The 81,118-nt window shown below is 43.8% G+C and carries 70 protein-coding genes and 1 tRNA gene; 41 read left to right on the top strand and 30 right to left on the bottom strand.

Going from position 1 to position 81,118, the window contains the following annotated elements; translation table 11 throughout:
• Positions 1-74: 74 nt before the first annotated feature.
• The gene (locus QUA97_RS14195; RefSeq protein ID WP_333194962.1) at positions 75-473 is read right to left on the bottom strand and encodes a four helix bundle protein; all 399 of its coding nucleotides are present in this window, start codon (positions 471-473) and stop codon (positions 75-77) included.
• Positions 474-566: 93 nt separating this feature from the next.
• Positions 567-2,240 carry a methyltransferase domain-containing protein gene (locus QUA97_RS14190; RefSeq protein ID WP_333194960.1) on the bottom strand — a complete coding sequence of 558 codons (1,674 nt, stop codon included), beginning with the start codon at positions 2,238-2,240 and terminating at the stop codon, positions 567-569.
• A gap of 374 nt (positions 2,241-2,614) precedes the next feature.
• Here QUA97_RS14190 and QUA97_RS14185 point away from each other — a divergent pair, with 374 nt between their 5' ends.
• The 7 genes from QUA97_RS14185 to QUA97_RS14155 all read left to right on the top strand — a co-directional run bounded on the left by QUA97_RS14185 (position 2,615) and on the right by QUA97_RS14155 (position 16,315).
• Positions 2,615-6,460: a glycosyltransferase gene (locus QUA97_RS14185; protein ID WP_333194959.1), complete on the top strand. Its 3,846-nt coding sequence runs from the start codon at positions 2,615-2,617 to the stop codon at positions 6,458-6,460.
• A 149-nt stretch (positions 6,461-6,609) separates the two neighbouring features.
• A complete protein-coding gene (locus tag QUA97_RS14180) occupies positions 6,610-7,359 on the top strand; it encodes a peptidylprolyl isomerase (protein WP_194009725.1) in 750 nt (249 codons plus the stop codon).
• Between the two features lie 136 nt (positions 7,360-7,495).
• Positions 7,496-10,492 carry a peptidase domain-containing ABC transporter gene (locus tag QUA97_RS14175; RefSeq protein WP_194067819.1) on the top strand — a complete coding sequence of 999 codons (2,997 nt, stop codon included), beginning with the start codon at positions 7,496-7,498 and terminating at the stop codon, positions 10,490-10,492.
• 59 nt (positions 10,493-10,551) lie between these two features.
• A complete protein-coding gene (locus QUA97_RS14170; RefSeq protein ID WP_194009723.1) occupies positions 10,552-12,558 on the top strand; it encodes a chromosome partitioning protein ParA in 2,007 nt (668 codons plus the stop codon).
• A gap of 163 nt (positions 12,559-12,721) precedes the next feature.
• The gene (locus tag QUA97_RS14165) at positions 12,722-14,398 is read left to right on the top strand and encodes a hypothetical protein (RefSeq protein WP_333194958.1); all 1,677 of its coding nucleotides are present in this window, start codon (positions 12,722-12,724) and stop codon (positions 14,396-14,398) included.
• A 3-nt stretch (positions 14,399-14,401) separates the two neighbouring features.
• Entirely contained in the window at positions 14,402-15,202 is an 801-nt protein-coding gene (locus tag QUA97_RS14160; RefSeq protein WP_194009721.1) for a glycosyltransferase family 2 protein, read from the top strand.
• Between the two features lie 48 nt (positions 15,203-15,250).
• Positions 15,251-16,315, top strand: a complete 1,065-nt coding sequence (locus QUA97_RS14155) for an NAD-dependent epimerase/dehydratase family protein (RefSeq protein ID WP_333194956.1) — start codon at positions 15,251-15,253, stop codon at positions 16,313-16,315.
• A 123-nt stretch (positions 16,316-16,438) separates the two neighbouring features.
• Here QUA97_RS14155 and QUA97_RS14150 read toward each other — a convergent pair whose 3' ends face one another.
• Positions 16,439-16,924, bottom strand: coding sequence for a helix-turn-helix transcriptional regulator (locus QUA97_RS14150; RefSeq protein WP_333194955.1), 486 nt, complete (start codon positions 16,922-16,924; stop codon positions 16,439-16,441).
• Positions 16,925-17,138: 214 nt separating this feature from the next.
• Between QUA97_RS14150 and QUA97_RS14145 the strand changes: the two genes are divergently transcribed.
• The 4 genes from QUA97_RS14145 (at position 17,139) to QUA97_RS14130 (ending at position 20,864) form a co-directional block, all read left to right on the top strand.
• The gene (locus tag QUA97_RS14145; RefSeq protein ID WP_333194954.1) at positions 17,139-17,990 is read left to right on the top strand and encodes a hypothetical protein; all 852 of its coding nucleotides are present in this window, start codon (positions 17,139-17,141) and stop codon (positions 17,988-17,990) included.
• Positions 17,991-18,053: 63 nt separating this feature from the next.
• Positions 18,054-19,499: a hypothetical protein gene (locus QUA97_RS14140; protein ID WP_333194952.1), complete on the top strand. Its 1,446-nt coding sequence runs from the start codon at positions 18,054-18,056 to the stop codon at positions 19,497-19,499.
• A gap of 166 nt (positions 19,500-19,665) precedes the next feature.
• Complete coding sequence (locus QUA97_RS14135; protein ID WP_333194951.1) at positions 19,666-20,631, top strand: lipase family protein; 966 nt, start codon at positions 19,666-19,668, stop codon at positions 20,629-20,631.
• A 59-nt stretch (positions 20,632-20,690) separates the two neighbouring features.
• On the top strand, positions 20,691-20,864 hold the full coding sequence (locus tag QUA97_RS14130) for a hypothetical protein (protein WP_194067812.1): 174 nt from the start codon (positions 20,691-20,693) through the stop codon (positions 20,862-20,864).
• 203 nt (positions 20,865-21,067) lie between these two features.
• On the opposite strand, the gene QUA97_RS14125 is transcribed toward QUA97_RS14130, so the two are convergent.
• On the bottom strand, positions 21,068-21,667 hold the full coding sequence (locus QUA97_RS14125) for a hypothetical protein (RefSeq protein ID WP_228050018.1): 600 nt from the start codon (positions 21,665-21,667) through the stop codon (positions 21,068-21,070).
• Positions 21,668-21,855: 188 nt separating this feature from the next.
• Positions 21,856-22,539: a class I SAM-dependent methyltransferase gene (locus QUA97_RS14120; RefSeq protein WP_194067811.1), complete on the bottom strand. Its 684-nt coding sequence runs from the start codon at positions 22,537-22,539 to the stop codon at positions 21,856-21,858.
• A 50-nt stretch (positions 22,540-22,589) separates the two neighbouring features.
• Between QUA97_RS14120 and rfbC the strand changes: the two genes are divergently transcribed.
• From rfbC to QUA97_RS14100, 4 genes are all read left to right on the top strand, one after another.
• On the top strand, positions 22,590-23,135 hold the full coding sequence (rfbC, locus tag QUA97_RS14115) for a dTDP-4-dehydrorhamnose 3,5-epimerase (protein ID WP_194009709.1): 546 nt from the start codon (positions 22,590-22,592) through the stop codon (positions 23,133-23,135).
• Positions 23,136-23,137: 2 nt separating this feature from the next.
• On the top strand, positions 23,138-24,010 hold the full coding sequence (gene rfbD, locus QUA97_RS14110) for a dTDP-4-dehydrorhamnose reductase (protein ID WP_194067810.1): 873 nt from the start codon (positions 23,138-23,140) through the stop codon (positions 24,008-24,010).
• A gap of 144 nt (positions 24,011-24,154) precedes the next feature.
• On the top strand, positions 24,155-25,933 hold the full coding sequence (locus tag QUA97_RS14105) for a hypothetical protein (protein ID WP_194067809.1): 1,779 nt from the start codon (positions 24,155-24,157) through the stop codon (positions 25,931-25,933).
• 92 nt (positions 25,934-26,025) lie between these two features.
• The gene (locus QUA97_RS14100; RefSeq protein WP_194067808.1) at positions 26,026-27,000 is read left to right on the top strand and encodes a glycosyltransferase family 2 protein; all 975 of its coding nucleotides are present in this window, start codon (positions 26,026-26,028) and stop codon (positions 26,998-27,000) included.
• Between the two features lie 165 nt (positions 27,001-27,165).
• Here QUA97_RS14100 and QUA97_RS14095 read toward each other — a convergent pair whose 3' ends face one another.
• The 5 genes from QUA97_RS14095 to smc all read right to left on the bottom strand — a co-directional run bounded on the left by QUA97_RS14095 (position 27,166) and on the right by smc (position 37,924).
• On the bottom strand, positions 27,166-28,998 hold the full coding sequence (locus QUA97_RS14095; RefSeq protein ID WP_333194949.1) for a DUF6798 domain-containing protein: 1,833 nt from the start codon (positions 28,996-28,998) through the stop codon (positions 27,166-27,168).
• A gap of 104 nt (positions 28,999-29,102) precedes the next feature.
• A complete protein-coding gene (locus QUA97_RS14090; RefSeq protein WP_333194966.1) occupies positions 29,103-31,253 on the bottom strand; it encodes a hypothetical protein in 2,151 nt (716 codons plus the stop codon).
• Positions 31,254-31,354: 101 nt separating this feature from the next.
• On the bottom strand, positions 31,355-32,377 hold the full coding sequence (locus QUA97_RS14085; protein ID WP_333194947.1) for an SGNH/GDSL hydrolase family protein: 1,023 nt from the start codon (positions 32,375-32,377) through the stop codon (positions 31,355-31,357).
• 272 nt (positions 32,378-32,649) lie between these two features.
• Positions 32,650-33,666, bottom strand: a complete 1,017-nt coding sequence (locus QUA97_RS14080; RefSeq protein ID WP_194070924.1) for a PRC-barrel domain-containing protein — start codon at positions 33,664-33,666, stop codon at positions 32,650-32,652.
• A gap of 451 nt (positions 33,667-34,117) precedes the next feature.
• Complete coding sequence (gene smc / locus QUA97_RS14075; RefSeq protein WP_333194945.1) at positions 34,118-37,924, bottom strand: chromosome segregation protein SMC; 3,807 nt, start codon at positions 37,922-37,924, stop codon at positions 34,118-34,120.
• Between the two features lie 390 nt (positions 37,925-38,314).
• Here smc and murA point away from each other — a divergent pair, with 390 nt between their 5' ends.
• The 5 genes from murA (at position 38,315) to QUA97_RS14050 (ending at position 43,385) form a co-directional block, all read left to right on the top strand.
• A complete protein-coding gene (gene murA / locus QUA97_RS14070) occupies positions 38,315-39,709 on the top strand; it encodes a UDP-N-acetylglucosamine 1-carboxyvinyltransferase (RefSeq protein ID WP_333194944.1) in 1,395 nt (464 codons plus the stop codon).
• A gap of 392 nt (positions 39,710-40,101) precedes the next feature.
• Positions 40,102-40,974 (top strand): M48 family metallopeptidase, encoded by an 873-nt coding sequence (locus QUA97_RS14065; protein WP_194009067.1) that lies wholly within the window; start codon positions 40,102-40,104, stop codon positions 40,972-40,974.
• Positions 40,953-41,034: transfer RNA gene (locus QUA97_RS14060), tRNA-Leu, on the top strand. The genes QUA97_RS14065 and QUA97_RS14060 overlap by 22 nt, the downstream gene beginning before the upstream one ends.
• Before the next feature lie 316 nt (positions 41,035-41,350).
• Positions 41,351-42,226, top strand: a complete 876-nt coding sequence (locus tag QUA97_RS14055) for a DMT family transporter (RefSeq protein ID WP_333194943.1) — start codon at positions 41,351-41,353, stop codon at positions 42,224-42,226.
• A 235-nt stretch (positions 42,227-42,461) separates the two neighbouring features.
• Positions 42,462-43,385 (top strand): spermidine synthase, encoded by a 924-nt coding sequence (locus tag QUA97_RS14050; protein ID WP_194070351.1) that lies wholly within the window; start codon positions 42,462-42,464, stop codon positions 43,383-43,385.
• Positions 43,386-43,808: 423 nt separating this feature from the next.
• On the opposite strand, the gene QUA97_RS14045 is transcribed toward QUA97_RS14050, so the two are convergent.
• The 3 genes from QUA97_RS14045 to QUA97_RS14035 all read right to left on the bottom strand — a co-directional run bounded on the left by QUA97_RS14045 (position 43,809) and on the right by QUA97_RS14035 (position 46,062).
• Positions 43,809-44,336, bottom strand: coding sequence for a heavy metal-responsive transcriptional regulator (locus QUA97_RS14045; RefSeq protein WP_442922520.1), 528 nt, complete (start codon positions 44,334-44,336; stop codon positions 43,809-43,811).
• A 12-nt stretch (positions 44,337-44,348) separates the two neighbouring features.
• Positions 44,349-44,645 (bottom strand): hypothetical protein, encoded by a 297-nt coding sequence (locus QUA97_RS14040; RefSeq protein WP_333194942.1) that lies wholly within the window; start codon positions 44,643-44,645, stop codon positions 44,349-44,351.
• Between the two features lie 208 nt (positions 44,646-44,853).
• Positions 44,854-46,062: an RNA-guided endonuclease InsQ/TnpB family protein gene (locus tag QUA97_RS14035; protein WP_333194963.1), complete on the bottom strand. Its 1,209-nt coding sequence runs from the start codon at positions 46,060-46,062 to the stop codon at positions 44,854-44,856.
• Positions 46,063-46,617: 555 nt separating this feature from the next.
• On the opposite strand from QUA97_RS14035, the gene QUA97_RS14030 reads away from it, so the two are divergent.
• Positions 46,618-47,019 (top strand): hypothetical protein, encoded by a 402-nt coding sequence (locus QUA97_RS14030; protein WP_228050307.1) that lies wholly within the window; start codon positions 46,618-46,620, stop codon positions 47,017-47,019.
• Positions 47,020-47,123: 104 nt separating this feature from the next.
• Here the strand turns inward: QUA97_RS14030 and QUA97_RS14025 are convergent, their stop codons facing one another.
• Complete coding sequence (locus QUA97_RS14025) at positions 47,124-47,402, bottom strand: hypothetical protein (RefSeq protein WP_194070619.1); 279 nt, start codon at positions 47,400-47,402, stop codon at positions 47,124-47,126.
• A gap of 439 nt (positions 47,403-47,841) precedes the next feature.
• Positions 47,842-50,607 (bottom strand): HAD-IC family P-type ATPase, encoded by a 2,766-nt coding sequence (locus QUA97_RS14020; protein WP_194070618.1) that lies wholly within the window; start codon positions 50,605-50,607, stop codon positions 47,842-47,844.
• Positions 50,608-51,012: 405 nt separating this feature from the next.
• Between QUA97_RS14020 and QUA97_RS14015 the strand changes: the two genes are divergently transcribed.
• Together QUA97_RS14015 and QUA97_RS14010 are read left to right on the top strand one after the other, a co-directional pair.
• Positions 51,013-51,630 carry a cysteine peptidase family C39 domain-containing protein gene (locus QUA97_RS14015; protein WP_333194940.1) on the top strand — a complete coding sequence of 206 codons (618 nt, stop codon included), beginning with the start codon at positions 51,013-51,015 and terminating at the stop codon, positions 51,628-51,630.
• Between the two features lie 84 nt (positions 51,631-51,714).
• On the top strand, positions 51,715-53,142 hold the full coding sequence (locus tag QUA97_RS14010; RefSeq protein WP_333194939.1) for a tyrosine-type recombinase/integrase: 1,428 nt from the start codon (positions 51,715-51,717) through the stop codon (positions 53,140-53,142).
• A gap of 370 nt (positions 53,143-53,512) precedes the next feature.
• Here QUA97_RS14010 and QUA97_RS14005 read toward each other — a convergent pair whose 3' ends face one another.
• From QUA97_RS14005 to QUA97_RS13975, 7 genes are all read right to left on the bottom strand, one after another.
• Positions 53,513-53,716 carry a hypothetical protein gene (locus tag QUA97_RS14005; protein ID WP_333194938.1) on the bottom strand — a complete coding sequence of 68 codons (204 nt, stop codon included), beginning with the start codon at positions 53,714-53,716 and terminating at the stop codon, positions 53,513-53,515.
• A 5-nt stretch (positions 53,717-53,721) separates the two neighbouring features.
• Positions 53,722-55,401 carry a hypothetical protein gene (locus tag QUA97_RS14000; protein WP_333194936.1) on the bottom strand — a complete coding sequence of 560 codons (1,680 nt, stop codon included), beginning with the start codon at positions 55,399-55,401 and terminating at the stop codon, positions 53,722-53,724.
• A 105-nt stretch (positions 55,402-55,506) separates the two neighbouring features.
• Positions 55,507-56,622, bottom strand: coding sequence for a hypothetical protein (locus QUA97_RS13995; protein ID WP_333194934.1), 1,116 nt, complete (start codon positions 56,620-56,622; stop codon positions 55,507-55,509).
• Positions 56,619-57,650, bottom strand: coding sequence for a hypothetical protein (locus QUA97_RS13990; protein WP_333194932.1), 1,032 nt, complete (start codon positions 57,648-57,650; stop codon positions 56,619-56,621). Before QUA97_RS13990 ends, QUA97_RS13995 begins: the two co-directional genes overlap by 4 nt.
• Before the next feature lie 4 nt (positions 57,651-57,654).
• Complete coding sequence (locus QUA97_RS13985; RefSeq protein WP_333194931.1) at positions 57,655-58,146, bottom strand: hypothetical protein; 492 nt, start codon at positions 58,144-58,146, stop codon at positions 57,655-57,657.
• A 95-nt stretch (positions 58,147-58,241) separates the two neighbouring features.
• On the bottom strand, positions 58,242-58,589 hold the full coding sequence (locus tag QUA97_RS13980) for a hypothetical protein (RefSeq protein ID WP_333194930.1): 348 nt from the start codon (positions 58,587-58,589) through the stop codon (positions 58,242-58,244).
• A 366-nt stretch (positions 58,590-58,955) separates the two neighbouring features.
• Positions 58,956-59,549: a hypothetical protein gene (locus QUA97_RS13975; RefSeq protein WP_333194929.1), complete on the bottom strand. Its 594-nt coding sequence runs from the start codon at positions 59,547-59,549 to the stop codon at positions 58,956-58,958.
• 166 nt (positions 59,550-59,715) lie between these two features.
• On the opposite strand from QUA97_RS13975, the gene QUA97_RS13970 reads away from it, so the two are divergent.
• The 11 genes from QUA97_RS13970 (at position 59,716) to QUA97_RS13920 (ending at position 67,672) form a co-directional block, all read left to right on the top strand.
• Complete coding sequence (locus QUA97_RS13970; RefSeq protein ID WP_333194928.1) at positions 59,716-60,636, top strand: hypothetical protein; 921 nt, start codon at positions 59,716-59,718, stop codon at positions 60,634-60,636.
• Between the two features lie 351 nt (positions 60,637-60,987).
• On the top strand, positions 60,988-61,503 hold the full coding sequence (locus tag QUA97_RS13965; RefSeq protein ID WP_333194927.1) for a hypothetical protein: 516 nt from the start codon (positions 60,988-60,990) through the stop codon (positions 61,501-61,503).
• Positions 61,463-61,876 carry a hypothetical protein gene (locus tag QUA97_RS13960; RefSeq protein ID WP_333194926.1) on the top strand — a complete coding sequence of 138 codons (414 nt, stop codon included), beginning with the start codon at positions 61,463-61,465 and terminating at the stop codon, positions 61,874-61,876. Before QUA97_RS13965 ends, QUA97_RS13960 begins: the two co-directional genes overlap by 41 nt.
• Before the next feature lie 101 nt (positions 61,877-61,977).
• Entirely contained in the window at positions 61,978-62,772 is a 795-nt protein-coding gene (locus QUA97_RS13955) for a hypothetical protein (RefSeq protein WP_333194924.1), read from the top strand.
• Complete coding sequence (locus tag QUA97_RS13950; RefSeq protein WP_333194923.1) at positions 62,769-63,959, top strand: hypothetical protein; 1,191 nt, start codon at positions 62,769-62,771, stop codon at positions 63,957-63,959. The genes QUA97_RS13955 and QUA97_RS13950 overlap by 4 nt, the downstream gene beginning before the upstream one ends.
• 328 nt (positions 63,960-64,287) lie before the next feature.
• Positions 64,288-64,548: a hypothetical protein gene (locus QUA97_RS13945; RefSeq protein WP_333194922.1), complete on the top strand. Its 261-nt coding sequence runs from the start codon at positions 64,288-64,290 to the stop codon at positions 64,546-64,548.
• A 286-nt stretch (positions 64,549-64,834) separates the two neighbouring features.
• Complete coding sequence (locus QUA97_RS13940; RefSeq protein ID WP_333194921.1) at positions 64,835-65,227, top strand: hypothetical protein; 393 nt, start codon at positions 64,835-64,837, stop codon at positions 65,225-65,227.
• A gap of 5 nt (positions 65,228-65,232) precedes the next feature.
• Complete coding sequence (locus QUA97_RS13935; protein ID WP_333194920.1) at positions 65,233-65,529, top strand: hypothetical protein; 297 nt, start codon at positions 65,233-65,235, stop codon at positions 65,527-65,529.
• A gap of 57 nt (positions 65,530-65,586) precedes the next feature.
• The gene (locus QUA97_RS13930) at positions 65,587-66,135 is read left to right on the top strand and encodes a C39 family peptidase (RefSeq protein ID WP_333194919.1); all 549 of its coding nucleotides are present in this window, start codon (positions 65,587-65,589) and stop codon (positions 66,133-66,135) included.
• Complete coding sequence (locus QUA97_RS13925; RefSeq protein ID WP_333194918.1) at positions 66,125-66,721, top strand: hypothetical protein; 597 nt, start codon at positions 66,125-66,127, stop codon at positions 66,719-66,721. Before QUA97_RS13930 ends, QUA97_RS13925 begins: the two co-directional genes overlap by 11 nt.
• 480 nt (positions 66,722-67,201) lie before the next feature.
• Positions 67,202-67,672, top strand: a complete 471-nt coding sequence (locus tag QUA97_RS13920; RefSeq protein ID WP_333194917.1) for a hypothetical protein — start codon at positions 67,202-67,204, stop codon at positions 67,670-67,672.
• Between the two features lie 171 nt (positions 67,673-67,843).
• Here QUA97_RS13920 and QUA97_RS13915 read toward each other — a convergent pair whose 3' ends face one another.
• Positions 67,844-68,005 (bottom strand): hypothetical protein, encoded by a 162-nt coding sequence (locus QUA97_RS13915; RefSeq protein WP_333194916.1) that lies wholly within the window; start codon positions 68,003-68,005, stop codon positions 67,844-67,846.
• A 107-nt stretch (positions 68,006-68,112) separates the two neighbouring features.
• Positions 68,113-69,138 (bottom strand): isochorismatase, encoded by a 1,026-nt coding sequence (locus tag QUA97_RS13910; RefSeq protein ID WP_194070616.1) that lies wholly within the window; start codon positions 69,136-69,138, stop codon positions 68,113-68,115.
• 148 nt (positions 69,139-69,286) lie between these two features.
• On the opposite strand from QUA97_RS13910, the gene QUA97_RS13905 reads away from it, so the two are divergent.
• Entirely contained in the window at positions 69,287-70,018 is a 732-nt protein-coding gene (locus QUA97_RS13905; protein ID WP_194070615.1) for a TVP38/TMEM64 family protein, read from the top strand.
• 16 nt (positions 70,019-70,034) lie between these two features.
• A complete protein-coding gene (locus tag QUA97_RS13900; RefSeq protein ID WP_333194915.1) occupies positions 70,035-71,570 on the top strand; it encodes a mercuric reductase in 1,536 nt (511 codons plus the stop codon).
• A 242-nt stretch (positions 71,571-71,812) separates the two neighbouring features.
• Here the strand turns inward: QUA97_RS13900 and QUA97_RS13895 are convergent, their stop codons facing one another.
• The 4 genes from QUA97_RS13895 to QUA97_RS13880 form a co-directional block, all read right to left on the bottom strand.
• Positions 71,813-72,403, bottom strand: coding sequence for a Uma2 family endonuclease (locus QUA97_RS13895; protein ID WP_194070613.1), 591 nt, complete (start codon positions 72,401-72,403; stop codon positions 71,813-71,815).
• 72 nt (positions 72,404-72,475) lie between these two features.
• Positions 72,476-72,853: a hypothetical protein gene (locus tag QUA97_RS13890; RefSeq protein WP_194070612.1), complete on the bottom strand. Its 378-nt coding sequence runs from the start codon at positions 72,851-72,853 to the stop codon at positions 72,476-72,478.
• Between the two features lie 4 nt (positions 72,854-72,857).
• Entirely contained in the window at positions 72,858-73,706 is an 849-nt protein-coding gene (locus tag QUA97_RS13885) for a phosphatase domain-containing protein (RefSeq protein WP_333194914.1), read from the bottom strand.
• An 83-nt stretch (positions 73,707-73,789) separates the two neighbouring features.
• Positions 73,790-74,875 (bottom strand): RNA ligase, encoded by a 1,086-nt coding sequence (locus tag QUA97_RS13880; RefSeq protein ID WP_333194913.1) that lies wholly within the window; start codon positions 74,873-74,875, stop codon positions 73,790-73,792.
• A 184-nt stretch (positions 74,876-75,059) separates the two neighbouring features.
• Between QUA97_RS13880 and QUA97_RS13875 the strand changes: the two genes are divergently transcribed.
• From QUA97_RS13875 to QUA97_RS13865, 3 genes are all read left to right on the top strand, one after another.
• Positions 75,060-75,620 carry a hypothetical protein gene (locus tag QUA97_RS13875; protein ID WP_333194912.1) on the top strand — a complete coding sequence of 187 codons (561 nt, stop codon included), beginning with the start codon at positions 75,060-75,062 and terminating at the stop codon, positions 75,618-75,620.
• A 387-nt stretch (positions 75,621-76,007) separates the two neighbouring features.
• Positions 76,008-77,036, top strand: a complete 1,029-nt coding sequence (locus QUA97_RS13870; protein ID WP_333194911.1) for a hypothetical protein — start codon at positions 76,008-76,010, stop codon at positions 77,034-77,036.
• Between the two features lie 71 nt (positions 77,037-77,107).
• Complete coding sequence (locus tag QUA97_RS13865; RefSeq protein ID WP_194010647.1) at positions 77,108-77,344, top strand: type II toxin-antitoxin system Phd/YefM family antitoxin; 237 nt, start codon at positions 77,108-77,110, stop codon at positions 77,342-77,344.
• A gap of 36 nt (positions 77,345-77,380) precedes the next feature.
• On the opposite strand, the gene QUA97_RS13860 is transcribed toward QUA97_RS13865, so the two are convergent.
• Both QUA97_RS13860 and QUA97_RS13855 read right to left on the bottom strand, forming a co-directional pair.
• Entirely contained in the window at positions 77,381-77,821 is a 441-nt protein-coding gene (locus tag QUA97_RS13860) for an MAG6450 family protein (RefSeq protein WP_194010648.1), read from the bottom strand.
• Positions 77,822-78,277: a Panacea domain-containing protein gene (locus tag QUA97_RS13855; RefSeq protein ID WP_194010649.1), complete on the bottom strand. Its 456-nt coding sequence runs from the start codon at positions 78,275-78,277 to the stop codon at positions 77,822-77,824. It abuts the gene before it with no gap.
• Positions 78,278-78,602: 325 nt separating this feature from the next.
• Here QUA97_RS13855 and hemC point away from each other — a divergent pair, with 325 nt between their 5' ends.
• Together hemC and QUA97_RS13845 are read left to right on the top strand one after the other, a co-directional pair.
• Positions 78,603-79,574 (top strand): hydroxymethylbilane synthase, encoded by a 972-nt coding sequence (gene hemC, locus QUA97_RS13850; RefSeq protein ID WP_194070608.1) that lies wholly within the window; start codon positions 78,603-78,605, stop codon positions 79,572-79,574.
• Positions 79,575-79,926: 352 nt separating this feature from the next.
• Complete coding sequence (locus QUA97_RS13845) at positions 79,927-80,751, top strand: S1C family serine protease (protein ID WP_194070607.1); 825 nt, start codon at positions 79,927-79,929, stop codon at positions 80,749-80,751.
• Positions 80,752-81,118: the final 367 nt, after the last annotated feature.

The raw sequence follows: 81,118 nt of genomic DNA, 5'->3' as shown, positions 1-81,118 counted from the left end.
GGGAGAGGGGGGGATTGGGAGAGGGGGAGATTGGGAGAGGGGGAGATTGGGGGAGGGGGATTGGGGGAGATATATTACTTTTTTGTGTTATTTGGGATTGTCCAGTCTGAGGAATGGTGAATCATATTCACTAACATAGCGAGAATTTGGTCGTAAGCTAGGTCGAGTTCTTGGCCAGATTGAATATCTAAATAATTGCACTTGAGTGCAAACTCAATCCAGGTTTGAGTTTCAGCCGCTTCGGCTTCAGAGTCGCTTAACTTAGCCACAAAAGCTGCTTCATAACGGCGTTTTCTCCAAGCCTCAGCTAAATTAGCACATACAGAGCGCGATGAACGACGTATCTGGTCGGTTAATGAAAATCTCTCTTCAACAGGAAACTTTTTGCTTAACTCAAAAATGTGCATGGCAGCATTAAGCGCCTGTTGATATACTTGCAAATCCCGATGACTTTGAATTCGTTGATTGCTCATCTTCTCCTCACATGAGTTTCACCTAAATAATTGTTGTCAATCTATCTCTCCCAATCCCCCCCTCTCCCCCTCTCCTAATCTCCCCCTCCGCACTTAGTCGCTAAATAACTCCGGCAATCTTCCTCGCAACTCAGCATTCAAACGCGGCAACTCGTCCCGCATTTGCAAGTACCAGTCTCGCCGCTGCCGGTAGTGCCCGCACAGCAAGCGGTTGTCGCGCACCCATTCGTAAGCATTCGCGGCTATTTGTTGGCGCAGAATATTATCATTAATTAGCGAATTTAGCTTGATTTCAAACTCTTTTTTATGTTTGTAAATTAACCCAGTTTCACCTTCAATAATTGAATTTTCGTAGACTGTGGGACTTGCCAAAACCGCAACTCCCCGCGCCGCACATTCAATAAACTTTAAATCGGATTTCATTTCGTTAACTGGGTTGGTAACTAGCGGCAACAAAGCTATATCGCAACTGTACATAATTTCTTGATACCGTTCGTAACTGCAAAACGGTTCAAATTCCTTTTGCTGTATTTCCAGCGCTTCAAAAAATCGGCGGTCGTGGATGACTTTAACTCGAATCCGATGTTTTTGTGCGACCAAAACTCGATTGAGCGCTGCCATAATCGGCTGCCAATCTTGTTCGCGGTTGAGGGCACCAAAAAATAGAGTGACTGTATTTTCTGTTGGGTAAATTCGCGCTGGGGGCAGATAAGCTAATTGATTGGGAAATACGGCAACATTGGGATTGTAGTGCCGCAAAATTTTGGCTAGCGGTTCTGTCGTTGTTTGAACGCAGTGACAGCCGCGATAGCTGAGGTAATTGTTGTCTGCATATTCGCGGCGGCGGATTGGATTGTCGTCAATTTCAGCTACTATTAAGTAGTCTTGTTGCAGCAGTTCTTTGAGCTTGGGAATGTAGGCGGGATATTGCATAATTGTCCGCTGCCAGATGAAGATTTTTTCTTCTCCAGCTAGCGGATTAATTGATTCTACGGTTTTCACGCTGGAGACGGTGCGGACTCCGGGAATTGTGGCGCTAAATTTGTCTGGTTCCAAAACTCGCACGCGATCGCAGCCTGTAGGAGCCATAATGATAGTTTGGATCAGCAATCTGCGGGGTGATATGGCCGATTTGGTCGATCGCACGATATAATATTGAGCACCGGTTTGCGTAGCAAAATCCGTCGATGTCAGCTCTAAAGCCTTCACCATTGGATGCAGCAATTGCTGGAAGCGGGAAAAAGTTTCGGTTTTGTGTCCCTTTCCTTGCAGTTCGTAAACCTGCAATCCAGCATCAGCAAATAGTGATTTAATACTTTCTAGGGTAAACCAGTGCTGCATCTTGCCATCGGGATTTTCCCAATCTCCCCGCAACAGATTGACAATGCGCCGCCAGTATTGAGCGTTGGGGATTGTGGCGAGAATTTGCCCTTCAGGGTTGAGCAAAGCACTGTACTGCTTGAGGACATCCCAGGGATTTTTGAAATAGGGTAGCAAGTCGCCAAAAATCAAGCAATCGACGCTTCCGGGGGCGATGTCGAGACTTTCTACGGCAAGTTCTTCAATATCGGCTACCGTCACCCAGTTTAGCCGATCGACCGCAATCGCGGCTTTTTCTCGATCGCGTTCAATGCCAATATACTGACAGTGGGGATTTATCTGCCTGTATTCTTCACCACTCGAACCCGTACCGCAGCCAATTTCGACTACGACTTTAGCATCCGGCGGTAGCAGTTTCAAAAGGTCGTGGTTGACGCGATCGAGCACTTTGTCTAAAATTCCTGATTAGTTTATTGTAAAATCAAACAGAGCAACCCATGCGACAGAAAACCAGCCGAAAGTTAGCATGGCGATGCCAGTATACAATGGCGATCGGCACATTTGTCAAGAACAAAATTTTCCGAGACCAACTCATTCTCTTGCTCTTCCCTCCCTTCTCTTCCTCAGCGTACTCTGCGCCCTCTGCGGTTCAATTAAATCCTGTTCCCCATCCAGCAAAGATTGCTACATCTTAGCAAATATTGAGAACGCGATAATTTATTCTCAACTCCTACCCTCCTCAAGCGCCATTGAGAATATCAATTAATTCAGCTTTTTAATCAAAAAAATAACACAACACTTAGCTCAATACATTAAAAACTATGAATCAAAATTTAGGAATTAACATCGCCGGCTACATCAACGGCGAATTTGGAGTCGGAGAAGGTGTCCGAGCAAACATCCGAGCAACAGAAGCAGCCAAAATCCCCTTTAACATCAACAATTTTTCCCGCAGTCCCCACCGCCAACAAGATAACACCTATCAAAACTTTAGCCCTGACAATCCGCACCCAGTCAACTTAATTCAAGTCAACGCCGACGAAGTGACAACCTTTATCAAACATAGAGGTTCCAGCTATTTTAAAAACAAATATAACATCGGATTTTGGGCATGGGAAATACCCGCATTCCCCCCCCAATGGCAGCCCGCATTTAATCACTTTCACGAAATTTGGACTTACAGCAATTATTGTGCCGAAACAATTGCCCAAGTTTCACCAATTCCCGTCATCAAAATCATGCCCAGCATTGCTCTGCCCGCACCTTCCCTCAGCAGAAAAGAGTTAGGTTTACCTAAAGATAAATTTATTTTCCTGTTTATCTTCGACTTTTGCAGCCGCATCGAACGCAAAAATCCTTTAGCTACAATTCAAGCCTTCAAACAAGCTTTCGGCGAAGATGACCGCCTATTGTTAATTATCAAATCTTCCAATTCACATCAATTTCCCGAAGCTAAAACCGCCTTAAACTCTACCATAGCCAACAATTCAAACATCAAACATCTAGACGGGTATTTGTCCAAAGAGCAAATTAACGGTTTGCTCTACAATTGCGACTGCTACGTATCGCTGCACCGCTGCGAAGGATTCGGGTTAACAATGGCTGAGGCGATGTTTTATGGCAAACCTGTAATTGCCACCGACTATTCATCAAATACAGAATTTATGAATGTCGGTAACAGCTTTTTGGTCAAGTATAAATTAATCCCGATTGAGCAAGATTGCGGGCCTTACAAAAAAGGCAATGTTTGGGCTCAACCGGATGTCGAACACGCGGCTGATTTAATGCAGAAAGTTTTCAATAATTACCAAAAAGCTCAAGAAATTGGAGCGGTAGCTGCTGAGGAAATTCAGACTTTACTCAACCCGCAAGTTACGGGTAGTAAAATTAGAAAACGTCTCGAATATATTGCCGAGATTACTGATAATTTTCAAAACTTGCCTCTGTCAGCAACAGCCAAAGCAGAGTCTGCAAAAATTAAGGCTGACTTGCAATCATCACACCCCAAAACTCAATCAAAAGCCCAACTGCAAAACTGGCAGCCTTTGGTAAGCATTTGCATTCCGACGTACAACGGAGAAGCGTTTATTGAGGAAACAATCAAAAGTGCTTTGGCTCAGACATATCCCAACATAGAACTGATTGTATCCGATGACGGTTCCACAGACCGCACAATAGCGATCGCCCAATCCTTCCAATCCCAGACATCCGCCGACTTCCGCATCATCCTGCACCGCAACTACGGCTTATCACAAAACTGGAACTTCTGCATATCCCAAGCCAAAGGCGAATACATTAAATTTCTGTTTCAAGACGACTTGCTAGCACCAGAATGTATCGAAAAAATGGTCGCCCTCGCCCAACAAAACCCCGAAGTCGGTATGGTTTTCTCCCCGCGCGCTATCACCATCGCCGCCGATGAATCTCACCCGATTTTGCGTAAAGCTTCCCAATCAATTAAAGATTTGCACAAAAGTTGGTCGAATTTAAAATCTATTCAGTCCGGAAAAGAATTGCTCGCAGATGCTAACTGCTTGAGCAACCCCATCAACAAAATTGGCGAACCGAGTACCGTATTAATTCCCGCCAGAGTTTTTGCAGAAATAGGATTGTTTGATTCAGGATTATCTCAGTATGTAGACTTAGATATGTGGTGGCGCATCATGGGCAATTATCACATCGGATTTGTAGACGAAAAACTGTCGTCACTCAGGATTCATCCCGACCAACAAACCTGGAAAAACTTCGCGGCTGGGGAAAATCATAAAGATGTGGTCAGATTTTACAAAAAACTGCTAAATAGTCCTGAGTACAGTTTTCTCAATCGCGAAATCAAACATACAATCCGCCAAAAGTTAGCCATAAGAACCCAGCCTAATATATCTAACTTGTCAGCGCTGGTAGAACAGTACAAAAAATATCCATCCAACCAGTTTATTCTGGAAAAGATGCGCCAGTACCGCCAACAATTAGCGGAATATTGGCTAAATTTCCCAGCCAAAAATTTAGAAAGCGCTTACTCGCAAGCAGCGGGAAAAGCTCATAAGTTGTTAATGGATTGCCACCTGAAACATGAAATTTTAACGGAGTCAGAACAAAGTTTTGTGCAGCAGTTAGTCTCGCAACTTGCTGACGCAGGGGCAATTGCTGAGCAGATTCAATATCTCCTCGCAGCGATGCTGTACGGGGAGGCTTATCAGTTGCGGCTAGAGTATAAAAATGCAGCGATTCCCCAGTGGTTTTTTGACGATTTTCTGAATTTTCTATTTCAATCTCCGACTTGTTTTCAGCAGAGGGGAGATGTTGAAAAATACTCGGAATATTTCCAGGGGTTGATAGATTACGTCGCTACTAATATTGCCCGTTTTCCCGATGCGGAAGTTTGGCGTTATTTGGCTGCTTATATTGCTAAGAATGTTAGTTTTAAAACCTTGAATTTGAGCGAAGCTAATCTGCTAGATGTCTTGATTCGGCGAGCTGATATTCTGGAATTTTATTTAAAAAATATTGGCTGTCAAATAGACTGGATTTTTGCTGAAATAGTAGTTAAACGAAATAAAATTAGAGTGGGATTTTTGCTGAATCAAATTAGTTTGAATTCCGAGACTTTTGCTGCTATTCCCACGTTTGAATATTTGGATAAAACCAAGTTTGAAGTTATCGTGTATCATTTCCAGGTAGAGGATGAGCAATTGGGGAAATATTGCGAAAGTTGCGCTGACAAACTGGTGCAACTTTCGGGGGATTTGCCAGAGCAAGTACAGGAAATTCGATCGCACGATTTAGATATTCTGCTAATTTGCACTAATATCGCCGAAACTTCCCAAGCAACCGCGCTGCTGTGTTTGCACCGACTGGCGCGGGTGCAAATGGCTACCGCTGCATCAAATCCGGCCAGCACTGCAGCCCGAAATATCGATTATTTGATTGCTGGAGATTTGACATTGCCGACAGGTGCAGCAGCACAGTATCGGGAAAAATTAATTACTTTAGAAGGTTCGGGAGTTTGTTTCAGCTATCCGGTAGCATCAGCGGCTGCCACAGTTGAACCGACTCGCAGCAGTTGGGGAGCCACTGATGAATCTGTAGTGTTCATCTCCGGTGCTCCGGTTTGGACAATTATCCCAGAATTGCGATTAACTTGGGCAAAAATTATTGCTGCTGTGCCGAATTCTATTTTAGTTTTGTATCCCTTTGGTTCGGGCCGAGAAAACTACGCGGCGGTGCCTTTTTACAACCAAATTCGATCGACATTCGGGGAATTTGGGCTTGACAAACAGCGGATAGTTGTGATAAGAGCGCTAAAAAATCGCGCAGATTGCATAAAATGTCTGAAATTAGCTGATATATATTTAGAAGCCTATCCATACAGCGATGCCGGCTCCGGTTCAGAAGCGCTGTTGGTAGGGTTGCCAGTAGTGGCAAGAAAAGGGCAAAAAATTCGATCGCGCCCATCAGCAGCAGTCCTCGAAGAGCTACAACTTCCGGAACTTGTAGCAAACAGCGAGAACTCTTATATAGAGCTGAGTACAGCACTGGGAACCAACCCAAAACTGCGCCGGCACTATCGGGATCGAGTCCAGCAAACAATGGCGACAAACCCCAAAATTCTTGATAGCCTCGCTTACTCCTCCCTGATAGGCAAACTATTTGAAAGGAACCCGTAGCCCGGTAAAGCGTCAAGAAATAGACAGCAATAGCGCTAGCTTTCTTAACGCTCTGCTATCATCGGGAGATTGAGAGGTTAGTGGTTGTCGCTCTTTTCCTGCCACAGCTAAATTAAAAGGGAAAGCGCAAGTCAGTTGGAGATAAAAAAATGACAGGACTTTTTCAAATAGGCGATAAATTGCTTCAAGCTCAGGATATGCCATCGCTCCTGAAGCGGTATCAGTTGATGCCTCAATTTTTGCGGGGTGTAATCATAGACCAAGCGATCGCATCCTTTAGTTGCAGCGACGAAGAACGACAGGGAGCCGTCGAAAACTTTCTGGCACAGCACCAACTGACAGCGCCGGAAGCCCGAGAAGCTTGGCTCCGCAGCCAAAACATGACTGCAGCAGAACTTCAAGACATGGCCGTCAGACCCTTGCTGATCGAAAAATTTAAGCAAGAGACTTGGAGACCTAAAGTTGATAATTATTTTTTAACCCGCAAAGCCAGCCTAGACCACGTAGTCTATTCCCTGGTACGCACCAAAAATCCAGCACTAGCAAACGAACTTTACTTTCGCATCCTCGAAGGCGAACAAACCTTTGCCGAAGTGGCCCGCAACTTTTCCGAAGGCCCAGAGTCCAAGTCCGACGGCGTGTTGGGCCCTGTACCCCTGAGCCAGCCACACCCGGCAATCAGCAAACTTTTGTCTGTCAGCAAGCCAAATCAACTCTGGACACCGCGTCCTCTGGCAGAATGGATGGTAATTATTCGACTAGAACAGTTCATGCCGGCCCAGCTCGACGAATCGATGCGGCTGCGCTTGATTAACGAACTCTTTGAAAGCTGGGTCGCCGAACAGGTATCGAAGATTGGCCCGCTACAACCCCTGTCTTCGGTGTCTTCAATATCGTGACCGAAAGCAATTTTGTCTGGGGCCGCGGATTTATCCGTGGAAACTTTAAAAGCGTAGCATCCTGACAAAAAGCCTCCGGATTCATCTGTGGATTCAATCTAAAATCTAAAATCTAAAATCTAAAATCTAAAATCGGATGACTTCTGCCGCTGTTTCCCTCTCCCAGATTCAGGATTTCTTAGCTAAAACACCTCCCTTTGACCGACTCTCTGAGACGGCTCTTCTAGCGTTGGTGGCTAAATGCCAACTCCTAGGCTACAGCACGGGGCAACCCCTGTTTGAACGGGAAAAAATGCCGGCTCAGGTGGCAATTATCTATCAAGGCCAGGCCCGGCTGCTGGGGTTTGACCAGCGGTCGCAGCGCCACGTCAGTTTGCGTTTGGTGCAGTCACAGGAAATTATAGGCTGGGCTGGCTTGCTCAGGGGAATTCCCTGCGAAACGGCGATTGCCTCTACAGATGTAATCGCGATCGTCATACCTGCTGAAGATTTCCTGAGTGTAGTGGAAAAACAACCCACATTCGGAGAAGCCTTTCGCGCTCACTCTTCCTTGAGCGAAGTATTTGAACTGTTGAGCCTGGAATTGCAGCGCCAAGCCGACGGTACTTCCAATCTCAAGGAACTCACCCTGCAAGCTTGGGAAGACGCGACAGTTGTCAACGTGCCAAAGGGCAACAAAAAAACCCAAGAGCTCGCCCAAGAGTTAGATGCCGATCGCATTTGGCTCGTCAGCAGCGGCGTCTTGGGCGATTTTCCCACCGGCAGCCGTTTCTCTGTGGAAACCGCAGCCAAATCCTTAAAAGTAGAAGGTCACGCCGGCGCGCGCTTGGTCGGCTTCCGCGAACCCCCAGAACCGCAACCAGAGTCACAAATCGAAACTTCGATACAAGACCCAGGCGTGAGGTCGCTTAGTGGTGAAAAATCGCTGGTGATTAAGCCCGCACCACCTCCTGCAGACCCGCGAGCCGAAGTACCAAAGGATACGAAATATCCGGTTTTCCGCGCCAAAGGAACCATAGATGCGCCCCTAGCTTGCTTCCAAATGTTGAGCAAGTATTTCGGCATCAAATTTCGTCGGGATATCATCCGCAAAGTTCTAGAAAATCAGTTAAAAACCGCTGGTGCGATCAACTTGCAAGCCTGCGGGGCGATCGCCCAAAGCATCGGCCTCACGCCCCAATTAGCGCAAGTCCCAGCCGAAGCCATCAACCGCATCAAAGCTCCCGTAATGGTTAAATGGGAAAATAGCTTTGCCATTATTTACAGCATCACCGAGCAAGAATTGGTGATGGCAACTCCTGAAAAGGGGCTGATGCGGAAGCGGATACCTCAGTTTAAAGAAATCTGGGGAGAACTAGGAGAAGTCCTGCTGCTGCAAGCTCCCCAAGTCGAGCAAAAAGAGCAGTTCAGCTTCTGGTGGTTTGTGCCGGCGCTGATGGAACACAAAACAGTGTTTTTTGAAGTGCTTTTAGCCTCGTTTTTTGTACAGTTATTCGGTCTGGCCAACCCCTTAATCAGCCAAGTAATTATTGATAAAGTATTAGGTCAGCGCAGCATCGACACCTTGGATATTTTGGGGGCGTTTCTGTTAGGTGTTGCCCTGTTTGAAGGACTGCTAAATGGTTTGCGTACCTTCTTATTTATAGATACTTCCAACCGCATCGATGTCAAGTTGAGTGCGGAAATCATCGACCACTTGCTGCGGCTGCCCCAGAATTACTTTGACAACCGGCGCGTCGGAGATTTGGTTTACAAATTCAGCATGATGGGCCAGATTCGGGAATTCATGACGAGTACAGCTTTAACAGTTGTTCTCGATGCAGTATTCTCGGTGGTCTACGTCGCGGTGATGCTTTCCTACAGCGTGAAGCTAACCTTCGTATCTTTGGCAGTGGTACCGGTACTGGCGCTGATGATTATTCTGATTAATCCCCTGGTGCTGCGCCTGATCAAACAAAGAAATATGCGTTTTGCTGACTCTCAATCTTATCTAGTAGAAGTAGTCAGCGGAATTCAAACTGTTAAGGCTCAAAATATTGAATTAAAATCCCGCTGGGAGTGGTCTAGCCGCTACGCAAAATACATTACAGCCAGTTTTAAAACAATTATCACGGGGACAACAGCAGGTACGATTAGCAGCTTTTTAAACCAGGTGGGTAACTTGGCTCAGTTGTGGGTGGGTGCTTATTTGGTACTGAGCAATGACATGACTTTGGGCCAGTTGATTGCTTTCCGAATTATTTCGGGGAACGTGACTGGTTCGCTGCTGCGTTTTGTGAGCGTGTGGCAGAGTTTCCAAGAAGTCTCGATGTCGATCGATATGCTCAAGGATATTGTCGATAAACCCACGGAAACCAGCGAGGAAGACAGGAGCAATATCCCGCTGCCTGCAATTCAAGGGGATGTTAAGTATGAGGAGGTTTCCTTCCGATTCCTAGAAAGCGGGGCTCTGCAATTGGCGAATGTGAATTTGGATTTTCCCGCTGGCAGTTTTGTGGGAATTGTGGGGGGAAGCGGTTCCGGTAAGAGTACGGCGATGAAGCTGTTGCAGCGTCTTTATGCCCCGCTTTCGGGCCGGATTTTTATTGACGGTTACGACATTGCCAAGGTGGAATTATATTCGCTCCGCAGTCAGCTTGGGGTGGTGCTGCAAGATACTTTGCTGTTTAACTGCTCGGTACAGGAAAATATTGCCCTGAGCAATCCCGATGCGAGTACGGATGAGATTGTGCGGGCGGCAAAATTAGCTGTGGCTCACGACTTTATCATGGGCTTGCCTGCTGGCTACAATACGATAGTCGGAGAGCGCGGTGCGTCGCTTTCTGGGGGCCAAAGACAGCGTTTGGCGATCGCCCGCACGATTTTGCAAAACCCGAAATTGCTGATTTTAGACGAAGCTACAAGCGCCCTCGACTATCATTCCGAACGCCAAGTTTGCAATAACTTAGCAGAAGCTTTCGCAGGTCGCACGGTGTTTTTCATTACTCACCGCCTGACTACCATCCAAAACGCCGACTTAATTATTATGATGGATCAAGGCTCTGTAGTCGAGCAGGGAACTCACAAAGAATTAATGGCTCTTAGAGGACGTTACTATTGCCTCTTCCAACAACAAGAGTCATCGAATACTTGATATCTCACAACTCACAACTTACAACCGATAACGAACAATTAATAATTGGGAAGTAACAAATGGCTATGAAATCGATCACGCTTTCTGAGCAACCAATCATTCTAGAAAAACCAGCGATTTGGTCCCACTTGTTTTTGTGGATGATCATGCTGATGACCACTTCCGGTGTGGTTTGGGCTTATTTTGCTAGCGTAGAGCAAGCTGTCCCGGCTGTCGGCCAATTGGAACTAAAAGATGGTGCTAGAGACATCCAAGCACCCGCTACAGGGGCGGTGGTGAGACTTCACGTTGAAAATGGCGATCGCGTGGAAAAAAACCAGCCTCTGCTCACTTTCAACCCCCTAGCACCCGCTGCAGATTTAACGTCGGTCCAGAAAACTAAAGAGGCCCTGGAAAAAGAAAATAAATTTTACGAAGATGTTGTTAACGGCAAAGTTCAAGGCCCGATTCCTTCTAATTTAGAATCCACAATCAAGGACAGACAGAGCCTCGTGGCACAAAATCAAGTGCTGCAAGCTCTGATTGACGAGCTGTACCTCAACAGGGGATCGAGCGGAAATTTTGATGCCAGTCAGCAAGGACTGTATGTTAATTATCGATCGGAATTTCTCTCTCGCGTAGCCGCAGCCCAAGGTCAAGTTCAGGAGTTGGACAAACAACTGAAGCAAGCTGAGAATGCTGAAAAAGCTGCCGGCGCTCAAATGACCGTCGCACAGCAACAATTGGGCTTTGCTCAGAACCAATTAAATTATTCTCAACAGCAGTTAGCTTCTTCGCAAGAGCAAGTCAAATCAGCCCTAGCTCAAAAAGATTTGGCTGACGAACAGTTAGCAAAATCCCAACAAGTCTTGAAGTCTAATCAAGCCATTCTGGGCAGATTAGGCCCGCTGGTAGAGCAAGGAGCGATCGCCGAACTGCAAAAAGAAAAGCAAGAACAAGATGTTTTCAGAGGCCAAAGCGACGTTCTCAAACAGCAAGATCAAATCAAGCAGCGCGAAGGTGAAATCAACTCCCGCAAAGGCGAAATTAACACGCGCCGAGGCGAACTCAATACCCGCCGGGGTGAAATTAACGCCCGTCAAGGTGACATCGAAAAAATTGCCGCAGAAATAGAGCGCCAGCAAGGAGAACAAGCGCGAATTCAGGAGTCTATAGCCCGCGCCGAAGAACAGTTAAAAAACACTAAGGATGCCTGGGCTAGAGAACTGTACACCAAAATTGCTGAAAACCAGAAACAAATTGCCAGCAGCGATTCTCAGCTTAGCCGCTTAAAAGTAGAAAACCTCAAAAAGCTGTCTGAGGTAAATGCTCAGCTAGAAAAAGCGCAGCAAAACCGCGATACTCAAGTGCTGAAGTCTCCAGTCTCGGGGGTAATCTTTGATTTGAAACCTTCTAAGAAGCAGGATGCGAAGTTGGATATAGCGAAAGATCCGATTTGCCAATCCATCATTAACTCAGTGGTAAAGCCTGGGGATCCCCGCCCGAAACGCTGCGAAGAAGCTTATTACGAAGCGCAGCAAACTGAAAAGCTACTCAAGGTTTTGGATGACGAAAACGGTTTGGAAGCAGTTGTTTACCTCGAAAACAGCAACGTAGCTCTGGTATTGGATGCCATGAGACAGAAGCGCGAGAAATTGGAGCCGTATCATGGCAAACAATTAGATGGAGAAAAGATTGATTGCGAAAAAGGTAAAAGCTGCGTTTGTCCAGAGAAGGAAGTTAACAGAGAGAAATTGGGTCTGACGAAATACGCCTGCGTGCCTGTAGAAGTCAATGTTGAAGCTTTCCCGGCCTTGGAATTTGGTACTGCTGAGGGTGAAGTGAAAGAGATTAGCAAGGATGCTGAGCCTCCTACCGAATTGCGGAAATACTACTCTTTCAAAACCAAAATCAAGCTCAAGAATCAAAAGTTTGTTTTGAACAAGAACAAGCCAAATCAACAGGAAGTTAACTTGCAGTCGGGAATGGCTGTAAGTTCTAATATCAATATCGGCAAGCGGACTGTTTTGCAGATGTTTATCAACCGATTTACTGGCAAACTGGATACGTTCAAGACTGTTAAGTAGCGAGCAGTTGACGGTTGACGGTTGACGGTTGACGGTTGACTGTTGACGGTTGACTGTTGACGGTTGACTGTTGACGGTTGACTGTTGACTGTTGACTGTTAATTGTCAGTCGAAAAGCTGATGACTGGATTTTACACTTCCGATGCTACCGGATTTGATGTTAATGAAAAAAAATATTTTATTTAGTCTATACCTAATTCCTGTTGTTTTATTAATCGGATTTGTAGCGCATTTTAGCATCAACGTTCCCATCGATGACGAGTGGAGATTAGCCCCCTTCTTTGAAAAAATCGCTCAGGGAAATATAACTTTTAACGATTTTTGGGCTTTGCACAGCAACCACCGCATAGTGTTCCCGAAAATAATTATTTCGCTGCTGGCTTTTGCTTCTAGATGGAATATTAATTATCAATTGTGTCTCAGTATAGGTTTGGCGGGGCTAACTTTTATCGCCACCTACAAGTTATCTTCTCTACAAGCTAAAAATGGAGATAATTTGTGGCATTTAGCTAATATTTTAACTTGTATTTTGGTGTTCTCCCTGGTTCAGCACGAAAACTGGCTTTGGGGATTTCAATTAGCCTGGTTTTTGGTAAATTTGTGTTTTGTATCAGCGGTTATTGTGCTGGTTTCAAATAACAAGTTTTCGCCTAAAATTAGAATATCTCTTGCTGCTCTATTCTGCTTTATTGCTAGTTTTTCCCTGGCTCAAGGTTTGCTTTCTTGGTTGGTGGCGATTCCGGCTATGATGGCTTTAGAAGGAAAAAGATTACATAAAAAAATCAGATTAATTGTATGGATGTTGCTGTTTGTGGCAACTTGTGCTATTTACTCAATAGATTATCATCCGAGCCGGAAAACAAGTATTATTTCATTGTTGAATAAGCCGCTGGTGGTGATTGATTATTTTTTAAGTTTGTTGGGTTCGCCAATTGTGCGATCGCCCGGAGTTTCGGCATTGGTAGGATTGGTAATATTCGCAAGTTTTATATTTTTTGTAGGGCATTTTGGGAGAAAGATTACCGAGAATCGTGAGGCTTTGCCTTGGGTGTTAATAGGTTTGTTTTCGGTGTTGTCGTCTTTGTTTATTACCGCTGGTAGGGCAGAATTTGGGGCGGTTCAGGCGATCGAATCTTCGAGATATACGACTAATTCGATTTTGCTGTTGATTGCTTTGGTTCAGTTAGGGCAATTGTTTGTCCGAGGTAAGATTGCTATCATAAATCGCAACTATAAATTTATTTATCGGGGATTAGCAGGGCTGTTAATTGCTATAATTATTGTTAACTCTCAGCAGGCGATCGCCCAAACTAGCTCGGCACTCCTTTACAAACAAGGCGCTCAAAATTGTTTGCAATTAATTAACTATTTGGAACCGTCGGAGTTTTTCAAGAATTCGCCAGAAAGCTGTTTGAGGGTGCTCAGCAAAAAAACTTGGCTGGTGAGAGAAGGCGCTGCAATTCTCGATCGAATAGGTTGGAAAAAGTTCGCTAAAAATGTAGAATTTATTGCTAATCCAGAGAAAGTTTACGGCTATTTAGACAAACCCCCAACGGGCGAAAAATCTTTCAAGGCTGCTGGTTGGGCAGTTTTGCCAGAAAATTTGCAACAGCCTAAGATTGTACTGCTATCTGTCGGCGACAAACAATCTTTTTTTGCTAACGCTTATGTAAATTTGGACAGTCCCGATATTGCTAAGATTTTGCAATCGCAGTTGTACAATAATGCGAGGTGGGCGGTTGATTTGTCCGATCGCGATTTGTCGATCGCCCAAACTGAAATTAAAGCTTGGGTGTATAATCCTGTGGACAACCAATTTGTCCAGTTGCGCGGAGGATGAGGAGTGAAAATTTCGGTGATTGTACCAGCCCACAACGAAGAGGGCTGTTTGGAAGGTACTGTGCGGGCGATCGCCCAGACGCTCGATTTAGAAGGCATTCCGCACGAAATTTTGATTGTGAATGACAACAGTGTCGATCGAACAATTGACATTTGCCAGGAATTATCGCGGGAATTTCCCACAGTTAGATACATCAACAATCAGCCTCCCAACGGTTTTGGATTTGCCGTGCGACGAGGTTTAGCGGAATTTGACGGCGATGCTGTCGCAATTGTGATGGCAGATGCTTCCGACGATCCGAAGGATTTAGTAGCAGGATACCGCAAATTGCAAGCAGGATATGACTGCGTTTTCGGTTCCCGATTTATCAAAGGTGGCTTTGTCGTTGACTATCCAATTCATAAGTTAGCAATTAACCGCTTAGCAAACTGGTTTGTCAAAACTATTTTTGGCTGGCGCTACAACGATGTTACCAATGCTTTTAAACTCTACCGCCGAGAAGTGATTGAAGGCGTGCAGCCGATTTTAAGCCATCATTTTAATTTAACTGTCGAACTGCCTTTAAAAGCCATTGTCCGGGGTTTTTCCTATGCGGTAATTCCTCTGAGGTGGTACAATCGGACTGCTGGTATTTCTAAGCTGAAAATTAAAGAAATGGGTAGCCGGTATTTATTTATTGTCTTGTATGTCTGGCTGGAAAAACATCTCTCTCGCGGCGACTACCACAGGACTAGAAAGATGAATGAGTTGAAATTAGATTTATTGGCCAAGTCAAGGACAGAAGCCCTTACTACGAACGAATAAAGACTGAAGTCCTTACTGCGAACCATATTTTAGCAATAATTTTAGTTAATGCCTGAAAGAATTTTAATTGTTGGCGGTGCGGGTTTTATCGGCAGTTGTTTGGCAATTGGCCTGAAGAAACTGCACCCGGAATGGCAAATAATTTGTTTGGATAACCTGCGCCGCCGGGGTTCGGAATTGAATATTCCGAGGCTTAAAAGTTGCGGGATTCAGTTTGTTTACGGGGATATTCGCACGGCGGCAGACTTAGATCCAGTTGCACTCAACCCTGACTGCATTATCGATTGCGCTGCGGAACCTTCGGTATTGGCTGGTTTTAGTTCGCCTCAGTATGTTTTGCAGACGAATTTATTGGGTACTGTGAATGTTTTGGAGTTGGCGAGACAGACTGGTGCGAGTTTGCTGTTTTTGTCTACGAGTCGGGTTTATCCGATCGCCAGCGTGAAATCTGTTAAGCTGTTGGAGTTGGATGAGAGATTTGCGATCGCCCCGGAGCAAACATTACCCGGTATATCCGAATTAGGCATATCAGAAGACTTCCCATTAAAAGGACACCGTTCGCTTTACGGAGCAACTAAATTAGCATCGGAATTGCTGATTGAGGAATACAGGGAAGCATACAACCTGCAAGCAATTATTAACCGCTGCGGGTTAATTACCGGTGCTTGGCAAATGGGTAAAGTCGATCAAGGAGTTTGCGGTTTGTGGGTGGCTGCTCACTATTTCCAAAAGTCGCTGAATTATATCGGTTTTGGCGGCAGCGGGAAGCAAGTTAGGGATTTGCTACACGTTGAAGATTTGTTGAGGTTAGTTAATTATCAGTTAGAAAATTTTGCTAAATTTGACGGCGAAGTTTTTAATGTAGGCGGTGGTTTTAGAAACAGTCTTTCTTTGGTTGAGACAACTGATTTGTGCCAAAAAATTACCGGGAAATCGATTCCGATTCATCCTGTTTTGGAAGAACGCGCGGGGGATATTCCGATTTTTATTACCGATTCTTCTAGGGTGATGGAGAAAACTGGATGGCGGCCTGTTATTGGCCCCGAAGCAGCTTTGCAGGATATTTATGATTGGATTGCGGCTAATGAGGCGATTTTGAGTTCGATTTTGTAGGGATTTTTTTGCACCGCAGATGTTTTGTGGAATTTGGTAATAAAACCATTTATTCTGCGCTAAGGAAACGGCAGTTCCCTGTCCTGTTTCATCCCTTCGGGTGTAACGCCATTTTCGGCAGTATTAATTATTGCCGTTGAGGTCGAGGTTTTCGATGATGGGAATTTCTGAAGGTGAAGAGGCTATTATCCGCAGGTTAATATCAACTATTATTTGATTTTTATCAAGAACTACATTTGCTTTTTTTATTATAATTTTTGCGGATAAACAATCGCCTGATTCAGGTTCGGGAGACGACTGAGTTTTATATCCTGCGTCTTCCAGCCATTCACAAATCTTCCTCCAGTTTTCTACCTTTTCATCAGCTTTACCTACAAGATTTTTTACATATTGGTATAAAGTATTACAGAAGTCTACGGCAATCCCTTTGGGGTTTTTACTGAGGGTTTCGGCAATTTCGGTGGGACTGTGGCCGCAGAGTAGACCGCGTAGATGTTGTTTCTCTGTGGGCGTGAGACGCTTGCCTTTGGCGGATGCGAGGTCTGTATAAAGGGTTTCTAAGTCCCAGTCGCGGGCAGCTTCTGTGAATTGTTCGTTAGGAGATGTCATGGGGATAGGTTTCTGGAGTTTTCCTAATTAAACTCTAACACGATTCCTAATGCTTATTAGTTTCGTGGCTAACCTTGGTTAAGTTATCTTAATATAAAGCAGTCTCATACTTCATCTCTGGCTGTCACGGGAAGGCTCACTTCTTTAGGGATGTCCTTTTGTGCTGGACAGAGTTATTAAGGCAAACTCCTCATTATTAGGGATTTACAAGTAAATGTTCAACCACGAATACAAAAAAGAGGCACAAGAGAAACTGCGCCGTGCAGTAGAAAAATACCAAAGAGATTGTGAGTATTTACAAAATGCCGCTGGAAGTCTTTATCAAACGCGAGTCAATCGTGGGGTTGAGATTATCCAATTATGCGAAAATTACATTAACACGTTGGCAAACTCGCCAAAAGAGTTTAGCAAAGTCGTTACAAAACTGAAGTTTCAGCTCAAGGAAATTACTGGCGAAGATTGGGATCTAATTTATTCGGCTCATAACAGCAATGTAGCCGCAGCAGGTGGTGCAGGAGTCATGGCAGGAGCAGGAGTTGCCCTTTTGGGGCCCACAGCAGCGATGGCAATTGCCACAACTTTCGGAACAGCCTCAACGGGTACTGCGATTGCTTCCCTTTCCGGTGCGGCGGCTGTGAATGCGGCTTTAGCTTGGTTAGGAGGTGGCGCTCTTACTGTGGGTGGTGGCGGTATGGTGGCTGGAAATGCGCTGCTGGCACTAGCAGGGCCCATTGGCTGGGGGATTGGTGGTGTAGCTTTGGCTGGTAGTGCTTTGTGGAAAAGTAACGAGAATGAGAAAATTGGTGACGAAGCCAACAAACGCGCTATAGAAATTGAAGGTGATACAGCTAAAGTCAACATAACCAAGAAAGAAGTAAACTTTCTGAAAGAGGAAACCGTCAAACTAGCTAACTTGATTCAAAGTGAACTGCAATTCTTTAAGAAGAATGCACCTTTGAATTATCTGGATTTTAGTCAATCTCTCAAACAAAGAATAGCGAGTTTAATCAATTCCATTGAAGCGCTGAGCAAGTCGCTTAAAAAGACCGTAGACCTGAAAATGTAATTAAAATTTGGAGTGCAGCATTGTTTTCTAGCAATTGGGGAGCAATGCTGCAATTTTTTAAATATGGAAAAAACAGAAGATAGACATCTAACAACTCAATTCGTTGCTGCAATAGTAGCAGAGGAAAATCTGCGCCATGCAGAACAGCTTGTAACGGAACTCAGTAAACAAGACCTAGTTTTTTTTGCAGCGGTCGGGGAGATTGATAAAGTTCGTGATTTTGTAGGTAGCCCCGAAAAAATTCTGGGAAACACAAGCACAAAACACGGTGAAATAGCTGAGCAAGTGGAAGTTGGTATTCGCAATGCAAAATCTCTTTTGAACTCCTGTGAAACTCGCGCTACTTTTGAGGGAGTGGGTAGAACAGCACCAGAAGATTATTTAATTGATGGGGTTAAGGTACAGTCTAAATTTGTAAATGGGATGGGAAATAATTTAGACCACGTTCTCGACCACATGAAGAAATACGAAAACTTTGGCAGAGATGGGTCATATTACCATATTCCTAAAAACCAATATGAGACTATTGATAAAATATTGAAAGGGGAACAAGTCGAGGGAATAACAAGCCGTACCGCTCAAAGAATACAAGAAAAAGCTCAAGAAATAGAGCAAATGTCTGGTCGTCCTTTCAGTCATACTGTCAAATCTGCATCATCTAACTATGAAGATGTGCAAATAGGCAAAGTTGACGAAACGCTAGAGCGCAAAGAGCATGAATTAAAGCAAGAAAACAAACAAATTAAGGATGGGATACGCGACGACGCTCAACCTACTCTGGCGGATTTTGGTCATGTTGCTGTTAAAGGCGCGGTTATCGGAGGTAGCATTCGGTTTGCTACTAAGCTTTACGCTAAGCATAAGCAAGGTAAAAACGTTTTTAAGGGCGAGTTAACCCTTGAAGATTGGCAAGAGGTTGGACTTGATACCGTAAAAGGAGCAGCGCTCACTGGTATATCGGCAACAGCTATTTATGGGTTAACCAATTTTACCCAAATGTCTGCACCTTTAGCTGGTGCTTTTGTTAGTGCAGGCTTGGAAGTTGCTAGTTTAGTGGGTAGTTTGAATCGAGGGGAAATTAGTGCCGATCAATTCGTTGAATTAAGTTTATTTGCTTGTGCTGATTCAGCCATTGTTGCTGCTGGGGCTACTGTCGGACAAGCTTTGATTCCGATTCCTGTTGTTGGCGCAGTCATTGGTGCGATCGCAGGTAGAATCGTGACTGGTTTCTGTAAGCAATTCTTGGGAAAAGATACTCAAATTGCTCGACAAGTGGAGCAATATTATCAACAGTCACTCGCTAAAATTGACCGAGCTTACAAGACAGCCGTTGCTAATCTTCTTGCTACCTATGAACGACTAGGTAACTTAGCGGAAGCAGCTTTTGACTCTAACTTAAACCTTGAATTGAGATTGCAAGCTAGTATCGAATTAGCTGAAGCTTATGGCGTTTCTGATTCCAAGATTATTCACAATGTCGATGAGCTTGACTCTTTTATGCTGAGTTGATCGAATTCCTGAGTTGCTTAGTATAACAAATGTTTGTCAAGGGCGAGCGATCCTGATTCGCACTGTTCGCTAATTTGCGTCCCAATCTTATTTTAGATTCTAGTAATCGCCTCTCTCCCTCGAAACCAGAAAGGCGATCGATCGCCCTGATCTGCAAAAAATCAACATGAAACACACTCTGAACCGTCAGCGATCGCTCGAAATGGCCTGTCTGTCCCAACTAACCTACGTCGCCTACAACCAAGGCTTAGAAGTTGTGCGCGATATCCTCAAATCAGGATGTTCACCCTTAGTCCGTCAGTACGAAACAATAGAGTTTATTCAAGCGCCGCGTGCCTTGATTTCAACAAGTGATTTTGCTTGCTGCGGTTTGGCTTTGTCTGCACCCAACGAGATTGCGATCGCCATTAGAGGAACAGAAAACCTAGACGATTATTTTTTAAATTTACTGGCAGAGTCTAATTCACAAGGCATTCATTCAGGATTTGACACTTTTGTAGAGCGTTTTTGGGAACAATTGCAAGAGTTTATATTGCGAGAATATAATAGCAGAAAAGACGTTTTTATTACTGGACACAGTTTGGGAGGCGCAGCAGCTACACTCATTACCAAACGGCTTCAAAAATCTGGTTTGAAGCTAATTGAGCCTTATGTTTTAGAAACTTACACTTTTGGCGCACCGCCAGTCAGCACCGAAGAATTCATACTAGATACGCCGTTATACAGATTTCGTAATGCTGGGGACTTCATCCCACACTTGCCAGAAATAATTGCCGTTGCAATTAAGCGGATACCAGGTTTACGAGGGGCGATCGCTAACTGGAAACCTGGTTTGTTAGAAACACTTTCTAACTATTCCCATTTAGAGGCTGAGTATCTTATAGAAAATGATTATTCATGCCGTCAATTAGATGAACCTGACATCAGTAAGATTTGGCAGTGGGTTCAGTTTTCGAGAATTTTACTGCCACAGCTACGAGTTAAAACCCAAGGAGATGAAGAAAAATCGGGTGTTAAGGCTAGATTGAGAAAGCTGGTTCAAACTTTGATTCAAGCCTCATTACAAGAACATCGCGCTATTAAATATGTAGAAAGGCTGAATTTTGGTAATCTTCCACCTTGGATTAAGTAGGTAGAATAAATGTTTGCCAAAAGGCGGGCACCTTCCGCAATCTTCGCGAAACCCAAGACGTGCAGGATGTCAATGATACGGCGGACGCTTCTGGGAGTTCCGCACAGCAGCAAGCGGACGGTTTTTCTGTCGGTGAGTGCTTCAAAACTTTGATAGACATACCTTATGAGGGCATGAATATTGCGCGCGTTAGGGGTTTTACGGATGCCGATCAAGCTACGCTAAAAGCCTGACGGGGCGGTGTGCGATCGCACTTTGTAGAAAATCCATGTTTTCGTTTTCGGCAAGTGCGATTCAAACTGAGATGTTGCACCATTCTCAATAAGCTTAAATAAACCGGGTTTATGAACAAAAAATATACGTTTTGGCGTTTAATTTTTGCTCCTATTCCCGGTTTATGACTATTGTGCAAGATATTAGATAGAAACGAAATTTTCTATTGCTTTGTCGATCGCAATTTTTGCGTCAAATTCCAGCAGCCATTACGATGCTGAAAAACATAAGCCCCCGGTTCTCCATAGGTTTTGACTAAATCTTCTGACTCCGTACCAGTGGTATTTCCAGTGTACTTATATTGAGCCTTGATATAATCCACTCGAAACCTGTCTTTAGAGACGCGCCTCAAATCAATTTTTAGCCTGGTATAAGGACTATTATCGACACTAGAAGGGACAAGCATCACCCAACGATAATCCCGCAAGCTAATACTAAATTCATCGTCTTGGCGGCGCATCACTTCCAGCAGTTGGCTGGGATTTTCATAATTCCGCACTTCAATGCGATTTGCTGTGTAAGTCGATCGCATATCCGTCCCTTGATAGTCTTTTCCCCTCACGAAATTCTCAAAAAATTGTTTGTATTCATCAGGCGCACAGTATGCAGGTACGGCGGCTTGACGCGGTATATTGTCTTTGGTTTCCGATTGGGCGATGTTTTGTTTTTGCGTTGGGATACTTTGGGCGCCGGAGGGGGCATTTGCACTATAAATTGGGATGAGTGCTGTGAATATTAGCGGTATCAGCTTGCGATAATTCATTAATTTTTGAATTGATTATGGACTTACCAAGCTCAAAAAAATCTGGTTTTTAACAGATTTTAGAGAAAATTGAATTGGGTAGTGAGTCGAGAATTGCCTTAGCGAAGCCCTCGCAGAGAATCGTACTTTCTTCAGTCCGATCGGGCTGACTTCGTGTGTATAGACGCGGTTTCAAGCGCCGACTCTGATCAATATAAATTATAACTATGCTTCGATGCTTTGACAAACATTTGACCTCCCAAAAACCGCCACAAAAAAGGCAATTTTAAGTAAATTTTTAACAGCAGCGGTGAGGCCGGGCGCCCTTTCGTTGAAAACGGTAAAAATCTCGGTATCATCACCTCAACTTTAAACCCCACAGTTTGTAAAAGCTCTTGCAGCGATAAGTGCGTAATCGGTAATTGATGATCGATAAAATCGTAGTATTCTTTGTAAGAGTATTTAAAATTAGGCTGAATTATCAAAAGTGAGCCGCTGGGCTTCAGCGCATCAAAGCAAAACGAGATAATTTCTACAAGTTCCTCTTTGTTGCGGAGATGTTCAAAAAAATTAGAGATAAATATCCGGTCAAATTGTTTGGCAAAAACGGATTTATCTCCACAGTTTAAAACATCAACATTCAGTATTTTTACATCAGGATTGGCAAATAACTTTGAATCGGGATTGAGGTCAATCAAACATTTTTGGTCAGCCAGAATTTGATTGATAAACTCGCAATATCCGCCGCCAATATCTAAAACCGCTGACTCTGGAGGAACATAATCTTGTAAAAACTCATCAATTAGAACTTTCCAGAGTGCCACCTTCGCTTGCATTTGGCGGGAATCAAATCGGTTAGCGTACAAGTTTTTGAGATATGTGTCAGTTTTCATAGTAAGATACCATAGACTAAGTATGAGTTTATCACGCGATACAGGCCACTATGAACGTTATATCTACCGAAATACCGGAAGTTTTGATAATTGAGCCGAAAATTTTTGGAGACGATCGCGGTTTCTTTTTCGAGAGTTTCAATCACCAAGCTTTCGTAGAAAAAACAGGCGTAACAACAGAATTTGTTCAAGACAATCATTCCAAGTCTTCTAAAAATGTCCTGCGCGGTTTGCACTACCAAATGCAGCAGCCTCAAGGTAAATTGCTGCGGGTAATTGCGGGCGAAATATTTGACGTAGCGGTGGATATTAGAAAAAGTTCGCCGACTTTTGGGAAGTCCGTGGGCTGTTTGTTGAGTGCAGAAAATAAACGGCAACTTTGGGTACCCGCAGGTTTTGCTCACGGTTTTTTAGTAGTATCAGACATTGCTGAAGTTTTGTACAAAACTACAGATTACTATGCACCCGGACACGAACGGTGTATTGTATGGAATGACCCGGATTTGGCGATCGACTGGCCGCTAGATGGTGCCCAACCAATCTTATCAGCTAAAGACAAAGCCGGACAAACGTTGAAAAAAGCTCAAGTGTTTTAATCGTGAAAATTTTACTCGCAGGCGGCAGCGGACAGCTAGCTCAAGAATTGCAGTCGATTTTATTATCTTTAGGAGAGGTTATTGCGGTCGATCGCACTCGCGTCGATTTGTCCCAACCCGAAACCATCCGCCAAGCAATGGCAGAAATCCAACCCAATTTAGTGATCAATTCCGGCGCTTATACTGCGGTAGACAAAGCCGAAAGCGAACCAGAATTAGCACAAACAGTCAACGGCATTGCACCGGGAATTTTCGCAGAAGAATGCGAAAAACTGGGAGCAACTTTGATTCAATTTTCCACCGATTACGTATTTGATGGCAGCAGCGGTTCTGCTTATCTCGAAACAGATTCTACCAACCCGCTGGGAACTTACGGCAAGTCAAAATTAGCAGGCGAGGAAGCAATTCGGCAAGCGGGAAACCGACATATTATTATTAGAACCGCCTGGGTTTACGGCAACGGCGGCAAAGGTAATTTTGTCAAAACTATGCTGAGGTTGGGAAAGGAAAGAGAAGAGATTCGAGTAGTAGCAGATCAGATCGGAAGTCCAACTTGGACGGCCGATTTGGGGGCTGCGACTGCCCAAATTATCCCGAATCTAGGGCCAGAAACTTTTGGAACTTACCACTATACTAACAGCGGTGTTTGTAGTTGGTACGATTTTGCGATCGCCATTTTTGAAGAAGCAGAAAAACTGGGCTTTCCCCTCAAAATTAAGCGCGTAATTCCCATCACTACCGCCGAGTATCCAACACCCGCAAAACGTCCCGCTTTTTCGGTTCTCTCTACGGTAAAAATATCAGCACTTTTGGGCGCGCATCCTCCCCACTGGCGGCAAGAACTCAGACAAATGCTGGCAAAAGAAGTCAAATAAAAAACTGAGTAAACCTCAAAACGCGAGGGCGGGTTTTGTTCATAAATTATCTGTTGCAAGCTGTACAGCATCTAGGGGGATCTGGCTTAACTGAACTTTATTGAGCAAAACCTACCCCATCAATTAAAAATCTTCCCCAAATCCATGAAATTACAACAAAAATCTATTTTAATTGCGGCATCAGTTATCGCGATTTTGATACCAGCCTCCTATATTTTGTACCTGATATCGCAAGGGGGAGACTTGTCTAATTTTGATTATTGGTGGATGACATGGAATTTTTATTCAGTAGATGGTTTTTCGACAAATCCTTTGAATTGGATATTTCGGGCAAACGAGCATTTTGTCTTCATTCCGGCAATTATCTATGCCTTGAATATCGCTGTCACCCAAGGTTCAAATATTGGTTTGTGCTTAGTTGCCTGGTTTTTAGCTTTGATTCAGTGCCACGTACTAATTGCTTTGCTGCCATTAAAATTGAGGCGCGATCCTCTGCTGTTTATATTAATTGTCCTTAGCATTTCTATTTTTAGTTTTACACCGGCGGCGGCTCACAATTGGATGCGGGGATTCAGCGGTGTTCACTGGATAATTGCTAATTTATTTGTAATTTGTTCAATATTTTGTTTGCAATTTTATGCGAAGCTTTTGTTAGAAAAAAAAGAGGCGCAAACCCTGAATATTAATTCCCCTGCAGAGCCTGGAAACGAGGGATGGAAACCAAATAACTGGGTAATTGGTAGTATTGTGTTTGGAATTTTAGGCTGTGTTAGTTACAGCACTCCTTTGGGTTTGTGGCCGATATTGTGTGCTGCTGCGGTTGTGCTGCAGTTTCCTCGGCGAATAACTTATTGGTATTTCGGTGCTTCGATTGCAGTGGTTGGTCTTTATTTCTTAACTTATAAAACTCCAGCAAATCACCCTTCTTTAACTAAAGTTAACCCGCTCAAAGCTCTCGAATATATTCCTATTTATCTCGGTGGAATTTTTAGCGAAGATGTGATTATCGCATCAATTTTTGGTATAATTGGTTTGATTGCTGTAACGGGTTTTATCAGTTATTGGCTATTAGTAAAAAAAGTAGAGCGCCTAAATTGGCTGCCTTGGCTGTCAATTCAATTGTACGCGCTACAAACGGCGTTAATGGCCGCTGTTAGCCGATCGGGATTTGGCATCGAACAGGCCACCGCTTCCCGCTACGCGACACTCCCCGCCTTGTTTTGGATGAGCACAATTGTTCTCGCAGTCTTGTGCGTGCGGGAGTTTCAGTCGGCACCGAGAATCCAAAAACGTTGGCTGACACCGCTGTTTGCAGTCACCACAGCCGCCGTTATTTTAATGTACGGGGTGGGAGGCGAAACTGCAATGGCGATCGCCCGCAGAGCAACCTATCAACCATTAGTATCACTTTCATTGCAATTAGGCATCACCGACATAACATTAATCAAAGACAAAGTAGGCAACAAACCGGCGGCATTTGTCGGATTAATCGATGCTTTAAAAAATAACAACTTAGTACCATTCAATCGAAACATCAAAAAACACAATTTCTGTGCAGCATTAGACACACAAATCGAGCCCAATTTACTTTCAGCACCCAAAGACGGAGTACCCGGATATTTTGATACACTAACTACCCTCGCACCCGCCGCCGCCAGAGTAATTGGCTGGGTAGGAGACCCCGAAAATAATGTAAAATGTATTGCCATTCTCAACCAAGAAAATGTCGTTCGAGGTTTTGCAATGTCAGGATTCCCGCGTCCCGACTTAGTTAAATTGTTTGGCACAGCCTATCAATTTGCAGCTTGGAGAGGATACGTTCAAACATCGCCAACAGATACATTATTGACAGCCTATGCCTCATTTAAAAACCGTCAAGGCTGGGTAGCTTTGCGAAACTCCCAAGTTCTCGATAAAAACTAAAACACCTCTCTTTCTCCTTCTCTGCGCCCTCTGCGCCCTCTGCGGTTAATAAAAAAATCTCATTTACAACACAAATGAAATAGAATAGCTTTATGCCAAAAGACCTCAGTTTCGTAATCCCCGTTCACAACGAAGAAGCCACCCTAAAATTGCTGTTTGAAAAAATAAAAATTGTCATGTCCCAAGCAGAGATTGACAGTTACGAAGTCATTTTCATAGACGACGGCAGTCGCGATGCTTCTTGGCGAGAAATTGCAGATTTAGCCAGCCAACATCCCAAACTAATTAAGGCCATAAAAATGCGCCGCAACTTTGGTAAATCCGCCGCACTTTCAGCAGGATTTCGCAATGCAGCAGGGAGAATTATATTTACTCTCGATGCCGATTTGCAGGACAACCCAGCCGAGATTCCCAAATTTTTAGATAGTTTAGAATTGGGATTCGATTTAGTTTCCGGTTGGCGCAAACAGCGGAACGACCCGCTTTCTAAAACCTTACCTTCCAAGCTGTTTAATGCCGTGGCGTGTTTGATGACTGGGGTAAAAATGCACGACATGAATTGCGGTTTCAAAGCTTATCGCCGGGAAGTTTTGCAGTCGATTAAATTGTACGGGGAATTGCACCGCTACATTCCCGCTTTAGCAAATAATTTGGGTTTTAAAATTGGTGAAGTAGTCGTCGAACACCATCCGCGAAAACATGGAAAATCTAATTATGGTTGGGAACGTTATGCGCGGGGTTTTATTGATTTGTTGACGGTGTTAGCCACAACGCACTATTTGCACAAACCGGGTCATTTGTTTGGGGGATTGGGATTGTCTTTTGGCTTAGTGGGAAGTATTTCGCTTGGTTATTTGATTGTTATTTGGTTTCTGAATTTGGCGGGGATGGGTTTTGGGCCTATCGGGAATCGACCTTTGTTATTTTTTGGGATTTTGTGTACAATTCTATCGGTGCAGTTGATTTCTTTAGGGATTTTGGCTGAGTTGATTGCGCGGAATGTGGCTGCTGATTATGTGGATAAGCAGATTTGTGAAATTATTGATGATTCGGGTTTTGATGTTTAACCGCAAATAAGATTTGGCGGTTGAAACCGCCCAGAAACCGCCCAGCAAATAAGATTCGGCGGTTGAAACCGCATCTACACAAACAAAGTTGGCCTGCGCCAACTAGAAGATGATTCGGCAGTTGAAACCGCCGAATCATCTGATTTCAAATTTCGAGGAATAGTATTACCTAATTTTAAACAGTATCCATTTACCTTGTCTATCTACTATTTCTCCGTCAATATTTGGATGCCAATCGCTGCGAGTCAGGATATAATCGGCATGATAGTTTATGGCTACTTTGACTAAATCCGCACTGCTGCGGCGGATGAATAAGTCATTTCCTCCCCAAATCATTTGCGGGTTTAAGGGAACTCCTAAAATAGCTTCCATGCGATTTTTCCACTGTTTGATGCCTTGGTCGGTAAAAGGAAAGTTCTTGAAGTTGACGACAATCGCTCTTTGGGATAAAAATTGGAAACTGGTAACTGATGGTGGAATTAATACGAGTGCGTCTGGGCTGCTAATTTGCGAAAATCGCACCGCTAATCTGCTTAAATCGTCGGTGGGAACGGCATTGATATTAATTCTTGTTTGAAATACATTTAATATGGGTTTTGGTAGAATTCCGGCTACTCCCAGAACTAAAATTGCAGTAGCTAGCAAAGCTAAAATATGAGTTATAGTCTGTTTTATAGATGTAGCAAATGATGTTTTTTGGAGGATGAATGGAAAAGCGAGGATTGAGAAAAAGACTGGGATGGTGATTATTCGATCGCCTATTATTTCCAATGAATCAGTCAGCGGATATGTTAAGCTAAAAACAAACGTTCCTACTGCCAAAATCCACAAAAATATATTGTAGTTTTGGGGAAGTATGTAGTTTTTATTTTGCCAAACTGCTAATCCTAAGAAAATGATACCTCGAAAAGGCAAAGTCATTACAGAGAGTATTAGCAAGCTAACAGGTGCTTGTTTTTGTGGGTCAACTTCATCTAGCGTCAAAGCAACAGCAATAAATATAATTATTTGAGCAAAAGGTACAGTTCTAGCTAGTTGTAGTTTGGCAATAAAAGCCAGCGGGTAAAGTTCGACAAATATGTAATTTAGGAACAGTGCAAAAATTGAGGTTCCGAGAATTACGTAAATTTTTTTTTTGTCTTCTTTTGGTAGTAAATTTGTTTTTTTGATGCAAAGCAAGCCGCCAAGAATAAAACAGATAAAGTTGAACCAATTCCCGACAGCCCAACTTGACGGGAGGATGTGGTGGGGATTGCGGACTTTGGCGTGAATGAAGACAAACTCGGCGTTGTCGATAGTGTGAGTGCTCGTAGTACCTGTTAATAACATGGGTACGTATACTATACTTGCCATTGTGGCTAAAAGTGCGATCGACAAAATCAATGTTTTGAACTTCCGCCGTCTTACGGATTCAATTATTAAAACGGGAACCATCATCAATCCTGGTAGCAAACCCACTAAGAATTGCAACAAACAAGCTAGTCCAAAAAAGAAATATCCTGTCAACCATTTTTGACGCAAACTAAAGTAAATTCCCCAAATTGCGAAGGCCATCGCGAAGGTACTAGGTACTGATTTGGTGGCAAATATCAGGGTGTTGCCAACATCTGTAAATGAAGCGGCTATACATAAAAAAGCCATCGCTGCTGCGGGCAGTTTGGAATCAGTATAAATCTTGATAATTGCGTAGCAGGCTAGGATAAATGAACCGAAGGCTAGGAATTGATAAATAAAATGCGCTAGGGGAATGCTTGTTCCGAAGTTGGCTAGCAAATAGATGATATAATAATAGTAATATCGTGGATTAAACTTAACCATTTCCTGAACGTAATAATCGTTTTTGTACAGTTCAGGATTTAGCATAAATTCAATGGGTGGCACTTCGGGAAAATTGCCGCCAATGGGAAAAATGTAGCCAGTTGCCATCAGGGAACCGATGATGACAAAAGTATAGAGAGATAGATTAAAATACCTGTGGTATTTTTGATTGTTCTGCATTAATAGTTTATTTTTTTTAGCATATATTAGGTTCGACAGTTTGGATTTTGGTGCTCTCTCGATCGATTAAGCAAGAATTGCATTTCAATCGAAGGAAGATGATATTATTTAGGCTTGCTGCCTACAGATAAATTGTTAATTTCTAGCTGGCATTGGTTTGTTAAATCCTGTTTGTCGCTACTCAATACTTCAAGCAGCAAATAAATTGGATTTTTACCGCCAACAGATAGATTTAAATCGATCGCACTTTTGCCACCATACTCCATCCTCGCAGAGTCTATCAACTTACCTTGTTTGTCCCACAAAGTCAAGCGCAGGGCAACTCCCGGACATTGCTGGTTAAGTAAAGTGAGTTGGCCGGTAACTTGCGCCCTGTCTGAAATAGCACCTAAATACAGAAAAGATGTATCGAGTTTCGTGCTATTTTTAATGGGATGAGTTACAATTTTATATAGGTTATCCGATTCTCGACTGACTGAATAATTGGCACTTGTGTAAATTGACTGACGCAAACTAATCCAATCTAACTGCCCGCCCGGTCGATCGACTATTTGTTGCTGCATCGCGTATAAAGTGCGAACTGCTGTGCCTGTATCCGTGGGACGAATTCTCCGATAAATGCTGACAGTCACGCCGTTTTCTAACTTAAACTGTTGTGGTAATAACTGGAAATCGCGGGAAATTTCCCAGTTTTGAGTAAAGACATCATAGATAACTTTAACAACATCTTGCTCGTGCGATCGCAAAACTTGTTCGTCTGTCGGTAACACCTGCTGAAAAGGTGTAGCAACCGCCGCATATTGCGCCTGTAACAACTCCGGTAGCGGGTAACTATCGCGGGAGTCAATTTGCGGCCTCCCGATGGTGTTTAACTTCCACCAACCCTCCGGCGGATTTAATTGGCGATTAGCTTGTCTGAGAATATTAGCATTAAAACTGTTAGAAGCACCTGCAATATAAATCGGTTCTTCATCCGGTGCTAATTTTCGCAGAAACTCTACTAATTTTACAACTTCGCCGTAGTCCGATCGCACTAACGGCCCAAAATTACTCACAAACAGTCTTGACAAATCAACCTTGACAGGAATCAACCCCACGGCTGCATTCACAATCAAGTAAAAAGCCGCCGCGCCCAGCATCAAATAGCGGACTTTTCCCTTAAGTGTCAGCCAAGTTGTCCAGAAAAATGCGGATAATCCCAAAAGTGCGATCGGTGTAACGTGAATTGTATAGTGCAAGTAGCCGTAACGCAAGATTAACAACCATTCAACCAGCGACAAAACCCCAAACAAACAAACAAAAATAGTCGCCCTAGGAACCAGAATCCGCGTCACAATCCCCGCCGAAAAACCAATCAGTACCAACAGCCAAGTTCCCAAACCGTAAAAAGACGCATAACGAATTAAAATATCATCAACCGGCAAACTCCAAGCCACATATAAATTGCGATAGTTAACTGTCAGAGCACTGCGAGTAAAATCTCCCGCTACCAACATTAAAACACTAAAAGTAGTCCCAGCTATCAAACCCAATTTGATCCCAGATTCAACCAAATCTCGGTAGGGAGATGGCAAGGCCGAATCTCTACGGTATATTTGTACGATAAACTCTATCAAAGCCTGTAAACTAGCCGCACCCAAAAAGGCGATCGCACTATAAGCAAAATGTCTCCGCAACAGAATCGCCGCCGCCAGACAAACCCCAATTAACGGAACTTTCCACCAAGATTTCAGCTTAACATCCTGCAAATAAACCCAAATTGCCAACCCTAAAAATACGCAGCCGCCAGTATCCAAATATCCCCGCAAAGTCGGAATCCAACTCATCGGAATCAATAAACTTAGCAGCACAGTTGACCAAAAAACCCGCTGCGGATAAACTGGAATCAGCCTTGCAGAAATTGCTCCCAACAACAAGCGAAAAGGCAGCACATAAATCAGCGAAATGCTGAGAATGTAACTCAATCGAGAGTCACCAAATAACAGAATAAACGGCACTAACGGCAGAGAAATTAACAGGTTTTTTTCCTTAGCCAGCGATTCTATAACTCCAGCCAATGCTTTCTGTGGCGAGTCTCGAAATAAATTAGCCGTATTGACTGTAGCCGTGTTGTATCCCGCGTAATCCCACCAATAAAAAGTACGTTCGCTAGATACATAAATTGACGTTACTCCAACTGTTACCAGAACAACTAAAAACAGAAAAAGTCCATCAATCAGAAACTTGCGACTCAATTTTAAATCAAATAATCCCATCACTCTAACAACCCCAAATAACTCCTCAACTTCCTCTTTATTCCTACCCTTTGGGAACGGCTTCGCCGAACGCGCCCTCAGCGCCTTCGCGGTTCATTAACTCACTTCAAAACAGTACCTTGCAAAAAATTATTCAACTTTTCCGCATATTGCCGGTTCGCCGTCGCACTCGGATGAATATCATGGGGTAAATTATTATTTCCCGGTACTTTCAAATCAACCGAAATATCTACTGTCGCAATTCCATCCTGACTTAACTCATCCAACATCTTAGCAGAACCCGCATTAATTCCCGCAACAACTAACTTAATATTATTAGCCTCAGCTACCCGGTTGAATTCTTCAATAATTGCCTTAGAAACATCGTGACTTTTGTACAATTGTTCCTCAAATTGATTGTAATTAACCTCCAGCAAATTTACTAAGGCGGAAACTCGCATCAGCGGCCACTCGCGATATTCAAGTTTTTTCATGCTGTAGGTAAAATTATTTTCTCCATTCAGCCTAGCATCGGGCTGCAACAGAATGCCGAGTTTATTCCAAGCAACCATTTGTTTGCTTCTCGCCCTCAATAAAGTATTGCGCCTATCGTGAAATCCGGCATAGGCAATTACGGCAATTTTGGGTTTATTTCCTTGTTTTAGTGCTTCTTTAAATTGAATAAACGAGTGCAGCGTGCCGTAGCCGTTAACGCCAAAATTTACTATTTCATATTTAGGTAATTTTTCTTGTAACAACCACGCATAAGTTTCGCTGTCATTCAATGACCAACCGTAGGTAAAAGAACAGCCAAATATCCATATTTCCGGCTTGTTTGACGATTGATTGTAGGTGTTGAGCGGGTGTGTTATTCTTAAACTATTATTGAGATGAGTGGCGTTAAATGAGTAGTTGCCGTTAAGCGTGACTTTGAATTTTCCGGGTAAATGCTTGTAACCGAGTTGCGAATCTTTAGTGAAAAAGTTACCTTTCGGTTCCACCGCCACATCGACATTTTCTATTTGCCAGGGTTTGTATCCGGCAACTCGCAAGACAATTTCAGCGGTGGTTGCAGATATAAATATTGGAAAAATTAGATAGGTTATTAATCGGAATGTAAAATTTTTGAGTCTGCCTTTTTTCATGTTTTATATTATGTCCGATCGATTAACTGCATTAAGGTTCGTAGTGCGGACTAAAGTCCGCTTTCATGTTGCGGACTAAAGTCCACACTACGAACGGTTTTTGTTATGAGAATCAACCGAACATGATATTAGATGGTGGCTACTCGTTACCAGGAAGAAATGGGGGTAGGCCGGCACCATCCACTACCCCTAGATATGTGTAAATCCTGCAAGGATTGCTGTATCTGTAGCCACCAGTTTTAACCGGTGTGTTACTACTTCTGTGGTGAGTTCTAATAACCAGGTTCCTCCTCGTACTCAGGAGTCTTAGTTTTCTCAGGGATATTCACCCGAGGAGCATTGTAAGGCTTCGGCGCTTCATCGTCAGCCCAAGCATCGGCCTCCACATCATCTTCATACTCGTACTCAACCACAGGTTGCTTCGGGCGAGAAATCTCCGGGCGAAGGTACTGCTTTTGTTCGTACTCTTCTTCCTCGTAATCGTCTTCGCCGCCCCAATTATCCTCTTCGTAATCATCATAATCGTCGATCGCCGACTGGGGTTGTACTACTGCGCGCATCTGCTGTCGCACCGGCGGCCGGTTCCACTGCGAATCGTCGTCCCAAGGAACTTCCTCCAATGCAGGTGCAGCTACCTTGCTACGCATTTCCGGTGCAGGTATCCGCACGCCCGGCCCTAATTGATATTCCGTAGCAACGGGTTTCGGATAATACCCTTGCTCGTCCTCTTCGCGTTCCCAAGGTGCTTGGCCCAAACCTACGCGCTCTAGCAAACCTACGCTAAGCTGCCTGAGCCTTTCTTCAGAACCTTCAAACACAATCAAGCGGTTCGGGCCGCTGCTGACAATTTCTTCAATCCCTAACTCGTAAGTGCTCAGAACTTGGTCGGGGATTTGGGGGATTCCTAGGGAAGCGATGATGATAGAAACTAACTTACCGTCTTCGGGGTCGAACCTAAAGCCGCGCACTCTACCCAAAAGTTCGCCGGTTTCGGTAATAACTTCGCTGTTAATCAAAATGCTGTAGATTTCAACATCAACATCATCTTCGATCGCACTTTCATCTTCCACCAACAGCACGTCGCCGATTTCGCTGACATTGCTGAGGAACATAAACCTCGGTAGTCCAGCGACCGCAAATATATTATCACGTAGACCGATCGCCACAACTTCCCGCCGATCGATGTCCACCCACAATTGACTGACTACACCCAAGCGTTTACCTCTGTCGCGGGTGATGACTTGAGTGCCGAGAATATCGGAGCGTTGGCAAATTTGTTCGGATGTCATCTAACTCTAATCCTGATTTATCATAAAAATGGGTCTAAAACCCCGTGCTTCTAGCACGGCTTTGCTGTATGCTTGTAGTAGTGGAAAGGTAATCAACCACTCTAAAAACCTAGCTGTCGAAAGACAAAGCGCTGAACCTTGAAAATTGAATCTAAGCGGTTCTACTGCATTTTTCGCTTACTCCACCTCGCAGTAGGTAAAAGATTCAGAGGAGCTAGACTCACAGCATTTGAAGCGAATTTGCTTCAAACTGAAACAGGACTTGCTCAAAAGCAAATAGGGTAGGGCATACCCTAATTAACGCTTGGGGAGAGTCCCACCTCTGATCTAGAGACTGCAAGGAATCTAGTTTAAGTGGTCTCGGTGAACCAAGAATCCTCGTACCGACCGGGCGAGGAGTGTCAACAAGTATATATATCACTGAACACGGTCATCAACAGATACTCCGGGACTACAACTTAAGTCCGATGACTTGAGTATAAGCTCCCCGCGCTTGAGTAACACCAATTGTACGCTCTGCTGATTGAATCATAGGTCGCCGCAAACTCACAACAATAAACTGGGCTTGTTCAGACTGTCGTTTTATCATTCTAGCTAATCGCTCCACATTTGCCCCATCCAGAAACATATCCACTTCATCAAAAGCGTAAAACGTAGACGGGCGGTAGCGTTGTAGCGCAAAAATAAAACTCAGCGCCGTCAGCGATTTTTCGCCTCCAGACATAGAAGCCAGCCGCTGTACGGGTTTCCCCTTCGGGTGAGCAACCAAATTCAAACCGCTGCTAAAGGGGTCTTCCTGGTCATCTAGCTGAAGATACCCGTCCCCTTCGGAAAGTTCCGCAAAGATAGTCTGGAAGTTTTCGTTAACAGCATCAAAAGCTTCTTTAAAAGCGCGCCGCCTTAGCGTGGTAAAGTTTTCAATTCTCAACAGCAGTTCAGTGCGTTCTCCGGCCAATGTTGTCAATTTTTGACTCAATTCTTGGAGGCGTTCTTGAGTGCGGTTGTACTCTTCCAAGGCTAGCATATTCACCGGTTCTAGGGCTTGAATGCGTTTGGCGATCGCCTTTACTTCCTGCTGCAATTCCGTCAAATTGGCTTTCTCGACATCTTCGGGAATAGACGGCACCGGATCTGGCATTTCCGCCCGCTGCGCGTCCAATAGAGTGCGGGCGGCGGCTAATTGTTCCCGGCGTTCTTGCTGGGTTTCGTGGAGTTTTTGCAACTGCCACTGCAACTGCTGTTTGGCTAAATGCTGCTCTCGCAGTTGAGATTCCGCCCGATCGCGATCGCCCTTTTCCACCCCCAACTTTTCCTCAATTTGAGCCAAAGCAGCCTTAGATTCAGCAATTTGGCGATCGAGTTCCAACTGCTGCGAAACAATAGCAGCGATCGCATCCGCCCCCGAATTTTGCTGCACTTGCCATTCCTGCAATTTCTCGCTGCCTTCCTTAATTTTCTCTTCCAAACGCCCGAATTGATTTTTCAAGTCTCCTTGGCGCTGCTGGGCGGTTCTGAGAGCCAATTCTCGCTCTTGCAGTTGTGCTTCCAAAGCGCGCAAACCCGACTGCATTTGCTGCCATTCGCTGTGACTGTTGGACTCTTCCAACTGCGCCAAAGTTTGGCGGTACTGCTGCAATTGAGTTTCTTGGACGGGCAATTCCCTCTCCAACAACTGCAACCTAGATTGCGAATCAGTTAATTCCTGAGTATTTTTAGCAATTTGCGATCGCACTTGTTCCTGCTGCGCTTGCAACTTCTTAATTTCCGAATCCAACTGTTCCCACCGCAACTGATTTTCGCGTAAATTCTGTTTCGCCTCCATCAATTCTTGACTGCGAGTTTTGACAGCAACAGCAGCGCGATCGATCGCAATTTTGCACCGTTCCAAAATCCGCTCAATTTCCTCTAGACGTTCTTGCAAAAAGGCGATCGTCCGGGCTTCATCCGCCGCCACACTAGCATCAACCGTGCCAAAATGTAAAGTTGACCTATTACTAGAACTTCCCCCAGTCATCGCCCCGCTAGTTTCCAGAATTTCCCCATCCAACGTAACAATCCGGTACTGTCCCAAATAGCGGCGGGCATCAGTGAGATTGCTAAACACAACCGTACTACCAAAAACATAAGCAAAAATTTCCTGATAGCGCGCATCGCAATCAATCAAATTCACCGCCGCATCCACAAACCCCGCCGCGCGCCGCAAATTTTCATTCACCGAAAACCTGCCCCCTCGAATCTTATTCAAAGGCAAAAACGTCATCCTTCCCGCCCGTTTTTGCTTCAACAATTCGATCGCCGCAGCCCCCACACTGTCATTTTCCACCACCATATTACCCATACGGCCGCCCGCAGCAATTTCCAGCGCCAACTGAAAGCGCGGCTCCACCCTACCCAGTTGAGCCACCAAGCCACAAACTCCGCCAATTCCACTTTGCGCGATAATTTTTGCAGTAAACGTGCCTGTCGCTTCTTGCAGTGCTTGAAACTGCACTTCTAGCTTGTCTAACTTGCGCTGTCTTTCGCGCTGTTCTTCCAGCAAGCGAGTTTGAGTTTCCTGTTGCAGTTGCAATTCTTGTTCGGATTCGACTAAAATCTGATTCAGCGATTCTACTTGCAAAGCAGCAACTTTTTGGGTTTCCCCAAGGCTTGATTGCTGAACTTTTTTCACTGCGATTTCCTGTTCCAATAGTTGTAGCGATTGGTTTTGTTCTTGAATTTGGTTTTGCAGGCGATCGGCTCTTTCGCCAATAGTAGCTTGTTCTGTACGCTGGGGTTCCAAAGTTTGTTGAATTGTTTCGATTTGGCGGTGCAGTTCCGTTTGCTGCTGCACCCAAGCTTCTGCAGTAGAGGCGATCGCATTTGCAACATCTCTATTCCGATCTAAATTTTCCCGCGCTGCGTCTCGCTGTTCCTCCAAAACTCCTATTTGAGACTGAATATAAGATATTTCAACCTCAATTTGCTCCAAACTTTGCCGAAATTGTCGAACTTCTTCCTCAGTTTGTGCTATATTAGCCGCCATTTGTCCGGCGGTTGCTTCCAAATCCTGTTGGCGATTTTGCAATTGTCGCCGCTGGGCTTCCTGAGTTGCAATACTTGCTTGCAAAGCCAACAATTCCGACTCACCCAAAGCTTTAACGCGGGCATTCAGCGCGTCAAGTTCCGCAGTTGATTCTTGAATTTGGGTGCTAATTGTTTCCAGTTGTTCGGTGAGAGAAGCAATATTGCGATCGCCCGATTCGATTTGTTCCCGCAGTTTCCATTCTTGCTTTTGCAACTGGCGGAATCTCAGCACAATTTCCCACTGCGACTTTTCTTGAAATTCCGCCCGCAACCTTTGATATTTTTCCGCTTTTGTGCGATCGGAAGCCAGCCTGTCGCGCTGAGAAATCAGCTCTTTTTCCACAATTTGGCTGCGTTCTTCCACATCCTTAACTTCATCCAACTTTTGCCTAGCTAAGGATATTTTGCGATCGAACTGAGCCACTCCCGCCAATTCGTCAATAATTTCTCGGCGTTCCTTAGCATTCATCGAAATAATGCTAGTAACGTCTCCTTGCAAAACGACATTATAACCTTCGGGATAAATTCGTAAACGGTTTAGTTGTTCGTGGAGTTGAGTCAGCGTGCAAGGTGCGCCATTAATGTAATAAGTTGAAGTGTAAGTTCCTTGACGAGTTACTCGGAGTCGGCGCGTCACGCTCCATTCATCCGATTTTAGATTTGGGATTTTAGATTTTAGATTGGATGATTGTCCGTTGTTTTGAGTTGCCGCAATTTCAATTTCTGCGACTTCTTCAGCAGATAAATCATCGGGGGATTTGGGATTTTGAATTTGAGATTTTAAATTGGATGATTGTCCGTTGTTGTCTTCAGTTTCGGGAATTTCGATTGCTTCTACGTCTGTTGCTTCAACAGACTCAACAGACAAATCATCCGCTGCATTTTCTTCCCCATCCTCATCTTCAGCTTCGGTGAACCATTCATCGCCCACATCTTCCAGCGCAAAAGTCGCAGTCACGCTAGTTTCGATGGTACCGCGCTTGTTTTGGCCGCTGTTGACCAAATCCGGCAAACGTTCGGCGCGCATTCCCTTAGAAGTCGAAAGTCCCAGACAAAACAGCAAAGCATCGAGGATATTGGACTTCCCAGAACCGTTGGGCCCGGAAACCACGGTAAAACCGGGCAGCACGGGAATGGACGTTGTGCCGCCAAAAGATTTAAAGTTAGTTAGTTCGATCCGTTTAATGTGAACCATATGCTAGGACTAGCTTTGGCTCTATCTAGGTTGTTGTCACAGAGTAACACAGGCATTGGTGCGATCGACAATATGTTAATTTTCCAGCATTGTCGATCGAACAGGTTGTTGAGACTTTTGTCAACAACCCCAGTCACGCGCTACCCAAAAAACTGGTTGAGAACGGTGTCACATTTGCAACCACACCGAAAGCCACCTCAAGTCAACTTTGATACAAATAATTAAATTGCGATCCATCGAGATTATTTGTGCGATCGCACCTGAAATCCTTGCCCAGAGTGAATGTTAGCAAAAAAAATACCTGAAATTTCTAACATCCCCCCTGGACATCTAAAAACTTTCCGGTAAAATCGAACCAAAATTAATAATGTATAAAGTAACAAACCACATATGGAGGGCAAACCCATTACACCAGCTCAGAACTCGTCTAACCTGTCAACTTCACCCGAAAGCGACCAAGAATTATTACAAATTTGGGGTCGCCAGCCCTTGAAAGGACACGTCAAAATCAGCGGCGCGAAAAACTCAGCCTTAGTCGTGATGGCGGGAGCGATACTGTGCCCCGACGATTGCCGTCTCCGCAACGTTCCCGGTCTAGCCGATGTGGCCCGCATGAGGCAAATTCTCTCGGCTGTAGGAGTCAAATTAGAGCAAAATGGCGACGTTCTAGACATCAACGCCAGCCACCTCATAGACGCTCAAGCCCCCTACGAATTAGTCAGCCAACTGCGGGCGAGCTTTTTCATCATCGGGCCGCTGCTAGCCCGTTTGGGATTTGCTAAAGTGCCTTTACCCGGAGGTTGCGCCATCGGCGCGCGGCCTGTAGAACTCCACGTTCGCGGCCTGCAAGCCCTAGGCGCTGAAGTCCACATCGACCACGGTACTGTTCACGCTTACGTCAAAGGGCCCAACCGCCGTCTCAAAGGAGCCAAAATTTATTTGGACTACCCCAGCGTCGGCGCAACCGAAACTTTGATGATGGCGGCGACTCTGGCCGAAGGAGAAACCGTCCTTGAAAATGCGGCCCAAGAGCCCGAAGTCATCGATTTGGCAAATTTCTGCCGCGCGATGGGAGCCAAAATTCAAGGCGCAGGTACAAATACGATCGTCATTTCGGGAGTTCCGAGACTGCACGCGGTAGACTATTCAATTATTCCCGATCGCATCGAAGCCGGAACATTTTTAATCGCAGGAGCCATCACCCACTCAGAAATCAGTTTGTCGCCGGTCATTCCCGACCACCTGACTGCAGTGATTGCCAAATTGCAGACAATGGGGGCGAAAATTATTGCCGAATCCCCCGACATTCTGCGAATAATTCCCGGCAAAATCCACACCGCCACAGACATCGAAACTTTGCCTTATCCTGGTTTCCCCACAGATATGCAAGCTCAGTTTATGGCTTTGCTGACTCTGAGCGAAGGAGACAGCATCATCAAAGAAACAGTATTTGAGAACCGCTTGCGCCACGTAGCAGAACTCAACCGCATGGGCGCAGACATTCGCGTTAAAGGCAATGTCGCCGTAGTGCGCGGAGTCTCGATGCTCTCAGGAGCGCCGGTAGTAGCAACAGATTTGCGGGCTTCAGCGGCTTTGGTGGTGGCGGGACTTGCGGCCGACGGCGTAACCACAATCAGCAGCTTGCAGCATTTAGACCGCGGCTACGAGCAATTGGAGGTGAAGCTGCAAAAATTGGGAGCGAAAATGCGGCGTCTCAAGGAGGGAGAAGACCAAACTAAGGCTGAGGCTCCTGTCAATCCCGTGCGATCGAGCTTAAACTGTTAGTTAGTCAGCAGTCATTAGTCAGCAGTCATTAGTTATTAGTCATTAGTCAGTAGGAAGAAGAAAAAAAATTCAATCTTTTTTAATGACCAATGACTAATCAATACGTAGCGACAGTTTGATTGTCCGCGCCCAGAGGCGAGAAACCCGATTTCTACAAGTTTTGTATTTAGTGACGAGAAATTACGCAAGAAACCGGGTTTCTGAGGTCACAAGTCCACACAGTTGAACTTAGGTTTGGAGTATGTAGTCAGCGTTATCCAATGCCGACATATTGCCCGGTCGTCCTGATTCTACTGTTTGCCATCAAAAACTCAAACTGTCCGAAGTATTGCTAATGACCAATGACTAATGACTAATGACTAATGACCAATGACTAATGACTCACAACTAAAATGTCAAACATACCGCTCCGAGGTTTAAAAGCAGACCAGTTTCGCCACCCGCTAGACTTGGCAGCCACCAACTCTCTCAAACAACTCCCCGGACTAGATTTGATTGTGCGACAGTTGCTGGGACAACTTGGCGAACAGTTTTTCAGGCTCGAAAATCTGGCTTCCAGCGTCCAAGTCGGCGAAAATCAATTGCCGCACCTGCATCAATTGCTGTTGGATGCCTGCAAAACTCTGGATTTGGAGGTGCCGCAGCTTTATGTCCGCCAGCATCCGATGCCGAATGCTTACACCTTTGCGATGCGGGGAAAACAGCCTTTTGTGGTGATGCACACTTCGCTGATTGATTTGCTCACAGACGAAGAAGTTAAAGCAGTAATCGCTCACGAGTTGGGGCATTTGAAGTGCGAACACGGAGTTTACCTGACTCTGGCTAATTTAATTGTATTGGCCGCCGGTCAAATTTCCCCTCTGGGAACCGTACTCGCCCAGGGTTTGCAGGCGCAAATGCTGGAATGGTTGCGGTGTGCAGAATTTACGTGCGATCGCGCCGCCTTGCTCGCCACCCAAGACCCAAGAGTGGTAGCATCGTTGTTGATGAAACTGGCAGGAGGTTCGCCGACTTTAGCTCCGAAACTGAATGTCGATGAGTTTTTGGCCCAGGCGCGAGCCTACGACGACCTCAGCAGCACGGAACTGGGAGAAATGCTCAAACAAGCTCAAACGGCTCAGTTGTCGCATCCTGTACCAGTATTGCGCGCCAGAGAGATCGATCGCTGGGCCAGTTCAAAAGATTATGAATCTTTGCTTGACAAAAATCGATCGGCGCTTTATGATGGTGAAACCGATAAAAAGGGCGGGTGGCGAAATTGGTAGACGCATCAGACTCAAAATCTGACACCTTACGGTATGAGAGTTCGATTCTCTCCCTGCCCACTAATAAAAAAGCTTAATAAATATAGGGTTTCAGATGATAAGTCTGGAACCCTAATTTATGTTGGGAATTGGGCATCGGGCATGGGGCATGGGGCATGGGGCATGGGGCATTGGGCATGGGCATGGGGCATGGGCATGGGGCATCGGGCATGGGCATGGGGCATGGGGCATCGGGCATGGGGCATCGGCCAAACAGGGCATCGGGCATGGGGCATTGGGCATTGGTAACTAATGACAACAGTTAACAGTCAACAGTTAACAGTTAACAGTTAACAGTCAACAATCAACAATCAACAGTCAATAATCAACAAATTTTATGGGTGAAATCGCCGCTTTAGGCGCTGCATTTGTCTGGGCTCTATCTTCCACAATTTGGCAGCGAGTAGGACAGCAAATCCCCGCAGTGGTGCTAAACTTCCTCAAAGGCGCGATCGCCCTTTTCATGCTCCTTGCCACTGTAATAATTTTCGGCAAATCCTTCCCCGTCGTCAACCCCAATATTTTAGCAATGCTGCTGATCAGCGGCGCATTAGGGATTGGCCTCGGAGACACTGCTTGGTTTGTCGTCTTAAAATATTTAGGTGCGAGGCGAGCGCTGCTTTTAGAAACCCTATCTCCCCCCTTAACAGCTTTACTCGGCTTGATATTTTTACAAGAAAAGCTATCGGCCATTGCTTGTACAGGCATACTTTTAACCATCTGCGGCGTAGCTTGGGTAATTGCCGAACGAACAGCCGAAACTACCTTACCATCAAAACAGCTTTGGCTGGGATTAGGCATTAGTTTATTAGGACAAACAGCCCACGCCGCCGGAGCTATTTTATCCCGCGCCGCCTTCAATCAAATAGATATCGATCCCTTGTGGACTGCGGTCTTGCGTTTGAGCGGGGGAGTTGCAGTCATGTTATGCTTTTTAAACCCCACAAACCTTGGGAATTGCAAACAATTAAAAGCGCCCAAAATATTAGGTGCAATAATTTTAGCAGCTTTTTTAGGAACCTATCTCGGAATTTTCCTGCAACAAACTTCGCTGAAATATGCGCCCGCAGCGATCGCCCAAGCACTCAGTTCTACCAGTCCCCTGTTTGTACTGCCTTTAGCGGTGGTAGCAGGCGAAAAAGTCAGCCTGCGGGCAGTTTTGGGGGTCGTTGGGGCGATCGCTGGAATTGCGTTATTATTGGGTTTAAAGTGATGAAATTTGAGATTTAATACCAGGGAAGCATCTCTGTCGGAAAGCAGCCAAGCCCAAAATTGGAGACAGGAGACAGGAGACAGGAGACAGGAGGAAAGAGGAAGAAAGAAGGAGTTAAAAGAAGTTTTTTTACAAATATGAGATGCTCCCAATACCAGTTCCTAAAAAATCAAACTGTACGTCACGTCGGCTCCCAATCATTATACTCCTCAGCAATTTCCCAATATCAAATAATATGACTGATTATTTAGGCGATCGGCAAAATAGCAAAGTTGCAGCTATTCGCAAACAAATCAATTGGCTGCAGCAACAACCAGACGGCACTCTATTTCAACAAAATTATGGCGAAAACTGCATAGCAGTCAAAAAGATTAAATCATTCCTACTCCTACTTTTAGCAGACACAGAAACCTTCACCACCAAGGTAGCTCAATCAATTCTAGATCTCAACAATCCACTAAATTTAATCTTTCCCTATGCCAGAGCAATGATGCTAGCATTAGTCTGGAAAAATTCACCCCAAAAAATATATATAATCGGCTTTGGCGGCGGTAGCATTCCCAACTATTTTCACCACTACTTCCCTCACGCGATGGTCGAATGTACCGATATTGACCCCATAGTAGTCGAAGTCGCTCAAAAGTTTTTTGGAATTCAATTAAACGACAAATTAAAAGTCGCCATTCAAGATGGTCGCGAATATCTTGCCGGACAAAATACCACCGTAAAAAATGATATAATTATTGTGGATGCTGGTTTTGGTAGCGGCTATATGCCCTATAAATTGGTGACACAAGAATTTTACCAACTTTGCAAAACTCGCTTGTCAAGCGCGGGCGTTGTAGTTGTCAATTTGTTCCACCAGCAAAAGTTTAATGCGGCGGCGGTGAAAACTATTCAAACTGTGTTTGCACAAGTTTATTTATTCAATTTAGACCAGGGTAACACCATTGCGATCGCGACTAATGCTCCTGATTTAACTCAAGATGAAATCTTTTTGAAAGCCGAAATTATTCAAGATTTTTATAATTTAGAATTTTCCTTAATAGAATTGTCGCTTCAGCTCAAAAAAGTAGCGCAATTGCCAGAATGGGTAAACAGTTGGGATACCTTGCCAATTTTTACCGATGCTGCAATTCCGGCGGAATATTTCGATTAATAATTGCACCCAAACAACTTTAATTGTAGGGTGTCCAACTCGCACTATCACGCCTCCGGCTGCTTGTGTTTGTGCAGCATCGCTATAGCAAGTAGCAAGTCCAATCAGTCCACGATCGATACTAGCAAATATCTGTTTAAAAAATACTTGACAGTGAAATTGTGGCGGTGTATTATAAAAGTAGTGTAAGAAAATAACAACATGAGACTAAAAAGTTGGGAGTCTCCCCGCAGCGAGGGCAGAAACTCCAAAGGTAAAGGCGGATCGGCCAGGGCTCGACAGCTCAAAAAGCAACGGCAAACTCTGCGAAAACAGTTAAAAGCCCAAAGCGATCGCTCGAAACACCAAACAAACCACCCACCAAACAAGCAAGGGAAGGAAACCCATAATTCCTTCCCTTTTTTTGGATCTTTTTGCCGTTGCTCAATCCCGCTGAATGTTGGGACAAATCGTGCTACTAATCCGATCGCGCGAGGGTTGCTCTTCCCAGCAGTTGAGAATACCTTGCAACTCCCCTTTCAAAGTTTCTAAAGCTGCTATTTGCCCGGAAATTTCCTCTACCTTCAAAATTAGATGCTGTTTTGCTTCAGAGCAAGGCAAGTCCCCCCGATCGCGAACTTGTAAAATATCCTTAATCTCCTGAAGGCTCAAACCCAGAGTTTTAGATCGTTTAATAAACGCCAATCTGTTGAATACTGCCTCGCCAAACAACCGATAACCAGCGGGCGATCGTTTTACCGCCGGAGACAGCAAGCCCATTTGCTCGTAGTAGCGAACAGTTTTCACCGACAAACCGCTACAGGCAGCTACAGAGCCAATTTGGTATAATTTCTCGGCAACAGAAATATTCATCAACCAAGCCTCAAAAATCGAGCAGCGAAAGACTTTTCTGGTCAGATCTCGATACGGCCTCAGCCCTAGAAAGTCGATCGCCACATTCCAGAGTCCCATGGCGCGATCGACTTAATAAGGAGGATTTTTCTTAGACAGGTTGTTGAGCGTGGGTAACTGAGATCGAGAAGACTGAGGAGGAAGATAGTATTCGGTAGCAGGGGCGGATTGTTCGGCTCCAGAGCGGTAAATTTGCCACCAGCGGAGGGCCATCGCCACCCCAGCAGTACCAAGCCCAAAAGCGAACAAAGAACCGCTAGCGCCGATGCTGCCGATCGCTGCATCGACAACGCCCACCGTCACAATAAAGCTGGTAATTGGCTCTTTACGGTAAGCAGACCTCAAAAGTCGCGTCCATGAAGCATTCATTTGGTTTTACTCTGTTCTATATTTATTTACAATCTCTAAAACTTAGAGTGGGCGGTGCGATCGGGATTTCTAGCTGAGACTAGCTTCACCTAAATTAATCTGCTCCCCTGTGGGGAATTGTACGGGAGCGAGGCTAAATTGCCAAGCCTGTCCAATCAAAATTTCACCCGAAATATCGCTCCCAAAGCTAGCTCTTGCATTCTGTGAATTACCCACCGTCAAGCGGAGTACCGCTATGACGGGGGCTTCCAGATTCACAAGGAACCGCGTCCGACAAGACCGAAATCTTGCCACCACGACTTACATTCCCTCCACTGGCAGTAGCACTAATTCCTAATGCCAAAAACCGCAAGGCTTCATCTCTAATATTTTTTGCCGCATTCACGTCGCGATCATTTCTTGATTTACAACTAGGGCAATCCCAATGACGAACATCCAATGACATTTCAGATACTTTGTGCAGACAATTATTGCAAGTTTTGGAGCTAGGGAAGAATCGGTCAACCTCAACATAGATTTTGCCCTCTTTTTCAGCTTTATACTTGAGCATTGTTCCGAACATCCCCCACCCAGCATCGCTAATTGATTTAGCTATACAGTGATTGCGTACCATGCCTTTGACGTTTAAATTTTCTACGGCGATGACTTGGTTTTCGTTTACTATCTTGCGGGATAGTTTGTGTAGAAAATCTTCGCGAACACGCTTGATTCTTGAGTGGACTTTAGCCACTAATCTTCTAGCCTTGTGTCTAGTATTGCTCCCTTTTTGCTGACGACTGAGTTTCTGTTGTTTCCTTTTGAGGTTACGGCTGTGTCTTTTGAGATGCTGAGGATTGACATATTTACTGCCATCACTGGTTACACAGAAGTCAATCAAGCCTACATCTAAACCAATTGCCTTGCCTTTTTGTGTAGTCTCTACACTCGGAATACCATCATCAACCAAGATAGAAGCAAAATACTTCCCATCTGGGTTCTTAGATACGGTAACAGTCTTGACTGTGCCATCAAAAGTGCGATGTATTTTGCAATTCACTTCACCAATGATAGGTAGCTTGATAGACTTTTCACCTACCTTGACATTCTGAGGATAGCTGACGGATTGCCGTCCATGCTTTGATTTGAAGCTAGGAAAACCAGCTTTTTTCTCAAAGAAATTCTGGTATGCAACAGACAGATTTAGGGCAACAACCTGTAGAGATTGCGAGTAAGCACCTTTCTTCAGCCAAGGATATTCGCTCTTGAGCTGAGGTAGTAAACCTTGGATTGCGCCCCGACTCAGCCCTTTACCGGTAGCCTTGTATGTTTCCTGACAAAGATTTAGGCTGTAATTCCAGAACCATCTCGAACAGCCAAATGCACCAGCAAAATATTGCTGCTGTTCGGTTGTTGGATATAATCGGAACTTGGGGAGCATCTCATATTTGTAAAAAGACTTCTTTTGACTCCTTCTTTCTTCCTCTTTCCTCCTGTCTCCTGTCTCCTGCCTCCTACCTCCAATTTCTAGCTTGGCTGCAAAAGTGAGATGCTCCCGGAACTTGTAAGCTTGATACATTATCGGTAACTAAGGTTGCTGGTAACAGCATAGCTGATAGGCAAGGAAAATACAGGGAATTTGTTCGTTTCCTCATGCACCGCCCGTCTACTGCTGGCTGCGCTTTGTATCTCGTGGGCGGTGCAATTGTCAACTCACGAGCCTTTCATCACGCGGGCGTAATTCATTCGGGGTACTTCGCGCTGCGCGAAGATTCATCCCGAATGAATATACCGAGGGACTTCCCGGCTGGATAGTTAAATCACGGTTGCAACACTGGATGACACTAAGCGCCTCGCGATCGCGACAGAGGTAGCAGATCTGAAAGCAGTTCAGGAATTGTTAATTGCGACGGAACAGAAATTGCTGCCAAGCGTAAGCAGCGACAAAGAGATTGCCGATCGTTTCAGCGATTTTCTCAAAGACGACTAGGAAGACTTGACAGTCATCAACAGCGTTCTTGCCAAGTTTGAAGGCTCGCCCCAGCCCAGAGACACGATTCAGCAGTACATCGAACAGGTAAACCGTCTGATGAAAGGCGGCGAGTTAACGGTGTATCAGAAGGTATCAGCCCACGAGCGGATCAAACACCAGACAGTGATGACGGGGCCGATCGTTCACAAAGCCTCTCAGGTTGTGGGCGATGACCTCAAAGAGGCGATCGGGCCGCTCAATCAGGTGAATTTCAAAAATCGCGCTCATCAAGAGCAACTCAAAGGTGTGCTGGAAGTGTTGGGCACCGGCGAACTGACGGGAAAAGATCCAGATCAAAGCGTTTGGGCGCGCACGCAAGATGCGGTTGCGGCGCTCAGAGGGGTGTTTGACGGGTTGACTAATTGAGGCGCACGTGAGTTAGTAGATACAAAAAAAGGGAAGGTTGAACTTCCCTTTTTGATCGTTTCATGGGAGCGATCGCGAAAATTATGCTTGCAGACTCAGAATGACTACCAGATTCTTGACGCGATCGCAGCAACAAGCACGCAGAAACCTAGCGCTCTGCGAAAATAATTAACGCCTTCAAATATTTCCAGCCACGCCCAAGTAAACAAGGAGCCAAAAGCTACTGCGTCTAACCCTGCATGGATTTTGCCTGTTGTGAAAATCAGTTGGAGTAAACTCGCTGCAAACCATAGAATAAGCGGTGGGTTTGGCGGCTGAGCTAAAACGATTTCGCCCTCGCTGTCGCGGAAGATTTTATCAAATGCTGTTGCTGTATTGGTCATTACTTTAAATAGTTCGTGCTTTTTACTTTAGTCCAATAAGCCCCACACGCTCTCTATCTTTTTGTTGATTAACTAAAACTTATACAACACCTGCACGATTGAAACGGTGGCGAAAACATAATTGCTAAAAATGCGAAACCGTTAGTCAATTATAAGATAGCGGTTCTCAATAAAATGAGGTACGCACCGCTGGCAACTGATGCCCGCGGGGGCCGCGGAGCCCGCCAGAGCGCCTCATGTTACGCTCGAAAGGCTATTATTCCGATACACCCGGATTCGATCTAAAACAGAGAAGCCTGCTTTCTTGAAGAAACCAGGTTTCTGGACACCCGAAATTACTAAGAGACCTCTGGCATAATTGTTGTGGAACAGGCAGGATGACTGTTCTTGACTAGCTTTTTGCCAGAAGTCTAATGGGCTGCCGTACCTACAAGTTCGATTAGTTGGGCGGATCGAACCGATTGACAGACAGAGCAACACCGATCATCGGTAGGGCTACGCCGAAGCAAATCAGCCACTGATCCAGATTCATCGGAGCCGTCTCAAATATGCGATTGACAAACGGAGAATTAGCAAAGATGATCTGCAAAATCACAGCCACGACAATTCCCACACCAAGGGCGGGAGCACCGCTAACTTGTTCCTTAGAACCGCTAAATTTAGCAATCAAAGAAGGCAGCAACTGGCTGAGACTCAACAGGTAAAAAATTCTCCCCATTACCAAAGCTTGAATGGCCATCGTGCGGGCGAGTTGGATCGTTCCCCACTCGGCTTGGCGCACCCATTCAAACATTCCGAAAATCAGAGTCCAGTTGTAAAGAGAAATAGCGATAATTCGCTTGATTCGATTTGGAGTCAGCAAAGGTTCGTTTGCCGGTCGCGGTTGCTGTTTCATCACTCCCGGTGACTTCGGCTCGAAAGCCAGCGGTACAGTCATGGTGATCGAGTTGAGCATATTCAACCAGAGAATTTGCAGCGACAAAATCGGCAATTCCCGGCCCAGGAGCGTGCTGAGCAAAATTGTCATCGATTCTCCGCCGTTGACTGGGAGAATGAAGCTAATTGCTTTGAGCAGATTTTTGTAAACCGATCGCCCTTCTTCCACCGCAGATTCGATCGACGCAAAGTTATCATCGGTAAGGATCATGTCGGCGGCTTCCTTAGAAACCTCAGTACCGCTGCCCATCGCAATGCCGATATCCGCTTGTTTGAGGGCTGGCGCGTCGTTAACGCCGTCTCCCGTCATCGCCACGATTTCGCCTTTTTGCTGCAAAGCTTCTACCAGGCGCAGCTTTTGTTCTGGGGCGACGCGGGCAAAAACTGAGCCTGCTTCTACAGCTTCGGCGAGTTCGTTTTTGCTCATGTCGGCTAGCTGAGCGCCGGTGTAGGCTACAAGTTCCCTGTGGTGCTTGGTTTTGCGGAATCCCATGCGGCGGGCGATCGCCTTGGCGGTAGCGATGTGGTCGCCGGTAATCATTTTGACTTGGATGCCGGCGGTTTGACAAGCTTGGACGGCGGCGATCGCTTCTGCCCGCGGCGGGTCGATCATGCCTTGCAGCCCTAAGAAAATCAGCCCTGACTCCAAATCCGAGTGATCGACGGAATTTTGGCTTTCGGGTACTGGCTTTTTCGCTAAAGCCAAGACGCGCAAGCCTTGCTTTGCCATTTCATCGACTTGGTGGTGAATTGACTGGCGATCGACTTGTAGCGAATTTCCTTCAGTATCGAGACTGGAACCGCAGCGGCTCAGAATTGATTCTACTGAACCTTTGACGTACAAAATTTTGGCAGTGGGAGTTCGGTGCAGCGTCGCCATGTATTGAAACTGCGATTCAAAAGGAATTGAATCCAGCCGCGGCATTGACTTTTCTAAAGTTTGCGGGCTCAATTCGGCTTTTTTGCCCGCAGCAATTAACGCTCCCTCTGTCGGATCTCCGACGACAATCCAATTATCGTCTTTGAATTCTAGGTGAGAGTCGTTGCAAATCATTCCGGCTTGCAAACATTCTTGCAAAGTTGGAGCTTGACTGACAGTAATTGGCAGTTGGTTGAGTTGAATTTCGCCTTCGGGACTGTATCCCGTACCCGTAACCGAGTAGGATTTGCCGCCGGAATAGATTTCTTGCACCGTCATCTGGTTTTCCGTCAAAGTTCCGGTTTTGTCGGAACAGACGACTGTAGCGCCGCCTAGGGTTTCTACTGCGGGCAATTTGCGGACGATCGCATTTCGAGAGGCCATCCGGGAAACGCCCACGGCGAGGGTAACGGTGATGACGGCGGGCAAGCCTTCGGGAATTGCACCGACAATTAGCGCGACGGCTGGTTCGACAGCTTCTTTAAAGGCTGAAATTCCTGGTGCCGCTGGTTTGCCCAATCTAACAGCAAAGGTCAAGGTTGCCATTCCCAACACAAATAACAGCCAGTTTTGACTGAATTCATTGAATTTGCGGGTTAAGGGCGTGGTGAGATCGATATGTCGATCTAATAGTTGGGAAATTTTGCCGGTTTCGGTTTTATTGGCGATCGCAATTACGATGCCGCTACCTTGGCCAAAAGTTACAAAACTGCCGGCATAGGCCATGTTATCCCGTTCTGCGAGGGGCGTTTCTTGCGGCAGAACCAAGTCTCCAGACTGTCCTAATTCTTTTTCGACAGCAACAGATTCCCCTGTAAGTCCCGATTCGTCGATTTGTAAGTCGCGCACTTTAATTAAGCGTAAGTCTGCCGGTACTTTGTCACCGGAAGTTAGGGTTACTAAGTCCCCTACCACAAGTTCTTTTGAGGGAACTCTTAATTTTTTGCCACCCCGAATCACTGTAGCTTCCGTAGTGACAGCTTTGGCTAGGGCTTCGATTTTTTTCTCGGCTCCCGCTTCTTGGATAAAACTGATAGTAGCGTTGGTGGTTGTTACGCCCCAAATTACGCTGGCGTTTAGCCATTCTCCGATCGCGGCTTTGATTAAACCTGCACTCAGCAAGATAATTAGCAGTGGTTGGTTGAATTGCAGGATGAATTTTAACCAGGCGGGTTTGCCGGCTTTAACTGTTAGTTCGTTGGGACCGAATTTTTGTTGGCGACTGGCAATTTCGCTCGGTTCTAAACCTTTGTCTAGGTTGGTTTCTAAGATAGTTGCAACCTTCGATCTTTCTAGGTAGTGCCAATATTGCTCTGCTACGTCTACATCGTTGGCGGCTATTGCTGGCATGATTTTTCCTGAATATTTGCTCTTGAGTCTGACGAGCTGTTATCGCTCCTCAATAGGCGCGCTTAATACAACTCCCCGTTCGTTGGAGCGTGAATATATTAAGCTAGCTAATGGTTTGTTGGTTGCTTTAACGGGCTGTGACTTAGATCGATCTTACAAGGGATGTGTCCGTTTGTTCCCATAAATTTGGGGAATTATTTCCGGCGCTAAATCTTGTTTGGGACTTGGTGGCTAAGGTGGGGAAAAGTCGATGGAGTCCATTGACATTTTGCAACTTTTAGGTTTGGTTGAAGGAATGCACGAGACGGAAGTCACGGATACACGGATTGATTATTGAGCAGGAGTCAGGAGTTGCCGATCGCGCGTGCGTGTTACAACCTAGTTAAGCGACCATATTCTGAACTTATGGAAATAGTTGTAACGCTGGTGCTGGGTTCGGTGCTGTTTGTCTGGGGAATGCGATTCGGGAAGGTGTTAGTTCGATCGGGAGTGACGGCTAACGATTTGTTTAAGGGCCACAATTCGATCGCCCTGCTGTTTTTAGGTTTTTATGTTGGCTTGCTGCTGCTGGCTCTAAATCTGCCGCAAATGCCTGCTTTGCCGATCGAGTGGCGCGTGCACGGGATGCAGGTTACTTGGACTTTGCTCAGGGTGATGCTGATGGGAGTCTGCGGTATTGGATTTAGTATAAGTTGGCTGACGGCGCGATCGCAAGTAATCGCAATAATTTTAATTGGCTTGCTGGGATTGGGCGGATTTACCAGCGCTGAGGCTTATTTTCTCGCACCAATTTATGATGATTTAATTAATAATTTGCAACCAAACGGTGTATTTCGGCAAACTTCTAGCAGCAGTTGTGCACCGGCGGCGCTAGCCACAGTTTTGAGACGTTGGGGAATGGATGCGACGGAATCTAGCGTGGCGCGTTTGGCGGGTACGAGTCGTTTGGGCACTTCGATGCCACAGTTGATTGTCTGTGCAAAACCTGCTATCCTTATGATTCTAGGCATACACATAGCATGAATGACCCGGTAACGGGTTGCACATCTAGAAAATGTCTAGAAACACAGAACCTTGATAAATCAATAGTTTCAGGAGAAATATCAAATGAGAGCTGACAAGCGCCCCCAGTTGGATTGTGATGTGGTGATCTATGGTGACAAAGGAAGTCTGGCGCTGCGTTTTCCTAAGCGGCACAGCGCTTTATGGGAGGCACTGGACGGTAAATCACTCAACGGCAAGCCAAAATGCCTAGGGATAGGTAAGTACGGCTATAAGGATAACCCTGATGACCGTAAACGTGCCGCTCAAATTGCGATCGCAATAGAGAGTGATTTAGACCACCCAGAATGGGATAAGTTGTTCGACCCTACCCTTGCCAAGTACGGCTTAGGGGGCGGTAAATACGCTAAAATGGCTGAGATAATCCAGATGCCTGGTATGGCTCAGTTAGAACCTGAGATAACAGTAGGTGAAATGTGGGAGGATTACTTGGTCTGGAAAGAAACTCAGGTCGAGCCAACTACTTTTATAGGGCGATACAAGGTTTCCTATACAAACATTATCAAGGGAGTAAAGCGCTTTAAAAGCGGAAAAAACCTTGATGATACAGGATTAGGAATTTGGGATATGCCGGTAGGGGCTGAATGTGTAGAAAAAATATTGCAAGCCCCAAACGGCAAAAGCAACATTAAGTTAACTTTGCTAGCCCTCAGTGAGGCATTTGTCCGGGCTAAACAACTAGCAAAATTGAACTTACCTGAAGTCAATCCCTTCTTTGATGCACACAAAAAAGTAGGTGATAACCCCAAACAAAAATATCAATCAACTGTGAGCGATGCCGGAGAGATAATCGAATGGTGGCAAATACAGGATGCCATCGAAGATGAACAAGAGCGCGATAAACGCGCTTTTACAAAAAAAGAGCGCGATATTATCATCAAAGCTTTTTACGAATCAGACAAAGCTAGTGAACGTCAAATCGCTCCATTGATTGAATTTTCATTTCGGACGGGCTGTAGACCTTCTGAGGCTTTTGCATTGCGCTGGCAAGATGTAATGTTCGAGCGTGGGATTATTCGATTTAGCAAAAGCTATTGCGGTCGATATAAAATCACCAAACGTACAAAAACTAAAGAAATTCGATTGTTTCCGTTGGCGGGCAAGTTAATAGAATTATTGGATAGGATCAAGCCTGCTGATACTAAACCAACCGATTTAGTTTTCGTACAAGCTGCTGGTCAATGCTGGAATTCTATTCAACAATTAAACCTGTGGTTACACACAACCACAAATTACAAAGGGAAAACCTACTATTACCCCGGTGTAGTAACACGCCTAGTGGAGGAAGGGAATCTAAATCACTATCTCCCGCCCTACCATATGCGACATACTTACATCACGCTTACTGCACACGCTTGCAACAACAATACCTCCGCGCTACTGCTGCTAGCTCACGCTTGCGGTAACAGCCCGGAAGTAATCATGAAGCACTACCTTGATATCGATCGATCGGCAACCTTGCCTGAAATCTAATTTTTGCTCACCTTTACGTATTTCATAAATACACCCCTCACTTACAGGGGTGTAAATTGAATAAGCACCTTTAACAGGGTGCTTTTTTTTGTGTCTAAGCGTATCAATTTTTACTTCCGCTAACAAGCTAAACCCGAACAAAACTACGGCTATTACGGTTGAAGTAAAAATCACTGTATAAATCTATACTTACCTATTACCCCTTAGTGGTGATGGCATTACAAAGGCTGCTAATACAGCGATAAATGCAAGCGTAAGCTCTTTTAGTTCAGGTGATACAGCTTGTCGCGAACACACCAATACAACGATACTCATGCAGCAAGCAATGGTACATAGGCACAAGCTCGACAATACTATCCTTAACAACATTTTATCTGTCATTATTTTTCGCCTTGGCAGACTTTAACTTTTTAACTAAATCCTTAACAAAATCCTTCATATCCCCTGTAGGTTCTAAGCCTAGATTACGACGTTCTAGTAACATATCCAACTCCTTAATTCTAATTATTTCCTCAATCTTTGCAGCCATTCGACGGCTGATAAGCGTTTTTGTAACACTACTTTTTTTAGCCATTTTTCTTACATTGCGTCTAGTGTTTTCTTGATTGAAATACTATTCGGGTCAAATTCCCACTTTGTGATAGGTATTTTAGAAGGGTTTAACATTTTTAAAATTGTATTCTCTACCTGTTCATCTGTTTTTGCTTGCGATACATCAATTACTTGTTTGTCTTTTTTGCCGAAACCTTTGTGACCTTCGTAAATCGTGAAACATATCGGTACTTCCTCGGTGTTAACGACTGGGGTGTAACCGGTTGCATCAGCCAAAAATTCAACTTTTCTAACGGTTTCGGCTAGCACCTTCATAATCTGAGCTAATTGCATCATAAGCGCAATTTCTACCTTCTGCGATGAGTTACCATCGCTCATGCTTTCGGCTGCCATCTCGTACATCTGCGCAGCCCAAGCGCTAGCATTAGCTACTTTCCAGGGTGTACCGTTAGGTGATGCTTCTGGATTAATAATTAGCCCGTTAGCAAGCATTCTAAATAATGCTTCTGTGAGTTCGTAATAATCCTCAATTTCAATATTGCCCTTACCACCGGGTACCAAAAAGGCGTTACTCAATTTAAACTTTTTAGATTTAAACTTGCCGATTCCTAGATATTTGTAGATTTCATCAACCTTGTCGCAGCAGTTCATAGGCTTATAATTTTGTGGGTAGTTTGGTAAAGGAGAGGGGGTAGATGGAGGTGAAAAAGGTTGCTGATTCGGATCGCAATAATAGTCGAATTCAACTATATACTCTTCATAGAGTACACTAGGAGCGGCAGCTAGCGCTGCATCTATTTCTGCTTTTGTTGCCTCTCTACCTAAATTAACTGTTTTTCCGTAGACTTTACTTTTATCAGCGTCCAGAAAGTTAAAAACATCACCTCTATAAAAAAAACGTTTGTAGTTTGTCGCCTCATAAAAGGAGAGTCGCCCAATTCCTTCTGATGTATCATAAGTCTTGTATTCAGAGTAAGGTAGATTGATGTTTCTAAAAAAAGCTGTTTTTTCAATACGTCCATATCCCGAAAGTGGAATTCCTGCATCGGGAATACTGCGTCTCATTTGGTTTTGCACCTGTGCAACAAGCTTTCGGTAAACGTCACACCCAACCAAGTGGGAAGGTACAGGAAAATCCCCTGTAGTAGGCTCCGCCGGTGTTGGTGTAGGAGTGATTTCTATTTCTCCCCCGTCCGGCGTAAACGTCACACCAACTTCAAAACCTGGTATTCCACCAAAACCGATTCTAATGGATATTCTGCCGTCCTTGTCGTTGGCAATCGAGACATCAAATCCAAAAGCACTCACACCCAATTTACTGCTTTCGGTTCCTGTACCTTCGGCGCTCACGCCAAATCCTAGGAATCCAACACCAAAAGACGAATTTTGTATTGCTCCACCTTGGTCAGTATTTTGTGCGGTAACGCCTAATTTTATTTTTGCGATGCCTATATCGAACCCCGCCGCTACTTTGACCGATTCAGTTACGGGATTAAATATTACCTGCACAGGTACTTCTACGGGCACGTAAATAGACACATCGCCCCTGATGCCGACACCGCCTAGAGCGCCTAACTCGTCTGATTTTGTTATCCCTAGAAATGGTAGCCCGTACCCCTGGCTGGGTTCAGGTTTTGAATCAGCCCTGGCGCGATCGCGAGGATTGCTGTCTCTAATATTTGGTCTATCTCTAATAGGTGTTTTCATACATATTTGATTTACACCCCTCATTTACAGGGGTGTATTTACATAATGTGGGATTAGAACTATTGGCAAAAGTTCAGGGTAGTTCCTGAGTACCACTATCGTGAACTAGGCTATATAAAATATTAAAACACTAACAGGCTTGCTTAAAATAGCACCGCTGTTACTTAGACTATTAACCACTATAATAACTGAATTATCTATATATGAATCATATTGAAATCCCAAAAAATAGGTTACACCCGGTGGCATGAAACTTCCAAGGCTATAATTGACTATAGTATGAAAACTTATAATTTTACTTGGATTTATCCCGTGTGCTAGCGATACATAAGTATTTTGGCTTGCTGCCGTAGTACCAGTAATCCTTTTCACCTTGATAGCTACATTATCGCCTAAAGTGGTGAACCCACTAAACACTGGTGATGCTAACGGTGCTTTTGTAGCTAAAGCATTAGCCACACTAGACGCAAAATTGGCATCGTTGTTTAGAGCCGCTGCCAATTCAATCAAAGTATTCAGCGCCCCTGGTGCGCCACCAATTAAATCTAATATTTTGGCATCTATACTTGCGGGAGTCGCAAATTGTGATTGTGGTATTTGTTGCACCGTACCTGTAGTGCCATTACGCCCTAACACAACACCAGCGGGTAAATTAATCAACCTATCCTGTATCGCTAATTCTAATGCCGCAAGTCGTGCAGTAAGCGCTTCTACATCATTTTTTTTTTCAATTTGTACACTACAAGCACATTCTATTTCAATAAAATCATTTTCTTTTAGTAAACCGTTGCCATAATCAATAAGTTGTACTCCGAGTGAGTCATTGTATTCTAAGAGTTTAACTTGAGCCTTTGCAAGATAAGGGATTAGTAAGTCAAAGTAGGACTTACGTCCGGCATTAGTTAAGATTACTTCAGCGCGCTCACGCCAATTGCCTGCATTATTTTTACGGGTTAAAATTCTTAACCCAATTTTTTGACTTTTTAACTCTGATTCAGTGAATTTACTCAAACGCTCTGCGTCGTTTTCATCACCATCATAATCTGGGAATCTCATCAATTGAAAGCTTTTGAGCGATATGTTGCAAAACATCGCTTCCAAATAAATGGCTACGCTATCACCCGACTCAATCAAGATATCTCGAAAATGCGCTACCTCGATTACTGTCGATGCGGACGTAGAAGTATTGAGTGTTAATGGAAATGTTTTTGTAATTGTCATGTCATTATTATAAAGTCACTGAATCCGTCGCCAAAACCTTCTATCAATCCTTCTAAAAAGTTACCCGCTGCTGCGTTACTTTCTGTGATTTCTTCAACTTTTTTGTCAACAGCTTGCGCGATCGACCAACTCCCACCTTCTTGTGTTCCCCAGCTTGCAATCATATTATCAATTGCTCTAATGCCAGTACGGATATTTTTTCTAGCAAATTTCCTAATCTCAAGATAGCCTAATTTTGATGCGAGATTGGTAGCGTACCTGATAAAAGTATTACTAAGCTGCGTTAATTCTTCTACCAATTCCTCCTCAATTTCAGAGCCGCTTTGTCGAGCTGTAATCACTAAAGCCGCTGATGCAGTGATATTTAAATTTAATTTAGGGTTTTTCTTGCCACCTCCCAATGCCAAGCCTGCCAACAACCTACCCGTCGATTCTCCCACATTATTTAAAAAACTTAGATAACTACTTTCCAGTTCCGCTAAAATACTGGCATCTGACTGTTGCCAGTCAAGATTGTAAACAGTATTTGTTCCTGATACAATAGCTTGCTGTAAGGTCGGTAACATCAGACCTAGCGCTACACCGCCAAAACGAATACCGCCAATCGTTGCCCACATCGAACTGATGGACGTACTCGCAACCGTAGTAGCTGTTGCTAATGCACCATAAGCGCTACTCGCAGCACTACCTACTGCTGTCGCAGCGCCGGAACCCGCTACAGCAGTACCGATAAACCAGCCAGCGACAGCGACGGCTGCACCCCCTGCAATGGCAGATTTTGGATCATCTTTGAACCAATCTAAGAATATTTTTAGGTCACCTCTGGCGATCGCTTTCAAGACTTCCTTGCCCCCTTCAAACATACGCTTCCCCAAATCAATGGCAGACTGCACGCCATTTTTAATAGCACTCCAAGCGTCAGACGCGGCAGATTGCAACCATTTACCAGCAGTTACGCCGGCGGTACTGAAAGCTAAAGCTGTGTCCTCTAATGTCACACCGTAAGTTTTAATTTTTGTGTCAGCCATAATCTTAAGTTGTTAGCCACTCCGTGGCGGTTTCAGTTATCGAGCCGGCAGTACCCAATACGGTGGTGTAAGGGAGCTTAAATGTTCCTTTATATTCCATAAGTTGGAAATCGAAACTTAAGGTTACATTTTTGAGACTTTGAGGATTTTTAGAGCCGTTATTTTGCCAGATACAGCAGTATTTCATGCAATCAATAAAGTATTGGCTAAATGTCGCCCCTTTGATTGTTCCACCTGTACCAGCATTGAATGTTGCTGCCGGTAAATATGGTGATGCTACATCTGTAAATGTTCCCGTACTAGCATTGAATGTAGCCGTACCAGGTAGAGTAAAGTCACCATCTAAAATAAAATCATCATCTTTAGTAGCCGTAAAACGTTCAATTTCGGATGTAGCGCGCTCCGCGTTTTGAATGAAGTGTATCAATTGCCATAATTGCCCTTCGATTGTAGTCGAGTTGATTGTCGATCCAGTACCCGGTGTTATCGTTGCCATATTGTATATTTACTAAATACACCCCTGTAAGTGAGGGGTGTAAATTGAATATGTGTGCTTTGTTCTCATCTAATCACTTTAGGACATATCCTAGCTCAAGCGTCTTCGATGATAGACCAATCGGTACGCTTAGGGATATTTTTTTCAGGGAATCCCGCCCGATCGTGCAGTAATCCTTGCTGAATCAAAACTCCTTTTATATCTCGAATGTCGCACTGTAAAACCCCTACCTGAACGAGTATGCTGTCTATGTTTTGTTGCTGTTTTCTTCCAGCGGTAAAGCTTTGTTGATTAATCGCAAGCTCTAACTTTTTTAGATTGTTGATGTGTTTTTCTAGCTGAATGTTGTGCCTGTTTATGGCAAAAGCAAAAGCACCCGCACTCGCGGCACCACCACCACCAATTACTAGAATGATGATTTCTAACAATTCTTTAGTTGTCATTTAGTTCATATCCCCGGCGTGTCGCGCTACAATAGTTGCACGCCGCCACCATAGGCTCTACAATTCGCCTTTAATGAATATTCGCAGATGGTAGGGTAAGTGAATATTTGAAGTCGGTTCAAATAAAGTTTACGCGAACCATCTAACCTTGCATCTGGGGAGCCGCCTACTGTTAATCCGCTAAATACCTCTCGCTGTATGTATGCTCCTAGATACCATTCAGAAACATTGTTTACGAGGGGCGCTGACATTAACAATGCAATACATGGTGAGGATAACAGGATTGGACAAGTTGCTGTATCACCTAATACAAGAGATGTATTCCAGACTTGAGCCCAATTATCCTCACTAAAGTTAAATTGCATATTATCCGACAAAACCTTGTGGAATGAATCGGACTTTTGCGTCAGGCAAGGCGACAAGAATGGCTGTCAAAAGTCCGATTCGCACCGCTGGTTCAGTATCACTACCACCAGTTATAGCCCCAAAAGGACAGCTAACACTAGCTGTTTCCGGTAAACTGTACTTCCGGCCGGTAAACCGACTTGTGGCATCTTTGATTGTACCTTTTGTGACCGTTACCACGACTTTTGCAAAATGGATTTTTTTTGCTTTTTTGACCACATCGGTAGCGCCGACTGGGCGAGTTGTTATAACTGGTTTGGTAGCAGCACCAATAACAGCAGTAACAACAGCATTTATTAGTGCTGTTTCGCTTTCTTCTAATGCGGTAGGGGCATCAGTAGGTAAAGCTAGTACATTTGCCTCAAACCAAAAGTTACTTTTAGCACCGAATGGTTGAATATATCCGATTTGAGTCCCTCTGTTAGTTTTTTTGCCATTCAGAGACGCTTTCCAAGCGACTGCTTTTTCCGCTTGACTCTTGGCATTATATGCGTCCAACGCAATTTTTTCTAACTTGTATTGCTCAATTCTATCAAGATGCTTTAATCGCGCCATTAGTTATGCCCAAAGTTGTACTAATCAAACAATAGTCTACAAATTTAGCCGTAGACCCCTTTACATCCTGCACTAAACCTATAGGGTTTTGACTTTTATATTAAGCTATATCTAGCGCCGTTGCTTCATTCACGATATACATACAATAGGATTGAAATAAAATAATATGGCTACTGGCAAGACACCGAAAGCTAGCGCGTCCGATTTAAAGCTCACGACCGAGGAACCTAGTTTACTTTTTGCTATCCGTGAACTTATCCAAACGGGCGGAATTGATTTCGATGAATGGTGGGAAAATTTCAGTAAACCGCCCGATCGTGAAAAAAAAGAAGAATTGAGTAAATGGACTAAGCCGAAATTTACTGACATCACCCCAAAAGATAAAAGCGACATAGGGCGCTGGATTCGCTACTATCCCGATGCTAAAGATAAAATGACTTACTATGACCTGTCGGGAACCGATAGAGACTTAATAAAGCATATTAACGCCATAGGATATCAACTAGGGGGGGACGGCGGTATCACATCAGGTAAGGGAAGTAAACCGCCCTTAGCGGGCTTACCACTGATTGAGCTGTACTTTGTATCAGAAACAGGGGCGGTAAGCTTAAAGCGCCTGCGATTACCCGGATATACAGACAGTGATGAAATAGCAGCGCTAAATTTAGCCAAAAAGTTAATGCCCGCTGATGTTGGCAAATTGGCTAAAAAAATTAAAACTGTTTTTGGCGATACCGAGTACAAATGGGAAAAAGGAAAAAGCTGTTTAAGCTACAGCGGATTAATCCCTAGACTACAAGGCTTGGAAGGTTGGGCTTTATGTAAAAATAAAACCGCTGGCATAGCTTTATTTGCAGCAATCCTTAAAATTGTTGATTTAGTACCGGATAAGAATAGCTTTCATTTGTCTGGTAGCACGTCTAATACAAAGTACAAAGTACGCACAGTAACAGTATTGGGTGACAAGGTAGAACTACCAGAACAGCGCCCTGTAGTCGATGTGATTTTTGACAGAGCAGTTTTGAAGCTAACACTGAAAAGCAAGCCGATCCAATTGGTTAAACGTAAAGTGATTTTATTTAAGTGATTGCTTGCATATTCAATTTACACCCCTTACTTACAGGGGTGTATTTTATAAATATGTGAGTGTATATATTATATTATATTATATATTATTATATTATATATTATTATATTATATATTATTATATTATATTATAATAATAATTCCCGCCCAAATTAACCCGCCCTAAAATTATCCTTTGTTGTTTTGAAACCTGTTATTTAATAGAACCATTTAAAAAATTGCTTGTCAAGTAGGTTGTAACAAAACTTTACAATTCTAAAATCAAATGTAACGAAATAATACAAAACCAATCAGCTATCAAACTTTTACCAATATCGCACAAAGTTTGATAGCTGATTGGTTTTGTATTTAATGGCTAACAAATTTAATAACAAGTTTGTCTATTACGACCGTCGGTTAAATAAGGTTCTCGACTACCGCCCATTGGGCGCTCTAGGTAGAGATCCCGACATTGTCAAATTTGACAGCATACTTGAGTTCAAAGTGTACCTAACGTTAAGGGAGTACATAAGCGACGAGTTCATTCACTTGCATCGCTCAGTCCTTCTGAAGCCAAAAACGGTATATTCCAGCGCTATTAGGTACATTGCTGATTTTCAAATAATTGCACCTAATCTAAATTGTTACGTAGAAGCTAAAGGTGTTTTAACGCCTACGGCTAAGCTTAAATTTCAAGCAATGGAATTACTCAAACCTGAAATTAGAAAGCTCACAATTATTGTGTCCGAAAAAAGACAGAGCTATTTTGGCGTTGCCTATCCGCAATCACTCAACTTGGCTGACTTAAGAGCTTACCTTGCAACAAACGCTCAATATGTAGACAAACATGGAATTACCAGAAAAAATACATTGGTCAAAAGTTCATAGTCCAAACAACCGCAATCTAAATGCAGATATTTTGAACGCGCCGGTTGACATCGTAAAACGTTGTATTCTCAATGGTGAGAATACAAAATTAAAGGAGTCAACACCTCGAATTGTAACGTTTGATAGTCAGTTTGTAGCATATCAATTGCTAGAAGTTTTAGCGCCGTTGATTGTAGATATCTTGAGTAACAAGCCGAACCAAATCAATGTTTTTGTAGATAGCGTTACTGACTTTTTAGCCGAATCTATTAACGACTGCGTAGATGCTTTTTTGACTATTAAGAGTACCGCAGAGGATGCAGATATTGACTTTGCTCTAACACGCCAAAGCCTCTTAAAAGCTTACCTAAAATCAATTCAAAAAGTCAATTGATTTTACCAAAAACCGCTCCAATCACACATTATGTAAATACACCCCTCACTTACAGGGGTGTAAATTGAATAAGCACCTGTATTCACCAAACAAAGACAAAAATGACAATCAACGTAAGCACAAAAAAAGACGGCACTGGCTTTGATACGCTTTACTTTAATCAACCCGAAAATTCAGATCTGATGACATTCTCGGAATTATACCTTGACATTACCGATACCTGTATAACCTGTTTAGGCGCTCTAGAAAGCCTTGTAAATTACAAAAATTACAAAGATGCTAATTGGAAACCAGAAGGACAGAAGGTCATTTTTAAGGTATACAAATCCAAAAAACCCGAATATGATCGTGACCTTCGTAAATACAAGGACACAGAGCCGAGCAATGGCGAGAAACATCTTTACGAATTACTAGCCAGTAAAACAAAGCTCTTTTCTAAATTTAAAGGACGAATCTGCCCTTGGATCAATCCGATGTTTTTCGAGTTAATCGAGCAAGTACAAAAGGTTGATGATGACACTAAGAAAGAGTTTTTATACAGCCAGTGTGACAGGCTTAACGCTCAAGTTGTAGCACTCGAACCAATTAACGAGTTAACTTCAATCACTGAAACCGATTTAAAAGAATTAGCTGCTGATGCAGGGGTTGGTGCGGGTAAAAAAACATACAGCAACAACTATGTTAAACCCGAATCGGAATCAGAAAAATTGCTAGCTCGATTAGCTTTTATTAAACAGGAGCTAGCGTCAGGGTTTGAATTCAAAGACCTGTTCGACTTACATTTACAGGCTATGTATTTGGCAAATCCCGACGTTAAACAGCCTGAAGCGGTGACACGAGCGCTAACGAGCGCGCTTGAGACGATTGCATTTATTATTGGAGCAAATACCAAATGACCGACGAGCAAATTAGCCAATCTACGGGCGAATCTGAACCAGAAAAAATTCACGAATTCGCCCGTAGATTGGCGCTAGAAAGAGATAATACAGGTTTAAACTTGTTATCCGATAATCAGCGAGCATTAGGCTTAGATTTAGCAAATGTGCTAGCAAGTATTACGTTTGGACTTACAAAATGGGAATATAAATTCCTAGCTAGCGTGAGTGCTCTTCCCTCTGTATTGTGCCATATTTTGCCGATAGTTCAAATCATTGGAGAGCCTGGAAGCGGTAAGTCACAATTATTAACTGCTTTATCTAAGCTATCCGGTCAAACATTAATCAGCGGACAAAGTACGGGCGCAAGTTTGAAAAACCACATCAACCTAATTAGATGGGTTGACCCTGGCAATAAAAAAGTAGAAAAGAATTGCCTACTGCTCATCGATAACTTGAATGAAGATTCATTTAAAAAAGATGAGTATCTAGCATCTTTCTTGAATGGTTACAATCGTGAGACAGATACTACTTACATTTCCGCCGGGGATGGCAAGAATGTTGAGTTTAAAACGTTTTGTTGTAAAGTTTATACGACTGTGTGGGAACTAGAAAGCCAAGAATTACGCCGTCGTGCTGTAACTATTCGCACTACCAAAACTGTCAATTTAGGTGATGCCTTAGATATTCACGAAATCAACTGGCATCAATTTAAAACGGCAATTAAACTTTTCTGGGAAAACCCCTCTAACTGGGAAACACAAGTAAAGTACAAGGAGGAATTACTAGGGTTAATCAAAAAACCACCAAGGCACAGTAGAGAACATTGGACTTTATTACTTGACGTATTGGTTACGGGTTTAACTATCGGTTGTTGGAACTCCCTAATCGACTGCATTGAGGATACGACCAGATGGTTGGATGCCACCAATATAAAACGGTTAACTTTTTTGGAAAAAACAATAATTACTGCACTAGAAAGTATCCTTGGTTTTCCACAAAGTGACTGGAATCAATTAAGCGCTAGCGCTACAATTCAAGTTACGCCACGACACCTAAAAGAAGCTATAGAATCGTTTGTTGTCGAAGGCGTAATAGAACGTCCTAAATTAACACGGGTTCACCAAATCTTAAAAGAAGTAGGTTTTGTACCCAAAAAAGAGGGGCGCTCGATTGTTTACATTTATATTAATAAAAACAACAAATGAACGATACCGAAAATACTACGCTAGAGTACATGGTTTGTACTTTCCCTTACTCTGAAGATTCAGCAAAAGTTTCAATGATTATCGATTTTTTAGAGCAACCTCAGAAATTTAGTGAATTCGCTAGTTTTTTTATGTGGTTGTCGAGCGAATTAAGCCCTGAGATAGCTACTACAGAATTTAGAAATCTGTGTAAATCTAAACTCGGTTTGGAACTTGGCTCATCTAGATTACTTTCAGTCTGGATGCAGAGAGTGTCGAGGAATCTATAAATCTTGTAGAGTCCGAAATTGACTTTAAACTATGTTGTTTACCCACGGTCAAAAAAAATATGGATATTTCGACTTTTATCAAAAAAATCAACTCCTCGCCCAATATTCCTTTAAGGTTGGTGGAAATTCCAGAAACGGGGACTTGGTTGTGGCAATGGGACGCTCCACAGTCAGACGGGGATGTATCGCAATTAAAACAATCTGCACTTGTGTGGATTCACCCACTTCAAGCTTTACTAGATTTTTTTGAATCTAGCGAGTTACAGGTTAATAATATTGACTTCGACGAGGACGACGAGGACGACGAGGTTTTGATGTGATTCTTGTTTGCCTGAAAACTTCTGAACTGGAAAAGTCGTTTTATAGGGTTAAATCAACCGAATTAACCTACCCTCAAACGATAGTTAGTAAAGGGCAATTTTGGCGCTATCAAGGAATGTCACGCGAAGGCGACAAGAATGGTAAGCGCTTTGATTGTTACCTATACCGTCCTTGCCGAGGGTGTCACTTAAGTGATATCCGAGTTAGAACCTAGTCCACACATTTAGTATTTACACCCCTCATTTACAGGGGTGTAAATAGAACAAATCACCAGGTAAATATTAAATGACAAACATCGATCGCATTAAAGCAAAAGTGACCAGGGCGGATTTATTAGCTAGTGTCATCTGCGGATTGCAGATAACGGTTGATTGCTTGATTTCAGATTTAAAAGAAAGGGAAGCTGTTATTGAGCAATTGCAATCAGAATGCAACAATTTGACTACAAAATACAACGCTATGGTTGCGATGCGAAATATTAAAGCCAAACGTGCTTCTGAACTTGAAAAAGATTTAGAAGAAGCCTTGGAGCTTTCCGACAAATGGCAGCAACAATGTAGTGACATCGAATCAAACTACAAGGCGGAAATTGAGGCGCTGGAAATGGAGTTACTTAAAGCGAAAGAGTCGAATTCAAACACAAGTTGCCTTGATGTCTTGAAGGAACAGCTAGGTTGAGGAATATGACTCAACAGCAACTAACTCTCGAAGAAAGACTGACACTTATTGAGGCTCAATTAATAGAAGCCAGAAATAAGCAGAAAAAAAAGAGACATCACAAGGGCGTAACAATTAGTTTTGATTGCGAACATAGTGACCACGACAAGTTACTTTTAGCGCTACTGCGATCGGGATTGACAAAAAGTCAATTTATGCGTATCGCTTTAAAGAAAGCCCTAGAAATAGAGGGCGATCCACCATTAGTAATTTCGGGTACTGGCGCTAACTCTAAACCGCCAGATGAACAGATAGGTTGGTAATGTTTCACAAATACACCCCTCACTTACAGGGGTGTAAATCAAATAAACACTCAAAAGGTGGAAGCAAAAATGATAAAACTTAACGTACCGTATAAATCACAACTCGACAATCTATTTAATCCTTACGGCGCTTGCAATGTTACCAGTGTGGCAATGGTAATCGAGTTTATCAATCCCGCCGTTATGCTTGACGTTCCTAACATCAATAAAACAGTACAACTCGAAGATGTAATTTATGAAGAAATGGAAGGTTTGGGGCTAAATAGGCACGTACCCAGTGACTTAGTAAAAATCATGAAAGTTTTCAATACTAAGTCAGTGTTCAAGGTTAACGCCACAATTGAGGAAGTCGTGAAACATTTAAATAGTGAATTACCTTGTATAATTCACGGCTACTTTACAAGTTTTGGACACATCGTTGTGGTTGTTGGTTATGATGACACGGGTTTAATCGTTCATGATCCCTATGGTGAGTGGTTCCCTGATGGCTATGATACGACCGCAAGCGGTGCTTACTTGCACTATTCATACGATTTAATCCGGAGAGCCTGTGCCTATGATGGTGAATTTTGGGTACACTTTATTGATGGTTTAAATGATGAATAATTGCAAATTAGGTTTTGAATGTATCTCCTCTGATACTTACTACCCGCAACAGTGCATAAATGTAGATACCTGTAATGTGTGGGCGCAAGCGTGGTATCTACCGATTAAGTTTAAATTCGATGCCATTGTTGTAAATTTCTCTGATTACTACGACGATTTAAACGAAGAAATTGCTGATAATGCAATAATTGGATTTAGAAATTGGGCAGAATATTTTGCTGACTATGGCTATGCCGAAGCGCTAAAACTTCCTTACCGGTATTTGACAGACTGGTGTACCGGGCAATCCCATATGTACGTAGACACCGACAGAGTGACCAACATTTATATCGATAGAGAAGCAGAAGCCGTCGGCCAACAACTAGCTGAAGCGGGTTGGTCTAATGCCTCGCCGTTACCCTATTTTCAAAAGGTATTTTATGTCAATGATACGGGAATAATATGTACGGGAATAATAGTTAGTTATTCTGTTACACCGGGCTTAAGCAGCATAGAGCGCTGCGAAATATTAAACGTTGGATACGCTAGCGCGATCGCAATCAATAATGAAAATTTCAGAACAGACGGATTCCTACAATGCCAGTAAACCCTAAATCTCTCGACAATCTTATACCCGGTGGCAACCGCAAGAATGCCGTCCGGGTAAACCTGACACTCAAGCCAAAAACTGTCGCTGTTCTGAAACTGACTGGGAATATGAGTCAAGCTGTTGACCGGTTAGTCGAGCTAGTCTGCTTAGGACTGGTTAAGCATGATGGCTTTCTTAACCCTCCGATCGACCGGTCGCAAGCAGACTAGCTTGTCAACAGCGAGATTGACACAAACCTTTCTCAATCGAATCACGTGCATAGCGAGATTGACACAAAATAATGACAGACCGCTTACACCCCTCACTTACAGGGGTGTATTTTATTGCAGCGATACTGCTTGCTAGAAACTGACTAGAAAATTTGTTCTTTTAAGCAAGCATCCTCAACGGCTAGGATGTACTGAATACGTTAAGTAACTAGAAATTTTCTAGAATTGAGTCTGAGAATGCTTGAAACTATTGATTTTAGGTTAAGCGATGCCACAGTTGATTGTAGCAGCGAGGGGGTTGGGTGTAAATGCGATCGAACTAGCGCCCACTTGGGAGCAAATCCAGCAAATTAATCGCCCCGGAGTGCTAGCATTTTGGCTGTTTGATGGAGGTCGAAAACTGCCGCACGCGGTGGCTTTGCTAGGAATAAATGACAGTGTAGCAGCCATTGGAGACCCGGCGCGGGGCAAGATTTTCTATTTAGACAGAGCAACTTTTGCCTTAGTTTGGCGGAATGAATATGTGCCGATTTTTCGGTCTGCCGATATCTTGTTAAGTGACAAACAGGCGATCGATTTTTTGACAAAATCAGGATATAATAGTGGCGATTTGAAAGCAGATATCGAGCGATTTCAAACAGATAAAAAATTGCCAATCAGCGGCAAGTTAGATAGGATCACTGAATTAATGTTGAGCGGCCCTTTTTTAGAAGGCGTGCCGAGATTGGATGGCAAATAATTGGATTATAGGAATTAATGAACCGCAGAGAACGCAGAGAGCGCTGAGAGAGATATAGCATTTCGAGCTCTCATAGGAGGTGCCCCTGGCATCCGTGGGCCTAGGGCCTAGGGCTATCCTCACCACGCTTGAGAACCGCTATAGAGATTTTTTTGGGTAAGTTAGATTCGATCAATCAGTTGATAAATATTGGCCCAAAGCTGCAATGACTTCCTCGGCTGACTGCTGTCGAAATTGGCCTGCACGGAAATCAGCCAAGGTTTGTTGGGCATTTGTAGCTATTTCTGCGCGGCGACTTTCGCGGTGGCGGTTTTTTAGAATTTTAATCAACATTTCCTACTGTTCGTAGGTTAGTTTTAAAGCAGTTTCTAGCACTTGGTCAAAGGTATTCATATCATTAGATACTGAGGTCATAGTCATAGCCTATTGCCAACTTATCTTTATTCTAGCTCAAACTGAGTAGATTGAACCACATTCATCCCCGCCACTGCGAATCTTTGAAAAGCCGCATCTGCTGCTTCCGTAAAATCAACAACACCTGGAACAACCACCGGCGAAGTGCAATCTTCCAACAAATAAAATTTCTTAGCCAACTTCACATCTCGCGCCAAAATTTCCGTCAACAAATCATCAATCGTCCAAGCAACGCAATGACTCTTTGCTTGTCCCGCAATAATTACCGCATCAAAACCTAGCAACTTATCGATAAACTTAGCATTTTTTTGGGCAATAGAAACCCCATCCGGCCCGTCTAAAACTTCCGGCCGCAAAACCGAATAGTTTTCAGTTAAGGGATTGCCGCCCTTAATCTCAAAAAGTGCTTGACTGTTGCGGGCGATGCTGTGAAAAAATATCGCTTCTTCCACAGCGGAAACCAGGGCGTGTCCGATGCCGCCCAACATAGAATGATAGGGCCAAATTGTCAAGGGAAATTTGCCGTCATTGCTGAGTTTCTGCACGTAGTGGAGAGCGTGTTTTTCTAGGGCCGAAAAATTCCCACCGCTGATGCTGTCGGCGACGGCTGGATTGACTTTCCAAATACCTTTTTGCACATCTTCCAGCGTAATTAATGTGGCGGCTGGGAGGGGGTGTTCGCCTGCATCGTTTATCCAAAAAATTGGATGAAAAATTTGCATCGCAGTGTGGGTGTCCATTGTCGGCGCAATGGTTGTAATTCTATCTAAATTGCGGTAAATGAACTCGCACAAGCGCAGGTTGTCGTCTACTGCACCGCTACCGGAACGCCCGCCTACAAAGAGTTCAAAATCCGGCAAACAAAAAGTATTTTGGGCATCGATTATCAACAAACAAATGCGGTTTGTGTCCCTGGCGGCGGGCGGGATTTCGTGCTGTTTCGCCCAACTTTTTGCTTGACAAGCCCGTTCTTGGTAAGGTACGCGCCAAACTTCGCCTACTTTTTTTGCCTCGAAATATTCAGGAATTGGGAGTTGATTTTTTGGTATCATAGCCTATCTATTTTAGAGTGAGTTGTAACAATAACTTAAATAGCCTCTCATTATCTGATATCTTTCTCAGCGCCCTCTGCGTCCTCTGCGGTTCAAAAAAAATGCTCTATACTCTCATATAATACAAATAACTATTTACGGGTGAATTATGCCACCAGAACTAAATCACAATTATTCGCCTAAAAAAAACAATCAAAAATTCTGGTTTTTGTCGATCGCCCTTTTCATCCCCCTCTTAATTGTAGCAACTAAATCTCCCTACGTTCAACAATTTTTAATAACTGTTTTAATCCAAATCGAGGATTTAGGCATTTGGGGCCCAGTAGGTTTCATCGCTACCTACAACTTAGCTACTATACTGTTTGTACCTGGTTCCGCCCTCACCCTCGGAGGCGGGGTGCTGTTTGGCCTGTGGTGGGGTTCCATCTACGTGTTTGTCGCAGCAACTTTAGGGGCTACCCTTGCTTTTGCGATCGGGCGATACCTGTCGCGCGATCGCGTGGTAAAATACATGGAAGCTCACCCGAAGTTCAAAGCCCTCGATCGCGCCGTTGCTAAATCAGGATTTAAAATAGTCTTTTTAACCCGTCTTTGTCCTTTATTTCCCTTCAATTTATTGAATTACGCCTTGGGAGTTACCCAAGTTTCTTTAAAAGATTACGTGTTAGGTTCCTTCGGGATGATTCCGGGAACTTTGATGTACGTTTACTCTGGTTCATTGATAGGAGATATTGCTGCAATTGGTATGGGAACTGAACCGACAAGTCCCCAAGCAGAAGCTGTAAAATGGTCGATAAATTTGATCGGTTTTACGGCTGCTGTCGCAGTAACTTTATATATAACTAAGATTGCTCGCAAGGCTTTGGATGAAACTGTTTAATTAGGAGAATTTGCTCGTGTCGCAGTCAAAAGTCGATCGCGTAACCGTCCCCCCGATGGACGAATACAACCAAAAATTAGTCTCCTATTTGCATCCGTCAGATTGGGTGAATCCCCAGCCAGCTAGCAGTTACAATTTAGTAGTAATTGGCGCGGGGCCCGCCGGATTAATTGTGGCTGCGGGGGCGGCTGGTTTGGGTGCAAAAGTTGCATTAATTGAAAAACATTTGATGGGCGGCGATTGTTTGAATGTCGGTTGCGTACCTTCAAAAAGTTTAATTAGATCCTCGCGCACTGTCGGCGATATCTGGAATGCTCATAAATTTGGTGTTAATATTTCTAACAATCCAGAAGTGGATTTTCCCGCAGTCATGGAACGGATGCGCCGCATCAGGGCGGGAATCAGCGATGTTGATTCTGTTGAACGCTACCAGCACAAATTAGGAGTCGATGTTTTCTTAGGTTCCGGTAGTTTCACTAGCAATTCTACCATAGAAGTTGCCGGTCAAACTCTGCACTTTAAAAAAGCAGTAATTGCCACAGGTGCAAGGGCGCGACAAGCCCAAATTCCCGGCTTACAGGAAGCTGGATATCTGACAAATGAAACTGTATTTAACCTCACAGAAAGACCTCAGCGTTTGGCTGTAATTGGCGCTGGGGCGATCGGCTGCGAATTGGCTCAAGCCTTTCGCAGGCTGGGTTCTGAAGTCGTGTTGCTGCATAAAAATGCTCATATTTTGGACAAGGAAGATGCGGATGCTGCGACAATTGTGCAGCAGGTTTTTCTGCGGGAAGGAATTCAACTAATACTTGAATCCCAAATATCTTGCGTTGAGCAAACAAATTTAGGCAAAGTAATTTATTATCAATCGCACAACCAGGAAGCATCGGTAATAGTAGATGAAATTATTGTGAGTGTGGGGCGATCGCCCAACGTGGAAGGATTGAATCTGGAATCTGTCAGCGTAGAATACGATACACAAAAAGGCGTATTTGTCAACGACAAGTTGCAAACTACTAATCCCCGCATTTATGCCGCTGGGGACATTTGCATGAAGCATAAATTTACTCACGCTGCTGATTTTGCCGCGAGAATGGTGATTCAAAACACTCTATTTTTCGGGCGCAAAAAACTCAGCGCTTTGACGATACCTTGGTGTACTTATACAGATCCCGAAGTGGCGCGCGTCGGAATGGGCGATCGCGAGGCTAAGGAAAAAGGCATTGATATCGATACATTTTTGATTCCTTTCGATAAAGTCGATCGGGCAATTATTGACGGTGAAGAGGAAGGATTTGTGAAAATTTACGTCAAGAAAGGCAGCGACAAAATATTAGGTGCAACTATTGTAGCGCGACACGCCGGGGATATGATTAGCGAAATTACTTTAGCAATGGTTAACAATATTGGTTTAGGAAAAATTGCTAGCACAATTCACCCGTATCCGACGCAAGCTGAGGCTATTCGTAAAGCTGGGGATGCTTACAATCGCACTCGTTTGACGCCGTTTGTGAAAACTTTGTTTAACCGCTGGCTGGCTTGGACGCGATAGATAAATAATTGTGGAACAGGCATCTTAGGAATGAGAATTAAATAACTTATAATTTGATATTTCTTGTGGGATGGGTGTCCCGCCCGTCCCACAAACTTGTGTAAATTATTTAATTTGCGATCCTTACCTGTTCATTATCGGCTTTTATGGGCGGCGTCGAAGCCCACCACAAAATAAAATTCACTCTCTGTGGAACAGGCATCTTGCCTGTTCATAAAAAAGCTGCAAAATTAGGTGTATTTTTATGATTCTGTTTCTGTTTCTGTTTCAAATCCAACACCTTCATACAAAAGTGCGATCGGCAAATCAAACCCAATACTTGATAAAGTGATAATCTCCCCAGCAGTGTAAGAATAGTACAGCCACATTCTCCCCTCTCCCCGACAGTAACCCTCAACAAAAATCTTTTGTGAATCAATCAAGATATACTCTTGCAAAGTCGGAATTTTCAGGTAACAAGTGAATTTTTCATCCCTATCCTTAGCACTTGTACTAGGGGAAAGAACTTCCACAATTATTTTAGGATTCTGAATGAATGTGCGGGAATTCAAGTCTTCAGGATCGCAACTGACTATCACATCAGGATAGTAGTAACGGCTTTGAAAAGTGACTTGCAATTTCACATCTGACACGTTGATCCGACAGCCTCTGGAACGCAGATGCGGGCGCAATTCAGTGTAAAAGTTGAGTGCAAGATCGTTATGAGGAATTGTACTGCCTGTCATGGCAAAAACTTCGCCGTTGACATATTCGTGGCGAATCTCTTGTTGAGCTTCCCATTCGAGATATTCCTCAACCGTCATTTTTGTGGGTTCTTGGGGAATGGATATCATAACAATTTTTTTGTCACTGTTACTTTGATTATAGCATTAGAGTTAGCTGCAGCCTCACCGGCACTCAATTGACTAATCAATTAAATTGAATCTATTTTCATACCCCCGCATTATCTTCTGTAATACGTGCCTTAATCTTTCAAAATCAGCATCTTCTAAAGAGAAAGTAATTGCGACCTCATCGCATTCTAGAAGAGTTATAGTATCGGAACCGAAACGAACAGTAAATCGATCGCGACTAAGAGTAACAAAATCGATGCCTGCATCTTCTGTCCAGTATTCATCGTCCAATTCTGCATAGATGTTTTTTTTGTTAGGAATAGTCTCTGCTTCAGATCCTTCTTTTCGTGTCAGGATGAAATAATGTTCGCCCCCTTCTGCTTCAGAAAAACCGATGTATAAATTGTCTTCAATAGCCTCAAAGCAAGGGGCAAAAAATTCAGTTTTCATGATTTTAAAAATCCCCTTCATCTACTTGAAATACCGTCAATCCAAAGGAACGCCACATATCAACAACTTGCTGGCGATCGTCCAATACAAACTTAACATTATATTCCCCTGCAATATGCTGCTGATAGATTTCCTCCTTCATAATCGCATCCTTCCTCATATCCCCAGTTTTCCGCATATAAAGACTGTGATAATTCACCTCATACTGCTGCAACCATTGTTCAGTTTGAGGCTGACAGTCATCGGTTCTGCCCGACACTACGATAATATTAGCGCTGGATTGCCACTTGCGGACGGTATCTAAGACAGGCTGATTCGGTAAATCGCGATCGCACTTTGAAGCATCAAAAGGATTTCTACCATTGAGAAGTGCCAGCGTACCGTCCATATCCACAATAATTGCATCCGGCAAATCCGGGTTATATTCCGGCGGCACAACGGGAACCCGCACATACTTATTGTACATCTTCAAAATCACATCTTTCCCCACCGAATTAAGTCTTTTTAAATCCCGTTTAATACACTCCTCCACCGGAACTTGCAGGAAAGAATCATTAACTTCTACGATAGCTTTACCCTTAACCAACTCCTTAATCTGCTCGATGTGAGGCCCGAAATTAGTATCATCAACAATTACGTGCTTGCCGCTTTCCAAAGCCATCAAAATAACCGTGTCTCTCAACTGCAAAATAAACTTTTCATTAGCAGGCGACCAATGGGAAGCATGAGCCATTTCTCTCAACAAATCTTTATTCGTCCGCACCCATCTTGCAGGTTCAGACAGCAGCAATTCTCGCGCAAATTGAGATTTTCCCGAAGCAGGCAAACCGACAAGTACAACAACTCTTTTCATGGTAATGCGGAATGGGTAATTGGTAATTTGTTAGGAATGACTGTTAACAACTGACAACTGGCAACTGACTACTGACATCTTCTTCACAAACCTAAATTGATGTAATCCAAACCCAATAACTCCTCTATCTTATGAATCGTAACATCGCGGAGAGCTTCTTTCACACCCACCACTCTGCGGTTTCGCAAAGAAAACAAAATCCCCGAATACGGCAAATGTTTCACAGCAAAAGCAAACTCTTTCTGAACTTCAATCTGTTCGTGCTGTCGGTAAACTTCCTCGATTTCTTGAACTAACAATTCATATTTATCCTTAACTTGTTTATACAACTCACTCCACTCTGGAAAATAAGCTAAAAACTCTTCTCCTTCATTAGTTAAAACAATTTCTATCATCCTGCGAGTAGAAAATCCTTCGCGGAGATGGGAAATCGCGACATATTGCGGAGACTTAACCTTAACTCGGTTGAAGTTAGCATCACAAATAATATATCCTTCCGAATCCATCGGTTCTAAATGCTTAGCAGCTTCAATAACTTCTTTCCAGCTAGTTAAAGGATAGGATGCGACTAATTGCCAACCGTATTTATGCGTCCAAATACTGGGGTCTGTTTCTTGGAGAGTTTGAGTATTGCGAACTCCGTGGAGGGCGATTTGATTTTTGGGTTGTTGAACAACTATTCTATTGTAAGGTGTCATCAACTCAAAGATAAAACAATAATCAGTTTCAACAGGTAATTGATATCCCAACTCTTGCCAGACTTTCCAAAATAGTTCGGCAAAGCTGAATCCAAAACCGTTAACTTCGCCGGCTGCGTCGGGAGTGCCACTAGATTGAACTCTCCATTCTCCTTGATAAAAATACAGTACAGTCAAGGAACCGTCTAATTTTTCATAAACCTTGGCATGACTCCAATCAATTGCAGCGGCGTGAATTTCTCCGTAGTTAAAAAATTTTTCGTAGGGATAGGAAACAATCTGCCAATCTTGAGATGAGTCTAAAATAATACCCCGGCACTGCTGGACTATTTTTTCGCCCATGGGAGATTCTATCTGCGAGTATTTCAAACAGACTAGATTGGGGTATTGGCGGTGGCGGGTAACTTTGATATGATAAGTTTCGCACAATGTTTCTAATCCGTGCTGGCGTAAATACTCTTGCAGTTCCACGTTCGACTCCTAAGTTTGTCGCTTGCTCTATTTTATCGGCAACTGTATATTTTGGCGAATTTGTAAACAAAAATTAAACTATTTTTTCTGGATCCATCTGATGATTTTTGTATTGTGGAGTATCGTTGTAAATAGGTGAATGCAGTTGGAAAAAGGGAATGTTTCAACATCTAGGACAAAAACAGTGAACAATAAATTATTACTTTTGGCGACTTCTGCGTGCGTGTTGACTGCTTTAGTACCTCTATCGCGAGTTTTGGGTGCGGGCGAATTGTCGCAGCGGTTGCCGGAAACCCAATCTGTGGCTGTAGCGGGTACTGCTGTCCCGGTAAGTCAAATCTTGGCAAAATTAAAAGGCAAAACACAAGTACCGATTTTTATTCCCACTCGGCTTATTGTTTCGCAGAAGCTTTACTATTACAGCCAAGCGCAACCGAATAGCTATGGTATTTCAATAGATTATACAGCAAATTGCCGGGGTGCGGGAGCTTGCAATTTTGGGGAAGTTCGAGCTCAAAAAGGCGGTGAATTTTCTAAGAAATTAGAAGGGGTAACTAAGACTTTAAAAAATGTTAAACTTGCCGGCGGAATGAAAGGAGTTTTTCACAACGGTTGCGGTGCTTACTGCACGGCATCTATTCAGTGGAAAAACCAGGGGTTTATGTATACCATATCAATTAAAAACGGAGGAGAATCTGATTTGATTTTAACAGCTAATTCTGCTATTTTAGCGAGAAAACGTTAAGTTTTGCAGTCTTGAATACAGGAAATAATTAGGTAGGGTGCGTCCTTTGTACCTTACTGTTATTGTATGATAGGGCCGTTAGAGTGAAAAATGAGGTATTGATATCAAGTCAGTTCGATTGACGACGATAAAATTTTGTTCATTATGCGGACTTTATTCCGCGCTACGAACCTTTTTTGTTGTGGTAATCTACGGGACAGCATAGGAGCAGTGAATCCTTCAATTCTTCAATCCCAAATCTAAAACTTGTAGGGCGAAATCGAAGTATATAAAATTTAAAATCGATTGACTTCTCACCTGTTTGATAAAGGCTATAAATGTTAACCGACAGCAAGCCGCAGCCGAATGTAATATGGTTTGTTATGCTTATCTAGTTGGAGGGAAATTATGATGAGGGGAAGATGGCTATTTGGGGCGATTGTTGTTGGTGTGGTTACTGCTTTGACGATCCTCTTCGATGGCTTCGCTAACGCAGTTTTGATACCATACTCAGCCCTAGCAAGGACAGAAACGCAAATCACAGAAATTCGCTGGTTTAATTATACTTCTAAAGATGGCTGGCAATCCGCAGAATTTATTGTGCCCGATCGCAATACTACACAATCTGCCGACAGCTCCAAGTTGCGGTTGTACGATGTTCATATTGCCAAGATGTTTGAGATTTCTCATTTTTTGTGCGATCGCGATCGCACTTGGGCCGGTTACAATTGGTCTTACGGAGCCGCAAATGGCAACATTGACATGGGAAACTTCAAAATTAGCTGCAATCTCGCCCGCACCACAGCCACAACTTACGGGTTAGGGAAACCAGAAATTACAGTAATTCGCCGCAATTTCGACCTTCCAGGCGGCCAGCCATCTCTTGCTGTAGAAAAATATTCGATTCCTACTCTGAACCTTGAGAAAACTAGAGTTGTACAATGGAGAAACTTTGTCCAGAAATTTCCCCCAATTCCCAACAATTCAGGTACAAATCAAGCTAATACTCGTTTTCCTGTAAGTAACATTTCTCAGCAAATCAAAGGCAAAACACGAGTACCTGTTTTTCTGCCGAGCATACTTCCTTTATCTGACACTCAGCAACTTGATTTTGACGTGCAAGCTGGCTCCCACGGTTACATTGTTGAAATATATTTAGGCAAAGACTGCCGCGCCGGAGCTTGTGCTTTCGGCACAATCGAAGCTAAAAAAAATGAACCGTTTTCGCCTCCATCGCAATTGCCGAGGGATTCTTATAGAAGCATTGAATTAGCAGGCGGAATGAGGGGAATTTATTTCCAGACTTGCGGTAATTACTGCATTTCTTATGTGGAGTGGCAAAGGCTGGGTGTACTTTACCGAGTAAGTCTCAAAAATGGAAGGCAGTCAGAAGTTGTTGGGATAGCAAATTCTGCACTTCAAGCTGGGTCGCGTTAATACTATTTTAGATTTGAGATTTGAAGTTTTCCTTGATGTACAATTAAATTGTACCTAAAAAAACCAATAAGATGCCTGCGATTAGTGTTGAAGAAGGCAAGCAGAATCTGCAAGCTATCTTGGAAAAGGTGGCAAAAAGAGAAGAAGTGACAATCGTACAGGAGGGCAAAGTAGTAGCTCGCGTAGTCCCACCGCTATCCAAGGAGGAGTGGTTAGCTAGGCATAAAGCATTACGAAACTCCATTAATGTCAAGGGCGAACCCCTGAGTGCAACTGTGATTAAGCTAAGGGAGGAAGCACGGTATTGATTTATATAATAACTTTCATATCTATAACAAATATTTTTATTCGGGACAAACTGAATGATTGCGGTCAAACAAAATGATGTAGTAAACAGACTGAACGCGAAACCCAAATATCCGTTTTTTCTCATCAATTCGCATTTCTGATAATCTCTCATCTTCAGGAATATTGTCAGGCAAAGTCGGATGAATGTTAATCAACTTATAACCCGTTCCCACTGATTCACCTCGTTTTTTTGAGCCGTGACCTTTGATTTGACCCCAAGTATATTTCTCAATTTTCTTGAGTCCTTCAATTAGGTCATTGATTTCTGATGATGTCCAGTCAGATAGAAGCCAACGATTTTTATCTGCATAAGTGAATCTGAAGCTAGGATGCTCGTCATCTGTACTGCTTGGTCGATTTAACTGAGTTGCTTGCTCTGGAATTCTTCTTTGTTGCTTGTTTTGAGGTGGCTTTGGTATTTGACTTTTTTTACCCACTTACGCCTCCACCAAAGGTGCATAGCAGGATTTCATATCCTCGTGGGAAATGATTTTAGTTGATTTTTCCGCCGGTTCTAATCCCTGGCGGGCGTTGAGCCAAGGTGTCTCAGATTGTGTCAATTCTGCCAAATGTTTAGCACTTAATTCTCCATAAGCATTCCAAACTTCTTCGAGTACCTCAATCTCATCTTCCTCAAATTCTCCCTCAAAATTATCGGGAGCGGGAATATCGGTATATTTGTAAGCTTTGTACTCATCCCAAACATGGCGGACAATGGGGCCGGAAACCCAAGCTTCAATATCTTGAAAAAATAGCTGCTGGCCTCTAAAGACTAAACTCCAAGCTTGTGCGTAATAAACGAGTTTTTGCAGTTTGAGAGGAGAAATAGTATCGCCTGCTTCTCGATCGACACGACATAAAAAGTAACGAGCTACATCCAGAGCGCTTTTCATAGTTTTAGGATTTTAGTAATTTGACAAATTGACTTTTTATGGTAAACTATTCGGTGGCTTGAGAAGTTCGATCGCCCTTTCCCCCTTATTCCCACATTTTTCGCCTCAAATCCTGCAACCTGGGAGCAAACTCTTCAGCTTGCACCAGCTTAGGCCCGATCGACCCTAGGCAAATCATACACCGTCGGCTGCCTTTCGCTCTCTAGGTCGATCGGCTCAGTTTTATCCCCCTAATTGTGCCAACCAGCAATTAAAGTCCCCACCTGCGGTACGCTAGATCAGGTCAATATATTGGCTGATTTCAAGCTATCCTCCAATCGATCTTATGTCCCCAACCACATCTGCCCCCTCCCGAACCGTCCGCATCGGTTCCCGTAAAAGCCAACTCGCTCTAGTGCAAACCCACTGGGTGCAAGAACAGCTACAGAAACACTTCCCGGAACACACTTTTGAAGTCCACACCATGTCCACCCAAGGGGACATAATTCTTGATGTCGCCCTCGCTAAAATCGGCGACAAAGGACTTTTTACCAAAGAATTAGAAACGGGAATGCTCAACAATGAAACGGACTTTGCCGTTCATTCCCTCAAAGATTTACCTACCAATTTGCCCGAAGGTTTAATTTTAGGATGCGTCACCGAACGGGAAAATCCCGCTGACGCCTTGGTAGTGAACTCCAAGCACAAAGACAAGCAACTAGATACCCTCCCCGCAGGTTCCGTAATCGGCACTTCTTCCCTGCGGCGGCTGGCTCAACTGCGGCACCATTTCCCTCATTTTGAATTTAAAGATATTCGGGGCAATCTCAATACTCGACTCGCAAAATTAGATGATGGCGGTTACGACGCCATTATTCTAGCAGTTGCAGGATTGGAAAGATTGGGAATGGGCGATCGCATCCATCAAATTATCCCTGCTGAAATCTCCCTTCACGCCGTCGGACAAGGTGCATTGGGCATCGAATGCCGCGCCGGAGATACAGAAATCATGGAAGTGATTAAAGCTCTCGAACATACGGAAACCGCCCAAAGATGTTATGCCGAACGCGCATTTCTGCGGGAATTAGAAGGCGGCTGTCAAGTACCAATCGGCGTTAATACCAAAATAGAAAACGGTCAATTAACCTTAACCGGAATGGTATCGAGTCTCGACGGCCAGCGCTTCGTCAAAGATACTGTTTCCGGCGCTGCCGAGACTGCTGAAATGCTGGGAATTGACCTCGCTCACCGCCTGCGCGAACAGGGAGCAAGCGAAATTTTGGAGGAAATTTTTATCGAAGTTCAACGCGGTTCCTAAACCAAGTCAGCATTTATTTGTCAAGGCGCTTAAACGCGAAATATCGCCTTTTATTGAAAACAAAATAACTGGCGGTTCGCTTTGACAAAAACGAGTAAATTAGCAGTATGTTTCTAGGTGTTTGATGGGAATTTTAGAGAAAATTGCGGATGATTTCACAAATATCTGACTAATTGAGGGCTGCTGTTGAGAAACCAGGTTGATGGATGAATGCCGGGGTGCAAAGCCTAGGATTTTTCGGAAAAACCGGGTTTCCTGGGTCTTAGTCTGATTATTGTCAACATACCAATCTAAAATCTACAATCAAACATCCAAAATAAATCAGCAATCTATTTTAGGGAAAGGCAAAAATATGAGCGCTAGAGCAACTCAATTAAAGCTGGAAGTGCAAAAAGTTCAGGAACTTTATCGGAAAATGCAGGCAGATCAAAAAGCTTTGCAGCAGCAATTGAAAGAGTTCAAAACTCAAGCAGGAAGTTTCTCGGATGTCGTCGAACAAATCTTGCCGTCGATAGTTTCAGTTTACGTGATGGATTGGGATACAGAACTAGAAATTTCTTCGGGAAGCGGCTTTTTTGTATCGCCGGATATAATTGTCACTAACTATCACGTAATCGAAGATATTGCGGATGAAGATTACTTCTATGAAGAAGATGAAATCGAACAGGTTTTAGTGGAAACTAATGACGGAAAGTTGAGATTGGCGGAGGTGGTGTTTACTGGTAATGCTGAAGAAGATTTAGCATTACTCTTGATTAGCGATTTTACCTTCGATCCCGAAACAGGGGAACAAGTGGAATCTCCCCAAGAGCATCCTCCTTTAGAGTTATCTTTTGATGTGAAAGTGGGCGATCCGGTAATTGCGGTGGGTAATCCTTTGGGACAGTTTGCTGCAACTTTAACTCAAGGTATTATTAGTGCAATTCGCGAACCTGATGAGTCTGAGGAAGGGGAGGAAGAGGATCGGGTTGCTGAGGTGAGGGTGTTGCAAACTGATGCGGCGATTAATCCGGGAAATTCCGGCGGGCCGCTGATTAATATGGCCGGTCAAGTGGTTGGGGTGAATGTGTGGGGATTGGAGGATGCTGATAGTATTAATTTGGCGATCGCCTCGGTCGCTTTGGATGACTTTTTAGCTGGATTTGAGGAAACTTTTGAGGACGATTCTCAGAATTAGTCGGGATTTGTTCCTAATCTGTCAAGAGGGCGATCGCACTTTTTATGAGAGGGGATGGAAAAGGTGAGCGCTATTTCCTTAACTCAATTGGCGTAAGTCCCACGCTGTAATTGTACTCAATTGGGCGTTGGGATATAAGCCAAGCAAGGTATATGAAAAAGAGCGACAATTTACTGTTTCTCTAGCAAAAAAACTTGTAAGATATAAGTGGTTGCGACCCACCCACTCGACTGCAAACAACAGGTCACAGTAGCAGTAGTATGCTTACCAAGGATAACTTCGAGAGAAAGGGGGAAGAAACTGTAACTAAATTCTTAGACATCTATTGACATCCTTCCCGGATTGGGCAAGAATAATGGTGTAGTCT

The organism is Microcoleus sp. CZ3-B2, assembly GCF_036705055.1.
Taxonomy (GTDB): domain Bacteria; phylum Cyanobacteriota; class Cyanobacteriia; order Cyanobacteriales; family Microcoleaceae; genus Microcoleus.
Note: the sequence above shows the minus strand (reverse complement) of the source record. Positions and strands in the feature narration are given on the sequence as shown.

Coding starts and splice junctions, on each gene's coding strand:
- QUA97_RS14195 (WP_333194962.1), bottom strand. CDS start 473: ATGAGCAATCAACGAATTCAAAGTCATCGGGATTTGCAAGTATATCAA.
- QUA97_RS14185 (WP_333194959.1), top strand. CDS start 2,615: ATGAATCAAAATTTAGGAATTAACATCGCCGGCTACATCAACGGCGAA.
- QUA97_RS14180 (WP_194009725.1), top strand. CDS start 6,610: ATGACAGGACTTTTTCAAATAGGCGATAAATTGCTTCAAGCTCAGGAT.
- QUA97_RS14175 (WP_194067819.1), top strand. CDS start 7,496: ATGACTTCTGCCGCTGTTTCCCTCTCCCAGATTCAGGATTTCTTAGCT.
- QUA97_RS14170 (WP_194009723.1), top strand. CDS start 10,552: ATGGCTATGAAATCGATCACGCTTTCTGAGCAACCAATCATTCTAGAA.
- QUA97_RS14165 (WP_333194958.1), top strand. CDS start 12,722: ATGAAAAAAAATATTTTATTTAGTCTATACCTAATTCCTGTTGTTTTA.
- QUA97_RS14155 (WP_333194956.1), top strand. CDS start 15,251: ATGCCTGAAAGAATTTTAATTGTTGGCGGTGCGGGTTTTATCGGCAGT.
- QUA97_RS14150 (WP_333194955.1), bottom strand. CDS start 16,924: ATGACATCTCCTAACGAACAATTCACAGAAGCTGCCCGCGACTGGGAC.
- QUA97_RS14145 (WP_333194954.1), top strand. CDS start 17,139: ATGTTCAACCACGAATACAAAAAAGAGGCACAAGAGAAACTGCGCCGT.
- QUA97_RS14140 (WP_333194952.1), top strand. CDS start 18,054: ATGGAAAAAACAGAAGATAGACATCTAACAACTCAATTCGTTGCTGCA.
- QUA97_RS14135 (WP_333194951.1), top strand. CDS start 19,666: ATGAAACACACTCTGAACCGTCAGCGATCGCTCGAAATGGCCTGTCTG.
- QUA97_RS14125 (WP_228050018.1), bottom strand. CDS start 21,667: ATGAATTATCGCAAGCTGATACCGCTAATATTCACAGCACTCATCCCA.
- QUA97_RS14120 (WP_194067811.1), bottom strand. CDS start 22,539: ATGAAAACTGACACATATCTCAAAAACTTGTACGCTAACCGATTTGAT.
- rfbC (WP_194009709.1), top strand. CDS start 22,590: ATGAACGTTATATCTACCGAAATACCGGAAGTTTTGATAATTGAGCCG.
- QUA97_RS14105 (WP_194067809.1), top strand. CDS start 24,155: ATGAAATTACAACAAAAATCTATTTTAATTGCGGCATCAGTTATCGCG.
- QUA97_RS14100 (WP_194067808.1), top strand. CDS start 26,026: ATGCCAAAAGACCTCAGTTTCGTAATCCCCGTTCACAACGAAGAAGCC.
- QUA97_RS14095 (WP_333194949.1), bottom strand. CDS start 28,998: ATGCAGAACAATCAAAAATACCACAGGTATTTTAATCTATCTCTCTAT.
- QUA97_RS14090 (WP_333194966.1), bottom strand. CDS start 31,253: ATGGGATTATTTGATTTAAAATTGAGTCGCAAGTTTCTGATTGATGGA.
- QUA97_RS14085 (WP_333194947.1), bottom strand. CDS start 32,377: ATGAAAAAAGGCAGACTCAAAAATTTTACATTCCGATTAATAACCTAT.
- QUA97_RS14080 (WP_194070924.1), bottom strand. CDS start 33,666: ATGACATCCGAACAAATTTGCCAACGCTCCGATATTCTCGGCACTCAA.
- smc (WP_333194945.1), bottom strand. CDS start 37,924: ATGGTTCACATTAAACGGATCGAACTAACTAACTTTAAATCTTTTGGC.
- murA (WP_333194944.1), top strand. CDS start 38,315: ATGGAGGGCAAACCCATTACACCAGCTCAGAACTCGTCTAACCTGTCA.
- QUA97_RS14065 (WP_194009067.1), top strand. CDS start 40,102: ATGTCAAACATACCGCTCCGAGGTTTAAAAGCAGACCAGTTTCGCCAC.
- QUA97_RS14055 (WP_333194943.1), top strand. CDS start 41,351: ATGGGTGAAATCGCCGCTTTAGGCGCTGCATTTGTCTGGGCTCTATCT.
- QUA97_RS14050 (WP_194070351.1), top strand. CDS start 42,462: ATGACTGATTATTTAGGCGATCGGCAAAATAGCAAAGTTGCAGCTATT.
- QUA97_RS14045 (WP_442922520.1), bottom strand. CDS start 44,336: ATGGGACTCTGGAATGTGGCGATCGACTTTCTAGGGCTGAGGCCGTAT.
- QUA97_RS14040 (WP_333194942.1), bottom strand. CDS start 44,645: ATGAATGCTTCATGGACGCGACTTTTGAGGTCTGCTTACCGTAAAGAG.
- QUA97_RS14035 (WP_333194963.1), bottom strand. CDS start 46,062: ATGCTCCCCAAGTTCCGATTATATCCAACAACCGAACAGCAGCAATAT.
- QUA97_RS14025 (WP_194070619.1), bottom strand. CDS start 47,402: ATGACCAATACAGCAACAGCATTTGATAAAATCTTCCGCGACAGCGAG.
- QUA97_RS14020 (WP_194070618.1), bottom strand. CDS start 50,607: ATGCCAGCAATAGCCGCCAACGATGTAGACGTAGCAGAGCAATATTGG.
- QUA97_RS14015 (WP_333194940.1), top strand. CDS start 51,013: ATGGAAATAGTTGTAACGCTGGTGCTGGGTTCGGTGCTGTTTGTCTGG.
- QUA97_RS14010 (WP_333194939.1), top strand. CDS start 51,715: ATGAGAGCTGACAAGCGCCCCCAGTTGGATTGTGATGTGGTGATCTAT.
- QUA97_RS14005 (WP_333194938.1), bottom strand. CDS start 53,716: ATGGCTAAAAAAAGTAGTGTTACAAAAACGCTTATCAGCCGTCGAATG.
- QUA97_RS14000 (WP_333194936.1), bottom strand. CDS start 55,401: ATGAAAACACCTATTAGAGATAGACCAAATATTAGAGACAGCAATCCT.
- QUA97_RS13995 (WP_333194934.1), bottom strand. CDS start 56,622: ATGACAATTACAAAAACATTTCCATTAACACTCAATACTTCTACGTCC.
- QUA97_RS13990 (WP_333194932.1), bottom strand. CDS start 57,650: ATGGCTGACACAAAAATTAAAACTTACGGTGTGACATTAGAGGACACA.
- QUA97_RS13985 (WP_333194931.1), bottom strand. CDS start 58,146: ATGGCAACGATAACACCGGGTACTGGATCGACAATCAACTCGACTACA.
- QUA97_RS13980 (WP_333194930.1), bottom strand. CDS start 58,589: ATGACAACTAAAGAATTGTTAGAAATCATCATTCTAGTAATTGGTGGT.
- QUA97_RS13975 (WP_333194929.1), bottom strand. CDS start 59,549: ATGGCGCGATTAAAGCATCTTGATAGAATTGAGCAATACAAGTTAGAA.
- QUA97_RS13970 (WP_333194928.1), top strand. CDS start 59,716: ATGGCTACTGGCAAGACACCGAAAGCTAGCGCGTCCGATTTAAAGCTC.
- QUA97_RS13965 (WP_333194927.1), top strand. CDS start 60,988: ATGGCTAACAAATTTAATAACAAGTTTGTCTATTACGACCGTCGGTTA.
- QUA97_RS13960 (WP_333194926.1), top strand. CDS start 61,463: ATGGAATTACCAGAAAAAATACATTGGTCAAAAGTTCATAGTCCAAAC.
- QUA97_RS13955 (WP_333194924.1), top strand. CDS start 61,978: ATGACAATCAACGTAAGCACAAAAAAAGACGGCACTGGCTTTGATACG.
- QUA97_RS13950 (WP_333194923.1), top strand. CDS start 62,769: ATGACCGACGAGCAAATTAGCCAATCTACGGGCGAATCTGAACCAGAA.
- QUA97_RS13945 (WP_333194922.1), top strand. CDS start 64,288: ATGGATATTTCGACTTTTATCAAAAAAATCAACTCCTCGCCCAATATT.
- QUA97_RS13940 (WP_333194921.1), top strand. CDS start 64,835: ATGACAAACATCGATCGCATTAAAGCAAAAGTGACCAGGGCGGATTTA.
- QUA97_RS13935 (WP_333194920.1), top strand. CDS start 65,233: ATGACTCAACAGCAACTAACTCTCGAAGAAAGACTGACACTTATTGAG.
- QUA97_RS13925 (WP_333194918.1), top strand. CDS start 66,125: ATGATGAATAATTGCAAATTAGGTTTTGAATGTATCTCCTCTGATACT.
- QUA97_RS13920 (WP_333194917.1), top strand. CDS start 67,202: ATGCCACAGTTGATTGTAGCAGCGAGGGGGTTGGGTGTAAATGCGATC.
- QUA97_RS13915 (WP_333194916.1), bottom strand. CDS start 68,005: ATGTTGATTAAAATTCTAAAAAACCGCCACCGCGAAAGTCGCCGCGCA.
- QUA97_RS13910 (WP_194070616.1), bottom strand. CDS start 69,138: ATGATACCAAAAAATCAACTCCCAATTCCTGAATATTTCGAGGCAAAA.
- QUA97_RS13905 (WP_194070615.1), top strand. CDS start 69,287: ATGCCACCAGAACTAAATCACAATTATTCGCCTAAAAAAAACAATCAA.
- QUA97_RS13895 (WP_194070613.1), bottom strand. CDS start 72,403: ATGATATCCATTCCCCAAGAACCCACAAAAATGACGGTTGAGGAATAT.
- QUA97_RS13890 (WP_194070612.1), bottom strand. CDS start 72,853: ATGAAAACTGAATTTTTTGCCCCTTGCTTTGAGGCTATTGAAGACAAT.
- QUA97_RS13885 (WP_333194914.1), bottom strand. CDS start 73,706: ATGAAAAGAGTTGTTGTACTTGTCGGTTTGCCTGCTTCGGGAAAATCT.
- QUA97_RS13870 (WP_333194911.1), top strand. CDS start 76,008: ATGATGAGGGGAAGATGGCTATTTGGGGCGATTGTTGTTGGTGTGGTT.
- QUA97_RS13865 (WP_194010647.1), top strand. CDS start 77,108: ATGCCTGCGATTAGTGTTGAAGAAGGCAAGCAGAATCTGCAAGCTATC.
- QUA97_RS13855 (WP_194010649.1), bottom strand. CDS start 78,277: ATGAAAAGCGCTCTGGATGTAGCTCGTTACTTTTTATGTCGTGTCGAT.
- hemC (WP_194070608.1), top strand. CDS start 78,603: ATGTCCCCAACCACATCTGCCCCCTCCCGAACCGTCCGCATCGGTTCC.
- QUA97_RS13845 (WP_194070607.1), top strand. CDS start 79,927: ATGAGCGCTAGAGCAACTCAATTAAAGCTGGAAGTGCAAAAAGTTCAG.